The organism is Roseateles sp. P5_E8 (assembly GCF_054177665.1).
This window is the reverse complement of sequence record NZ_JBGCUM010000022.1, coordinates 1-90,681: the sequence shown is the minus strand read 5'-3', so window position 1 is coordinate 90,681 and position 90,681 is coordinate 1. Positions and strand designations below refer to the sequence as shown.

87 protein-coding genes and 1 pseudogene are annotated in these 90,681 nt (G+C 68.6%); 36 read left to right on the top strand and 52 right to left on the bottom strand.

Annotated features, from left to right (window positions below; all coding sequences use genetic code 11):
* Positions 1 to 354: 354 nt before the first annotated feature.
* Positions 355 to 1,572 carry a tetratricopeptide repeat protein gene (locus ACXRVZ_RS14940; protein WP_457427070.1) on the top strand — a complete coding sequence of 406 codons (1,218 nt, stop codon included), beginning with the start codon at positions 355 to 357 and terminating at the stop codon, positions 1,570 to 1,572.
* Between the two features lie 33 nt (positions 1,573 to 1,605).
* Here ACXRVZ_RS14940 and ACXRVZ_RS14935 read toward each other — a convergent pair whose 3' ends face one another.
* Positions 1,606 to 1,932: a YkgJ family cysteine cluster protein gene (locus ACXRVZ_RS14935; protein ID WP_458232539.1), complete on the bottom strand. Its 327-nt coding sequence runs from the start codon at positions 1,930 to 1,932 to the stop codon at positions 1,606 to 1,608.
* A gap of 55 nt (positions 1,933 to 1,987) precedes the next feature.
* Between ACXRVZ_RS14935 and ACXRVZ_RS14930 the strand changes: the two genes are divergently transcribed.
* Positions 1,988 to 2,668, top strand: coding sequence for a plastocyanin (locus ACXRVZ_RS14930; RefSeq protein ID WP_457427066.1), 681 nt, complete (start codon positions 1,988 to 1,990; stop codon positions 2,666 to 2,668).
* Between the two features lie 6 nt (positions 2,669 to 2,674).
* Here the strand turns inward: ACXRVZ_RS14930 and atpE are convergent, their stop codons facing one another.
* The 9 genes from atpE to ACXRVZ_RS14885 form a co-directional block, all read right to left on the bottom strand.
* Positions 2,675 to 2,917 carry a F0F1 ATP synthase subunit C gene (atpE, locus tag ACXRVZ_RS14925; RefSeq protein WP_457427064.1) on the bottom strand — a complete coding sequence of 81 codons (243 nt, stop codon included), beginning with the start codon at positions 2,915 to 2,917 and terminating at the stop codon, positions 2,675 to 2,677.
* A gap of 70 nt (positions 2,918 to 2,987) precedes the next feature.
* Complete coding sequence (locus tag ACXRVZ_RS14920; protein WP_458232538.1) at positions 2,988 to 4,436, bottom strand: protein kinase domain-containing protein; 1,449 nt, start codon at positions 4,434 to 4,436, stop codon at positions 2,988 to 2,990.
* Entirely contained in the window at positions 4,433 to 5,209 is a 777-nt protein-coding gene (locus tag ACXRVZ_RS14915; protein WP_457427060.1) for a metallophosphoesterase family protein, read from the bottom strand. Before ACXRVZ_RS14915 ends, ACXRVZ_RS14920 begins: the two co-directional genes overlap by 4 nt.
* Positions 5,210 to 5,252: 43 nt before the next feature.
* The gene (locus ACXRVZ_RS14910; protein ID WP_457427058.1) at positions 5,253 to 7,679 is read right to left on the bottom strand and encodes a spermine/spermidine synthase domain-containing protein; all 2,427 of its coding nucleotides are present in this window, start codon (positions 7,677 to 7,679) and stop codon (positions 5,253 to 5,255) included.
* Positions 7,676 to 8,302 carry a putative 2OG-Fe(II) oxygenase gene (locus tag ACXRVZ_RS14905; RefSeq protein WP_457427057.1) on the bottom strand — a complete coding sequence of 209 codons (627 nt, stop codon included), beginning with the start codon at positions 8,300 to 8,302 and terminating at the stop codon, positions 7,676 to 7,678. Before ACXRVZ_RS14905 ends, ACXRVZ_RS14910 begins: the two co-directional genes overlap by 4 nt.
* On the bottom strand, positions 8,299 to 9,258 hold the full coding sequence (locus tag ACXRVZ_RS14900) for a HupE/UreJ family protein (RefSeq protein WP_457427055.1): 960 nt from the start codon (positions 9,256 to 9,258) through the stop codon (positions 8,299 to 8,301). Before ACXRVZ_RS14900 ends, ACXRVZ_RS14905 begins: the two co-directional genes overlap by 4 nt.
* Positions 9,255 to 10,094: a peptidylprolyl isomerase gene (locus ACXRVZ_RS14895; protein WP_458232537.1), complete on the bottom strand. Its 840-nt coding sequence runs from the start codon at positions 10,092 to 10,094 to the stop codon at positions 9,255 to 9,257. The genes ACXRVZ_RS14900 and ACXRVZ_RS14895 overlap by 4 nt, the downstream gene beginning before the upstream one ends.
* A gap of 135 nt (positions 10,095 to 10,229) precedes the next feature.
* Positions 10,230 to 12,515: a hypothetical protein gene (locus tag ACXRVZ_RS14890; RefSeq protein WP_458232541.1), complete on the bottom strand. Its 2,286-nt coding sequence runs from the start codon at positions 12,513 to 12,515 to the stop codon at positions 10,230 to 10,232.
* Between the two features lie 102 nt (positions 12,516 to 12,617).
* Positions 12,618 to 13,067, bottom strand: a complete 450-nt coding sequence (locus ACXRVZ_RS14885; protein ID WP_458232536.1) for a copper chaperone PCu(A)C — start codon at positions 13,065 to 13,067, stop codon at positions 12,618 to 12,620.
* Positions 13,068 to 13,242: 175 nt separating this feature from the next.
* Between ACXRVZ_RS14885 and ACXRVZ_RS14880 the strand changes: the two genes are divergently transcribed.
* Positions 13,243 to 13,818 (top strand): PEP-CTERM sorting domain-containing protein, encoded by a 576-nt coding sequence (locus ACXRVZ_RS14880; protein WP_457427049.1) that lies wholly within the window; start codon positions 13,243 to 13,245, stop codon positions 13,816 to 13,818.
* A 62-nt stretch (positions 13,819 to 13,880) separates the two neighbouring features.
* On the opposite strand, the gene argF is transcribed toward ACXRVZ_RS14880, so the two are convergent.
* The gene (gene argF, locus ACXRVZ_RS14875; RefSeq protein WP_457427047.1) at positions 13,881 to 14,843 is read right to left on the bottom strand and encodes an ornithine carbamoyltransferase; all 963 of its coding nucleotides are present in this window, start codon (positions 14,841 to 14,843) and stop codon (positions 13,881 to 13,883) included.
* Positions 14,840 to 16,045, bottom strand: coding sequence for an acetylornithine/succinylornithine family transaminase (locus tag ACXRVZ_RS14870; protein WP_458232535.1), 1,206 nt, complete (start codon positions 16,043 to 16,045; stop codon positions 14,840 to 14,842). Before ACXRVZ_RS14870 ends, argF begins: the two co-directional genes overlap by 4 nt.
* Positions 16,046 to 16,195: 150 nt before the next feature.
* On the opposite strand from ACXRVZ_RS14870, the gene ACXRVZ_RS14865 reads away from it, so the two are divergent.
* The gene (locus tag ACXRVZ_RS14865) at positions 16,196 to 16,552 is read left to right on the top strand and encodes a DUF3579 domain-containing protein (protein ID WP_457427043.1); all 357 of its coding nucleotides are present in this window, start codon (positions 16,196 to 16,198) and stop codon (positions 16,550 to 16,552) included.
* Between the two features lie 87 nt (positions 16,553 to 16,639).
* Positions 16,640 to 17,509, top strand: a complete 870-nt coding sequence (locus ACXRVZ_RS14860) for an alpha/beta fold hydrolase (protein WP_457427041.1) — start codon at positions 16,640 to 16,642, stop codon at positions 17,507 to 17,509.
* 244 nt (positions 17,510 to 17,753) lie between these two features.
* On the opposite strand, the gene rpsT is transcribed toward ACXRVZ_RS14860, so the two are convergent.
* Positions 17,754 to 18,050 (bottom strand): 30S ribosomal protein S20, encoded by a 297-nt coding sequence (gene rpsT / locus ACXRVZ_RS14855; RefSeq protein WP_056270726.1) that lies wholly within the window; start codon positions 18,048 to 18,050, stop codon positions 17,754 to 17,756.
* A gap of 119 nt (positions 18,051 to 18,169) precedes the next feature.
* Here rpsT and murJ point away from each other — a divergent pair, with 119 nt between their 5' ends.
* From murJ to ACXRVZ_RS14805, 10 genes and pseudogenes are all read left to right on the top strand, one after another.
* A complete protein-coding gene (murJ, locus tag ACXRVZ_RS14850) occupies positions 18,170 to 19,732 on the top strand; it encodes a murein biosynthesis integral membrane protein MurJ (protein ID WP_457427039.1) in 1,563 nt (520 codons plus the stop codon).
* Positions 19,732 to 20,589, top strand: a complete 858-nt coding sequence (locus ACXRVZ_RS14845) for a SirB1 family protein (RefSeq protein ID WP_458232534.1) — start codon at positions 19,732 to 19,734, stop codon at positions 20,587 to 20,589. Before murJ ends, ACXRVZ_RS14845 begins: the two co-directional genes overlap by 1 nt.
* A gap of 42 nt (positions 20,590 to 20,631) precedes the next feature.
* Entirely contained in the window at positions 20,632 to 21,318 is a 687-nt protein-coding gene (locus ACXRVZ_RS14840) for an HdaA/DnaA family protein (RefSeq protein ID WP_458232533.1), read from the top strand.
* Positions 21,315 to 21,983 (top strand): histidinol-phosphatase, encoded by a 669-nt coding sequence (locus ACXRVZ_RS14835; RefSeq protein ID WP_457427033.1) that lies wholly within the window; start codon positions 21,315 to 21,317, stop codon positions 21,981 to 21,983. The genes ACXRVZ_RS14840 and ACXRVZ_RS14835 overlap by 4 nt, the downstream gene beginning before the upstream one ends.
* Entirely contained in the window at positions 21,980 to 23,554 is a 1,575-nt protein-coding gene (gene pcnB / locus ACXRVZ_RS14830) for a polynucleotide adenylyltransferase PcnB (protein ID WP_457427031.1), read from the top strand. The genes ACXRVZ_RS14835 and pcnB overlap by 4 nt, the downstream gene beginning before the upstream one ends.
* Complete coding sequence (gene folK, locus ACXRVZ_RS14825) at positions 23,551 to 24,027, top strand: 2-amino-4-hydroxy-6-hydroxymethyldihydropteridine diphosphokinase (protein WP_457427029.1); 477 nt, start codon at positions 23,551 to 23,553, stop codon at positions 24,025 to 24,027. The genes pcnB and folK overlap by 4 nt, the downstream gene beginning before the upstream one ends.
* A gap of 298 nt (positions 24,028 to 24,325) precedes the next feature.
* Positions 24,326 to 25,441, top strand: coding sequence for an SLC13 family permease (locus ACXRVZ_RS14820; protein WP_458232532.1), 1,116 nt, complete (start codon positions 24,326 to 24,328; stop codon positions 25,439 to 25,441).
* A gap of 294 nt (positions 25,442 to 25,735) precedes the next feature.
* Positions 25,736 to 25,822: pseudogene (locus ACXRVZ_RS14815) on the top strand (DMT family protein); the annotation flags it as partial.
* 60 nt (positions 25,823 to 25,882) lie between these two features.
* A complete protein-coding gene (locus tag ACXRVZ_RS14810) occupies positions 25,883 to 26,530 on the top strand; it encodes a DUF47 domain-containing protein (protein ID WP_458232531.1) in 648 nt (215 codons plus the stop codon).
* A gap of 9 nt (positions 26,531 to 26,539) precedes the next feature.
* Positions 26,540 to 27,550, top strand: coding sequence for an anion permease (locus ACXRVZ_RS14805; RefSeq protein WP_457428180.1), 1,011 nt, complete (start codon positions 26,540 to 26,542; stop codon positions 27,548 to 27,550).
* Here ACXRVZ_RS14805 and ACXRVZ_RS14800 read toward each other — a convergent pair.
* Together ACXRVZ_RS14800 and ACXRVZ_RS14795 are read right to left on the bottom strand one after the other, a co-directional pair.
* Entirely contained in the window at positions 27,544 to 27,972 is a 429-nt protein-coding gene (locus ACXRVZ_RS14800) for a hypothetical protein (RefSeq protein ID WP_458232530.1), read from the bottom strand. The genes ACXRVZ_RS14805 and ACXRVZ_RS14800 overlap by 7 nt on opposite strands.
* A complete protein-coding gene (locus tag ACXRVZ_RS14795; protein WP_457424635.1) occupies positions 27,969 to 28,517 on the bottom strand; it encodes an N-acetyltransferase family protein in 549 nt (182 codons plus the stop codon). The genes ACXRVZ_RS14800 and ACXRVZ_RS14795 overlap by 4 nt, the downstream gene beginning before the upstream one ends.
* A gap of 178 nt (positions 28,518 to 28,695) precedes the next feature.
* On the opposite strand from ACXRVZ_RS14795, the gene rpsP reads away from it, so the two are divergent.
* From rpsP to ACXRVZ_RS14750, 9 genes are all read left to right on the top strand, one after another.
* Complete coding sequence (rpsP, locus tag ACXRVZ_RS14790; protein ID WP_457424633.1) at positions 28,696 to 28,953, top strand: 30S ribosomal protein S16; 258 nt, start codon at positions 28,696 to 28,698, stop codon at positions 28,951 to 28,953.
* 5 nt (positions 28,954 to 28,958) lie between these two features.
* Positions 28,959 to 29,549, top strand: a complete 591-nt coding sequence (gene rimM / locus ACXRVZ_RS14785; RefSeq protein WP_457424631.1) for a ribosome maturation factor RimM — start codon at positions 28,959 to 28,961, stop codon at positions 29,547 to 29,549.
* A 1-nt stretch (position 29,550) separates the two neighbouring features.
* The gene (gene trmD, locus ACXRVZ_RS14780; RefSeq protein WP_457424629.1) at positions 29,551 to 30,291 is read left to right on the top strand and encodes a tRNA (guanosine(37)-N1)-methyltransferase TrmD; all 741 of its coding nucleotides are present in this window, start codon (positions 29,551 to 29,553) and stop codon (positions 30,289 to 30,291) included.
* A gap of 135 nt (positions 30,292 to 30,426) precedes the next feature.
* Positions 30,427 to 30,780 (top strand): 50S ribosomal protein L19, encoded by a 354-nt coding sequence (rplS, locus tag ACXRVZ_RS14775; RefSeq protein WP_458232529.1) that lies wholly within the window; start codon positions 30,427 to 30,429, stop codon positions 30,778 to 30,780.
* 66 nt (positions 30,781 to 30,846) lie between these two features.
* Positions 30,847 to 31,533 carry a CoA pyrophosphatase gene (locus ACXRVZ_RS14770; RefSeq protein ID WP_457424625.1) on the top strand — a complete coding sequence of 229 codons (687 nt, stop codon included), beginning with the start codon at positions 30,847 to 30,849 and terminating at the stop codon, positions 31,531 to 31,533.
* A 23-nt stretch (positions 31,534 to 31,556) separates the two neighbouring features.
* On the top strand, positions 31,557 to 32,546 hold the full coding sequence (locus ACXRVZ_RS14765; RefSeq protein ID WP_457424623.1) for a CobD/CbiB family protein: 990 nt from the start codon (positions 31,557 to 31,559) through the stop codon (positions 32,544 to 32,546).
* A gap of 5 nt (positions 32,547 to 32,551) precedes the next feature.
* The gene (gene cobT / locus ACXRVZ_RS14760; protein ID WP_457424621.1) at positions 32,552 to 33,577 is read left to right on the top strand and encodes a nicotinate-nucleotide--dimethylbenzimidazole phosphoribosyltransferase; all 1,026 of its coding nucleotides are present in this window, start codon (positions 32,552 to 32,554) and stop codon (positions 33,575 to 33,577) included.
* A 2-nt stretch (positions 33,578 to 33,579) separates the two neighbouring features.
* The gene (gene cobS, locus ACXRVZ_RS14755) at positions 33,580 to 34,341 is read left to right on the top strand and encodes an adenosylcobinamide-GDP ribazoletransferase (RefSeq protein ID WP_457424619.1); all 762 of its coding nucleotides are present in this window, start codon (positions 33,580 to 33,582) and stop codon (positions 34,339 to 34,341) included.
* The gene (locus tag ACXRVZ_RS14750; protein WP_457424617.1) at positions 34,341 to 34,868 is read left to right on the top strand and encodes a histidine phosphatase family protein; all 528 of its coding nucleotides are present in this window, start codon (positions 34,341 to 34,343) and stop codon (positions 34,866 to 34,868) included. The genes cobS and ACXRVZ_RS14750 overlap by 1 nt, the downstream gene beginning before the upstream one ends.
* Here ACXRVZ_RS14750 and ACXRVZ_RS14745 read toward each other — a convergent pair.
* From ACXRVZ_RS14745 to ACXRVZ_RS14710, 8 genes are all read right to left on the bottom strand, one after another.
* Entirely contained in the window at positions 34,843 to 36,840 is a 1,998-nt protein-coding gene (locus ACXRVZ_RS14745; protein WP_458232528.1) for a S9 family peptidase, read from the bottom strand. The genes ACXRVZ_RS14750 and ACXRVZ_RS14745 overlap by 26 nt on opposite strands.
* 98 nt (positions 36,841 to 36,938) lie before the next feature.
* Positions 36,939 to 37,784: a Tim44 domain-containing protein gene (locus ACXRVZ_RS14740; protein WP_457424613.1), complete on the bottom strand. Its 846-nt coding sequence runs from the start codon at positions 37,782 to 37,784 to the stop codon at positions 36,939 to 36,941.
* A 57-nt stretch (positions 37,785 to 37,841) separates the two neighbouring features.
* Positions 37,842 to 38,546 carry an SDR family NAD(P)-dependent oxidoreductase gene (locus ACXRVZ_RS14735; protein WP_457424611.1) on the bottom strand — a complete coding sequence of 235 codons (705 nt, stop codon included), beginning with the start codon at positions 38,544 to 38,546 and terminating at the stop codon, positions 37,842 to 37,844.
* A 32-nt stretch (positions 38,547 to 38,578) separates the two neighbouring features.
* Positions 38,579 to 39,256, bottom strand: coding sequence for a hypothetical protein (locus tag ACXRVZ_RS14730; protein ID WP_457424609.1), 678 nt, complete (start codon positions 39,254 to 39,256; stop codon positions 38,579 to 38,581).
* 10 nt (positions 39,257 to 39,266) lie between these two features.
* Complete coding sequence (locus ACXRVZ_RS14725; protein ID WP_457424607.1) at positions 39,267 to 39,929, bottom strand: hypothetical protein; 663 nt, start codon at positions 39,927 to 39,929, stop codon at positions 39,267 to 39,269.
* Between the two features lie 45 nt (positions 39,930 to 39,974).
* A complete protein-coding gene (locus tag ACXRVZ_RS14720; RefSeq protein ID WP_458232527.1) occupies positions 39,975 to 41,537 on the bottom strand; it encodes a hypothetical protein in 1,563 nt (520 codons plus the stop codon).
* Positions 41,538 to 41,638: 101 nt separating this feature from the next.
* A complete protein-coding gene (locus ACXRVZ_RS14715) occupies positions 41,639 to 42,229 on the bottom strand; it encodes an RluA family pseudouridine synthase (RefSeq protein WP_457424603.1) in 591 nt (196 codons plus the stop codon).
* The gene (locus ACXRVZ_RS14710) at positions 42,229 to 43,131 is read right to left on the bottom strand and encodes a DMT family transporter (protein WP_458232526.1); all 903 of its coding nucleotides are present in this window, start codon (positions 43,129 to 43,131) and stop codon (positions 42,229 to 42,231) included. Before ACXRVZ_RS14710 ends, ACXRVZ_RS14715 begins: the two co-directional genes overlap by 1 nt.
* A gap of 62 nt (positions 43,132 to 43,193) precedes the next feature.
* On the opposite strand from ACXRVZ_RS14710, the gene ACXRVZ_RS14705 reads away from it, so the two are divergent.
* Entirely contained in the window at positions 43,194 to 44,183 is a 990-nt protein-coding gene (locus ACXRVZ_RS14705) for a quinone oxidoreductase family protein (RefSeq protein WP_457424599.1), read from the top strand.
* 71 nt (positions 44,184 to 44,254) lie between these two features.
* On the opposite strand, the gene ACXRVZ_RS14700 is transcribed toward ACXRVZ_RS14705, so the two are convergent.
* Both ACXRVZ_RS14700 and lspA read right to left on the bottom strand, forming a co-directional pair.
* Positions 44,255 to 45,772: an ATP-binding protein gene (locus tag ACXRVZ_RS14700; RefSeq protein WP_457424597.1), complete on the bottom strand. Its 1,518-nt coding sequence runs from the start codon at positions 45,770 to 45,772 to the stop codon at positions 44,255 to 44,257.
* Positions 45,773 to 45,862: 90 nt separating this feature from the next.
* Positions 45,863 to 46,354, bottom strand: a complete 492-nt coding sequence (gene lspA / locus ACXRVZ_RS14695) for a signal peptidase II (RefSeq protein ID WP_457424595.1) — start codon at positions 46,352 to 46,354, stop codon at positions 45,863 to 45,865.
* A gap of 100 nt (positions 46,355 to 46,454) precedes the next feature.
* Between lspA and ACXRVZ_RS14690 the strand changes: the two genes are divergently transcribed.
* The gene (locus ACXRVZ_RS14690; RefSeq protein ID WP_457424593.1) at positions 46,455 to 46,961 is read left to right on the top strand and encodes a DUF1269 domain-containing protein; all 507 of its coding nucleotides are present in this window, start codon (positions 46,455 to 46,457) and stop codon (positions 46,959 to 46,961) included.
* 6 nt (positions 46,962 to 46,967) lie between these two features.
* Here the strand turns inward: ACXRVZ_RS14690 and ileS are convergent, their stop codons facing one another.
* The 10 genes from ileS to ACXRVZ_RS14640 form a co-directional block, all read right to left on the bottom strand.
* Positions 46,968 to 49,790, bottom strand: a complete 2,823-nt coding sequence (gene ileS, locus ACXRVZ_RS14685; RefSeq protein WP_457424591.1) for an isoleucine--tRNA ligase — start codon at positions 49,788 to 49,790, stop codon at positions 46,968 to 46,970.
* 73 nt (positions 49,791 to 49,863) lie between these two features.
* Positions 49,864 to 50,880, bottom strand: coding sequence for a bifunctional riboflavin kinase/FAD synthetase (locus tag ACXRVZ_RS14680; RefSeq protein WP_457424589.1), 1,017 nt, complete (start codon positions 50,878 to 50,880; stop codon positions 49,864 to 49,866).
* Between the two features lie 5 nt (positions 50,881 to 50,885).
* On the bottom strand, positions 50,886 to 51,605 hold the full coding sequence (locus ACXRVZ_RS14675) for a pseudouridine synthase (protein ID WP_457424587.1): 720 nt from the start codon (positions 51,603 to 51,605) through the stop codon (positions 50,886 to 50,888).
* Complete coding sequence (locus ACXRVZ_RS14670; RefSeq protein WP_457424585.1) at positions 51,602 to 52,150, bottom strand: DUF3617 domain-containing protein; 549 nt, start codon at positions 52,148 to 52,150, stop codon at positions 51,602 to 51,604. The genes ACXRVZ_RS14675 and ACXRVZ_RS14670 overlap by 4 nt, the downstream gene beginning before the upstream one ends.
* Before the next feature lie 16 nt (positions 52,151 to 52,166).
* Positions 52,167 to 53,294 (bottom strand): acyl-CoA dehydrogenase family protein, encoded by a 1,128-nt coding sequence (locus ACXRVZ_RS14665; protein ID WP_458232525.1) that lies wholly within the window; start codon positions 53,292 to 53,294, stop codon positions 52,167 to 52,169.
* 15 nt (positions 53,295 to 53,309) lie between these two features.
* Positions 53,310 to 54,509: an acyl-CoA dehydrogenase family protein gene (locus tag ACXRVZ_RS14660; protein WP_457424581.1), complete on the bottom strand. Its 1,200-nt coding sequence runs from the start codon at positions 54,507 to 54,509 to the stop codon at positions 53,310 to 53,312.
* 146 nt (positions 54,510 to 54,655) lie between these two features.
* Positions 54,656 to 55,555: a PEP-CTERM sorting domain-containing protein gene (locus ACXRVZ_RS14655; protein ID WP_458232524.1), complete on the bottom strand. Its 900-nt coding sequence runs from the start codon at positions 55,553 to 55,555 to the stop codon at positions 54,656 to 54,658.
* A 170-nt stretch (positions 55,556 to 55,725) separates the two neighbouring features.
* Positions 55,726 to 58,533 carry an XrtA/PEP-CTERM system TPR-repeat protein PrsT gene (gene prsT / locus ACXRVZ_RS14650; RefSeq protein WP_458232523.1) on the bottom strand — a complete coding sequence of 936 codons (2,808 nt, stop codon included), beginning with the start codon at positions 58,531 to 58,533 and terminating at the stop codon, positions 55,726 to 55,728.
* 65 nt (positions 58,534 to 58,598) lie between these two features.
* The gene (locus ACXRVZ_RS14645) at positions 58,599 to 59,261 is read right to left on the bottom strand and encodes a retropepsin-like aspartic protease family protein (RefSeq protein ID WP_457424575.1); all 663 of its coding nucleotides are present in this window, start codon (positions 59,259 to 59,261) and stop codon (positions 58,599 to 58,601) included.
* Positions 59,254 to 59,742, bottom strand: a complete 489-nt coding sequence (locus tag ACXRVZ_RS14640) for a YajQ family cyclic di-GMP-binding protein (RefSeq protein ID WP_457424573.1) — start codon at positions 59,740 to 59,742, stop codon at positions 59,254 to 59,256. The genes ACXRVZ_RS14645 and ACXRVZ_RS14640 overlap by 8 nt, the downstream gene beginning before the upstream one ends.
* A gap of 138 nt (positions 59,743 to 59,880) precedes the next feature.
* Between ACXRVZ_RS14640 and murB the strand changes: the two genes are divergently transcribed.
* Positions 59,881 to 60,909, top strand: a complete 1,029-nt coding sequence (gene murB, locus ACXRVZ_RS14635) for a UDP-N-acetylmuramate dehydrogenase (protein WP_457424639.1) — start codon at positions 59,881 to 59,883, stop codon at positions 60,907 to 60,909.
* Between the two features lie 73 nt (positions 60,910 to 60,982).
* Complete coding sequence (locus ACXRVZ_RS14630; protein WP_457424571.1) at positions 60,983 to 61,810, top strand: DNA ligase; 828 nt, start codon at positions 60,983 to 60,985, stop codon at positions 61,808 to 61,810.
* Here ACXRVZ_RS14630 and argG read toward each other — a convergent pair.
* Genes argG through ACXRVZ_RS14615 form a run of 3 tightly spaced genes read right to left on the bottom strand, consistent with a single transcriptional unit; the run spans position 61,807 to position 63,962 of the window.
* The gene (gene argG / locus ACXRVZ_RS14625; protein WP_458232522.1) at positions 61,807 to 63,123 is read right to left on the bottom strand and encodes an argininosuccinate synthase; all 1,317 of its coding nucleotides are present in this window, start codon (positions 63,121 to 63,123) and stop codon (positions 61,807 to 61,809) included. The genes ACXRVZ_RS14630 and argG overlap by 4 nt on opposite strands.
* A 15-nt stretch (positions 63,124 to 63,138) precedes the next feature.
* Entirely contained in the window at positions 63,139 to 63,405 is a 267-nt protein-coding gene (locus tag ACXRVZ_RS14620; protein ID WP_457424567.1) for a GNAT family N-acetyltransferase, read from the bottom strand.
* Complete coding sequence (locus ACXRVZ_RS14615) at positions 63,402 to 63,962, bottom strand: YaeQ family protein (RefSeq protein ID WP_457424565.1); 561 nt, start codon at positions 63,960 to 63,962, stop codon at positions 63,402 to 63,404. Before ACXRVZ_RS14615 ends, ACXRVZ_RS14620 begins: the two co-directional genes overlap by 4 nt.
* A 115-nt stretch (positions 63,963 to 64,077) precedes the next feature.
* Between ACXRVZ_RS14615 and ACXRVZ_RS14610 the strand changes: the two genes are divergently transcribed.
* From ACXRVZ_RS14610 to ACXRVZ_RS14600, 3 genes are all read left to right on the top strand, one after another.
* The gene (locus ACXRVZ_RS14610; protein ID WP_457424563.1) at positions 64,078 to 64,737 is read left to right on the top strand and encodes a hypothetical protein; all 660 of its coding nucleotides are present in this window, start codon (positions 64,078 to 64,080) and stop codon (positions 64,735 to 64,737) included.
* A gap of 87 nt (positions 64,738 to 64,824) precedes the next feature.
* A complete protein-coding gene (locus ACXRVZ_RS14605) occupies positions 64,825 to 66,885 on the top strand; it encodes a M3 family metallopeptidase (protein ID WP_458232521.1) in 2,061 nt (686 codons plus the stop codon).
* On the top strand, positions 66,882 to 68,162 hold the full coding sequence (locus tag ACXRVZ_RS14600) for a serine hydrolase domain-containing protein (RefSeq protein ID WP_457424559.1): 1,281 nt from the start codon (positions 66,882 to 66,884) through the stop codon (positions 68,160 to 68,162). Before ACXRVZ_RS14605 ends, ACXRVZ_RS14600 begins: the two co-directional genes overlap by 4 nt.
* On the opposite strand, the gene ACXRVZ_RS14595 is transcribed toward ACXRVZ_RS14600, so the two are convergent.
* The 12 genes from ACXRVZ_RS14595 to ACXRVZ_RS14540 all read right to left on the bottom strand — a co-directional run bounded on the left by ACXRVZ_RS14595 (position 68,159) and on the right by ACXRVZ_RS14540 (position 80,640).
* A complete protein-coding gene (locus ACXRVZ_RS14595; protein WP_457424557.1) occupies positions 68,159 to 68,527 on the bottom strand; it encodes a YbaN family protein in 369 nt (122 codons plus the stop codon). The genes ACXRVZ_RS14600 and ACXRVZ_RS14595 overlap by 4 nt on opposite strands.
* A gap of 2 nt (positions 68,528 to 68,529) precedes the next feature.
* The gene (locus tag ACXRVZ_RS14590; RefSeq protein ID WP_457424555.1) at positions 68,530 to 69,300 is read right to left on the bottom strand and encodes an ABC transporter ATP-binding protein; all 771 of its coding nucleotides are present in this window, start codon (positions 69,298 to 69,300) and stop codon (positions 68,530 to 68,532) included.
* Positions 69,301 to 69,308: 8 nt separating this feature from the next.
* Positions 69,309 to 70,424: a succinylglutamate desuccinylase gene (locus ACXRVZ_RS14585; protein ID WP_457424553.1), complete on the bottom strand. Its 1,116-nt coding sequence runs from the start codon at positions 70,422 to 70,424 to the stop codon at positions 69,309 to 69,311.
* Positions 70,425 to 70,426: 2 nt separating this feature from the next.
* Positions 70,427 to 71,080, bottom strand: a complete 654-nt coding sequence (locus ACXRVZ_RS14580; RefSeq protein ID WP_458232540.1) for an ABC transporter permease — start codon at positions 71,078 to 71,080, stop codon at positions 70,427 to 70,429.
* 29 nt (positions 71,081 to 71,109) lie between these two features.
* Complete coding sequence (locus tag ACXRVZ_RS14575) at positions 71,110 to 71,802, bottom strand: ABC transporter permease (protein WP_457424551.1); 693 nt, start codon at positions 71,800 to 71,802, stop codon at positions 71,110 to 71,112.
* Positions 71,803 to 71,804: 2 nt separating this feature from the next.
* Positions 71,805 to 72,587, bottom strand: coding sequence for a transporter substrate-binding domain-containing protein (locus ACXRVZ_RS14570; RefSeq protein ID WP_457424549.1), 783 nt, complete (start codon positions 72,585 to 72,587; stop codon positions 71,805 to 71,807).
* A complete protein-coding gene (locus ACXRVZ_RS14565; protein WP_457424547.1) occupies positions 72,587 to 73,363 on the bottom strand; it encodes an ABC transporter substrate-binding protein in 777 nt (258 codons plus the stop codon). Before ACXRVZ_RS14565 ends, ACXRVZ_RS14570 begins: the two co-directional genes overlap by 1 nt.
* 26 nt (positions 73,364 to 73,389) lie before the next feature.
* On the bottom strand, positions 73,390 to 74,352 hold the full coding sequence (locus ACXRVZ_RS14560; protein ID WP_457424545.1) for an alpha/beta fold hydrolase: 963 nt from the start codon (positions 74,350 to 74,352) through the stop codon (positions 73,390 to 73,392).
* Positions 74,349 to 75,086 (bottom strand): sulfurtransferase, encoded by a 738-nt coding sequence (locus ACXRVZ_RS14555; protein WP_458232520.1) that lies wholly within the window; start codon positions 75,084 to 75,086, stop codon positions 74,349 to 74,351. Before ACXRVZ_RS14555 ends, ACXRVZ_RS14560 begins: the two co-directional genes overlap by 4 nt.
* A 105-nt stretch (positions 75,087 to 75,191) precedes the next feature.
* A complete protein-coding gene (locus ACXRVZ_RS14550) occupies positions 75,192 to 76,295 on the bottom strand; it encodes an HD-GYP domain-containing protein (protein ID WP_457424541.1) in 1,104 nt (367 codons plus the stop codon).
* Positions 76,292 to 78,307 carry an ATP-binding response regulator gene (locus tag ACXRVZ_RS14545; protein WP_457424539.1) on the bottom strand — a complete coding sequence of 672 codons (2,016 nt, stop codon included), beginning with the start codon at positions 78,305 to 78,307 and terminating at the stop codon, positions 76,292 to 76,294. Before ACXRVZ_RS14545 ends, ACXRVZ_RS14550 begins: the two co-directional genes overlap by 4 nt.
* Positions 78,307 to 80,640, bottom strand: a complete 2,334-nt coding sequence (locus tag ACXRVZ_RS14540; RefSeq protein WP_457424537.1) for a response regulator — start codon at positions 80,638 to 80,640, stop codon at positions 78,307 to 78,309. The genes ACXRVZ_RS14545 and ACXRVZ_RS14540 overlap by 1 nt, the downstream gene beginning before the upstream one ends.
* 137 nt (positions 80,641 to 80,777) lie before the next feature.
* Between ACXRVZ_RS14540 and ACXRVZ_RS14535 the strand changes: the two genes are divergently transcribed.
* The 5 genes from ACXRVZ_RS14535 to feoB all read left to right on the top strand — a co-directional run bounded on the left by ACXRVZ_RS14535 (position 80,778) and on the right by feoB (position 89,169).
* Positions 80,778 to 81,944: a response regulator gene (locus tag ACXRVZ_RS14535; protein ID WP_458232519.1), complete on the top strand. Its 1,167-nt coding sequence runs from the start codon at positions 80,778 to 80,780 to the stop codon at positions 81,942 to 81,944.
* A gap of 24 nt (positions 81,945 to 81,968) precedes the next feature.
* The gene (locus tag ACXRVZ_RS14530) at positions 81,969 to 83,213 is read left to right on the top strand and encodes an urea ABC transporter substrate-binding protein (RefSeq protein ID WP_457424533.1); all 1,245 of its coding nucleotides are present in this window, start codon (positions 81,969 to 81,971) and stop codon (positions 83,211 to 83,213) included.
* Complete coding sequence (locus tag ACXRVZ_RS14525) at positions 83,210 to 86,965, top strand: response regulator (RefSeq protein ID WP_457424531.1); 3,756 nt, start codon at positions 83,210 to 83,212, stop codon at positions 86,963 to 86,965. Before ACXRVZ_RS14530 ends, ACXRVZ_RS14525 begins: the two co-directional genes overlap by 4 nt.
* Positions 86,966 to 87,044: 79 nt before the next feature.
* Complete coding sequence (locus ACXRVZ_RS14520; RefSeq protein ID WP_457424529.1) at positions 87,045 to 87,305, top strand: FeoA family protein; 261 nt, start codon at positions 87,045 to 87,047, stop codon at positions 87,303 to 87,305.
* Positions 87,298 to 89,169, top strand: a complete 1,872-nt coding sequence (gene feoB / locus ACXRVZ_RS14515) for a ferrous iron transporter B (protein WP_458232518.1) — start codon at positions 87,298 to 87,300, stop codon at positions 89,167 to 89,169. Before ACXRVZ_RS14520 ends, feoB begins: the two co-directional genes overlap by 8 nt.
* On the opposite strand, the gene ACXRVZ_RS14510 is transcribed toward feoB, so the two are convergent.
* Positions 89,154 to 90,098 (bottom strand): peptidylprolyl isomerase, encoded by a 945-nt coding sequence (locus ACXRVZ_RS14510; RefSeq protein WP_457424525.1) that lies wholly within the window; start codon positions 90,096 to 90,098, stop codon positions 89,154 to 89,156. The two genes, feoB and ACXRVZ_RS14510, sit on opposite strands and share 16 nt — an antisense overlap.
* A gap of 39 nt (positions 90,099 to 90,137) precedes the next feature.
* A partial coding sequence (locus tag ACXRVZ_RS14505; RefSeq protein ID WP_458232517.1) for a hypothetical protein occupies positions 90,138 to 90,681 on the bottom strand: 544 nt, incomplete at its 5' end.

The following is a 90,681-nucleotide window of genomic DNA, read 5'->3' as shown; positions in this document are numbered from 1 at the left end:
GGCCAGAGGCCCATGGCCTTCCGTAGGCACAAGCAGTCCGCAGGGACTGCTTGTGTCCGACTCYAGTTCGCCAAGCCGGCCCGCGCTGGCGATGTGCTTTCGGCTTGATGCCGAAAGCATCGCCGTCCCCTCGGGGGCTGAGGCCGGACACGGCAAGTCCTGTGGACTTGTCGTGCCTGCCGAAGAGCAGCCGCTCTGTCGGCTGCGCGGTCTGCAAGACCGGCCAGACGCCCCGCGTGCAGCGGTGGGCGACTGGACGAGGGGCAAACCGTGAGGATGACTCAAGACAGGAGGGCGCGGCGGGGCTAAGCTCAAACCAGTGCCAACGCATGAGTGGCCAGCGAGGAGACAGCCATGAAGTTTCGCGCCCTGATCGTGGTGCTGGCCCTGACGGCGGCCGGCCTGAGTGGCTGTGCCGTCGAACCCGTGGCCCCGCCGCGCGCCGACGTCTTTCTCGACGCCGCCTTCAAGCCGGCCAGCATGCAGATCGACCCCGAGGCGGCGCTGCGGCTCAGCCCGGCGATGAAGCACTTTGCCGAGACCGAGATGGCGGCCGAGATCCGCAAGAAGGGCGTGCGCGACGGGCTCATCGACGCCCTCTACACCAAGGGTCGCCTGCAGCTCGACTACGACAGCGAGATCACCCGCACCGCCGCCGAGGCCTTTGACGCACGGCGCGGCAACTGCATGTCGCTGGTGATGATGACGGCCGCCTTTGCTCGCCACCTGAAGCTGCCGGTGCGCCTGAACAGCGTCTACCTCGAAGAAGCCTGGACGCGCAACAACGGCATCTTCTTCGTGGCCGGCCACGTCAATATCAGCCTGGGTCGGCCGCAGAGTGCGGCGGGGCGCGTGACCATGTTCGGCGAGCCCGACCTGCTGACCATCGACTTCCTGCCGCCCCAGGAAGTTCACCGCCACCGCAGCCGCGCCGTCGAGGAGACCACCATCCTCGCCATGTTCATGAACAACCGGGCCGCCGAGGCGCTGATGCAGGGCCAGGTGGACGACGCCTACTGGTGGGCGCGCGCCGCCATCCAGATGGACTCGCGCTGGCTGGCCGCTTACAACACGCTGGCCGTGCTCTACCGCCGCAAGGGCTTGTACGCCCCGGCAGAGAACGCGCTGCGCCTGGTGCTGGACCGCGAGCCGCTGAACGTGCAGGCCATGTCCAACCTCGTGCTCGTGCTCAGCGACCTCGGCCGGCGCGAGGAGGCCCAGGTCTGGTCCAACCAGCTCGCGCAGATCCAGCCCGTGCCGCCCTACAAGTTCTTCGACGAAGGCGTGGCCGCCATGAAGGTGGGCGAGTTTGCCGAGGCCCGTCAGCTCTTCCGCAAGGAGGTGGCGCGCGCCGCCTATGTGCCGGAGTTCCACTTCTGGCTGGCCCTGGCCAGCTACGGCCTGGGCGATCTGCCGGGCGCACGCGGCGAGATCGCCAAGGCGCTGGAGAACAGCGCCACCGTGCAGGACCGCCAGATGTACGGCGCCAAGCTGGCCTGGCTGAACGAGTTGCGCGAGCAGCAGCAACAGCAGCGGCGCCGGGACCCGCTGTCGCAGCGGGCAGGGTCTTAGATCGGCTAGAGCGGCGGGAGCGGCCGTGCCGGGTTAGATCGGCGGGAGCCCGTGCCGGGCTCGTGCCCGCGCGCAGGCGTCATCGCCAATGCCCATGGGCGCGCGCTCGCCGAACTCCCGGCACGGTGACGGCCGCCATTCGTGGATGCCGCAGCTCGCCWTCACGCCCACCTTGCCGCTGAGGGCGGCGCAGCGCGGCTGGGCGTGGTCGGTGCCGCGCAGGCGCATCAGGCGGCCGGTCAGCTCCACGGCCAGCCCGTCGGGCACGCGACCGCCTTCGCTTTCCAACTCGCTGCGGTCGAAATCGACGCGAAAACTCGCGCAGCAGGCGCCGCAGCTCAGGCAGGGGTTGTCACTCATCACGGCAGTGTAGGCAGCGGTGAGACACTGGTTTGACATCGCTTCCGAGCACCACATGCGCGCCACCCTCATCGCCTCCCTGCTCTTGTGCATTGGCTCGGCCCAGGCCGCCGACCTGACCGTCACCGTGCTGGACCGCAGCGGCAAGCCGCTGGCCGACGCGGTTGTCCTCGTCGACAGCAGCGCGCAGGGCGCCCGTCCGGCTGCGGTCATGGAGGCCAGCGTGGCGCAGGAGAAGCTGCGCTTCGTGCCTGCCGTTACCGTCGTCGGCCTGGGAGCCAAGGTCAGCTTCAGCAACCTCGACACCTGGGACCATCACGTCATCCTCGGCGTCATGGGCGCCGGTGGCGTCTTCGTGGACCCGGGGCAGAACACCCAGTTCCGCCTCGCCGGCCGCGTCGGCAACCGCGCGCCGGCCGGCGACAGCAAGCTGCTGACCCACCCCGGCCCCTACCTGCTCGCCTGCCACATCCACAGCTCCATGCGCGGCCATGTCTATGTGGCCGACACGCCCTGGGCCAAGCTGGGCGGTGAGGACGGCAAGGCCCAGCTGCAAGGTCTGCCCGAGGGCGCGGCGCGCGTGCGCATCTGGCACCCGGACCAGATCATCGACGGCACGCCCACGGCGGTGCAGATCGCCGCCGGTGGCAACGCCGTGACGGTCACGACGCAGATCGTGGCGGCCCGCAAGAAGCGCGCGGCGCCGGCGGCCGACAACAACTATCCGGGCCTCTGACCCGCTTCAGCGAGCGAAGGGGTTCGCCGTCGCGAACCACAGGCCGATGCCGGTCGCGATGATGAAGGCGCCATCCGTCACGCCGACGGCCAGGAAGTACTTGGTCTGAAGCTCCGGCGCGATCTCCGGCTGGCGGGCGATGCCTTCCAGCAGCTTCATGCTCGCCAGGCCAATGCCCAGGCACGAGCCAAACGCGGGGATGCCGATCAGCAGGGCGACGGCGAGGGGCAGCGAATCGAAGGCAGGCATGTCGTGGACTCCTTGTGTTGATGCCAAGCAGTCTGCGCGGTAGGCCGCACGCCGTCGATGACCTCTCAGGTCATGAACCCGCAGCAGGCTCCCGCACCACCGTCACCGTGCAGTCCGACTCCGCCACCACCTGGCTCGACACGCTGCCCAGGTAGCGCCGCAGTGTCGACGCGCCGCGCGCGCCCATGACGATGTGGTCCACACCGTTGCGGCGCGCGAAATCCACCAGCGCGTCGGCCACGTCGGGAGCCTCCAGCACATGGAAGGTCAGCCGGCCGTCCGCCAGGTTCAAGGCCTTGCTGATCGGGTGGGCCCAGTGCTTGAGGGCGATGAGCTGCTTCACGTGCAGGCTCTGGCCGTGCTGGTCGGTCAGCTCGTCGATGCCGATGCGGTTGATCTTCATGACCGCTACGCAGGCCAGGCGCGCGCCGGCTTCGGTCTGCACGATGCGGCGGACGGTCTCGCACAGCTGCGCCCGCAACTCGGGCGTGCCGCGGTCCACCTCGACCGCCGCCATGACGATGGGGCTGCGCGTCAGTTGCTCGCCACCCGGTGCGACCGGCGTGGGCTCGGAGCCGAGGGCGAAGAACCAGCGCTTGAGGCGCAGCATGGCGCCGCTGACACGCAGCTTCTCGGCGCGTGCCGTCAGCACCACGCCGCTGGGCTCGCGCAGGTCCAGCGCGAGCTGGGCGGCGCTTTGATAGCGCTTCTCGGGCTTCACTTCCAGGCAGTGCAGGATGATTTCCTGCAACCACGGCGGCAGCTCGGGCCGGATGGCGCGCGGCGGTACCGGCTCGACGTAGAGGCGCCGGCGCAGGCCGCGCACCGAGTCCGGCTGGCCGAAGGGCCGCTCGCCGGTGGCCAGGTGGTAGAGCATCACGCCCAGCGCGAACAGGTCGCTGCGCGGGTCACTGCGCACGAACTGCACCTGCTCCGGGCTCATGTAAGGCCCCGTGCCCATGGGCAGCGTGAACTCTTCTTCCAACAGGTCGGGCAGCTGCTCGTGGCGGCTCAGGCCGAAGTCCACCAGCACCGCCGTGCCGTCGGGGCGGAACATGATGTTGCTGGGCTTGATGTCCAGGTGCACGACATGCTGGCGGTGCAGGGCCGCCAGCGCCGTGGCCACGCGGGCGCCGATGTGAGCGACCTCCTCGGGGGGCAGCGGCGCGTCGTCCAGCCGCGGGCGCAGCGTGTCGCCGGGGATGCGCTCCATGACGACGAAGGCCTGGCGCGTCCAGTCACCGCGCGCGACGAAGCGGGGCACATGAGGGCCGCTGAGCTGCGGCATCAGCATCTGCTCGACCTCGAAGCCGACGATGGTGGCCGGGTCCTCGCCGCCCTTGATGCGGGGGACCTTCATCAGCAGCTCGACGCCATCGTCGCTGCCATCCACGCGGCTCACGCGCCACAGGTTGGCCATGCCGCCCTGGTGCAGCCGCGCTTCCAGCCGGAAGCCGTCCAGCACCTGGCCCACCTCCAGCGGTGCGTGTGGGGTTGGGGGCGCAGTTGGGGCGGTCATTCGCCGACAGTGAGGCGGCGGGCCAGGCGCTCGACTATTGCCGCCGGCATGTCGGTCGCGCGCAGTGCAGCGCAGGCCGCCTCCACGTCGTAGGCCACGCGCTGGAAGGTGATGCGGGCGTCGTCGAGGTCGGACTTGGCCGGGTCCAGCAGCGCATAGCAGGCCGCCGGGTTGCCGTCGCGCGGCTGGCCGCAGGCGCCGGGGATGACCAGCCACTGGCGGTGGCCGGGCAGCGGCATGGGCACGCCGGCCAGCGGCTTGAAATCGCCCGCCTTGCCGGTGCCGGACAGGTGGTAGAGCATGGGCTCGTGCATGTGGCCGCAGACCTGGATGCGCGCGTTGCTGGCGTGCAGGCTCTTCACCGCCTCGGAGCGGCCCTGCACATAGTCCCAGCCACTGGGATCGAAGGCATTGGCGTGCACGAACAGGATCTGGCCGGGCTCGCCATGGGCTTGCAGCGGCAGCCGGGCGAGGAAGCGCAGTTGCTCCTCGCTCAGCTGCGAGCGCGTCCAGTCGACCACGGCGCGCGCGTCCGGGTGCATGCCGGGCATGCTGCCGTGGGCCACGGCCTCGTCGTGGTTGCCCTGCACGGCGATGGCGCCGTCGGTGGCCAGGGCCATGACCTGGTCGGCCACCCAGGCGGGGTCGCCGCCGTAGCCGACGAAGTCGCCCAGCAGTGCAAAACGGGTGGCGCCCTGGGCGCGGGCGTCGGCAAGAACGGCCTCGAAAGCCTGACGGTTGGCGTGAATGTCGGTGATGAAAGCCCAGCGCATAGGCCGACAGCTTGCCATGCCGCGCTGACGCGGCGCGGACAGTTCAGAAACCAGTCAAGTCGGCGCGTATTGCGGCGAGCGATTCGCGCAGCCCTTGCGCGGCCTCCGGGTCGCGCGAAGCCAGTGCCTGGGCCAGCCGGCGCAGCGGCTCGGCGGCGGGTTGGAAATCGGGGCTTTGGCGCAGCACGGCCAGCAGCGGCGGGCCGACGCGGGCCAGCATGATGGCCGGGTCGGCGCTGGGTTCGGTGCGGCGGCCCAGGTCCAGGTAGCTGTGGCGGGCCTGGGCGTAGGCATTCAGCCGCGGGGCCAGCTCGGGCGAGGACAGCAGCGAGGCCGTGTCGACGCTGACCTGGCCCAGCAGGTCCAGCAGGCGATCGCGTGGCGCGGAGTCGGGCGCATAGGTGATGCGCGGCGCGCGGTAGGCCACCCAGGGGCGGTCGTCGCTGTTGAGCGGCGCGTCGCCGGCCAGGCGGCGCAGTGCGGCGCTGTCGGCGACGAAGCTGCCCAGGATGGCGAAGTCGTCGGCCAGGCCGAACTGCGCGGCCATCTCGGGCCTGGCTGCGCCGGGTGCAAAGCGCGTGCCACCGGCGCGGCCGACCAGGCCCACCGTGGGCGTGTCCAGGCTGTTGCTGGCGAGCAGCGCAGTGCCGTCGGGGAAGGCCTGCAGGAAGGCCGCGGTGATGCTGCGCAGCGTATCCAGGTCCAGCTGGTGCAGTGGCAGCCATTGGCAGAACAGGCCCTGCGGCGCCAGGCGCTCGCGCACGGCCAGGAAATGCTCGACCGTGTAGAGCGCACCCGAGCCGCTGCGGGCGGGGTGGAAGTTGTCGGAGACGACGACGTCGTAGCGCTGCGTGGCCGTGCGCACATAACGGCGTGCGTCGGCGGTGTGCATCTGCGGCGAAGGCCCTTCACGCAAGGCTGGGCGGAACAGCGCCGAGGCTGCTATGACCTCGGGCAGCAGTTCGACAGCATCCACCTGCAAGCCCGGCAGGCGCGCCGCCACGCCCGACGTGACGCCCGAGCCGACGCCCAGGAAGAGCGCGCGCCTGGCCTCGCCGTGCAGCAGCAGCGGCAGCAGGGCCTGGCGGCCGTCGACGAGGACGGTGGCGCTGCTGCCCTCCTGCTGGCGGTTGTTGATGCGCAGGCGCGCGACGCCATCCGCGTCCTCGACGACGCTGACGGCGGCCATGCTGCCGTCGCGGTAGCTGAGCAGGCGGCCGCCTTCGGGCATGTCTATGAAAGCGAGCGGCGGCGCGAAGAGGGCCAGTGCCGCCGTGGCACCGACGGGCAACCACCAGGCCGGGTTGCGCCAGGCTGGCGTGATCAACAGATACCCCGCCGCGACCGCCAGCAGCGCCAGCTTGGGGCCCAGGGCCGAGGCCAGCGCCACGCCGAACAGCGGTGCCGCCGCCATCGCGCCCAGCGTGTTGACGCCCAGCGCGCGGCTGAAGGGGATGCCGGCCGCGGCGGCGTCCGCGCTGAGCTGGCAGAAGAGGGCGCCCATCAGCAGCGTGGGCAGCGCGAACGCGGCCAGTGCCAGTGCCGCCTCGGTGGCCAGGGCTGCGGCCAGCGTCTCGGGTTGCAGCGCCGCCTTGATCGCCTCGGCGCCCCACAGTGCGGCCATGCCGAGCAGGATGCTGACGGCCAGCGCCTGCAGCAGCCGGCTGGTGTCGCGCAGCCCGGGCCAGCGTGCAAATGCGGCAGCGCCGGCCGCACTGCCGGCGAGGTAGACGGCCAGCAGCAGCGCGAAGGTGTAGACCGTGTCCTCGGCCACCTGGCTGAGCACCCGCACGGCCAGCACCTCGTAGGCGATGCCAAGCAGGCCGGTCGCGCCCAGCATCCACAGCGGGCGGTTCGATGTGTTCGTGCCCAGCGCGGCCGCAGGCGCGGCTTGCAGAGCGAGGCCGGCCAGCAGCGCGCAGCCCAGGTTGAGCGCGACGCACAGCCCCGCGCTGCGCGTGAGGCCCAGTTCCGGGATCAACCAGAAGGCCGTGGCCAGCACGCCGGCCACGGCGCCCAGCGTGTTGGCGGCATAGAGCGGCGCGAGCCTGGCCGTGCCGAGCCGGGCCATGGCCGGCAGCGTGGCGCCCATCGCCGCCGTGGCCGGCAGCAGCAAGAGAAAGCTTGCGCCGAAGGCCACGCTCCAGTGCCAGGCGGGCGTTGCGTCCGGCCCGATCAGCGCCAGCGCAGCATTGCTGGCGGCAGGCATGGCGGCCATCAGCAGCGCACCCCACAGGCCGATGAGCGCCTCGCAGCCGGCATACCAACGCAGCGGCCGGTCGCTCGCCTCGATGCGCCGGCCTAGCAGCAACGCGCCCAGCGACAACCCGCCGAAGAAGGCGGCGACGACGGCCAGCACGGCGGCCGACTCGTGGCCCAGCACTAGGCCGAACTGCTGCGTCCAGATGACTTGATAGCCCAGGCCGGCAAAGCCGGACGCGGCCATCAGCGCCAGGGCCAGACCTCTCACGAGTTGAAGCTCAGCGTGTAGCCCCAGCTCTCCAGCCGCGTCGGGATGGCGTTGAAGGCCAGGCTGATGCGGCGGCCGCCGGCATTCGGCGGCACGGCGTGCATCAGATAGCTCGGAAAGAGCACGAGGTCGCCCGGCGCGGGCGAGGGGCTGACCCATTTCTCGGCGTTGTAGGCCCCCGTCGCGACGCCCGCATGGTCGTTCTTGATGGCGAAATCATGGCCGCCGGGCGACTTCATGAAGACGGTGCGCGCCGAGTCGTGCGTCTCGGTCAGGTAGACCACGCCCGACGCAAAGCTGTTGGCATGGTTGTGCATGGCCTGTCGCCCGCCGGTGTCCAGCACGTTGACCCACATCTCCTTGATGGCCCAGCCGAGCTGCTCGCCGAACAGCAGGCGGCCGAACTCGGCGATCTTGGGCGTGACGAGGGCGGCCGCCTGCACCAGCAGCGGGCTGTCGGCCGGCTGCAGCATGCGCGTGTGCGACAGCGCGTCGGAGCTGTTGTTGGCCTGCAGCGCCTGGCTGGTGAAGTGGTCCACCAGCGCGTTGACGAGCGGCGCCGGCAGCACGCCCGGTGCGCGCAGCAGCGGGATCGGAAACAGCCCGACGACTTCATCCGTCATGCCAGCACCGCCGCCACGCGCAGCCACGACCAGTAGGCCGCCATGCCACCGATGCCATAGAGCAGCACCGTGCGCGCCCGCTGCGCCGCCGGCCAGCGCGCGCTGACGCGCCACAGGCACCAGCAGACGCCTACGGTCATCAGCTGCCCGATCTCGACGCCGACGTTGAAGGTCAGCAGCGCGACGAGCAAGTGGTTGTCGGGCAGGCCGATCTCCTTGAGCGCGCCGGCAAAGCCCAGGCCGTGCACGAGGCCGAACAGGAAGGCGACCAGCGCCGGCCAGCGCCGCGCGAGTGTGTCGCGCTTGTGCAGCGCCTCGCCGGCCACCAGCACGATGGACAGCGCGATGCTGGCCTCCACCGGCGCCGAGGGCAGCGTCAGCCAGCCCAGCGCGCTGCTGGCCAGCGTCAGGCTGTGCGCGGCGGTGAAGGCGGTGATGGTCCACACCAGCCGTTTGCGGAAGCCGACGAGGAAGAGCAGGCCGATGACGAAGAACAGGTGGTCGATGCCGCCGAGGATGTGCTCCACGCCCAGCAGCGCGTAGGCGCTGCCGATCTCGCCCATGCCGCGCGGGTCGTTGGCCGCACCGTAGAGCTGCACGGTCGGCTGGGCCTTGGTGAGGGTGTAGACGCGGCTTTCGCCGTCCTGCCAGATGACCTTGACGATGGTGGCCGAGTAGCGCTCGCCGACGCCCTTGATCGACATGGGGCCCGACAGGCCCTGCTCGCCGCAGCGCAGTACGTTGGCGTCGGCCGTGCAGCCTTGCGGCCAGACGGGGGTCAGGTCCTGGGCGATGGGCCGCTTCTCGCCGGCACCCCATTGCCAGATGAATTCGCCGCGCCGCATCTCGCGCAGGTTCAGCTCGGCCATGCTCATCTCGTGGGCCAGGGTGGGCAGGGCAGCGGCGGCCAGCGCGAGCAGCAGCACTGCGCGCAGCCAGATGACGAGGCACCTCATGGCGCGGACGCCTCGACCTTGATGTTGTACTTCTTGGCCAACTGGGCAACGGCGGCGCTGCGCTGTTCGGCCAGCGTCGCGTCGGTCCAGTCCTGCTGCACGACGCCGCGCAGCGCTTCGAAGCTGGCGGGCTTGGCGGCGCTGACGCCGTCCAGCCGCACGGCATGCCAGCCGGCGCGCGACTGCAAGGCCAGCCACTGGCCGGACGGGCCCGGCGTGGCGGTCTCCAGCGCCTTGGCGAAGTCCTCGCCGTAGCTTTGCAGCAGGTTGCCGTGCGGCCGGCCCTTGAAGACACGCAGGCCGGCCTTGGCGTCGCCCGGCGTGCCGGTGTTGAGCATGTCGACGAAGGCGCGCACGGCGGCTTCGCTCGACTCACCGCCGAGCACGGCCTCCTGGAAGTCGAAGCGGGCCGGCTCGTCGTACTTGGCACGGCGCTTCTCGAACCAGGCGCGCAGCAGCTCGTCGGTGACGGGTGGCAGCTTGGTGCCGCCGTCGACGACGCTGAGCGCCTTGAAGATGACGCGCTCGCGGATGGCGGTGTCACCCTTGTCCAACTGCAGGGCCAGGCCCTCGCGGTAGAGCACCTCGTTGTCCAGCCAGACCTTGCGCAGCGCGGTCATCTCCTCCGCGTTGGGTGGATTGCCGCGCTGGGCCTTGAAGAGCTCGCGGGCTTCGGCGTCGACCTCGGCGCTGATGAGGATCTCGTTGGCCTGGCTCGCGCCGCGGTTGACGAGGCGGTCGACGCCGAACAGCAGGGCGCCCAGCAGCAGGAAGTGCAGCAGCGGTTCGCGGGTCCAGGTGGGCAGGGGGCGGCGGGAGCGGGTGGGCAGAGCCACGGGGGGCAGGGTGCTGGACATAGCCCGCCATGCTAGGCAAACAACAAGACAGAACGAAGACAGCGGCGGGCCTTTCAGCCACGCCGCTGTCGATGTCAAGGCAACTCGCGCCGCCTTGATGCCTTGCTTGACGCCTTACTTCACGCCGGCGACGGCGATGGAGTTCGCCACTTCGACATAGATCGGGTTGCTGTAGAACCAGAGGTCGGCCCAGGCGGCGATGTCATACGACACGGCCTTCTGGCCGGCGATGGGGTTGCTCGCGCCGGTGGCGGTGGCCAGGTGGGCCGGGCAGCCGTCGATGGTGCCGGTGCTGAACGTCGCGCCTGCGGCCGGCTGGTTGGTGGCCAGGACCGTGCAGGGGATGCGCAGCATGGCCGTGTTGCCGGCGTTGGTGAAGATGTCGGCCAGCGGGTTGCCGTTGGCGTCCGTCTCGTAGGGCACGGAGGCGGGCAGGTTGCTGCCGCGCAGACGCACGTACTGCGATGCCTGGACGGCCGGGATGCGGAAGCTCATCTTCAGGAAGACGGTGTTGTCCACGCCCGACTGCACCTGGGTCCATGCCGAGCTGCCGTTGCCGCTGAAGGTCTTCAGGATGGCAGAAGACGTGTTCTTGGCAGCGGCCGGCACGGCGGCCAGGCCGGTGGTTTCGCCGGTGGTCGTCAGCCAGGCCGTGTTGCGCGGCCATTCGCCCGCGTAGCCGGCCGAGCCCGGTGCCTTGTAGCCCGTGACCATGCCGCGGATCACGTCGACGTGATCCAGCACCGGCTTGTTCAGCGCCTGGTTGACGCCGATCTGGGCCAGCGACGGGTTGGCGAAGCTGTAGGGCGCGAAGTTGGCGCCGTCCGGGTCACGCAGCACGACGGCGACGACGATCTCGGCACCCGGGCGGACGGCGAGCTTCTCGCCCATCGTCGCGCARCCAGCCTTGTCGATGTCGGTGCTGTTGGTGGCCGCGGCGATGGCCAGGGCTTCGACCGAGGCGTTGGTACGGGCACCGACGCCGGGGTAGGACGCGCAGGCGACGAAGGCCAGGCGGTCGATCAGCTGGCCGGAGGCCGCCCAGGCGTTGCCGGTGCGCAGGCCGTCGACGATGGTCTGCGGGCGCAGCTTGTCGGCGCCATTGCGAACCATCGTGTGGGTGCGCTGGTATTCGCCGGGGTAGAAGTCCTGCGTCGAGCGGCGGTCATCCGGGCCGAACTGGCCGCGGTTGTGCCAGTCGGAGCTGGCGAAGAACCACCAGTTGCGGCCTTCGCCCAGCAGTGCGTCCCACACGCCGCCCACTTGCGCCGCATAGACGCCGGTGCCGCCGTAGGTTGTGCCGCCGACGGAGTCGACCAGGCCGACGCTGCCGCCAAAGTTGTTGCGGTTGACCTGGTATTCGCCACGGTTGGCCGAGGCGCCATGGCCGGGCTGCGACTCGAAGCCGAAGGCGACGTTGGGCGCGGCGTTGTTGAAGTTGCGCAGGTGCTCGATGTTGAAGCCGTTGTTGCCGTTGACGTTGAACGGGCCGGCGCGCTCCAGGTGGGCGGGCACGTAGTAGCTGCCCTGGCCGTGGAAATTGGCCATCCACTTCAGCGCTTCGACGGTCTTCAGGTGGCCCTTGTCGCCGGTGCCCGTGCCGCCAGGCTGCACGAGCTTCTTGGCGGCGTCGGTCCAGCCCAGCGCGGCGGACGTGGAGTCGGCGCTGGCGGGGTTGGCGCAATTCCAGTTGTTGCCGATGGCCGAGCCGGTCACATTGCCGCGGCTGGTGTCGGTGTCGCCACGGTCGAAGCAGTAGGACCACTGGGCCAGCGCGTTGGCGTCGCCCAGGGCGGTGTAGCCTGGGGTCGTCGGCATCGTGGCGTTGTCGAGCGACGCCGGCATCTGGCCGGTGATCACGGACATCGAGCTGTGCTCGTGGCCGGCAACGACCGACTCCAGGCCGAGGAACAGCGGCAGGTTCTTGGAGGCCGCGAGGTACTCGACGACCTGGTACTGGTATTCCTGCAGGGACTGCCAGCGCCACATATTGCCGTTGCCGCCCACGCCGCCGCCGTTGCCCTTCAGGTTGGCCGCGCCGATGCTGTTGGCCCAGGTCGTCGTCGGGCCCTTGCCGGCGACGAAGGGATAGGCGGGCGTGGACAGCGAGGCGTCCTCGACCAGCGTGCAATTGCGGTTGCCGTTGCCGCCGTGGCCGGCTTGAACGAACCAGTCCAGGCCCCAGGGCGAGTCGGCCGTCTTGTCGGTGACCTTCTTCACCAGCTTCTGCATCGAGATCGAGCCGTCCGAGCAGGTGGTGTGGTTGTGGAAGTCGCCCGACACGTATTTGCCGGCGGTTTTGCCGGCAGCGGTGGCGAGGTTGGGCGCAATGATGGCGGCGCTGCCGAGTGCGGCGACGGCGGCCAGGGCGATCTGGCTCTTGGTGAAGAAGTGAGTCATGGAAGCGGCTCCGGGGAGTGGCAAATGGGGGCTTGAAACCGGGCGCATGCTATGGACGGGCCATGACCCCGGCGTGACGGTATGGCGACGGTTGCGCGTGCCTCAGCGCAGGCCGGCGAAGTCGACGTTGAGCGTCGCGTCCACGGGTGCGGCCGATTCGAAGAGCAGGCGCAGCGCAAAGCTGCGGCCCACCTGCAGCGGGTGCTGCAGGTCCAGCAGCTCGATGTGCAGGCCGTCCTCGGCGAGGGTCAGTTCCTTGCCCGCCGGGATCAACAGTGACAGGCCTTGCCCGCCATCGGGCGCCCCCGGACCGGCCAGCCTGGCCCCCCCAGCCACGGGGGTCTCGATGCCGATGAGGCGGTCCGTGCGCTGCACTTCATCGAAGCGCATGCACAGCTTGGCCGTGTCGGCATCCACCCRCGTGGCGCGCGTCCACGGGTGCCAGATACGCATGCGGCTGCTGAAGAACTCGCAGGCCAGGGCAGGGCGGGCCGCCATGCTCGCGCCCAGCACGATGAGCAGGTGGCGGCGGTGCAGGGCGGGCTTGGGCATGGTGGCGGATGGCAGTCGAAGGCTCGCGACCATCGCAGCCGCCAGTGACGGTGGTGTGACGCGCGCGGCTGCCTTGGTGGCGTCACGAGCCTGTCGTCTTTGGCCACCACACTGCGCCTCCGCAAGACGCTGCGGCCCCGCCCGCCCCAACACTTCCAAAGCTCTGGAGTTCTCAATGAAGCTCGCCACCCTCGCCCTGGCCCTCGGCCTGGCCTCTCCCGCCTTTGCGGCCACATCCCTGTCCGTGGACTTTGAAAAGACCTGGGACTTCGGCACGGAAGTCGGCAACACCTATGCCGCCGACGGCGTGACCTTCACCAACGTGCTGGGCCTGTCCAACGACATCGACTTCACCTACTTCAGCAATGCGCCTTCGCCGCAGGGCGTGGCCTATGTGCAGCTCGACGGCACCGTCAACACCGCCGCCTACCTGAACGTCGCCGCGGGCGTCAACGACGGCCTGAGCTTCTTCTACTCGGGCATCGACACCGCCACCATCTCGGCCTACTCGGGCCTGAACGGCACCGGTTCGTTGCTGGGCACGATCACGCTGGCCGCGACCGGCAGCGACTTCTCGGCCTGGCAGAAAGCCGTGTTGAGCTTCGGCGGCACCGCCCAGTCCTTCGACCTGACCGGCACCAATGGCGTCGCCGCGCTGGACAACATCTCCGCCGTTCCGGAACCCACCAGCATCGCCCTGCTGCTGGCCGGTGGTGGCGCCCTGGCGCTGGCCCGCCGTCGTCGCGCCTGATCGGCAATCGCCCAAAAGGAAAGCCGGCTGTTCGCAGCCGGCTTTTTCATGAGCGGCTGGGATCAGCCGATACGACCGAGCAGCAGGTACTCCATGAGTGCCTTCTGCACGTGCATTCTGTTTTCCGCTTCATCCCACACGACCGACTGCGGCCCGTCGATGACGTCCGCCGCCACCTCCTCGCCACGGTGCGCCGGCAGGCAGTGCATGAAGAGCGCGTCCGGCTTGGCGCGGGACATCATGGCCGTGTCCACGCACCAGTCCTTGAAGGCGGCCTTGCGCGCATCGTTCTCGGCCTCATAGCCCATGCTGGTCCAGACGTCGGTGGTCACCAGGTCGGCGCCCTCGCAGGCCTCGCGCGGGTCCTTGAAGACCTTGTAGCAACTGGCGTCCTTGATGCCCGCCACCGCCGGGTCGACCTCGTAGCCGCTGGGCGTGCTGACATGCACCGTGAAGCCCAGGATCTCCGCCGCCTGCAGCCAGGTGTTGGCCATGTTGTTGCCGTCACCCACCCAGGCCACGACACGGCCCTTCAGGCAGTCCATGTCGATGGAGCCGCGCCGGTCCATGCCGCGGGCCTCGATGAAGGTGAACAGGTCGGCCAGGATCTGGCAGGGGTGGTACTCGTTGGTCAGGCCATTGATGACCGGCACGCGCGAGTGCGCCGCGAAGGCATCGAGCTTGCTCTGCTCGTAGGTGCGGATCATGACGATGTCGACCATGCGGCTGATGACGCGCGCCGAGTCCTCCACCGGCTCGGCGCGGCCCAGTTGGCTGTCGCCGGTCGTCAGGTGCACGACCGAGCCGCCCATCTGGTACATGCCGGCCTCGAAGCTGACGCGTGTGCGCGTGCTGGCCTTCTCGAAGATCATGGCCAGCGTGCGGTCCTGCAGGGGCTGGTACTTCTCGTAGTTCTTGAAGCGGCGCTTGATGATGCCGGCGCGGTCGAACAGGTGGGCGTATTCCTCGGCCCGCAGGTCCTTGAACTGGAGGTAGTGGCGCATCAGTGCGTCCCCCGGCTTCATGGCTTGGGCTGGGCCAGGAAGGCCTTGATCAGCGGCACCAGCAGGGCCGTGATCTGGCGCGCCTCGTCGTGCGTCAGGATCAACGGCGGCAGCAGGCGCACGACGCGGTCGGCGGTGATGCTGAGCAGCAGGCCGGCTTCCAGGCTTTGCGTGAGCAGCACGCCGGCCGGGCGGTCCAGCTCGACGCCCAGCATCAGGCCCTGGCCACGGATCTCGACGAACCCGGCCACGCCGGCCAGGCCTTCGGCCAGGCCATTGCGCAGCGTGGCGCCGACGGCTTCGGCATTGGCCAGTAGGCCGTCCTCTTCCATGATCTTCAGTGTCTCGACGCCGGCACGCATGGCCAGCGGGTTGCCGCCGAAGGTCGTGCCGTGGTTGCCGGCCTTCAGCACGCCGGCCGCGCGCGGGCCGCAGACGACGGCGCCGATGGGCACGCCCGAGCCTAGGCCCTTGGCCAGCGGCATCACGTCTGGCTGGATGCCCGCCCACTGGTGAGCGAACCACTTGCCGGTGCGGCCGATGCCGCACTGCACCTCGTCCAGCATCAGCAGCAGGTCGTGCGTGTCGCAGATGCGGCGCAGCGCCTGCAAAAACTCGACGCGCGCCGGGTTGATGCCGCCTTCGCCCTGGATGGTCTCCAGGAAGATGGCTGTGATGTTGGGATGGGCGGCAATCGCGGCCTCGACGGCGGCCACGTCGTTCAGCGGCACGCGCACGAAGCCCGGCACCAGCGGCCCGAAACCGGCCTGGATCTTGGGGTTGGCCGTGGCCGACAGCGTGGCGATGGAGCGGCCGTGGAAGGCGCCCTCGAAGACCAGGATCTCCGGCGACGTGTTGCCACGGTCGTGGCCGAACTTGCKGGCGATCTTCAACGCCGCCTCGTTGGCCTCCAGTCCGCTATTGCAGAAGAAGACATTGGCGAGACCCGAAAGCTCGCAGAGCTTGTCGGCGAGTTGCTCCTGCAGCGGCACGCGGTAGTAGTTGCTGCTGTGGATGAGCTTGGCGATCTGGTCCTGCAACGCCGGCACCAGAYGCGGGTGGTTGTGCCCCAGCGTGTTCACTGCGATGCCGCCCAGCCCGTCCAGCAGTCGTCGGCCGTTCGTGTCCCAGACCCAGCAGCCCTGGCCGTGCGAAAGCGCAACGGGCAGGCGGCCATAGGTCGGCATCACGTGGGCGTCGGACGGGAGGGCATCAGCGTTCATCGGGTCTCCGATTGGGTGGTGGAAAAGCGAGTTTTTGATTCTAGAGTCGATGCGCCGCAGTTTGCTGCGCCGCAACAGACGGCGGTGAGCCGAGGCACAATGGCCGCCTTTGGCAGCGAAGCTCCGCTGTACCGCAAAGCCGACCCTTCCATGACCGTTGTCCGACCGCCGCGCGAAGTATTCATCCAGGGTGTGACGCTGGATGGACGCACCTTCCGCCCCAGCGATTGGGCCGAGCGCCTGGCCGGTGCAATGTCCAGTTTTCGGCCCGGCGGCGTGCGCGGCGGCATCGGCGCCCACATCGGCTATTCGCCGCTGTGCGTGCCCAACATCATCAACGGTGTGAAGTGCGTCATCGTCAATGAGGAACTGAAGCGCCTGGAACCCATGGCCTGGGACTTCGTCATGAACTTTGCGCGCGACAACAACCTGCAAGTCGCCGAGGCCTGCCTTTTGCCCGATGGGCCCGATGGGCCGGACGGGCCAGGCGGCAAGCCGGCTGCCTGATCCCACTCCTTAACGACATAGCGACATTCCCATGCCGCATCGGCGTGGTGCGCCGTTATCCTCGGCCGCCACCTTTTGACACAGCCGATGACCCTCAGCGCTAATGCCGCCCCGTTGACCGCTGCGTCAGCCGCCACGTCGGCAGACGTGCGGCCGACGCTGACCGGCGTCTGGGTGCTGCTGCGCGGGTTATCTCGCGAGAGCGGCCACTGGGGCGTGTTCCCTGAGCACCTGCTGCGCGAGCTGCGCACCCTGCAGCCGGCGTCGCAAGTGCTCTTGCTGGACTTGCCCGGCACCGGCACGCTGCGCCGCCAGCCCAGCCCCACGCAGGTGTCGGCCATCGTCGACGCCTGCCGCGCGGAGCTGCAGCGCCGGGGTGTCAGCGGGCCCATGTCCATCATCGGCATGTCGCTCGGAGGTGCGGTGCTCGCCGACTGGGCCAACCGCTACCCGGTCGAAGTCGAAGCCGGCGTGCTGATCAACCCCAGCCTGCGGCCCTTCAGTGAACTCTTTCGCAAGCCGCGGCCCCTGAACTATCTTGGCCTGGCGCTGCTGTCGCTGAGCCGCTTCAGCGCCCGCCTGCGCGAAGAGCGCGTGCTCAGGCTGACGACGCGGCTGACGCCGCCCCAGGCGGTCATCGACCGATGGCTGGAGCTGCAGCGCCAGCATCCGCTGGGCGTGCGCAACACCGCGCGGCAACTGCTGGCCAGCGTGCGCTACCGCGCCAGCCGCACCCGCCCGGCCGCGCCCATGCTGCTGCTGTGCAGCAAGGCCGACAGCCTGGTCGACTGGCGTTGCTCGCAGGCGATCAGCCGCGCCTGGGGTGCGCCGCTGCGCATGCACACCAAAGCCGGCCACGACCTGCCGCTGGACGACCCGCAATGGGTCGCCCGCGCCGTGGCGGAGTGGCTGCGCGACCGCAGCATCCAGGGCGTCGGGCCTGGTGCGTGGCACTAGATGGTTGACCCCTCGCCCAGTCTCGCCCGCTGAACGCGGCGAGCCCGGTCGGTCCCCCTGGGGGACGGCGATGCTTGCGGCATTGAGCCGCAAGCACATCGCCTGCGGGCCGGCTTGGGAGCGGCCCGGCGCTCGGCCTGCAAGTTCAATGCACTACGGCCGCGAATGCGAAGTGAGCCGCCCTGAAATACAAAAAGCCCGCTTTCGCGGGCTTCAGGCTTTGCACCAGAGCTGGTCTGTTTTATCAGGCGGCGAGCGCCTTGATCTTGGCGGACAGGCGGCTCTTGTGACGAGCGGCCTTGTTCTTGTGGAAGATGCCCTTGTCGGCGACGGAGTCGATGACAGCTTGGGCATTCTTGAACAGGTCAGCGGCCTTGGACTTGTCGCCCGCAGTCACTGCCTTTTGCACGTTCTTGACGACCGTGCGGAATTGGGAACGCAGCGCCGTGTTGGCGGCATTGAGCTTGGCGTCCTGGCGGACGCGCTTGAGGCCCGATGCCAGGCGGACTGTCTTCTTCTTGGCTTTGGAGCTGGTGGCCATGCTGTGTCTATACCCAGGTGGTGCAAAGACAGCGAGTATAGCCCGGAATCAGGGTTAAAGCCAAGCGCCCGGACGGAGTTTCAAAAGAGGCGCGATTCTCCACACAGATAATCCGCCGCATGAATCTGCTGCGCGCTGCGTCAACCATTTCCCTGCTGACCCTGACCTCGCGCATCACCGGCCTCGTCCGCGAAACCATGGTGGCCGGCTTGTTCGGCGCCACGGCGATGACGGATGCCTTCCTCGTCGCCTTCCGCATCCCCAACCTGCTGCGCCGGCTGTTCGCGGAGGGCGCTTTCTCCCAGGCCTTCGTGCCGCTGCTGGCGGCGACCAAGGCCACCGACGGTGAAGAGGCCACCCGGCGCCTCATTGACGCCGTTGCCACCGTGCTGCTGTGGGCCTTGGTGACGACTTGTGTGCTCGGTGTCGTCGGGGCTCCTGTGCTGGTCTGGCTGCTCGGCTCGGGCCTGCCGGGCGAGGCATTCGACGCGTCGGTCGTCATGACGCGCGTCATGTTTCCCTACATCGGCTGCATGTCGTTGGTGGCGCTTTCGGCCGGCATCCTGAACACCTGGCGCCGTTTCGTCGTGCCTGCGGCCACGCCGGTGCTGCTCAATCTCAGCGTGATCGCCGTGGGTTGGGCGCTGGCCGGGCCGCTCGAGAGTGCCGGTTACCCCGGCATCTATGCGATGGCCATTGGCGTCATGCTGGGTGGCGTGCTCCAGTTGCTGGTGCAGTGGCCGGCCCTGCGGGCCATCGGGGCGATGCCGAGCATGCGCCTGAGCTGGCACGGCTTCCAGGAATCGCGCGCCAATCCCGGGGTCGGTCGCGTCATCCGCGGCATGGGGCCGGCGCTGCTCGGTGTTGGCGTGGCGCAGCTGTCGCTGATGATCAACACGCAGATCTCCAGCCATCTGGGCCCAGGCGCCACGTCCTGGCTGAACTACGCGGACCGCCTGATGGAGTTCCCCATCGGCCTGCTTGGCGTGGCGCTCTCCGCCGTGCTGACGCCGCAGTTGTCTGCGGCCCAGGCGTCGGGCCAGAGCGAGCGCTACAGCCGGCTGCTGGACTGGGGGCTGCGCATGGTCGTGCTGCTGGCCTTGCCCTGTGCGGTGGCGCTGATCGTGTTCGCTGAACCGCTGACTGCCGTGCTCTATCACCGCAAGGCCTTCCGTGCCGAGGACGTCATCCAGACCGCGCAGTCGGTGATGGGCTGGGGCGTCGGCCTGATGGGGCTGATCGCCGTCAAGGTGCTGGCGCCGGGCTTCTATGCCCGCCAGGACACCGGCACGCCGGCCAAGATCGCCGTCGTCGTGCTGGTGCTGACGCAGTGCTTCAATCTCGTGTTCGTGCCCTGGATCGGCGTCGCCGGCCTGGCGCTGTCCATCGGCGCGGGCGCCCTGGTCAACGCCGGCTGGCTGCTGTGGGGGCTCAGAAGGCTGGGCAGCTACCGCCCGGAGCCGGGCTGGACGAGTTTCAGCCTGCGCGTGGCCCTGGGCTGCGCGGCCATGGGCCTGCTGCAATGGCAGCTGTCCACACGGCTGGACTGGATCGCCCTGGGCGCGCACGAGTTCCAGCGCGCCCTCGTCATGGCGGCCAGCCTGGGCGGCAGCGCCATCGTCTACTTCGCCGTGCTGCTGCTGGCCGGCATGCGGCCCAAGGCCCTGGGCCGCCCGAGCTGATGAAATACGCCGCGCCCACTCCGCTGGACTACTTCGCCACGCTGGTGGCGGAGGAGGAGAGCCTGAACCTGCTCGAAGCCGCCATCAGCCTGGCGCAGGACGAACACCCCAGGCTGGACGTGCAGGCGGCGCTCGCCCAGGTGGACACCTTCGCGCGCCGGCTGCGCGAGCGCATCACGCCCGAAACGGCGCCGCCCGAGAGGCTGCGCCTGCTGACGCGCTTCTTCCACGGCGAGCTGGGCTTTGCCGGCAACCTGAACAACTACTACGCGGCCGACAACAGCTTCATCCATCGCGTGCTGGAGACGCGGCGCGGCATTCCCATCACGCTGGCCTTGCTGCTGCTGGAGCTGGGCGAGCAGGCCGGCCTGCGCATGGCGGGCGTGGCCTTCCCAGGCCACTTTCTCGTCAAGTGCCGCATCGGCCTGGGCGACGTCGTCATCGACCCCTTCACCGGCGACGCGCTGTCGCCCAGCCGGCTGGACGAACTCCTCGCCGTCTACCGCCAGGGCAGCGAGCTGCCGGACGACCTGGAACTGCCGCTGGAGTTCTTCCTGCGTTCCGCCACCAAACGCCAGATCCTGGCCCGCATGCTGCGCAATCTGCGGGAAGTGCACCGCGCCGCGCACGACTGGCCGCGCCTGCTGGCCGTGCAGCAGCGCCTGGTCGTGCTGCTGCCCAATGACGCGGCCGAGCGGCGCGACCGCGGCCTGGTGTTCCAGACCGTCGGCGCCCACGCCGCCGCCGCCGAGGACCTGGCCTTCTACCTGGCCGAGTGCGGCGACGCGCCCGATGCCGATGCGCTGCGCGGGCGCCTGGCCGCGCTGCTCAAACAGCGTTCGCCGCCGCTTCAGTGACAATCCGCGCCCCCGCCAGCTCCCTGTTCCGTTGAAAGCTCGATGAGGCAGATCCCGCTCGCGCTGCTCGCCCCGCCCGCGCACAGCTTCGACAATTTCCTGCCCGGCGCCAATGCCGAGGCCCTGGCCTATCTGCTGGGCCTGATGCCGGCCGCCCCGCCCGTCCTACTGTGGGGCCCGGCGGGCTCGGGCAAGACCCATCTGCTGCAGGCCCTGGCCGAACGCTGGCAGGCCGCCGGCCACCGCGTCGCCTGGTATGACGCCGATACCGCCTTGCCCTGGGAGCTGCCCGCCCACGAGAGCCTGCTGCTGCTGGACGACTGCCAGCGCTTCGACGCCGGCCAGCAGCACGCGGCCTTCGCGCTCTTCGTCGAATCGGCAGGGCAGGGCTACACCGTCGTGGCCACGGCCGATGCGCCCGCCGTCGACCTTCTTGTGCGCGAGGATCTGCGCACCCGCCTCGGTTGGGGCCCCAGCTTTGCGCTGGAGCCGCTGCGTGAGGCCGAGATGCGCGCCGTGCTGCGCCGCGAGGCCGATCGGCGCGGCCTGTTGCTCGGCGACGAGGTGCTGTCCTATCTGCTGACACGCTTCGAGCGCAACCTCAAGGGCTTGATGGCGCTGCTGGAGCGCCTGGACGAATTCGCCCTGGCCAGCAAGCGACCGCTGACCTTGCCACTCTTGAAGGCCATGTTGGCCGACGAGAAAATTGACTCCGACCCCATTTTATGAATTTGACCTTGTTTGACCTGGACGGGACGCTGATCCCGATGGATTCCGACCATTCCTTCGGTGCCTTCATGGTCGAGGTCGGCTGGGTCGACGGCGAGGTCTGGGGCCGGCGCAACGACGAATTCTTCGCCCAGTACAACGCCGGCACGCTGGATCTGCCGGCCTATGTCGAGTTCGCCACGTCGGCGTTTCGCAGCCGGCCGCTGGCCGAGGCGCTGGCGATGCGCGAGCGCTTCATGGCGGAGGTCATGCAGCCGGCGCTGCGGCCTGAGGCGAGGGCGCTGGTCGAGAAGCACCGCGCCGCCGGCGACCTGATCGCGTTGGTCACGGCCACCAATGAGTTCGTCACCGCGCCCATCGCCGCCGCATTCGGCATCGAGCACTTGATCGCCGTCGAGCTGGAACGCGACGAGGAAGGCCGCTTCACCGGCGCCATCCGCGGCGTGCCGAGCTTCCGCGAGGGCAAGATCGAACGGGTCGAATCCTGGCTGCAGAGCCTGGGGGCACAATCAGCCGGTTTCGAGCGCGTTACGTTCTACAGCGACTCGACCAACGACCTGCCCCTGCTCGAACACGTCAGTCACCCGGTGGCGACCAATCCCAGCCCCACGCTCGCGCAGATCGCCAGCGAACGCGGCTGGCCCCAGCTCCAACTCTTCGCATGATCAAGAAGTTCATCGACAAACTGCTCGGCAAGCCTGCCGCAGCCGCCGCCAAGAAGGCCAGCCCCCTGGGCCAGCGCGTCGAGCTCGCGGCGGACGTTCACCGCATCGACCCCGAACTGCTCGACGAGCGCGCCGTCAAGGTCGTCAAGACGCTGACGGACGCGGGCTTCGAGGCCTACATCGTCGGCGGTGCGGTGCGCGACCTGCTGCTGAATGTGCGGCCCAAGGACTTCGACGTCGCCACCAACGCGACGCCCGAGCAGGTCAAGGGCCTGTTTCGCCGCGCCTTCATCATCGGCAGGCGCTTTCGCATCGTCCACGTCGTCTATGGCCGTGGCCGCGAGCACGAGGTCATCGAGGTCTCGACCTTCCGTGCACTGCCCACCGAGGCTGATGCTGCCGACGCCGTGGCCGGCAACGAGAAGACGTCCAAGAGCGAGCTGGAAGGCAAGTCCCATGCCGTGGACGCCAGCGGCCGCGTGCTTCGCGACAACGTCTGGGGCCCGCAGATCGAGGATGCCGCCCGCCGCGACTACACCGTCAATGCGATGTATTACGACCCGCAGCGGCAGCTGGTGGTGGACTATCACGGCGGCCTGGCCGACGCGCGCGCCAAGCTGCTGCGCATGATCGGCGACCCCGAGACTCGCTACCGCGAAGATCCGGTTCGCATCATCCGCGCCGTGCGCTTCGCCGCCAAACTGGGCTTCACGCTGGAGCCCAAGACCTTGGCGCCGGTGAAGAAATCGGCCGCGCTGCTGGCCAATGTGCCGGCCTCGCGCCTGTTCGACGAAATGATCAAGCTGCTGCAGACCGGCCACTCGCTGGCCAGCATCGCGCAGCTGAAGAAGCTTGGCCTGGGGCGCGGCATCTTCGCCGTGCTTGACGCGATGCTGACCGAGACCGGCGACCTGTACGACGGCGTCCGCGGCAAGTTCGTGCGCCAGGCGTTCGAGGACACCGACCGCCGCGTCGCCGAAGGCCGTGGCGTCAGCCCCAGCTTCATGCTCGCCTGCATGCTCTGGCATGAGGTCCTGGACCGCTGGAACAAGATCCGCAACGACGGCGAGGCGCCCGTGCCGGCCCTGGCCCAGGCCATAGACGCCGTCTTCGACGCCCGCATTGGCGACATCTCCGGCCGCGGCAAGCTGGCCGGCGACATGCGCGAAATCTGGATGATGCAGACCCGCTTCGAGCGCCGCACCGGCTCGGGCGTCTTCAGCCTCATCGAGCAGCCGCGCTACCGCGCCGGCTTCGATTTCCTGCGCCTGCGCGCCGACGCCGGCGAGATCGACCCCTTGCTGGCCGACTGGTGGGAAGACTTTGCGCTGGGCAGCGACGACGACCGCCAGGCGCTGCTGGCCGACGCCCGCGCCGCCCAGCAGAAGCAGCCGCGCGTGGTGCGTGCACCGCGCCCTGCTGAAACCGATGCCGATGCCGACGTTGAAGCGCCTGGCAGCGACGACGAGGCCGAAACCGCCACCGACGCGCCGGCCCGCAAGCGCCGCCGCCGTCGCCGCAAGCCCGCCGGAGGCGGCGAGGGCGCCGCGCCGGCACCCGCAGCGGAGTGAGTTTGCGCGCCTACGTAGGCCTGGGCGCCAATCTCGGCGCCGACATTTCCGCCACGCTGACGCAGGCGGCACTGAGCCTCGCCGCGCTGCCCGGCGCTCACGTCGCCGCGCTGTCCAGCGTCTGGCGCAGCGCACCGGTCGATGCCGGTGGCCCCGACTTCCTGAACGCCGTGGTGGCGCTGGACACTCCTCTTCTGCCCATTGAGCTGCTGGACGCCTTGCAGGCCATCGAGCGGGACTACGGCCGCGAGCGCCCCTACCGCAACGCGCCGCGCACGCTGGATCTGGACCTGCTACTCCACGGCGACGTCGTCATGGACACCCCGCGCCTGACGCTGCCGCACCCGCGCCTGGGCCAGCGGGCCTTCGTGCTGAGGCCGCTGCTGGAGATCGCGCCGGAGCTGGCTCACCTGGCTTGTGGCGACGGCTGGCAGGGCCAGCGCATCGAACGGCTGGGCCCGCTTTCCCTCTGACCCGGAGATTCGCCGATGTTCACGACCCTCGCCGGTTGGCAGACCGTGGGCTTGCTGCTGCTGTCCAACGTCTTCATGACCTTCCTGCACTATAAAAACTGAATCACTTGCTTTAAGAGAAAAATCATTCATTGACAATGATTTATCTTCGATCAAGCCCTTCAACGGCTTGCTCGAAAATTCTGACCTTTTTGCTCTCCATGTCGTCGGATAGCAACGGCGCTTCTGCCCTGGACTTTCGTGTGCCGGGCGCGGCCACTGAGCCAAGTAGGCCGCATGACAAGAGGGATGCTCAACGGTGCTGACAGTGATAGTTCGGTTCCTGCGAGGCCTTTGGCAGGACAAGTTCTTCTTAGCTCTCTTCGTTGGGGTGGTTGCGTTTGCCGTCGACCAACCGACGCGCATCAGGACATTTGGAACGCTGATCGATTGGCCGACCATTGCGGCTTTGGCTGGACTTCTCTTGCTCACAAAGGGGCTGGAGGTAAGCGGTGCATTGCACGCGCTCGGTCGGAGGGTGGTCGAATCCATGGCCACCGAGCGGGCTGCCGCTTTGTTCCTTGTGTCATTGGCGGCCGTGCTCTCGACAGTCCTGACCAATGACGTTGCTCTTTTCGTCGTGGTGCCCCTGACGCTTGGCCTTTGCCGACTAACAGGCATGGCCGTCACCAAGATAGTGATCTTCGAAGCGCTAGCCGTGAACACGGGGTCCGCGCTGACCCCTATCGGCAACCCACAGAACATCTTCATTTGGCAACGCGCAAGCGTGCCATTTGGCGAGTTCATCTTGCATCAGTTGCCACTCGTGGCCTGCTTGATGGTGGCGCTGCTGGCCTTCACTGCATACGCGTTCAAAGCGCGTCCGCTGGAAGCCCTCGATCACGAAGCGTCAGTGCTTGACTCAAGGTTGCTGGCCACCTCGGTTGCACTGTACGTTCCATTTCTAGTCGCGACTGATATGCATCAGGCCGGATGGGCTGCTGCTGCCGTCTTCCTGATATTTCTCGTGCTGCGCCCCCGTGTGGTAGCCGACCTTGATTGGGGACTTCTCCTGGTTTTCGCGCTGATGTTCATCGACCTGAGGCTGCTGGCCGGCCTGGAGTCAGTGAAGCAGTTGATGTTGAACATGGGACTTGAAAAGCCGGTGAATCTGTACTTCGCCGGCATTGGCGCCAGCCAATTGGTCAGCAACGTGCCCGCGACGATTGCTCTTGCGGAGTTCTCCAGTGACTGGCGCGTCACCGCATACGGCGTCAATGTCGGAGGATTCGGCCTGTTGATCGGCTCGCTTGCGAATCTGATCGCGATGCGGATGACAGGTGATCGGAGGTCGTGGATCACGTTTCACGCCTATTCGATCCCCTCGCTGCTGATAGCTGCGCTTGTCGGCTATGTCCTGCTCTTTTTGAGCTAGTCCACACTGGGACTTCGAGGGCTCCGCGAAGTACTTCCCTTAGGCTCCTTGTCTTCGCTTTATAGGCTCGTTAGCGATTTCAGATAGGTCGCCGCGTCAGATGGCGAGCGGCCCGCACCGCCTTGACGCGCCTCACAGGCACCGCATCAGCTGAGCTTGAAGTGGCCTGCTGTTCGGACCAGATGGAAGTAGTCGAACAAGCCGGTGGGGTAGTGCGTGCCGCTGTTGTACGACTGAGGTGCGTCCAACAAAATCTCTTGCATGACGGCGCTCGTATAACCGCGAGAGCTGTGATACATGGGCGAACCCTTGAAGCTGGATTTCCTCTGGGCCGGGCTGTGCCTGATGGGAGCCGTTTACTTCATCTTCCGGTCGGGATGATGACGGTTCGGTGACCGCGCCCGGTAAACTGCGCGGTTTCCAGAGATCCCAAGGACGTCCATGCTGTTTGGCAAGCTGCTGCCSCGWGARGGCAATTTTTTTGAGCTGTTCAACGAGCATGGCGGCTTCATCCTGGAAGGCGCGCGCGCCTTCCAGAAAATGATCGAGAACTACAACGATCCGACGCTGCGCCAGCAATATGCCGACGAGGTCGACAAGGCCGAGCACGCCGCCGACCGCGTCACCGCCGAGGTGAACCGGCTGCTGCACCGCACCTTCATCACGCCCATTGACCGCGAGCAGATCCACAGCCTGATCAACGCGATGGACGACATCGTCGACCTGCTGCAGGACTCGTCCGAGACGCTGTCGCTCTACGACGTGCGCGCCGTGCCCGAGCAGGTGCTGCAGCTGGCCATGCTGTCGGTGCGCTGCTGCGAGCGCGTGCAGCATGCCGTCACGCTGCTGCCCCACCTGAGCCAGCCCGCCACGACCGAGGCGGCCATCAAGACCTGCGAGGAGATCGACCGCCTGGAGTCCGATGCCGACCGGGTCATGCGTTCGGCCATGTCGCGGCTGTTCCGCGAGGAGCCGGATGTGCGCGAGCTCATCAAGCTCAAGGCCATCTACGAGCAGCTCGAATCCATTTCCGACCGCTGCGAAGACGTTGCCAATCTGATCGAGGGCATCGTCCTCGAGAATTCCTGATCGGTCCCCATGGCATCCGCTGAGATCGCCTTCTGGGTGGTGGCCCTGCTCGTCGTGCTGGCCCTGCTGTTCGACTTCATGAACGGCTTCCACGATGCGGCCAACTCCATTGCCACCGTTGTCTCCACCGGGGTGCTCAAGCCCCAGCAGGCGGTGCTGTTCGCCGCCTTCTTCAACGTGCTGGCCATCGCCTTCTTCCAGCTCAAGGTGGCGGCCACCATCGGCAAGGGCATCGTCGAGCCCGGCATCGTCGACCACCACGTCGTCTTTGGCGCCCTCATGGGCGCCATCTCCTGGAACTTCATCACCTGGTGGTGGGGCATCCCGTCGAGCTCCTCGCATGCGCTGATCGGTGGCATCGCCGGCGCCGTCGTCGCCAAGGCGGGCCCGTCGGCCCTGGTTGCGGGCGGCATCTGGAAGACTGTCGCCTTCATCGTCATTTCGCCTTTGCTGGGCTACCTGCTGGGCTCGCTGATGATGGTCCTCGTCGCGTGGATCTGTCGCAACAAGTCGCCGTTGCGGGTTGATCGATGGTTCCGACGGCTGCAACTCGTCTCCGCGGGGCTGTACAGCCTCGGCCACGGCGGCAACGATGCGCAGAAGACCATCGGCCTGATCTGGATGCTGCTCATCGCCGCCGGCATGCTCTCGGCCGGTGAGACCTCGCCGCCGGTCTGGGTCATCGTCGCCTGCTACATCGCCATCGGCCTGGGGACGATGTTCGGCGGCTGGCGCATCGTGCAGACCATGGGCCAGCGCATCACCAAGCTCAAGCCGGTGGGCGGCTTCTGCGCCGAGACCGGCGGCGCGATCACGCTCTTCCTCGCCACGGCGATGGGCGTGCCGGTGTCCACCACGCACACCATCACCGGCGCCATCGTCGGTGTGGGCTCTGTGCAGCGCGCCTCGGCCGTGCGCTGGGGCGTGGCCGGCACCATCGTCTGGGCCTGGATCTTCACGATCCCGGCTGCGGCGCTGGTGGCCGCGATCTGCTACTGGGTCAGTTTCGCTATTTACTGACCGACCTGCGCCTCGAAATAGCGCTGGGCGCTGAAGGCGATGGTTGCCATCAGCGCCGTGCCGCCGATGAAAAGGCACAGCACGACACCGATGACGGCGCCCCAGCCGCTGGGCTCGGCGGCCCGGCCGGCGTTGAAGCGGGCATTCCAGCGCTCATCGGGCATCAATCCGTAGACGATGCCGCCGAGCAGGGCAGCGACCAGGCTCATGCCCAGCAGCGGCAGCAGCAGCCAGGCCAGGCGGTCGTCCTGGCCAAGGGCGTTCATGCGTTGCAGGCCGACCAGGCCAAGCAGCGTCGGCAGCGGGAACAGCCAGCCCCAGCGGTCCTTGAACCCGTGCAGGTAGAAGCGGTGCAGGCCGAAGACGCCGCCGAGCAAGGCCAGCCAGGTCGCGACGACCTTGCGCTTGATTCCGGCGCTCATTCGGCGCCGACGCTGTCGCCCAGGCCCAGCGAGCGCTGCATCAGCACCACGTCCAGCCAGCGACCGAACTTCCAGCCGACGCTCTTCAGTACGCCGGTGTGTTCGAAACCCAGCGCCGTGTGCACGCCGACGGAGCCGGCATTGGCCGCGTCACCGATGACGGCCAGCATCTGGCGCGCGCCGGCTGCCTCGCAGCGGGCCAGCAGCTCGGCCAGCAGAAGCCGGCCCACGCCCTGGCCCTGGGCCGCAGGGGCCAGGTAGATGGAGTCCTCGACGCAGAAGCGGTAGGCCAGGCGCGGGCGGAAGTAGTTGGCGTAGGCATAGCCCAGCAGCTCACCGTTGCGCTCGGCCACCAGCCAGGGGAGGTTGCGGCCCAACACCTCGGCGCGCCGCCGGCCCATTTCTTCGACGCCGGGCACCTCGGTCTCGAAGGTGCCGGTGCCATGCTCGACGGCGTGGGCGTAGATGGCCTGGATGGCGGCGAGGTCCACGTCGGTGCTCGGGCGAATCGTCAAAGGCAGGACGGCAGGGGAGGGCTGTGACATCTGTCGGGTCGGGACTTGGTAGAAATTGCTTCGGTCGAGTTTATAATGCTCGGTTTGGCGCTGGTCGCAGATGGCTGCGGCGTATCTACAGAGCCTCCCCCGGCAGGGGTTCCTGCTATCGACTTGCTAGCCCTGAGTGTCTCCTCGTGCAGTGGTCGCCCAACATTTAGGAAACATCATGGTTGTCATTCGTCTGGCTCGCGGCGGTTCAAAGAAGCGCCCCTTCTACAACATCGTCGTCGCCAACAGCCAACAGCGCCGTGACGGTCGCTTTATCGAGCGCGTCGGCTTCTACAACCCCGTCGCCTCCGGCGCTGCCGAAAAGCTGCGCGTCGAGCAGGACCGCGTGGCTTACTGGATCGGCGTTGGAGCCCAGCTGTCGCCCACCGTGACCCGCCTCGTGGGTGACGCCAAGACGGCTGCTGTTGCCGCCTGACCCTCGTGGTTGGCAACAAGCCTCAACAAGACGGCGCTTCGGCGCCGTCTTTTGCTTCTGAGCCCGATGACCTGATCCAGGTCGGCCACATCCTGGACGCCTGGGGTGTGAAGGGCTGGTTCAAGGTCCAGGCCTACTCGAACCAGGCCGACGCGTTGTCCTCCGCCAAGCGCTGGTTCCTGAAGGCCGTCGCGCCCAAATCGGGTCAGCGGGAGCTGAAGATCCTGTCCATGCGCGAGCACGGCGAGGGTCTGGTGGCCAGCGCCGAYGGCGTCGTTGACCGCAATGGCTCCGAGGCCCTGCGCGGTTTCGAGATCTGGATCTCGCGCGCCGACTTCCCGCGTGCCGGTGACGGCGAGTACTACTGGGTCGACCTGATCGGCCTGGACGTCGTCAACCGCGAGGGCCAGGCCCTGGGCCGCGTCATCGGTCTCATCGACACCGGTCCGCACGCCGTGCTGCGTATCCTGCCGCCGGGCATCGAGCAGCCCGCAAAGCCCGACCAGGAAAAGCTCATCCCCTTCGTCGGCGCCTTTGTGGACGATGTGAGCCTCGAAGCGAAACTGATCCGCGTCGACTGGGGCGTGGACTACTGACGTGCGCTTCGACGTCCTGACGATCTTCCCGGAGCTGTTCGCGCCGCACCTGACGCATGGCGTCACGCGGCGGGCCTTCGAGAGTCGTCAGGTCGACGTGCGCCTCTGGTCGTTGCGCGATTTCGCCGACGACAACTACCGCCGCGTCGACGACCGGCCCTACGGCGGCGGGCCAGGCATGGTCATGCTGGTGGAGCCGCTGGAGAAGGCGCTCGCGGCTGCCAAGGTGGACCGTGGCGAGGCCGAGCCCGCCGTCATCCACTTCACACCCACCGGCGCTCCAATCAACCAGACGTGCGTGCAGCAACTGGCAGTCGGCCCGGGCGCCATCCTGCTGTGCGGCCGCTATGAAGGCATTGACCAGCGCGTGCTGGACCGGCACGTGACGCTGGAGCTCAGCCTGGGCGACTTCGTGCTGTCCGGCGGCGAGTTGCCGGCGTTGGCCCTGCTGGACGCTGTCGCGCGCCTTCAGGACGGCGTGCTCGGCGACGTCCAGTCGCATCAGCAGGACAGTTTTTCGGACGGCCTGCTGGACTGCCCGCACTACAGCCGGCCCGAGGCGCTTGTCGACGGCCGAGCCGTGCCGGCCGTGCTGATGTCCGGACACCATGCCGACATCAAGCGCTGGCGCCGTGAGCAGTCGTTGGCACTGACGGCCGCGCGCCGGCCGGAGCTGATCGTGGCTGCGCGGGCTGCCGGCCGGCTCAGCAAGGCCGACGAGGCCTTCCTGGCCAAGCTCTAGGCAAAACCCTTGACTTCAGCTATATTGGCGGGCTGTCCGATCCTCTGGCGGGTCGAGTGGCTGGAATGTCAATCAATGACGGTCAGCTGCAAACATCCCCATAAATAGCGCCCCGCCAAGATCCCAGGAGTACAGATGAACCTCATCCAAACCCTTGAGCAAGAAGAAATTGCTCGTCTGAACAAGACCATCCCGGCCTTCGCCCCTGGCGACACCGTGATCGTCAGCGTCAACGTCGTTGAAGGCACCCGCAAGCGTGTGCAGGCTTACGAAGGCGTCGTGATTGCCAAGCGCAACCGCGGCCTGAACAGCAGCTTCATCGTCCGCAAGATCTCCAGCGGCGAAGGCGTCGAGCGTACGTTCCAGCTGTACAGCCCGCTGATCGCGAMGATYGAAGTCAAGCGYCGYGGTGATGTSCGCCGYGCCAAGCTGTACTACCTGCGCCAGCGTTCGGGCAAGTCGGCACGTATCAAGGAAAAGCTGGCTTAATCAGCCGGTTCCCACCGCCAAGGCCGCCCGGAGCTACGCTCTCGGCGGCTTTTGTTTTTCCGACGCATGACTCGCCGCCCCGCCATCATCCAGCCCCAACTCGCGCCGATCACGGGCGTTGATGACCACCTGCCCGCCGTGCCCGCTGCCGCGTTGACGGCCGAGGCCATCCGCGCCCGCGTCGCCGAGGTGTCCACGTGGACGCCCGAGTTCGCTGGCGACGGCGGCCTGTTCTCGGATCGCAAGCCGGCCGGTGCCGCCGTGCTCATCCCGCTCGTGCAACGTCCCGACGGCCTCTCGCTGCTGCTGACCCGCCGCACCGACCACCTTCGTGACCACGCCGGCCAGATCAGCTTCCCCGGCGGTCGCGTCGAGCCCGAGGACGACGGCCCTGTCGCGACGGCACTGCGCGAGACCGAGGAGGAAATCGGCCTGGCGCGTGACTACATCCACGTCATCGGCCAGTTGCCCATCTACTCGACGGTGACCGCCTTCCAGGTCACGCCGGTCGTCGCCCTCGTCGAGCCGGGCTTCACGCTCAAGCTCGACGACTTCGAGGTGGCCGAGGCGTTCGAGGTGCCGCTGGCCTTCCTGATGAATCCGGCCCACCACCGCCACCACACCTTCGAGTTCGCCGGCACCCAGCGTCGCTTCCTGTCCATGCCCTGGCAGGGCCCTGAGCGCGAGTACTTCATCTGGGGCGCGACAGCCGCGATGTTGCGCAACCTCTACCGACTTCTGATTGCCGCCTGAGCGCGCCACTATCATCCCCGCCCATGAATTTCTTCGCGGTGCTGCTGGCCCTGTTGTGTGAACAACTCAAGCCCCTGAGGCATGGCAATCGCGTGCACGAGTCCGTCATCGGCTGGGTGCGCTGGACGGGCCGCAACTTCGACGCGGGCGACGAGCACCATGCCGTCATCGTCTGGGCCATCACCGTCATCGTGCCTGGCCTCATCCTCACGCTCGCCTATTGGGGCCTGCACCACTTCAGCCTGCTGCTTGCGCTTGCGCTGAACGTGCTCGTGCTCTACCTGACGCTCGGCTTCCGGCAATTCAGCCACTACTTCACCGACATCCGTGACGCCATGGAGCGCGGCGACGACCTGACCGCGCGACAGTTGCTGGCCGACTGGCGCCACCTGGACGCCAGCGAGCTGCCGCGCACCGAGCTGATCCGCCACGTCATCGAGCACTCGCTGCTGGCGGCGCACCGCCACGTCTTCGGCGTGTTCTTCTGGTTCATCGTCTGCTCGACGCTGGGTCTGGGCCCGGCAGGCGCCGTGCTCTACCGCATGGCCGAGTTCGCCAGCCGCTACTGGGCCTTCCGGAGCCGCACGCTGGACGCGCCTACCAACCCGCGCCTGCTGGCCTTGTCGCGGCAGGCCTTCGTGGTGATCGACCATGTGCCCGCGCGGCTGACGGCGGCTGGCTTCGCCATCGTCGGGAATTTCGAGGAGGCGGTGAACGCCTGGCGGCGCGATGCCAGCCTGTGGCTGCATCCCAACGAGGGCATCATCCTCGCGTCCGCCGCGGGCGCCGTCGGCCTGCAGCTCGGCGGCGCTGCGGCCCCTGGCATCACACCGGACCGCAGCCGCACCTTCGACGCCGGCTCCGAGCCCGAAGCCACCGGCGCCGCCGGCTCCACGGCCGGTGCGCCGCCGCAGCTCGGCCACCTGCAGAGCGTGGTCGGGCTGGTCTGGCGGTCGGTCGTGCTGTGGATGCTGCTGCTGGCGCTGCTGTCGCTTGCCAACCTCGTCGGTTGAACTGAATGAACTTTGCTGAACTGCCGGCGCTGGCCGAGCCCAGCCTGAGCGCGCGCGTGCAGCATGCGCTGGACCACAAGACCAAGCCGCTGGGCGCACTGGGCCGTATCGAGTCGCTGGCATTGCAGCTGGCGCTGATCCAAGGCGTCGAGCGGCCGGCGCTGCGCGAGCCGCAACTCGTTGTCTTCGCGGCCGACCATGGCCTGTCGCGGCGCGGCGTGTCGGCCTATCCGCGCGAGGTCACGCCGCAGATGGTGGCCAATATGCTGGCCGGCGGCGCGGCCGTGTCGGTGCTGGCTCGCCAGCAAGGTCTGGCGCTGACGATCGCAGACTGCGGCGTCGATGCGCCGCTGGCCGCCGGCGCTGTGGATCTGCGCATCGCCGCTGGTACGGCGGACGCGAGCCTCGGCCCGGCGATGAGCATCGAGCAGACCGAGCGCGCGCTGCGCAACGGCATGGCCCTCGTCGAGCGCCTTCCCGGCAACGCGTTGCTGCTGGGCGAGATGGGCATTGGCAATACCTCGTCGGCTAGCCTGTTGATGCAACGGCTGACCGGCCTGCCGCTGGCCGATTGCGTGGGCCGCGGCACGGGGCTGGACGATGCCGGCTTGGCGCACAAGCTGGCCGTGCTGGCCGAGGCGCTGGCCGTCAATGCCGGGGCGCAGACGCCGCAGCAGATCGCCGCCGCGCTGGGCGGCTTCGAGATCGTCACCATGGCCGGCAGCGTCATCGCGGCCGCGTCGCAGCGTCGCGTCGTGCTGGTCGACGGCTTCATCACGACGGCCGCCGTGGCGTTGGCCGAGGCGCTGCGGCCGGGTGTGCTGGCGGCCTGCGTGTTCGCCCATCGTTCGGCCGAGGGCCCGCATGTGCTGTGGCTGCAGCGGTTGGGCGTGCGCCCGCTGCTGGACCTGGATCTGCGCCTGGGCGAAGGCAGTGGCGCGGCGCTGGCCTGGCCGCTGCTGACGGCGGCCTGCGCGCTGCTGGCGGACATGGCCAGCTTCGACAGCGCCGGCGTCAGCAACCGCGACTGACCATGAGGCTGTTCCTCGTCGCGCTGCAGTTCCTGACCCGGCTGCCGGTGCGGCTGAGCCGCTTTGAACCGGGCTGGTTGAACGACTGCGTGCGGCATTTCCCGCTGGTGGGCGCGCTGGTGGGCGCGGTCGGTGCGGCGGTGCTGGTGGGCGCCTCGCATCTCTGGCCGGCCTGGGTGGCCGCCGTGCTCGCGCTGGCCGCCACGGTCGCGCTGACCGGTGGCTTCCACGAGGACGGCCTGGCCGACACCTTCGATGCGCTGGGCGGCGTCGTGCCGCGCGACAAGGCGCTGGTCATCATGAAGGATTCGCGCATCGGCAGCTACGGTGCGCTGGCGCTGGGCTTGTCGTTGCTGCTGCGTGCGGCGCTGCTCGCCGTGCTGGCGGCGCGGCCGGTGCTGGGTGCGGTGGCGGCCTTGCTGGTCAGTCATGCGCTGGCGCGCGCGGCGGCGGTGGGCGTCATGGCCAGCCTGCCTTATGGCGGCGATGCCGAGCACGCCAAGGCCAAACCGCTGGCTCTGGCGGTGGCGCCGCGCAACTTCGTCATCGCGCTGGGCTGGTGCGGCTTGCTGGTGATTTCGCTGGCAGCGAGCGGCGTCTACCTGCCGAAGCTGGGCGCCGCCGTTGCAGCCGCAGGCGTTGTCGCGCTGCTGATGCGGCAATGGCTGAAGCGCCGTCTGGGCGGCTACACCGGTGATGGTCTCGGCGCGACCGAGCAACTGGCCGAGATAGCGGTGCTGCTGGCCTTCACGGCCTCGTTCTGATGCCCGCGTTCACGATCTGGCGCCACCCCAAGCCGGCGGGCGCGTGGGGGCGCTGCATCGGCGGGCGCACCGACTTGCCCGTCGACCCTCGCAAGGCCAAGCACCTGGCCCACCGCATCCGCGCCCACGCGCGCCGGCTGGGCCTGCCGCGCGAGGTCGTCACGTCGCCGCTGGCGCGTGCAGCAGCGGTCGGGCGTTGGCTGAAGCGTTGGGGCTTTGTCTGGCGCGTCGACCCGGCCTTGGCGGAGGTGGACTTCGGCGCGTGGGACGGCCAGTCTTGGAACGACATCCCGCCGGTGGATTTCGAGCGCTGGATGGGTGACTTCTGCGGCTTCGATTTCGACGGCGGCGAGTCTCTGAGTGCGCTGCTGGCCCGTGCATTGGCCTGGCAGCCGCCCTGCGCGCTGGCCGTGGGGCATGGCGGCTGGATCAACGCCCGGCGCTGGCAGGGCGGGTTGCCAACGCCGTCGAGCTGGCCGCAGCCGCCTGCCTACGGTCGGCCTACTTCAGCACCGTCTGCTTCATGAACAGCACGGTGGCGTAGAACTGGAAGTCCTGGTTTTCCTTCTTCTGGAAACCATGGCCCTCGTTCTCGGCGCGCAGATACCAGACCGGCGTGCCACCCTCGCGCACCTTGGCGACGATCTGCTCGGCCTCGGTGTAGGGCACGCGCGGGTCGTTCTTGCCCTGGATGACGAACAGCGGCTTCTTGATCTTGGCCACGTTGGTCAGCGGCGAGATCTTCTCCAGATGCGCCTTCATGGCCGGGTCGCGCTCGTCGCCGTACTCGACGCGGCGCAGGTCGCGGCGGTAGCTCTCGGTGTTGTTCAGGAAGGTCACGAAGTGCGAGATGCCGACCACGTCGATGGCGCCGGCGATGCGGTCGGCGTAGTTCGTCGACACGGCCAGCGTCATATAGCCGCCGTAGCTGCCGCCGGTGACGAGCACGCGCGAGGCGTCCAGGTCGGGCTGGGTGGCGATCCAGTCCAGCAGGGCGCCGATGTCCTTGACCGAGTCCTCGCGCTTGAAGCCGTTGTCCATGGCCAGGAAGCTCTTGCCGTAGCCGGCGGAGCCGCGCACGTTGGGCTGGATCAGCGCCATGCCGAGCTCTTGCGTGTAGTACGCGTTGCGGCCGAGGAAGCCGACGCTGGCCTGGCCTTCCGGGCCGCCGTGGATGGAAATCAACACCGGGCGCTTGCCAGTGAAGGTCTTCGGCGGCGGCGTCAGCAGGCCGGAAATCGCGGTGCCGTCAAAGCTCTTCCAGCGCACGATCTTCTGCTCGGTGAACGCGGACGTGTCGATGCCCGGGGGCGCGTAGGCGCGCGTCCACTGCTGGACCTTGCCGTCCGCGCCCAGCGAGTAGATCTGGCCCGGGCCCTGGGCATTGCTGATGGAGAAGGCCAGTTCGCCGCGCGCGCGGTGGAATGAGGCCGTGCCGACGGTGCCGTTGGGCAGCGCGGCCGGCGCCGGCACTTCCTTGCCCGTTGCCGTGTCGAAGAAGCGCAGCTCGTCGCGGCCATCGACATTGAACTGGGCCGCCAGGCGGCTGCCGTCCTCGGTCAGCGTGACGCCGCTGACGTCCCACGGGATGTGACTGCTGACGCGGTCGATGCGGCCGCTGGCCAGGTCCAGCTTCATCAGCTCGCGGAACTCGCCGGCGCGGTCGCTGGCGATCCACAGCGTGCGGCCGTCGGGCGCCCAGCCGGCCGGCGAGTAGGTCGCCTTGGCCTCCTGGCTGCCAGCGGCGGGTGCCACCTGCTTGGCCACGCCGCTGTCCAGGTCCAGCATCCAGATCTGCGATTCATTGGCCGAGAGGTAGCGCGTCAACGAGATCAGGCGCTCGTCGGGCGAGGGCCGACTCGCAGCCCAGCCGCCGCCGTCCAGCTCGGCCAGCTTGCGGCGGCCTTCGGGCTTGGCCGGGTCCATCAGCCACAGCGTCGTCGTGATCTTGCTGCGCGTGCCGCCCTGGGCCGTGCGGTCAATGGGCACGGCGGAGTAGACGAGCTGGCCGCTCTTGCGCAGCCAGGTGTTGATCGAATGGCGCTCGTCGGGGCTGGTCAGCAGCACGGCTTTAGCGCCGGCCTGGTTCAGCGCCAGGCGGTAGATCTGCGCCACCTCGTTGCCGCCGGTGGCACGCTCGAAGACGATGTACTGGCCGGTGCGCGGCTCGTAGGTGGCTCGGGCCACCGGGTCGATGCCGTCGGTGAGCTGATCGCCGTCGGTCAGCGGCGTCGTCACGCGGAAGATCTGTGCCGTGTTGGCGCCGGCCTTGCGGTGGCTGACCAGCATCTCGCGCTGCGTCGGATGCCAGTCGGAGAACGCGTGGCCGCGGAAGTCGTTGTAGCGGCCGATGGCGTCGGCCAGGCTTTGCGGCACGGCGGGAATGCCCTGCACGACGAGGTTGGCGTTGGGGGTGATGGTGGCTTCCGGCGCGGTGGGCGCGGAGGCGCAGGCCGCCAGCAGGGTAGTGCCGAGGGCGCAGAGGGAAAGACGAATCATGGTCAAAGCCTCAGAAAGGCAAATGGGCGCTTGAAGCGCCCATTTTCGTACCTGTCTGGCTCGGGTCTAACCCGCCATGCCCTTGGTCATGGCGTGGGTCATGCCGTCTGCTGGATGCCGGCGATCAGCCAGCCCTCGCCGGCCTTGACCAGATGCCAGATCTCGTCGAAGGCCTCGGCTGCCGGTGCGGCGTCCTCGCGCACCTGGCCGGAGAAGCGTACCGAGACGATCTGCTCGCCGTTCTCGGTGGCGATGTCGACGACGTTGGCGCTCAGCTGCACCACCTCGGTCTGCTGCTTTTGGCTGCCGCGCTCCAGCAGGTCGTGCTGGATGCTGGCGTACATCTGCGGCGTGGTGAAGCGGCGCAGGTCGGCCTGGTCGCCCGCGTCGTTGGCGGCCTGAAGGCGCAGGAAGACCTGCTTGGCGAGCTTCTCGAAGCCTGCGGTGTCGAAATCACCCGGCGCAGCGGCCATCGACGCAGCGGCCGCGGCCGGGGCAGCCTGGGGCGCCCATTCCGGCTGGGCGGCGCGGAAGTTGGCGCCGTTGGCACCGGCCAGTTGCACCTTGGGCTTGGCAAAACGGCGCACCAGGAAGCCGATCACGAAGACCGCGACCATGCCGATCAACACCATCGTCATGATGTTGGCGAGTTCGGCACCGAAGCCGAAGTGGCTGGCCAGCGCGGCCAGGCCCAGGCCGGCCGCGATCCCGGCGATGGGGCCAAGCCAGGAGCGCTTGGGTGCCGCCGCAGCGGGCGCCGCGGCGGGTGCGGCGCCGGCCTGCTTGGCCGGAGCGGCCTGCTGGGCCGGTGGTGTCTGCGGCGTGGTCTGCGTGGGCACGCTGCGCTTGATGCCACCGCCGCCCAGGCGCTTGGCCTCGGCATCGTGGACAGGCAGGGCAATGGCCAGCAGGGCGGCCAGGCTCACAGCGAGGATGCGGTTCATGCAGTCTCCAGAAGAAAGGGAACGAGCCCAGCGTAGCTGAGGCTAGATTCAGGATTTTCAAGCATCTCGAATATCCGCGACGCTTGTTTTTCCGAAGTCTGGCCGCGCCAAAAACTGAATGACGGATGCTGCCGTCGCCTCGGCCGTCTGCAACTGGCCGCCGTCCTTCAGGCCCTGGAAGCGCGCCTGTTCGGGGAAACGGGCGGGGTCGGCAGCGCGCAGCAGCACCTGCATGTCGGTGTCGATGACGCCAGGCGCCAGGGACACGACGCCGACGTCGAGTGCTTCCAGCGCCAGCGCCCGGCTCAGATGGTCCAGCCCCGCCTTGATGGCGCAGTAGGCGGCACTGCCGGCCATGGCGCGGCGGCCCAGGCCGGAGGAGATGTTGAGGATGCGCCGGGTGGGCACGCCGGCCGTCTCGGCCAGGAAGACGCGGCTCAGCAGCGTTGGTGCCTCCAGGCCGACGCGCAGCGCAGCGGACAGCTCCTGCAACTCGGTCGCGGACAGCGGGCCGGGGGCGCTCAGCAGCGCGGCGTTGTTGATCAACGTGGCGCTGGCCCAGCCGGTGTTGGCGCGCAACCAGGCCTGCAGGCGTTCGGCGGCGGGCAGGGGTTCGGCGAGGTCGAGCGTCCATTGCTCGGCCTTGAGTGCCGGGTTGAGCCGGCGCGCGATGCCGATGACGGCGTTGCCGGGCCGGGCCAGTTGTTCGACGAGAGCGGCGCCGAGGCCGCGCGAGCTGCCGGTGACGATGTAGAGGTGCATGGGCCGACTCTAGCGGCCCGCGGCGGTCAAGGTCAGAAGCCGGTGGCCGTGCTGTCGTCGCAGCTCATCTTCAGGAACTTCATCGCGTACTCGACGCGATCGATGAGCTCCGTCTCGCCGCTGAAGGCCAGGTTGGCGGTGAGGTCCTTGCCCTTGAACGACGCCGTCATCTGTGTGCCCTCGGGCGTGCGGGTAAGCGTGACGTTGCGCCAGTCAATCCAGTGCGGCGCCAGCAGTTCGGGCGACGGTTCATAGGTGCCGCTCAGCCTGTGCTCGTAGAGCTGGTCTTTCAGAAAGCCTGGCTTCGTGGTCCGCCAGGTCTGGGTTTCGACCATCTGCTCTTTCTCGTTCACTCGCCACTTGGCCAGCCGCGTCATGCAGGCGTCCGGCTTCTCTTTCGGGCCCAGCGTGTCGATCTCGCTGAGCGTGAACGGCAACAGCTGTTTCTCGATCGGCTTCTGCCACTCCACGGGGTCGTCGAAGAACACGGCGGCGAATTCGACGGTGGTCACCTTGGCCATGTTCCGCACGTAGTTGCGGCGGTTCTGGGCATCGACAAACCAGGTCGTGGCATTGCCTTTCGCGACCAGCGTTGCCAGGAACTTCTGTGCACCGTCGGCGGTCTGCGTGGGCTGCTGGGCCTCGGCCAGCGTCGCGCACAGGGTGCAGCCGAGGACGCTCAGCGTGGCGATCCAGCGCATCTTGTTCATCGAAACTCCGTCAGAAGCCCGTGGCCGTCGTGTCGTCGCAGCTCAGCTTCAGGAACTTCATCGCGTATTCGATACGGTCGGCCAGTTCCGGCTCGCCCGGGACGAAGGCCAGGTTGGCGAGGAAATTCTTTTCCTTGAACGACGCGGTGATCTGCGCGCCATTCGTGCTGCGACTCAGCTTGACGTTGCGCCAGTCGATCCGGTGCGCAGCAGCCAGCTCCGGGGACAGCTCATACAGAATGATTTCTGAATGCAAGATGGGCGTGTCGATCAGGATGCCGGAATCCGTCTCCTGCCAGCCGCGTGTTTCGGTGAGCTGATCCCGCACTTCCCACTTCGTGATGCGGGTCAAACAGGCGTCCTTCTGGCCGCTTGCCGTCTCGCTGTCGATCTCCGTGACGACGAACGGCGCCAACGGCTTCTCTACGGCCCGCTCAGACTTTGTTTCTTCGCTGCCCAGGATGCCGATGTGCGTCGTCGTCCTGGTCGCCTTGCCTCGCACGTGGTTGGTCCGCCCCTGCGCGTCGACAAACCATGCCTGTGCGGCGCCTTTCTTGACCAGGGCGGCCAGGAACCGCTGCGCACCTTCCGCAGTCTGCGCGGCCTGCTGAGCTTGTGCCATGAGCGGCGACACCGCGCAGGCGAGCATGACGAGATGGGCTATCCGTCGCATCTTCTACCTCTGTTGTTCAAGATCTGAATGAAGCCGGCCTGCGGTTCAAGGGGCGGACACGTGCACCTGCACGTTCTCCTTCCAGTTCCCCAGGTTCCGCAACAGCGAACCAAAGTCGTCGCCACTCATGTCGCTGGACCAGCCAGGGCTGGCCGTCAACGGGCCGCGCAGCACGCCGTCGATCGTTTGCTGGCATTGCGACACGAACTGCGCGTAGAGCGGCTCGATGACGCTGGCCGGCGACTGGCCGGCGGGAATGCGAAGCCTCAGCACGTTGGAGTAGCAGGTCGGATGGACGTTGGACTTGCTGCCCTTGGACATGTTGTGCTTGAGCACGGCGGCGTAGGGGGTGGGCGCCCGCTCGGCGGGTTCCGGGCGGGGCGCCGGCGCCTGCACCGCGGCAGGTGTGGCGGGCGTCGTGCGTTGCGGGGCCGCAGCCAGTTGCAGGCGCTGGCGTTCTGCTGCGGCACGCTCACGCAGTGCCCGGTCCGCCGCGTCGGCGGTGGGCTGGGAGGCTTGTGCGGCCTGGYCCGGCTGGCTGTTGCTGGCCACGGTAGTCCCGGCAGGCGGGCGCTGCTGCTGCTGCTGCGCCGTGGCCTGTGGCTGGCGGTAGGGCTGAGGCGGCGCCGCGGCCTGGCGCTGGCGGTCCTGCTCGCGCTGGCGTGCGTCGGCAGCCTGTTGCTGTTGCCGTTGCAGGTTGGCGACGAAGGCCTGTTGCTGGGCGTGCTGCGCCTGGTTCTTCGCGACCTCGTTTTTGAAGGTGTTCAGGCCGCTCATCAGCGCGCCGGCGAAGGCGTCGCTCGATGCGCGCTCTTCGTCCCGTTCCTCTGCGGCACGCTGCGCCGCCATGCGTCTCTCGTGTGCCTCGAGTTCGGCCCGTTGCCGCTGCGCTTCCTGCTGCTGCCGCGCTTCTTCCTGCTGGCGTTTCAGCATTTCGGCCCGCTGCACCTTGTCGCGCGCCATGCCGGCGCGCAGCTTGACAAGGTCTTCGGCAGACAGCGTGCGGGGCGCAGCGACGGGCTCGTCCGTGGCTGCCTCGGGCGCCTGTGCAGCAATGGCGATTTGCGTGGGAGCCACGGGCGCGGAGGCCGGCTCGGCGGCGGATGCCGCCGCAGCGGCGACGGGAGCGCGGACAGGCAGGGAGCCGACCAGTCGCACCAGGGGCGAGGATTGGACAACCCGGCCGTCCTTCAGCTCCACCCTGTCCATCAACAGTGCGTCGCCGTCCAGCCGAACCCGGTGGGGGGTTCCCGCCAAGCGGGCCATGAAGCCGATCGGGTCCCAGACGACGGCGCCGTCGGGTTCGATCGTGCCGGTCCAGGTTTGTTTGCCGTCGACGTTGCGGGCGAGCTTGCCGTCTCCCAGCGAAGAAATCTCGCTGGTTCTCGATTCCGCGCCGAGTGTTTCGATGATGGCCGTCCGGCCACTGTTCCAGCGCCAGGAATAGGTGATGCCACCCTTGTCCGGCGGGCTGGCCAGCTTGGCGCCGATCAACTGGGCGTAGACGCCCCAGACTGCCGGATCTGCGTCCTGTGCTCGCGCGCCAAGTGGCAGCAGACAGGCCACGCTCAGCAGCAAGGCCGCCAGCCTTCTCGTACCGTTCTTCATCGTTCGCTCTGTTTTACCCATTCAGAGTCGCCTCCAACCGCGCGCAATCAAGCGGCGGTCACCCGGGGCGGCATCTTAGGAAAGCAGTGCTGGCGTTCGACCTAGAACTCGGGCGGACAAGTGAAGTAATTGCCGCTTACGCGCAGTTCGTGCGCATGCAGTAGCAAGCGGGGGCTGGCCGCAGCGATGTCGGGCGCCGCGTACAGCGCGTCGCCCAGGATGGCGTGGCCCAGCGCCGCCATGTGTACGCGCAGTTGGTGGGTTCGGCCGGTCAGCGGTTCCAGCGCGACGCGGGTGTGGGGGCCTTCATGCGCCAGCACGCGCCAGCGCGTCTGCGACGGCTTGCCGCTCTCGATGTCGACCTGCCGGCGCGGGCGGTTGGGCCAGTCGGCGCCTATCGGCAGGTCGATGAAGCCCTCGCCATCGAGCCGGCCGGCGACGACGGCGACATAGCGCTTGTCGACCCGTCGTTCGGCGAAGTCGGCGCTGAGCTGGCGTTGCTCATGCACGCCACGCGCGAACAGCAGCAGGCCGGAAGTCGCCTGGTCCAGGCGATGCACGACGAGCGCATCGGGGTAGAGCTGCTGCACGCGGGCGCTGGCGCAGTCGGGCTCGGTGCGGCCCGGCACGCTGAGCATGCCGGCTGGCTTGTCGATGACGACCAGGCGGTCATCGGCATGCAGCACCCGCATCAGCGGCTCGATACGACGATGCCCGCGGCGATCAGCGCGAAGGCCACGCCGTGGTACCAGGCCGGCGCCACGCCCAGCAGGGCCGCCGAGATGATGGCGGCGAACACCGGCGTCAGGTTGACGAAGAAGCCGGCCAGCGCCGGCCCGGCCTCGGCCACGCCCAGGCCCCAGCAGCGATAGGCGATCAGCGAGGGGCCGATGGCGACATAGGCCAGTACCGCGACGAGCGTCGGGCTCCAGTGGATGGCTGCGGGCGCGATGGTCTGCTCCACGCCGGCCGACACCGCCGAAAAGACGACGCCGAACATCAGCTGCGCCATCAGCGACTCGGCCCAGTTCCAGTCCGGCTTTTCACCGGGCCGCATGCCCTTCATCGGCCGCGCCAGCATCCACGAGTAGACGGCCCAGGTGAAGATGGCCACCAGCATCAGCAGGTCGCCCGGCACGAAGTGCACGGCCAGCAGCGCCGCCGGGTCGCCGCGAGCGATGACCAGGGCCACGCCGGCCAGAGACAGCAGCGCGCCGGCGAGCTGGCGGCGGGTCGGTTTCACGCCGTAGAAGAGGGCGCCCACGCCCAGCATCCAGACCGGCATGCTGGCTGTGATGAGGGTGACGTTCAGCGGCGACGAAGTGTGCAGGGCCAGGTATTGCAGCGCGTTGTAGCAACCCATGCCCAAGAAGCCCAGCCAGGCCAGGCTGCGCCAGCGCACCAGCGCCTCGCGCGGCCGCGCCAGCAGCCGCCAGGCCAGCGGCGCCAGCAGCAGGAAGGCAAGGCCCCAGCGCAGCGCGTTCAGCGTCATCGGCGGGATGGCGTCGCGCACCAACCGCCCGACGACGGCATTGCCGGCCCACAGCAGCGGCGGCAGCGTCAACAGCAGGGCAAGGCGTGGGGTCAGCTTCATCAACGGCGGCGCGGCGTGCAAAGGGCTGGCACGATAGCTGACCTTGCAATTGGAGACGTCGCATGAGCGAAAAGGCCGTGGTGATTGAGGCCCCCGGCGGGCCGGAACAACTGAAGCTGGTGGAGGTCGAGGTCGGAGCGCCCGGCCCCGGCGAGATCCGCATCCGCCATGAAGCGGTCGGTCTGAACTACATCGACGTCTATCACCGCAATGGCACCTATCCGCTGCCAGTGCCGGCCCACCTGGGCATGGAGGGCGCGGGCGTCGTCGAGGCGGTGGGCGAGGGCGTCGCCCACCTGCAGCCGGGCGACCGCGCCGCCTATGCCAGCGGGCCGCCCGGCGCCTATGCCACGGCGCGTGTCATGCCCGCCAAGGCCGTGCTGAAGCTGCCCGACGGCATCGCCTTCGAAACGGCGGCGGCCATGATGCTCAAGGGCCTGACGGTGCAATACCTGCTGCGCAAGACGCTGCCTCAGGGCGGGCTGCAGCCGGGCGACCATGTGCTCTTCCATGCGGCGGCCGGCGGTGTCGGCCTGATTGCCTGCCAATGGGCCAGGGCGCTGGGCCTGCAGCTCATCGCCACGGCGGGCAGCGACGAGAAATGCGCCCTCGCGCTGGAACACGGCGCGGCGCACGCCATCAACTACCGCCGCGACACCGACTTCGCGGCTCGCGTGCGCGAGATCACCGGCGGCCGCGGCGTGAAGGTGGTCTACGACTCGGTGGGCGCCGATACCTGGGAGGGCTCGCTGAACAGCCTCGCGCCCTTCGGTCTGCTCGCCAGCTTCGGCGGCGCCTCTGGGCCGGTGCCGCCGGTCAACATCGGCACGCTGGCGGCCAAGGGCTCGCTCTATGTGACGCGGCCGACGCTGTTCACCCACATCGCCACACTGGAAAGCACCCAGGCCATGGGCGACGAACTCTTCGCCGTGGTGGGCAGCGGGCAGGTCAAGCTGCGCATAGACAGGCGGTATGCCCTGGGCGACGTGACCCAGGCGCACCGCGACCTGGAGGCGCGTCTGCTGACGGGCAGCGCCGTGTTGCTGCCCTGAGCAACGAAAAAGCCGGCGCAAAGTCCGGCTTCGTCAGGCGCAAGCTGCTTACCCCGACTCGCGTGGCTTGCCTAGGCGGCCCGCGCTTCAGTTCGTTCGTCGGACAGCGGCTCTGCCAGCCGTTGCGCCACCCGGCCCACGGCAATCTCGAAGCTGAAGCTGGAGCCGACTCCCGGCGCGCTTTCCACAGCCACCGAGCCGCCCATCAGGTCCACCAGGCGCTGCACGATGGTCAGGCCCAGGCCGGTGCCGCCGTAGCGGCGGGTGATGCTGCCATCGGCCTGGGTGAACGGGTCGAATATCTGGCCGATCTGGTCGCGCGTCATGCCGATGCCGGTGTCGGTGACGGCCACGCGCAGCCGCAGCCGTTCGGGGCCATCGTCCGCATCGATGTCGGCGAGCGCGATCTCGACGCGCACTTCGCCGTGCTCGGTGAACTTCAGCGCATTGCCGATCAGGTTGATCAGCACCTGGCGCAGCCGCAACGCGTCGCCCACCAGGTCAGCCGGCACGCCGGCCTGCACGAGGGCATGCAGCTGTATGCCCTTGTCGTGGGCCTGCAACAGCAGCGGCTGCACGGCTTCGCTGAGGCAGCCGTGCAGGCTGAAGGGTTGCTCGTCCATGACGATGCGACCGGCCTCGATCTTGGCCACGTCCAGCACGTCGTTGATGATGGTCATCAAGCCCTTGGCGGATTGGTGGGCCAGGCCAATGAAGCGGCGCTGGCGCTCGGTCAGATCGGTCTGCAGCACGAGTTCGGTCAGGCCCAGCACGCCGTTCATGGGTGTGCGGATCTCGTGGCTCATGTTGGCCAGGAAACTGCTCTTGGCCTGGCTGGCCGCTTCGGCGGCCTCTCGGGCGGCGACGAGTGCGGCCTGGCTGGCCTTGAGGTCGGCGATGTCCCGCGCATTGAGCAGCAGCACCGTGTCGCCGGTGATCGGGTCGCGCATGGGCCGCGCGTCCAGCGCATGCCAGCAGGGGCCGGCCAGCGTCTGCAGTTCGACATCCTGGCGGCAGGCCTCGCCGCGCTGCACGCGGGCAAGGATGCCGGCGGCGTCGTGCCAGTGGGCAAACAGGCGGCTGAACTCGCTGCCACCAGCGGGCGGCGGCGTGTCGCCGAAGGTCATTGCGGCGGCCGGGTTGCGCATCAGCAGGTCACCCCGCTCCAGCGTGAAGACGCCGATGCGCGCGGAGGTGTGCTGCAAGGCCTCGACGCCGCGCAGCATGGAGAGGTCGGCGCCGCCGCCGAGCGAGTCGGCCGCGAACAGCATGACCTGGCGGCGGTCGGGCGTGCGCATGCCGCGCGAGACCAGCATCACCGAGGTGGGTTCGCCCTTGGGGTAGAGGGTCCACAGCTCGCGGACGATCTTGCCCTGGGCGTGGTCGGCCGCCGTGACGGCCAGGCGCTCCTGCACGGCGTCGCCATGCTCGGAGAAGTCGCGCGACAGGAATTCCTCGGCACTGTCGGCATGCCAGAAGCGCAGGGCGGCCGCATTGGCCCACAGGTTGCGCCGATGGTCGGGATCGAAGACCCAGAGGGGGACGTCGAGCCAGTCGTAGTGGCTGAGGCTGGCGAAGTCGAGGAGCATGAGGGACGCAAAATGAGGCCGGTAATTCTCACCTTTTGTCACACCTGAGCGCGTGAACTACTGCACGCGCTTTCCCTGGGTCGGTGCTATTTAGGCCCGTCGCACGCGCCGCAATTCGTCCAGCACCAGCAAGACAGCGCCGACGGTGATGGCGCTGTCGGCCACATTGAAGGCCGGGAAGAACCAGCCGCTTGCGTGGATCTGGATGAAGTCGACGACGTAGCCGTGGATGGCGCGGTCGATGACGTTGCCGATGGCGCCGCCCAGGATGAGGGTCAGCGCCCAGGCGAACAGCTTCTGCTGGCCGTGGCGGCGCAGCATCCAGATGATGAAGACGGCGGCGACCGTGCCCAGACCGATGAAGAACCAGCGCTGCCAGCCCGAGGCGCCATGCAGGAAGCTGAACGCCGCGCCGTAGTTGTGGGCGCGCACGAGGTTGAAGAAGCCGGTGACGGGGCGCACGTCACCCAGTTGGAAGCTGCCGAGGATKAGGATCTTGGTCAACTGGTCGGCGACGATGATCAAGGCGGCGATGAGCAGCCATTGGGCGAGGCCGGGTGCAGAGGAGGAGCGGGAGGGCATGTGCAAGGACGATCAGGCGGGGGCGCCAATGTACCCGGGGCTTGTGGGCGCCGGCTAAGGGGCGTAGAAGTCGAATTCTCCCTTCCCCTTGGAGGACACCATGCGAAAGCGCATCTACTGGCTGTTGCCCGACCTGGGCAGCGCGCGGCGGACGATGGACGAGCTGCTGCTCGCCCGCATCACCGAGCACCACATCCATTTCGTGGCCCAGGAGGGCGCGACCATGGACGGCCTGCACGCGGCCAATGTGCTGCAGACCTCGGACCTCGTCGAGGCGGCCCAGAGCGGCGCGCTGATCGGCTCGGGCCTTGGCGCGGCGGGTGGTGTGGCGGCGTCGTTCGCGTTTGACCCGAGCTCGCCGGCCGCCATCGTCATTGGCATTGCCGCCGTGGGCGCCATGCTGGGCACCTGGTCGTCCAGCATGATCGGCAGCTCCACGCCGAGCCGGCGGCTGCGGCGCTTCGAGCGGGCCATCGGCGAGGGGCAGTACCTGCTCATCGTCGACGTGCCGCGCACACGGGTGGGCGAGATCGAGCGCTTACTCGAGCGCACCCACCCAGAGGCCCACTTCGAGGGGCTTGAACCCAACGTGCCTGCGTTCCCCTGACCGGAGTCAGGCGACGGTGCGGGTCTCGCCGGCGCCGTGCAGGTTGCTGTCGCAACGACCGCACAGCGTCGGGTGGGCGGCGATGCTGCCGACGTCCGAGCGGTAGTGCCAGCAGCGCTCGCACTTGGCGTGGGCGCTGGGCGTGACCGTGACACCCAGTTCTGCGGCCGACACCAGCCTGACCGCCGACGTGATGAAGACGAAGCGCAGGTCGTCGCCCAGGCTGGTGAGGAGCATCTGGTCCTGCTCGTTCACCTTGAGCACAAGCTCGGCCTGCAGCGAGGCGCCGACCGCACCCGTCACGCGCACCGCCTCGATGGCCTTGTTGACCTCGTCGCGGATGGCGTGGATGCGCTGCCACTTGGCCAGCAGGCCTGAGTCGGTCTTGCCGAAGTCCCAGTAGGTCTCGGTGAAGATGCTCTCACCCTTGCCAAAGACTTGCCACGCCTCTTCAGCGGTGAAGCTGAGGAAGGGTGCCATCCAGCGCAGCATGCCGTGCGTGATCTGCCACAGCGCCGTCTGCGCCGAGCGGCGCGCCAGGCTCCTGGGGGCGGTTGTGTAGAGGCGGTCCTTCAGCACGTCCAGGTAGAAGGCGCCGAGGTCCTCGGAGCAGTAGACCTGCAGCTTCGAGACCACCGGGTGGAACTCGTAGCGCTCGAAGTGGGCCAGGATGTCAGTCTGCAGCTCGGCCGCGCGGGCCAGCGCATAGCGGTCGACTTCCAGCAGTTCTGCAGGCGAAACGGCGTCGGTGGCTGGGTCAAAGTCGCTGACGTTGGCGAGCAGGAAGCGCAGCGTGTTGCGCACGCGCCGGTAGCTGTCCACCACGCGGGCAAGGATCTTGTCGTCCAGGCCGAGGTCGCCCGAGTAGTCGGTTGCAGCCGTCCACAGGCGCAGGATCTCGGCGCCGTACTTGTCCGACACGGCCTGCGGCGCGACGACGTTGCCGTCCGACTTGCTCATCTTGCGGCCCTTGCCGTCGACGACGAAGCCGTGGGTCAGCAGGCCCTTGTAGGGCGCACGGCCGTAGAGGGCGCAGGCGATCAGCAGCGAGGAGTGGAACCAGCCGCGGTGCTGGTCGTGGCCTTCCAGATACAAGTCGGCCTCGGGGCCGGTCTCGTGGCCGGCGCCCTTGTGGCTGCCCTTGAGGACATGCTCGAACGTCGAGCCGGAGTCGAACCAAACGTCGAGGATGTCCTGACCCTTGGTGTACTGCGCGGCCTCGTCGCCCAGCCATTCGGTGGCGTCGAGCTTGGACCAGGCCTCGATGCCGTTGGCCTCCACGAGCTGCGCGGCGCGCTCGATGAATTCCAGCGTGTTCGGGTGCGCCTCGCCCGTGTCCTTGTGCAGGAAGATGGGCAGTGGCACGCCCCAGCTGCGCTGGCGCGAGATGCACCAGTCGGGTCGGCCGGCGATCATGTCGTGCAGGCGAGCGCGGCCGTTCTCGGGATAGAAGCTGGTGGCTTCGATGGCGGCCAGCGCAGTCTTGCGCAGGCTGTCGGGTGCCTTGTCCTGCGTGAACAAGCCGTCGCCATCGTCCATGCGCACGAACCACTGGGCGGCGGCGCGGTAGATGACGGGCGACTTGTGGCGCCAGCAGTGCGGGTAGCTGTGGGTCAGCTTCGACTGCGCCATCAGCCGGCCAGCATCCAGCAGCGTCTGCGTGACGACGGCGTTGGCCTTCCAGATGTGCTGGCCGCCGAACAGCGGCAGGTCTGCCGCGTAGGCGCCGTTGCCCTGCACAGGGTTCAGGATGTCGTCAAAGGCCAGGCCATGGGCGACGCAGGACTGGAAGTCGTCCAGGCCGTAGGCGGGCGCGGAGTGGACGACACCGGTGCCGTCTTCGGCCGTCGCGTAGTCGGCCAGGTAGACCGGGCTTTCGCGGTCGTAGCCAGGATCGACGTGGGCCAGCGGGTGCTTGAACTTCAGCAGCTCCAGCGCGCGGCCCGGCGTCGTCGCGACGACGCTGCCTTCCAGCTGCCAACGCGCCAGGCACTTCTCCACCAGCGCCTCGGCGACGACGAAGAATCCCTTGGGCGTGTCGACCAGCGCGTAGGGCAGCTCGGGGTTGAGGTTGAGCGCCTGGTTGGCGGGGATGGTCCAGGGCGTCGTCGTCCAGATGACGGTGAACGCTTCCTTGTTGAGCGGTGCGACGCCGAACGCGGCGGCCAGCTTCTCGGGCTCGGCGGACAGGAAGGCCACGTCGACAGCAGGCGACTGCTTGTCCGCGTACTCGATCTCGAACTCCGCCAGCGACGAGCCGCAGTCGAAGCACCAGTAGACGGGCTTCAACCCACGGTAGACGAAGCCGCGCTCGAACATGCGTTTGAGCACGCGGATCTCGCCGGCCTCGTTGGCGAAGTTCATCGTGCGATAGGGGTTGTCCCACTCGCCCAGCACGCCCAGGCGCTTGAAGTCCGCGCGTTGGCCGTCGATCTGCTCGGTGGCGTAGGCGCGGCTCTTGGCCTGCACTTCGTCGCGCGGCAGGCCGCGGCCGAAGGTCTTCTCGATCTGGTTCTCGATGGGCAGGCCGTGGCAGTCCCAGCCGGGGATGTAGGCCGCGTCGAAGCCCGCCAGCTGGCGCGCCTTGACGATCATGTCCTTCAGGATCTTGTTGGCGGCGTGGCCGATGTGGATCTGGCCGTTGGCATAGGGCGGGCCGTCGTGCAGCACGAACTTGGGCGCGTTGCAGCGGGCGTCGCGCAGTCGCTTGTACAGGCCTTGCTCTTCCCAGGCCTTGACCCAGCCCGGCTCGCGCTTGGGCAGGTCGCCGCGCATCGGGAAGGGCGTGTCGGGCAGGTTGAGCGTGGAACGGTAGTCAGGCGTGGTCATGGCATGCGGCCAGGCGGCAAGCCTGGCGGTCGAAAAACGGGGGAGGGCGGACGAAGAGCGGCGGGGAGCCGCTTCAAATTCGGTCGCGTGTGGTCTGGCGGCGCTGGGCCGCGTGCGTGGCCTGGAAGGCGCGAGCTGCTTCTGTGTCCGCCGCGATGGCGGCCGTGAGCGCATCCAGCCCGTCGTACTTGGCTTCGTCGCGAAGTTTGTGCAGCAGTTCCACGCGGGCGAGTTTACCGTAGCCCCCCTCTGGGCTCAGGGGCCAGTCCAGGCAGTGGACCTCCAGCAGCACGCGGCCGGCGTCCTCGATGGTGGGGCGTCGACCGAGGCTGGCGACGCCCGGTAGCGGCTCGGCCGCCAGGCCGTGCACCAGGACCGCGAAGATGCCGCTGGCCGCCGGCTTGTCATGCTCGAAGCGCAGGTTCAGCGTGCGGAAACCATCGGCGGCGCCGGGCGCCGTCTCGCCCAGTTGGCGGCCCAGCTTGCGGCCGTGCGTGACATGACCCGAAATGGCATAGGGCCGGCCCAGCAGCGCGGCGGCAGCGACCATGTCGCCTAATGCCAGCGCCTCGCGCACGGCAGAACTGCTGACGCGCAGGCCGTGCACCTCGTAGCTCATCATGCGGGCGACGTCAAAGCCACGCGCCTGGCCCGCGGCGTCGAGCGTCGCGTAGTCGCCCTGGCGCTTGGCGCCGAAGCGGAAGTCGTCGCCGACCAGCACGTAGCGCGCGCCCAGGCCCTCGATGAGCACCTGGCGGATGAAGTCCTGCGCCGGCAGCGAGGCCAGCGCCTCGTCAAAGCGCAGGATGACCACCTGATCGACGCCGCAGCGCTCCAGCTCCACCAGCTTGTCGCGCAGGTTGGCGATGCGGGCGGGGGCCAACTCGGGTTTACCGGCTTTGGCGGCAAAGAAATCGCGGGGATGCGGCTCGAAAGTCAGCACGCAAGTCGGAAGGCTTCTGTGGCGGGCCTCGGACTGCAGCAGCGCCAGCATGGCCTGGTGGCCGCGGTGCACGCCGTCGAAGTTGCCGATGGTCAGCGCGCAGGCGGGTGCGATGTCGGGGTGGCGAAAACCTCTGAAAACTCGCATGCGGCCTATTGTCCCCAGACCTCGGCCGGGCTGGCGATCCAGCGCCATTGCCCTGGGGCGAGGTCGGCCGGCAGCGTCAGCGCCCCGAACTGCGGCCGGTGCAAGGCCTCGACGCGGTTGCCGACGGCCGCGACCATGCGCTTGACCTGGTGGTACTTGCCCTCGATGAGAGTCAGCCGCAGCAGCGTCTCGTCGACGATCTCGGCGCCCTCGGCATGCGTGATCTCGCTGCCCGGCTTGCCTTCGGCCTCGCGCAGTTCCACGCCGGTCTTCAGCCGCTCGATCATCTCGGCCGTCAGCGGATGCTTGCAGCGGGCCTCGTAGACCTTGGGCACATGGTGCTTGGGCGAGGTGAGCTTGTGGATCAGCGTGCCGTCGTCGGTCAGCAGCAGCAGGCCGGTGGTGTCTTCATCCAGCCGGCCAATGGGCTGCACACCGCGCTCGCGCAGCGGCCGCGGCAGCAGGCTGAGCACACTGGGGTGGTGCTTGGGCTTTTGCGAACACTCATAGCCGGCGGGCTTGTTCAGCAGGATCAGCGCCTTGTCGAAGACCGGCCATTCCAGGCCGTCGACCGTGAAGCGCAGGCCGTCGGTCTCGAACTCGGTGTTGGGTTCTTCAACCACCTCGCCATTGACGGTGACCTCGCCGTTCCAGACCAACCCGGCGCACAGGCGCCGCGTCCCGAAGCCCTGGCTGAACAGGATCTGAGAGAGCTTCTGCTTCACTTGGCCGGGGGCTTGGCTGGCTGCACCGTGCCGCAGTCGGCGCCCAGCCAGCGGCCTTCGCCGCTGATCTTGGTCGTTTCCGTCTTGCCCTGTCGTTGGCTGCGAATGGTGACGTCGTTGGTGAAGCCCTCGCTGCCGCGCAGCGTGACGACGGCGTCGCCCTCGGAGGCGGGATTCGTGCAGACGAAGTGTGTCTGGATGACGTTGCCGCTGCGCTTGGACTCTTGCGTGCAGTTGCCCTGCTGAGCGACCGGCGCCTGGTTGCGCTCGGCCTGCTCCTTGGTGATGCAGGTCTTCACCGTGATGACGCCGCCGGCCATGCTCACGTTGACGCCCTTCTGGGCCATCATCTGCTCCATCATCTTGCGCTGCTCGGGCGGCATGCTCTCCATGGCCTTTTGCGCCTGGGCCATCTGGGCCTGGCGTGCCGGGTCGAGCTGGGGCGATTGTTTGAACTCCCACAGCCCGGGCTTGATGGTCTGGGCTTGACTGGAAATGGGGGATAGGCCGGCCAAACCGGCCAGCAGGAATGCGGCGTACTTCATGGGGTGACCTCCACGGTCAGGCGAACACCCCCGCAGTGTCCTGCATCCGGGCGCTGACCTCGCCGAGATGATGGAGCGTGTCGCCCCACTGCATCTCCATGACGGTCAGGCGCTTGAAGTAGTGGCTGCCGACGTATTCATCCGTCACACCGATGCCGCCGTGCAGCTGTGTGCACTGCTGGCCGACGAAGCGCATGGCGTTGCCGAGCTGCACCTTGGCCTGCGACAGCGCGCGGCGGCGCACCGCCGGCACTTCGCCCAGGCGCAACGTGGCGTAGTAGCTCATGGAGCGGGCCAGTTCGAGCTGCATCTTCACGTCGGCGATGCGGTGCTTGAGCGCCTGGAAGCTGGAGATCACGACGCCGAACTGCTTGCGCGTGTTCATGTATTCGACCGTCAGCGCCAAGTATTTCTCCATGACGCCAATCGCTTCGGCGGCTTGCGCGGCGATGCCGATGTCCGCCGCCAACTCCAGCAGCATGAGGCCTTGGTCGGGGCCGGCGATGAGCTGCGCGGGCGTGTTGTCGAAGTGGACTTCGGCAGCCCTGGAGCCGTCGTAGATCGAATAGGGCCGTGTCTGCACGCCGGCCGCCGAATGCTCGACGAGATAGAGGGCCACGCCATGCGGCGCGTCGTCGGTGCCGGCGACGCGGGCCGGCACGATGAAGGCGTCAGCGACGTCGCCAGCGGGCACCAGGCTCTTCACGCCGGTCAGCTTGCCGTCGACGGCGCGTGTCGCGACCCGGTTCAGGCGGTAGCGCGACTTGGCTTCCTGGTGGGCCAGCACGACCAGCGCCTCGCCGCCGGCAATGCGCGGCAGCCAGGCGGCCTGCAGATCGTCGGGTGCGTGGCCCAGCAGGGCTGGGGCGATCAGTGCGCCCTGGGCCACCGGCTCCATCACGAGGCCGCGGCCGAGTTCTTCCATGACCACCATGGCTTCGACGGCACCGAAACCCAGGCCCCCATGGGCCTCGGGCACGGCCAGCGCGGTCAGGCCCAGGCCAGCCAGGCCGTCCCAAGCGRCGCGGTCGAAGCCACCGGCTCTTTCGATCCGCACGCGGCGTTCAAACGTGTAGTCCTTCTCCACGAAACGGCGCACGGCGTCGCGCAGGGCTTCCTGGTCTTCAGAGAAATCGAAATCCATGTTCTTGTCTCCCGCTCAGCCAAGCACCGTCTGCGCGACGATGTTGCGTTGCACTTCGTTCGAGCCGCCGTAGATCGTCGTCTTGCGGACGTTCAGGTAGTTGCCGGTCAACGGAATGGCGTGCGACGCGCCGCCGATCCAGGCGCCACCCAGCCACTGGTCGCCCTGCCAGCCGGCCTCCATGGCCTCGAGGATGTAGGGCAGGGCCAGCGGGCCGCCGGCCAGCATCATCAGCTCGGTATAGCGCTGCTGCAGCTCGCTGCCGCGGATCTTCAAGAGGCCCGCGACGTCCAGCGGCTGCTTGCCTGTGCGCTCTCCGGACAGCACGCGCAGCACCATCATTTCCAGCGCGACGATGTCGACCTCGCACAGCGCGATCTGGTCGCGAAAGCGCTGGTCGTCCATCAGGCCCCCGGCCTTGGCGATGCGCTTGAGCCGCTCCAGCTCACGCTTGGCGCGGTTCACGTCGGCGATGTTGGTGCGCTCATGCGAGAGTAGGTGCTTGGCGTAGGTCCAGCCCTTGTTCTCCTCACCGATCAGGTTCTCGGCCGGCACCTCGACGTTGTCGAACCAGACCTCGTTCACCTCGTGCTCGCCGTCCAGCATGATGATGGGCTTGACGCTGACGCCGGGCGTGGTCATGTCGATCAAGAGGAAGCTGATGCCGGTCTGCGGCTTGCCTTCAGAGGACGTGCGCACGAGGCAGAAGATCCAGTCACCGTACTGGCCCAGCGTCGTCCAGGTCTTCTGGCCGTTGACGATGTACTTGTCGCCCTGGCGTTCCGCGCGGCATTTCAGCGAGGCCAGGTCCGAGCCCGAACCCGGCTCGCTGTAGCCCTGGCTCCACCAGACCTCGCCGCTCATGATGCCGGGCAGGAAGCGCTGCTGCTGCTCCGGTGTGCCGAAGGCCATGATGACCGGCGCCACCATGACCGGACCGAAGGGCACGATGCGCGGCGCGCAGGCGAGGGCGCATTCCTCTTCGAACAGATGGCGCTGCACGGCGTTCCAGCCCGGGCCGCCGAACTGCGTGGGCCAGGCCCAGCCATGCCAGCCCTTGGCGCCGAGGATCCTGGCCCAGCGTTGCAGGTCGTCCTTGTTCAGGCGCAGCGAGTGGCGCACCTTGTGGGCGATGTCGGCCGGCAGGTTGGCGCGCACCCATTCGCGCACCTCGGCGCGGAAGGCCAGCTCCGCATCGGTGAAGTTGAGGTCCATGTCTCGCGTTTGGTGATGTGAATGCCGCACGTTTTAGCACGGTCGTTCGCATCTTTGCTGTCCGGCCAGAGACAGTTCAGCGATGTCAGAGCCGGAAAGCAAAAGGCACTCCGAAGAGTGCCTTTCATGGAGATCGAAGCCAGTGATCAGGCGGCGATCTTGGCCTTGCGGCGGCGCAGGCCGGCCACGCCGAGCAGTGCAACGCTGGTCAGGGCCAGCGTGGCCGGCTCGGGCGTCTTGCTGGTCGTGCCGCCGCAGACACCTTGCGCATTGATTGAGCTGGTGCACTTCGCGCCCGCCACGGCGTAGAGCTTGAAATAGTCGTTGCCGTTGTCCAGCGAGCCCCGAGTTTCGCCAGCAGCCGAGGAAAAGCCGGTGTTGTACGCACTGATCATCCACCAGCTCGAAGTCTTCTGGCCCGAGTTCACGAGGTTGTAAGCGGGGTTTGTATCGGTGACCATGTCGCCATAGGTGCCCACGAGTTCCCACCCGGCCATCGCGGCAGCGCCTTGACCAATGAGGGCAGTCGGGTTGCCCGTCGGCGTGGTTCCTGCGGCGCCGGTMCAGCGGAACAGCGCGACGTCAACCTGGACATTGGTCGTGTAAGACAAAGTCGTGCCAGCAGCGCACTCTGCCGTCGCCGCCGCGCCGGCAGACGTTACGCAGCCATTACCCTTGGCGGTATATCCGAGGCCGATGCTGGACAGCACGACGCTACTAGAGCCAAAGTTCAGCAGAACGGCTTCCGTGTTGCCGGCGTTGTCCAGCGCGTGAGTCGGCTGCGGGCCATCGGTACCCGTCGACATGCCTTGGCCGTTGCCGCTGTACCAGGTCAAAGCGCCAGCACTCCAGTTGCCGCCAACGACGCCTGACGTGTTTGCGGCATAGACACCGCTCAGGGATACGGCCGGATCGCCTGCATTGGTGCCGGCCAAGCCAGTGACATTGGCTTGATCGAAGGTCCAAACCGCGTGTGCGCTCGTCGACAGCAGTGCAGCGCAGGCGCCCAGGGCCATCAAGCTCCAGCGGATATTTCGAATCTTCATAGTTATTCCTTCGTTTTGTGCCTGTTGGCGCAGAAGTTCTCGAAACGTTATTAGCAAACTCGGTGCCAGACCGAAAAACCTTTGCCTAACAACGGTTTATTGAAAACCACCGGGACCGACGTGAGAGATTGTAAGGAACCTCGACAGCCTAGGGGGTGGGCCTGGCCCCCTTAGTTGAGGGTGGAAAGCAGCTGTTTGGCTTCAGCGGCCGTGGCGAAGTTGGCGTTGCCGCGCAGCGCGCCGTTGAGTTCCTCCCGAGCCTCTCCTTTACGGCCGGCCTGGGCCAGTACAGCAGCGAGGTGATAGCGGATGTCGGAGTTGTCCGGCGCACGCAAGCGGGCGTCGCGCAGGAGCTGCAAGGCGCGGTCTGCCTTGCCGGCGCGGTGGTAGGCCCATCCGGCGGTGTCCAGCAGCACTGGGTTTCGGGGGTCGTTCTTCAATGCCCGTTCGGCGATGTCGACGGCGCCAGGATCCTTGAGCTCGATCAACACGTTGGCGAGGTTGTTCAGCACGCCGGTGTTCGAGGGGCTGACTTTTAGGGCGGCTTCGTACTGCTTGCGCGCACCGGCGAAGTCGCCGCTTCGGACGAGCAATTCGGCCATCGAAGTGCGGACGATGACGTCGGTCGGGTTTTTCCTGAGCCAGGTCTCGGCCGACTCGAGGGCGGCCTTCTGATTGCCTTGTGAGGCTTGAGCGCGCATCAGGCGCGTCAACGTCGTCGCGGATTTGTCGATGTCGTGGGCCTTGCGCAGTGCTTCCAGCGCTGCGGCGTTTTGGTTGCGGCGCATGGCCGCCTCGGCCAGCAGGTTGTAGCCCAGCGCAGACTTCGGATTGGCATCGATGACCTGACGGGCGCGCTGCTCGGCCTGGGCCGAATTGCCCTGGGCCAACTCGACGCTGGACAGCATGGCCACCGCCGCCGTGTCGTTGGGGGTGCCGCTGAGTGCTTTTTCGAGGGTGTAGGCCGCACCCTTCAGATCCTGGGCCAACACCTGCTGGCGAGCGACCGCGACCAGGCGTGGCGTGTCGAAGGCGGCGCGGCGGGCGGCGTTGGTGAGGGTGCTCTTGGCGCCGGCGGGGTCGCCATTGGCGAGCTGGGCCGCTGCATAGGCCTGCAGGGCCTCGACGTCTTCGGGCAGCTTGGACAGCAACACCTTGGCCGCCTCGACGGCGCGGGCCGGTTGCCCCTTGCGCAGATGCCAGGCGACGAGCGCGAAGTTGGAGCGTGTCTCGCGCGCGCTGCTGGCCGCAGCGGCGCTTTCCAGCCACTTCAGAGCTTCGTCGTCCCTGCCGCGCAACTCGCTGACCAGAGCCAGCTCGAAGAGCAGGTTCACGTTGCGTTCGTCGTCCTTGAGTGCGCCCTTGAGGCGCTTCTCGGCCGCGTCGAAGTTGCCTGTCACGGCGTCGATGCGGGCCAGGCCGAGCTTGGCTTCCAACTGCTTCGGGTCCAGCTTCAGTGCCTTTTCGTAGCCGGCTCGGCCGCCCGCGTAGTCGCGCGCCTGCGTCTTGGCATAGGCCTGCACCATCAGCACGGTGGCGTTGTTGGGGTTGGCGCGGGCCAGGGATTCAGCCACGGCCAAGGCCTTGGCGGGTTGGTTGTCACGCAGATGGACCGTGACCAGGGCGAGGCCGGCAAAGGTCTGCTTCGGATCGGCCTTGTAGGCCTTGGCGAGCTGGTCTTCGGCCAGGACGGCTTGGCCGGACTGCAGCAGCGACAGGCCCAGCGCGGTGCGGTACTCGGCAGAGTCCTTGGCCTTGAGCGCGTCCTGCATGAGCTGCACGGCGCGTGCATGGCGGCCCTGGCGCATGTGGGCGTTGGCCAGCATCAGCAGGGCCTGGCCGTCGCCTGGGCGGGCCTTCACGTAGCCTTCAAGCAGCTCGACGGCGCGGTTGACGTTGGGCTCGGCCAGCGCCRCCTGGGCCAGCAGCTTGATGAGTGGGCTGCCGGGCTGCTGGCGCGAGGCGAGTTCCAGGAAGGGCTTGGCCTTCTCCAACTCGCCCAGGCCGTAGTGGGACAGGCCGTTGAGCATCAGCAATTGGGTGCGGTAGCGGATGAACTCGATGGGGACGGGGTCCAGCAGGTCGGTGACCTTCTTGAGTGCGGCCCTGGACGTCGCCATGTCGCCGGCGCGTTCGGCCAGCACGGCGCGARGATAAGCACCGCGCGGGTCGTTGGGTTTGAGGGTCTGCAGTTCGTTGACTTCGGCCAGCGCGTCGGCGTCGCGGTTCAGGTCGAGCAGAAGACCGGCGCGCGCGAGGTGGGATTCAGCATGCTTGGGCTGGACCTTGATCGCACGTTCGTAGCCGGCCAACGCCTGGGCGATCTGGCTGCTGGCATGGTAGATGGAGGCCTTGTGGTACAGCACCTCGGCGTTGTCGGGGGAGAGCTTGAGGGCCTGATCGGCAGCGGCCATTGCCTCGGGGAACTGGCGGCTTCGCACGCGCAGCGGCACCTCGGCGAGCCAGCTGTTGGTGTCGCTCGCGTTTAGCGCCCGCGCCTCCGCGACGCTTGCCAGCGCGGCCTTGGTGTCGCCCATGTCGGACTGGGCTGCGGCGCGCTCGACCAGCAACTGCTGCTGGATCCCCAGCGGCAGGCCGGCGGGCTGGAGGCGGGGGTCTTCCAGCATCTGCGGCTGCTTGCCCTGGGCGTTCATGGCCATGGCCAGCGCTACGGCGATCTCGGCGCGGTTGACGCCCAGGCGGATGGCTTCGCCGAGCTGGAACTCGGCGGCTGCCGGCTGGCTGTCTGCCAGCAAGGCCTTGCCGAGCAGCACATGGACCGGCAACTGGCTCTTGTCGGCCTGCAGCGCGTTCTTCAGCTGGATGATGGTGCCGGGAATGTCGTGCTTCTCGTAGCGCTGCAGCGCGTCTTCATAGAAGCGCGAGGCCTTGGCGGCGTCCTGGGCGTGAACGGCCGGCGCTGCAGCGATCAGCAAGGCGGCCAGCAGGCCGGAGAGCGAGGCGGTTTGACGAGTCATCGAGGCTGGCTGCTGGTAGGGGCGCCGGATTCTTGCAGAAGCGCACCGGATCGGGTCCCGTCAGTTCAGTAGCGCAGCTCCAGTGTCATGACATCGTTCTCGCGCCGCATCTGGAAGCGGGTCAAGAAGCTGTTGCCCAGCAGCACGTGGCTCATCTGGCCGGGGATGACGATGGCATCGACGTTGCGGACCTCGACATCGCCGATGCGGATGCTGGCCAGCTCGATCATGAAAGCCGGCACGGTGCCGTTGGCCGTGTGGGTGACGATGCGCCGGCCGTAGAGGTAGCGCAGGCCGAGCTTCTCGGCCTCGATCTGGCTGATGGCCACGCTGGTGGCGCCGGTGTCGATCAGGAAACTGGTGGTCTGACCGTTGATGGTGCCGATGGTCGTGTAGTGCCCACCTTGGCCGGGTGCCATGACGATCTGCCGCGGTGCCGCCGCCGAAGACAGGATGCGCGCGGGCGCGGCGCCCAGCAGCAGCGTCTGGCGCCGCCCCGCCACCTCGACGACGGCACGGCCGTCCTCCAGCGAGACCAGCTTTACACCCTTGGCGGTGACACCAACTTCCATCGTGCGCGGCTCGCCGTCGATGAGCAGCAGAGCGGCGCGCGAGCCCAGCATGCCGTTGAGCTGGATCTGGCCAGGCGCCGTCTGCGCTTGCGCGGCGGCGGCGGCGGTCAAGCCGAGCAGGGCTGACAGGAGCAGGGGGCGAAAAATTTCAGTCACGGAAGTTGTTGTAGGTCAGCGGCGTGTCGGCGAAGTTTTTCTTCAGGTGGGCAATCGCCGTCTGCAGGTCATCGCGGTTCTTGCCGGTAACGCGTACGGCGTCACCCTGGATGCTGGCCTGGACCTTGAGCTTGCTCTCCTTGAGCGAAGAGACGATCTTCTTGGCCAGCGTCGCCTCGATGCCTTCCTTGATCTTGTAGACCTGGCGTACCTTGTCGCCGCCGAGCTTCTCGACCTTCTCGTGCTTGTCCAGGAAGCTGATCACCACGTCCTGCTTGGTGAGCTTGCCGTAGAGCACGGCTTCGATCTGTTCGAGCTGGAAGTCGCTGTCGCCGGTGGAATGGATTTCCTTCTCTTTCAGCTCGACCTTGGCACCCGTGCCCTTGAAGTCAAAGCGGGTGCCGATTTCCTTGATGGCGTTGTCGACGCCATTGCGGATCTTGACGTGGTCGGGCTCGAGAACGGTGTCGAAACTGGGCATTTGAGTAGGAAGTGAAAGCGTCTGCGAAAATTTTGACGATTGCGCGTCGCGCAAACCGTCCAAAATTTTCCCATGTCCACGCCTTTACCGACCCCCTCGAACGGAGTGCCCAGCGGGGTGCCAATTCCCGTGCAGGCCCTGCGCATCGAGGTTGACGTCAATCTCAAGCCCTACAACACCTTCGGCCTGCCTGCCGTGGCCAAGCGCCTGGTGCGCATCCGCGAGGCCGCGGACGTGCGCCGTGTCGTCGACCACCCGGAGCTGGGCCGGGCGCCCAAGTTCGTGCTGGGCGGTGGAAGCAATCTCGTACTGACCAAGGATGTGGAAGCGGTTGTGCTGAAGGTGGAAATTGCCGGCATGCGGCTGTTGGAGGAACGCGACGACGCCTGGATCGTCGAGGCCGGTGCGGGTGTGGTGTGGCATGAGCTGGTGACCTGGACGCTGGACCACGGCTTTCCGGGGCTGGAGAACATGGCGCTGATCCCGGGCACCGTCGGCGCGACACCGGTTCAAAACATCGGCGCTTACGGCATCGAAGTCAAGGACCGACTGGAAGCGGTCGAGGTCATGGACCTCGTCACCGGCCGCCCCGCCGTGCTGCCGGCGGAGGTGTGCCGCTTCGGTTACCGCGACAGCGTCTTCAAGCACAGCGACTTCGGCGGCCTGGCCGGCAAGAGCGTCATCACGCGCGTGCGCTTTCGTCTGCCCAAGCCCTGGCAGCCGGTGCTGGGCTACCTGGAGCTGGAGCGCAAGATGGCCGAAACCGGCATCACGGCGCCCGACGCGCGCCAGATCTACGACTGGATCGTGGCAGTACGCCGCGCCAAGCTGCCGGACCCCGCCGTCATCGGCAACGCCGGCAGCTTCTTCAAGAACCCGGTCGTCACCGCCGAACAGTGCAAGGACATCATCGGCCGCGACCCCGGCATCGTTCACTACCCGATGCCCGATGGCAGCGTGAAGCTGGCCGCCGGCTGGATGATCGACGCCTGTGGCTGGAAGGGGAAGACGGTGGGTGGCGCGGCGGTCTACGAGAAGCAGGCGCTGGTGCTGGTGAACAAGGCGGACGCGCGTGGCGCGGAGGTCGTCACGCTGGCGCGGGCCATCCAGGAAAGCGTCTACGGGCGCTTCGGCATCCGCCTGGAGCCGGAGCCTGTGGTCGTCTAGACGTGAATCCTGCCGTCCGCGGGCGGCAGGTCGGATCGATCATGCCGCCTCCGGTGCAAGCGGGAGGATGGCGATGAGCGAGACGACACTGAGCCGGCGCGTGCTGCTGGCCTGGCTGGGCAGCCTGGGGGTGCCGGCGCTGGCGCTGGAGCCGTTGCTGGCAAAGAACGCGCCGGCGGGCGTCGACCCGACGCCGTATCTGGTCAGCGAGAAATTGGACGGCGTTCGCGCGCTGTGGGACGGCACGACGCTGCGATTCCGCAGTGGCCGCACGGTGGCGGCGCCGGCCTGGTTTCTGGCCGCCTTGCCGAAGACGCCGCTCGACGGCGAGTTGTGGATGGGGCGGCGCAGCTTCGACGTGTTGTCGGCTGCCGTCAGGCGAACCGAACCGGTGGACGCCGAGTGGCGGCGCATCAGCTATCGGGCGTTCGAGCTGCCGGCAGGCGAGGGCATGTTCGAGCAGCGTGCCGACAAGCTCAAGGCGCTGGCGAGCGACATCGTCGTGCCCATTGAGCAGCAGCGCTTCAAGTCGAATGCCGAGCTGCGCGCGAAGCTCAAGCAGGTCGTCGACGTCGGCGGCGAGGGTCTGATGCTCCACCGTGCCGACGCGCCGGTGGCTTCGGGCCGCAGTGACCTGCTGCTCAAGCTCAAGCCGCTGGCGGACGCCGAAGCCGTCGTCGTCGGCCACGAGCCGGGAAAGGGCCGGTTCAGAGGCCAGCTCGGCGCGCTGGAATTGCAGACGCCCGAGGGCGTGCGCTTCAAGCTGGGCACCGGTTTCAGCGATGCCCAGAGGCGTGATCCGCCCGCCATCGGCGCGACGGTCACCTACCGCTACCGCGACCTGACGCCCTCTGGGAAGCCGCGGTTCGCGAGCTTCCTGAGGGTCGCCGAAGCGTTTTAGCCTTCCAGCTTGGGCAGCCCGCCGCCCGGCAGCAGGCCGACGCTGCTGTAAACGCTCAGCTTGTCGCGCGTGTCGCTGATGTCGAGGTTGCGCATGGTCAGCTGGCCGATGCGGTCCGCGGGGCTGAAGGCGCCTTCGACCTTTTCCATGCTCAGGCGCTCGGGCGCGTAGGTCAGGTTGGGGCTCTGGGTGTCCAGCAGCGAATAGTCGTTGCCACGGCGCAGTTCCAGGGCGACCTCGCCGGTGATGGCGCGGGCGATCCAGCGCTGGGCGCTCTCGCGCAGCATGATGGCCTGCGGGTCGAACCAGCGGCCCTGGTAGAGCAGGCGGCCGAGCTTGCGGCCGTTGTCGCGGTAGAGCTCGATGGTGTCTTCGTTGTGGATGCCGGTGACCAGGCGCTCGTAGGCGATGTGCAGCAGCGCCAGRCCCGGCGCCTCGTAGATGCCGCGGCTCTTGGCCTCGATGATGCGGTTCTCGATCTGGTCGCTCATGCCCAGGCCGTGGCGGCCGCCGATGACATTGGCCTCGGCCAGCAGCGCCACCGGGTCGCGGTACTCGACGCCGTTCAGCGCGACGGGCACGCCCTCTTCAAAACGCACCGACACGGTCTCAGCCTTGACGACGACGTCGTCGCGCCAGAACGCCACGCCCATGATGGGGTTGACGATCTTGATGCCGCTGCTCAGGTGCTCCAGGTCMTTGGCTTCGTGCGTGGCGCCCAGCATGTTGGAGTCGGTCGAATAGGCCTTCTCCGCGCTCATCTTGTAGGCGAAGCCCTTCTCGGTCATGAAAGCCGACATCTCGCTGCGGCCGCCCAGCTCGTCGATGAAGGTCTGGTCCAGCCAGGGCTTGTAGATCTTCAGCGCCGGGTTGGTCAGCAAGCCGTAGCGGTAGAAGCGCTCGATGTCGTTGCCCTTGTAGGTCGAGCCGTCGCCCCAGATGTTGACGCCGTCGGCCTTCATCGCCGCCACCAGCATCGTGCCGGTCACGGCGCGGCCGATGGGCGTGGTGTTGAAGTAGGTGACGCCGGCGGTGCTGATGTGGAAGGCGCCGGCCTGCAGGGCCGCAATGCCTTCGGCGACGAGCTGCGAGCGGCAGTCCACCAGCACGGCCTTCTCGGCGCCGTAGAGCATGGCCTTGCGCGGGATCTCGTCGTAGTCGGGCTCGTCGGGCTGGCCCAGGTTGGCCGTGTAGGCATAGGGCAGGGCGCCCTTGAGCTTCATCCAGTGCAGGGCGGCCGAGGTGTCRAGGCCGCCGGARAAMGCGATGCCGACCTTCTGGCCGACGGGGACGGATTGCAGGATCGTGGACATGGTGTCGGTCTTCTCTTAAGCGACGAGGTTCTGCCACTCGGGGTGGCGCTGGATGTAGACGTGGACGTAGCTGCAGGCGGGCACGACCTTGAGGCCTTCCGCCTTGGCCCATTGCAGGCCGGCTTCGACGAGCTGGGCCGCTAAGCCCTGGCCGCGGTAGGCCGCCGGCACGCCGGTGTGGGTGAAGACGACGCGGCCAGCGCTCAGCTCGTAGTCGAGCACGCTGGTGGGCGTGGTCGGCAGCGTGAACCGCTGCTGGCCGGGTTCGTGCTGCGGGGTCATTCGCTGGACGTCTTCAAGGCGACGGGATGGATCTCGACCGACGCGCTGTTGGTCGACACATAAATGCTGCCGTCCTGGATGCTGATCTGCAGCTGCATGCTGCGCTCGGCCAGCGGAATCAGGGCTTGCGACTGCTCGGCGGGGATCTGCCAGACCGCCAGGCGCGGCGCACGCGTCAGCTTGTTCTCCAGGCCCGCCCACCACACCGGCGTGCTGGACGCGAAGCTGTAGACGCTGACGCGGCGGGCGCGGCCGTGGGCCTTCATCAGGCGGCGCTCGTCGGGCTGACCGAGGTCGATCCAGTGTTGCACCTCGCCGGTAAGGTCGAGCTGCCAGAGGTCGGGTTCATCCACGTCGGACAGGCCCTTGGTGAACTCGAGCCGGCCGTTGAGGTCGTCGGCCGTCACGTTCAGCGCGAAGGCCAGAACGCGCACCATCATGCGTTCGTCGGTCTCGCTGGGGTGGCGGGCAATCGTGAGCGCATGGTCACCGTAGACATGGCGGTCCATGTCGGCGATTTGCAGCTGGGCTTTGTGGATGGTGGCTTTGAGCGCCATGCGTTGGAGGTACGAGGTGGTAACGAAGAGCAGCCAATGATTATCGCGGTGAAGCCCTCGTGGCATCATGCCGCCTCCCGTTTTGAACCTTCGCAACCCGAGTTGCGCCCCCGTCATGAAACGCATTCTTCTTCCGTTGGTCCTGGTCTTCGCTGTTTCCGCCCAGGCACAGGTCATCAACAACACCAAGGCCAAGGTCGACCCGAAGAACAACAAGGTCAGCAACCCGGTCGTCGAAAAACCCAAGCCCAAGCTGATGTCGCGCGACGAACTGCGCGCTTGCATCAACCTGCAGGACGGCAACACCAAGGAAGCCTTGGCCCTCAAGACCGAACAAACCGCTTTCGAGGTCAATGAGGCAAAGATCAAGGCCGAGAAGGTGACGCTGGATGCCGGCGAAGCGGCGCTGGCCAAGCAGTTCTCCGAAGTGAAGGCCGAGAAGGAGGCCATCCTGGCAGCGCACGCCGCGTTGACGGCCGAGGCGCCCAAGCTGGAGAAGGCGGATCTCAAGGCGCGCAACGAGGCGTACATGGCCCGCACCAACGCCTTCAACGCGATGTTCGACGCCATGAAGGCGGCCGACGCCGAGCAGAGCGTCAAGCGCAAGGCCTTCAACGAGAAGATCGATGCGCGGGATGCGCAGTTCAAGACCGTGAAAGACCGGGAAGAAAAGTACTTCGATGCTGATGACAAGTGGAAGGCTGAGTGCAGCAAAAAGCTGTACGACGAGAACGACGAAAAGGCCATCCGCAAGGAAATGGCAGCTGGCAAGTAACCCGGCTTAGCACCTGATGAATCGACGATGGGGCCGCCTCCGGCAGGAAGCGGCCCTTGTTTCTTTCTGCTTTCGAAAGGCCCCCGCATGAGCAACAACCCGCTGCTGCAGGACTGGGCTGGCCCACACGGCCTGCCGCCATTCGCTGATATCCAACCGGCGCATTTCCAACCCGCTTTCGACGCAGCACTCGCCGCCCACCGCGCCGAGATCGAGGCCATTGCCAGTCAGGCCGAGGCGCCGACGTTTGCCAACACGCTGGCTACGTTCGACGCCAGCGGCCGCCCGCTGACCCGCCTGGAGCATCTCTTCTACACACTGGCCGCCTCGGCCACGTCGCCCGATCTGCAGGCGGTGCAACGGGCGCTGGCCGCGCCGCTGGCGGCGCACAACAGCGCGGTCTACATGCACGCCGGCCTGTTCGCGCGCGTCGGCGCGCTGTTCGATGCGCGTGAGCGGCTGGACCTGACGGGCGAGCAGCGCCGCCTGATCGAGCGCGTGCACCTGGACTTCCTGCGTGCCGGCGCCCGCCTGGCGCCCGAGGCCAAGGCCCGCTACGCCGCCGTCATGGCGCGGCTGGCCGAGCTGAACACGCGCTTTGCGCAAAACGTGCTGGCGGCCGAGAACGGCTACCAGTTGCGCCTGACGAGCGAGGCCGACTTGGCCGGCCTGCCGGGCTTCGTGCGCGCTGCCGCGCGCCAGGCCGCCGTGGACCGTGGATTGGACGAAGGCGTCCATGTCATCACGCTGTCCCGCTCGCTGATCGTGCCCTTCCTGAGCTTCAGCGCCCGCCGCGACCTGCGCGAGCAGGCCTGGCGCGCCTGGGTCGGCCGGGGCGACAACACGGCTCAGGCCGACGCATCAGGGGACAACCGCGCCATCTGCCGCGAAATCCTCGAACTGCGCGCCGGGCAGGCCCGCCTGCACGGTCACGCCTGCTACGCCGACTTCGCGCTGGAGGACACCATGGCGCGCAGCCAGGGCGCCGTCATGGGCCTGCTGGAGCGCGTCTGGCACCCGGCCCTGACCGCGCAGGCGCGCGAGCGCGAGGCCGTGCGGGGCGCCATGGCTGCGGCCGGCGCCACGCATGAGCTTGAACCCTGGGACTGGCGCTGCTACGCCGAGCAGGCCCGGCGCGCCCGCTTCGAGCTGGACGAGGCCGAGGTCAAGCCGTACTTCCCGCTGGAACGCATGGTGGCCGCCATGTTCGACTGCGCCAGCCGCCTGTTCGGCCTGGAGTTCAAGGCGCGGCCCGACATCGCCGGCTATCACGCCGACGTGCGCGCCTACGAGGTCTTCAATGCCGACGGGTCCTTGCGTGGCCTGTTCCTGCAGGACAACTTCGCGCGGCCCACCAAGCGCAGCGGCGCGTGGATGAACGCGTTGCGCAACCAGAGCCGCGCGCTGGGCGCCACGCCCGTCATCCTGAACAACAACAACTTCGCCCGCGGCGCGGCCGGTGAGCCGACGCTGCTCAGCTTTGACGACGTGCGCACGCTCTTCCACGAGTTCGGCCACGGCCTGCACGGCTTGCTGAGCAGCGTGGAGCATGAGCGCCTGGCCGGCACGCAGGTGCTGCGCGACTTCGTCGAGCTGCCGTCCCAGCTCTACGAGCACTGGATGGCCGAGCCGCAGGTGMTGAAGAAGTTCGCCCGCCACTGGCAGACCGACGAGCCCCTGCCCGATGCGCTGCTGGCCAAGCTGCAGGCCGCGCGCCAGTTTGGCCAGGGCTACGAGACGCTGCGCTACACGGCCAGCGCGCTGGTCGACATGGCGGTGCACGCACTGCCGGACGCTCCCGCCGATGTCGTCGCCTTCGAGGCGCAGACGCTGGCCCAGTGGGGCCTGCCGGCCGAGGTTGGCCTCAACCACCGGCTGACGCACTTCCAGCACCTCTTCAGCAGCGCCGGCTACGCGGCGGGCTACTACGTCTACCTGTGGGCCGAGGTGCTGGACTGCGATGCCTTCGATGCCTTCGTCGAGGCCGGCAATGTGTTCGACGCCGACGTGGCTGCGCGGCTGCGCGAGTGCATCTTCTCGGCCGGCAACAGCCGTGAACCGGGCGCAGCCTTCCGCGCCTTCCGTGGCCGCGACCCCATCGTGGAGCCCATGCTGAAGGACCGCGGCCTGCTGGAGCCGACGGCTTGAACGCACGTCGTTGGCTGCTGGCCGGCGGCCTGGCGCTGCTGGCCGCGGCGGCCGCCGCCGGCCCCCTCGTCAAGCCGGCGCGCATCGACAGCGCCTTGCGCGGCATGGTCAGGCATGGCGAGTTGGTGGGGGTCACGGCCCTCATCTACGAGGGCGGTCGCGAGGCCTACTTCGGCGCCTTCGGCAAGGCTGACCGGGAGGCCGGCAGGCCGATGGCACGCGACGCGCTGATGCAGATCCAGTCCATGACCAAGCCCATCACCGGCGTGGCGCTGATGCAGCTCTACGAGCAGGGCAGGTTCCAGCTCGACGACCCGGTGGCCAACTACCTGCCCGAGTTCGCCAACCCGCGCGTCTGGTTGGGCGAGGGCGCCGACGGGCAGGCCATCACCGAGCCGGCGGCGCGCGCCATCACCATCCGCGACCTGGGCCGGCACACGGCCGGCTTTGCCGCCGGCTTTGGTGGCCCGCCCGCGCTGGAGCGCTTCAACGGCAAACACTACGCGAGCATCAGTTTCAAGTCTGGCCTGGACGAGCTGGTCGGCCGCATTGCCTCGGGGCCGCTGGTCGACCACCCTGGCCGGCGCTGGACCTACGACCGAGCGATGAACGTGCAGGCCCGCCTCGTAGAGAAGCTGTCCGGCGAGCGCTTCGAGGACTACCTGCGCGAGCACCTGTTCAAGCCCATGGGCATGGCCAGCACGCGCTTCCATGTCGCACCCGACGCCCCCGACCGACCGCGCTTTGCGGCCAGTTATTCCCGCGCACCGGATGGCAGCTTGAAGCGCATCCCGGACGCCCAGGTGCATACGTACAACGACACCGACTGGCGCCTCAAGACCGGCACTTTCGGCCTGGTGTCGACGCTGGACGACTACATGCTCTTCGCCCGCATGCTGCTGGACGGTGGCGTCGCACCCAATGGCCAACGGATATTGAAGCCCGAGACGGTCAGGCTGATGGCGACCGACGCGCTGCCACCTGACCTGACCGACCGCTCGTGGCTGCCCAGCAAGGGCAACGTCGGCTTCGGCATCAACTTCGGCGTGCGCGTGGGGCCACCGCGCAACTCGGGCGAGTACTCGGGTGCGCCGGGCGAGTTCTTCTGGGACGGCGCGGCCAACACGCTGTTCTGGGTCGACCCCCGGCACGGCATCGCGGCGGTGCTGTTCACGCAGTTCTTCCCGTCGGGTGACGGCAAGCTGAATCGGACCTTCCGCGACGCGGTCTATGCCGACGATGCCGAAGCCTTCGCCGGCAACAAGCCGGCGCCCTAGCTTTCAGGCCGGCGCCACAGCCAGACCGCCAGAGCGGCCATCAGCGCCGGCACGGCGATCTTGACGGCCAGCGGCAGCGGCGACAGCGCCAGCACGACGGCGCTGGCCGTCATCATCAGCGTCGCCAGCCACTTGGCGCGGCGCGGCACGGCGCCGCGTTCGCGCCAGCCGCGGATGTGCGGCCCGAAGTGCGCATGGTTGAGCATCCAGGCCTCCAGCTCGGGCCAGCCCTTGCTGGCGGCCCAGGCGGCCAGCAGCAGGAAGGGCACGGTGGGCAGCAGCGGCAGCACGATGCCTATCAGGGCGAGAGCAATGCTCCCCAGCGCCAGCGCTCGCCACAGCAGGCGGACCAGCGCGCGGTGCATGCCTATTTCAGACCACCGCTGAGGAACTGCTGCAGCCGCTCGCACTGCGGGCGCAGCAGCATCTCCTTGGGGTTGCCTTCCTCTTCGACGCGGCCCTGGTGCAGGAACAGGCAGTGGTTGGACACCTCGCGCGCAAAGCCCATCTCGTGGGTCACGACGATCATCGTGCGGCCCTCGGCCGCGAGGTCGCGCATGACCTTGAGCACTTCGCCCACCAACTCCGGGTCCAGCGCCGACGTGGGTTCGTCGAAGAGCATGACCTCGGGGTCGACGGCCAATGCGCGGGCGATGGCCACGCGCTGCTGCTCGCCGCCCGAGAGCTGGGCCGGGTAGACGCTGGCGCGGTGCGACACGCCCACGCGCGCCAGCAGCGCCTGCGCGCGCTCGATGGCCTCGGCCCGGGGCTTGCCGAGCACATGGATGGGCGCCTCGATGACGTTCTCCAGCACCGTCATGTGGGCCCAGAGGTTGAAGTTCTGGAACACCATGGCGAGCTTGGCTCGCCACAGCTGCAGCTGCTTGGCATCGGCCGCCTTCAGCGTGCCGTCGCGGTCGCGGGTCAGCTTGAGAGCTTCGCCGCACAGGCTCATCTCGCCCTCGTGCGGCTGCTCCAGCAGGTTGAGGCAGCGCAGCAGCGTGCTCTTGCCCGAACCCGAGGAGCCGATCAGCGTGACGACGTCGCCTCGGCTGGCCGCGAAGGAGATGCCCTTGAGCACCTCGCGCTCGCCGAAGCGCTTGTGGATGTTGGTGGCTTGAAGCTGGATGTCGCTCATGGTGATGTTCAGGCTCCCAGCAGCTTGCCGGTGCGCAGGGCTTGCCGGCCGGCGACCTTGGCGACGCGCATGCCGGCATTGGCAAAGCGCAGGAAGTCGCGTGCGAAGAACAGGCCGTCGACGGGGCTCTTCAGCTCGGTGACTTCGGCCGTGACGGGGTCGATGACATGGGCCAGCACCTCGCCGGCCTTCACCTCGGCGCCAACGTTCTTCAGGAAGGTCAGCACGCCGGGCACGGGCGACTTGATGGGCATGCTGCCGGCCAGCGGGCGGGCGTCGCCGACCGCGTCGGGCACGGTCGGTTTGTCGCCGGCAATGAGGCCGCGCCAGCGCAGGAAGTTGATGATGTTGGCCGCATCCGCAGCGGCCAGCTCATGCGTCACGTCGCAGGCGCCGCGCAACTCTACGGTGACAGACAGGCAGGCCTGCGGGATGGGGAACTTGCCACCGAAATGCCTGTCCCACTTCCACCAGACCTGCGAGCAGGCCTCGTCGAAGGGGTTGTCGCCCGAGTCCTGCGCCAGCAGCGTCAGCCGTGCGCCGAGGAAGCGCGCCAGCGGCTCGCAGTCGGGCCAGCAGGGCGTCTCGGTGTAAAGGTGCATCAGCGCCTGGGCGTCGCAGTGCAGGTCCAGCACGATGTCGGCGTCGCAGGACAGGCTCAGCAGCGCACGGCGTTGCGACTGCAGCTCGGTGTCGGCCGGCGACGCCAGCACGGCCGCCTTCAGTGCGCGGCGCAGCAGGGCGACGTTGGCGGCGGCGTCGCCGCCCAGTTGCGACTCGACGGCCCGGGCCACGGCGTCGACCTGGTCCGGGTAGTGGCGGTTGAAGTTCTCGCCCGACATCAGCTCGAAGCGGCCCAGGTGGGCATGCAGCAGGAACTGGGAGAGGCCGATGGGGTTGGCCATGGGCACCAGAACGATCTCGCCCGTGATCTGGCCGGCGGCCTCCAGCGCGCCGAGCTGCTGGCGCAGGTGATGGGCGACCAGCATGCCGGGCAGCTCGTCGCCGTGCAGCGAGGCCTGGATGTAGGCCTTCTGACCGCCAGTCTGGCCGTAGTGCAGCGAGACCAGTTCGCGCTGAGTGCCAGGCGCGGGAGAGATCAAGGGGTGGCGAATGATTTGCATGATCAACGGCTCATCATGGGTTTCAGCCAGCGGTTCTCGGCCCAGCGGAACAGCCCGACCAGGCTCAGCGTCAGCACGAAGTAGAAGGCGCCCGCCATGATGAAGGCCTCGAAGGGCAGGTAGTACTTGGCGTTGACGGCGCGAGCGGCGCCGGTCACGTCCAGCAGTGTGACGACGCTGGCCAGTGAGGTGCCGTGCAGCATGAAGATGGCCTCGTTGCCATAGGCCGGCAGCGCGCGGCGCAGGGCGGCGGGCAGCACGATGCGGCGCACCAGCAGCCCACGGCCCATGCCCAGCGCCTTGGCCGCCTCGATCTCGCCGGCCGGCAGCGCGCGGATGCTGCCGGCGATGATCTCGGTCGTGTAGGCCGCCGTGTTCAGCGTGAAGGTCAGCCAGGCGCAGAAGGTGGCCGACGACAGCCAGGGCCAGGCGAAGCTTTCGCGCACCGCGTCGAACTGCGCCAGGCCGTAGTAGCAGAGGAAGAGCTGCACCAGCATCGGCGTGCCGCGGAAGACGYAGGTGTAGGCCCAGACCAGCCGCGAGCCCCAGCCCTTGGAGACGGTTCGCACGACAGCCAGCGGCACGGCCAGCGCCAGGCCGCACAGCAGTGACAGCGCCAGCAGCTTGAGCGTGATGCCCAGGCCCGACAGATACATCGGGAAGTTCTCGAGGATGGCGTCGAAGTTCACAGCTGCCCCTCCCGCACGCCGATGGCCAGCCGCTTCTTCGCCCAGCTGAAGCCCAGCTCCGACACACTGGTGAAGACGAGGTAGATCAGCGCCACGGCGAGGTAGAAGCTGAAGGGCTCGCGCGTGTTGCCGGCCGCCTGCTGGCCGCGCGTCATCAGGTCCGACAGGCCGATGACCGAGACGATGGCCGTGCTCTTGACGAGCACCAGCCAGTTGTTGGACAGCCCCGGCAGCGCGTGGCGCAGCATCTGCGGCAGCGTGATGCGCCACAGCACCTGGCGCGGGCTCATGCCGTAAGCCAGGCCCGCCTCGCGCTGGCCCGGCGGCACGGCCAGGAAGGCGCCGCGGAAGGCCTCGGTCAGATAGGCGCCGAAGATGAAACCGATGGTCAGCGCGCCGGCGACGAAGGGGTCGATGTCGATGTAGTCCTCATGGCCCAGCATGGGCGCCACGGTGTTGAGGGCAAGCTGGCCGCCGTAGAAGACGAGCAGCATCAGCACCAGGTCGGGCACGCCACGGATCAGCGTCGTGTAGACGGCCGCAATGCCCTGGGCGACGCGCGAGCGCGACAGCTTGGCCAGTGCGCCGGCCAGGCCCAGCATGACGGCGACGGCGAGTGACGACAGCGCCACGCCGAGCGTGACGGCGGCGCCTTCGATGAGGCTGGGAAGGAATCCGTGCAACAGCATGGCTAGCGCGGCGTAACGAGGTCGAAATTGAAATGGCGATCGTTCAGCGCTTTCAGCGCGCCGCTGCTGCGCAGGGCCGCGAGCGCCTCATCGATGCGCCGGCCCAGTGTCAGCGCCTCGGCCTTGCGCAAGCCCACGCCAATGCCCTTGCCGTAGTAGCGCTCGTCGCGGCCGAAGTCCGGCCCCGCGAAGCTGAAGGCCCGGCCTTCGCTCTTGTTGAGGAAGCCGAACTGGGCGATGACGGCGTCCACCAGCGTCGCGTCCAGGCGGCCGGACTTGAGGTCGAGGAAGACCTGGTCCTGCGTCGCGTAGCGCAATACCTGGCTGCCCTTGAACTGCTCGGCCAGGAAGCGCTCATGGATGGTGCCGCGCTCCACGCCGATGCGGCGGCCCTTCAGGCCTTCCGCGCTGACCTCAAGCCCCGCGTTGCTGCGCATGACCATGCGCGCCGGCGAGAAGTAGTAGGGCGACGAGAAGGCGATGAGCTGCTGGCGCTCCGGCGTGATGGACATCGAGGCCATGATGGCGTCGATCTTGCGCGACTGCAGGGCCGGGATGAGGCCGTCGAAGTCGAGGATGACCGGGGTGAACTGAAATGCCATCTGCCGGCTCAGCGCCTGAGCCACGTCGATCTCGAAGCCCTTGAGCTGGCCGTCGGTGCCGACCTCGCTGAAGGGCGCGTAGCCGACGGCGAAGCCGATGCGCAGGCGCTGCGGCGAGACCTGACCCATCGCCGACGACCCGGCGATGGCCAAGGAAGCGGCCAGGGCGGAGCGGCGGCGCATCACTTCTTGGGCGAGATGTCGTAGTCGAAATATTTGTCGGCCAGCTTCTTGAACGTGCCGTTGGCCTGCAGCGCGTCGATGGCGGCGTTGAACTTCTTGCCCAGCGTCGCCTCATCGGCCTTGCGCATGCCCACGCCGGTCCCGACGCCGAAGATCTTGTCCTCGACGATGGGGCCRACGAAGCCGAAACCCTTGCCCTCCGGCTTTTTGAGGAAACCGAAGTCCGCTGCGGGCGAGTCCATCAGCGTCGCGTCGAGGCGGCCACTCTTGAGGTCGAGGAACACCTGGTCCTGGCTGCCATAGCGCACGATCTCGCTTTGTGTGAACGTCTTGGCCGCGTAGGCCTCATGCGTCGTGCCGCGCTGCACGCCGACCTTCTTGCCCTTGAGGCTGGCTGCGTTGGGCTCGAACTTGGCGCCGGCCTTGGCGACGAGGCGGGCGGGGGTGTTGTAGTAGGGCTTGGAGAAGGCGACCACCTTCTGGCGCTCCTCGGTGATGGCGACGCTGGCGAAGATGGCGTCCACCTTGCGTGACTGCAGCGCGGGGATGAGGCCATCGAACTCCTGCTGCACCAGCGTGCACTGGGCCTTCATTTCGGCGCAGTAGGCCTGCACCAGCTCGATCTCGAAGCCCTTCAGCTTGCCGTCGGGGCCGATCTCGGAGAACGGCGGGTAGGCGCCTTCGACGCCGATGCGCAGCTTCTTCCACTCGGGCGCCTGGGCCTGGGCGAGAGAAGCGATCAGGGCAAGTGCAAACAGGGGGGCTTTTTTCTTCATGTCGGACCTTTTGGGTGAGACGGCGTTCAGTGGACGGCAGGTAGCCAGTCGCGCAAGGCTGCAAGGGTAGCAGCCGGGTCTTCCTCATGAGGCACATGGCCTAGGCCCGGGAACACCACCAGGCGGCTGCCCGGGATGGCCTGGTGGAAGGCCTGACCCCAGCGAGGCACGATGAGGCGGTCCTTGCCGCCCCAGAGGATGAGGGTGGGCACCTTGATCTCGGGCAGGCGCTCGACCGGGCCGGGTGCCATCTGGTCCATGCGCTGCATCAGCGCCACGCGGTTGCCTTCGCGCAGCGACAGCTCGTAATAACGGTCCACCAGCGCGGCGCTGACGCGCGACGGGTCGCCGTAGACCTCGGCGACGCTCTGCTCGATGGCGCGGCGCGGCAGCACCCAGCGCATGGGCTCACGCAGCACCGGCGTGCGGGCGATGCGAAAACCCAGCGGCAGCACCTCGGGCACGAAGGCGTAGCCCGTGGCGTCGATCAGCACCAGGCCGGCCACTCGCGAGGGTTCCGCCAGCGCCAGCTCCCAGGCCACGCCGCCGCCCAGCGAGTTGCCGACGACGATGGCTCGCCCGACGCCCAGGCGCGACAGCAGGCCGCGCGTGAAGGCCACGTAGCGGGCCTCGCGGTAGTCGCCGTCGGCCTGACCTGGGTAAGGCCCGGTGAGGCCGAAACCGGGCAGGTCGAAGCTGATGACGCGGCGTGTTTTCAACAGCTCGGCCGCCCAGCCCTGCCAGGTGTGCAGGCTGGCGCCGGTGCCGTGGATGAGGACCAGGGGCAGCGGGTCGCTGCTGGGGCCCTGGTCGCGGTAGTGGACGAGCAGGCCGTCCACCTCGACGAAGTCCGACGGCGGCGGCGCCCAGCGCGGGATAAGGCTCTCCAGTGAGCGGTCGGGTGCCTTGCTGACGGCAAAGGCCAGCGTCGCCAGCATCAGGACGATGCCGATCAGCTTCAGCGCGACGTCACCGAACCGACTGCTCACGTGGGGCTCAGGTCCGCGTTGACACCCCGGCGATCATCGAAGACGAAGCAGTTGCCGTGGTAGTGCTTGCCGCCGGTGTCCTCGAAGTACTTCAGGATGCCGCCGTCCAGTTGCCAGGCCGTCAGGCCCTGCTCTTGCAGCACCATGGCGGCCTTCTCGCAGCGAATGCCGCCGGTGCAGTAGCTCACCACGGTCTTGCCCACCAGCTCTTGCTTGTGCGCCRCCAGTGCTTCCGGGAAATCGCTGAACTTGTGCAGTCGCCAGTCGATGGCGCCGTCAAAGGCGCCCTCGTCGACCTCGAAGCCGTTACGCGTGTCCAGCAGCACGACCTCGCGGCCGGCGTCGTCATGGCCCTGGTCCAGCCAGCGCACCAGCGTGGCGGGCGCCAGCGCAGGCGCGCGCGGCGCCTGGTCGGGGCGCACCGTGGGCCGGTTCATGCGGATGATCTCGGGCTTGACCTTGACCTTGAGCCGCTGGAAAGGCTGCACCTCGCTCCAGCTTTCCTTCGGGCTAAGCGTGGCGAAGCGGGCGTCGGCGCGCAACTCCGCGACCCAGGTGTTCACCGCATCCGCCGGGCCAGCCAGGAACAGGTTGATGCCCTCCTCGGCAATCAACACCGTGCCCTTGAGGTCGAGGGCTTCGGCCCGCGCTTCAAGGCGGTCACGCAGCGCTGCCGTGTCGGCCAGCGAGACGAAGAGGTAGCAGGAGATGTTGAGGACGGAACCGGACTGCATGAGGGCGCCGATTATCAATGGCTCATTGCGCGTGAACCGCTTTCGCGCAAGGGCTGGTGGTCTGCCGCAGTTGTCACGCCAACCACCAACGCGCAACGAACCGAATCAATCCGCCCAGCGCGACGCAATCTGGCGGAACTCGGCCACGCAGGCCTCCACCGCCTCCACCACATGCGGGTCGAAATGGCTGCCGCTGCCGTCGCGGATGAAGGCCAGCGCCTCGTCGTGCGTCATGGCCTGCTTGTAGGGCCGCACGCTGATCAGCGCGTCGTAGACGTCGGCCACCGCCATCATGCGTGCCGACAGCGGGATGGCCTCGCCGGCCAGGCCGTCGGGGTAGCCGCTGCCGTCCCATTTCTCGTGGTGGTGGCGGGCGATCTGCTTGCCGTAGGTCAGCATCAGGCCGGCGTCGTCGCCGAGGCGGTCGATGGCGCGCTGCAGCAGGTCGGCGCCGTGCTCGGCGTGGGTCTTCATGATCCGCCATTCGTCTTCGGACAGCCTGCCGGGCTTGAGCAGGATGCCATCGGGGATGGCGACCTTGCCGATGTCGTGCAGCGGTGCGGCCTTGGCCAGCTCGTCGATGGCGAACTCGGTCAGGTCGGCGGGGCCGTCGGGCTGGACGGCGATCCAGCGGGCCAGCGTGCGCACGTATTCCTGGGTGCGCTGGATGTGGTTGCCGGTGTCGGCGTCGCGGAACTCGGCCAGGCCGACCATGACGAAGAGGGTGGTGTCGCGCAGCCGCTCGACCTCGCGGCGGCGCGCCTCCAGCTCGCCGCTGAGCTGGGCGTTGTGGTGCAGCAGGAGGTCCTCCGCCTGCTTGAGCTGCAGGTGGGTGCGCACGCGCGCCAGCACGGTGGTGGGGTTGAAGGGCTTGTGGATGAAGTCGGCGCCGCCGGCCTCGAAGCCGCTGCTCTCGTCCTCGGTACGCGTCAGCGCGGTCAGGAAGATGACCGGCACGCGGCGCGTGGCCGGGTCGGCCTTGAGTTGGCGGCAGACCTCGTAGCCGTCCATCTCCGGCATCATCACGTCCAGCACGATGAGGTCGGGCGGCTGGCGGCGGCAGATCTCCAGCGCCTTGGCGCCGCTGACGGCCAGTTGCACGCGGTAATCGGGCTTGAGCACCTGGGCCAGCAGCGTCAGGTTGGCCGGCGTGTCGTCGACGACCAGGATGGTGGCCTGCGGCAGGGCAAGGGTCTCGTGCGGGGTCATGATTCGCTCTCGCCTCGCAATGCGGCCTGGGCCTCGTCGAAATCAAAGCGCTGCATGGCGCCGGCCAGCGCCTTGGCCTGGCGCGCCGGCAGCATGTCGATGAAGGCCGAGCCATGCTGCTCCCACAGCGTCAGCGCATGGCTGTCGGCCTCGCCCAGCAAGGTGTCGAGCTCGCTCATCAGCGTCGCCGGGTCGGTGGCAGGGTCGGTGGCCGGCGCGTGCGGGTCGGGCAGGGCAGCGGCCGGCGCCTCGGCGGGCAGGGGGCGGCTCAGGTCGAGCAGGCGGCGCAGCGTGTGCGGCATCACCGGCTTGGGCGCAAGGGCGTGGGCACCCTGGCGCAGCGCACGGGCGCGCAGCACCGGCGTGTCGAAGGCGCTCATCAGCACGATGCGCCGGGCGCTGCTGGTGACGCCGACGGCGGCGAGGCGCCGCAGCAGCTCGCCGCCTTCCATGTCGGGCAGCACCCAGTCGACGAGCAGCAGGTCGCAGGGCGCGCCGGCCAGGCGCTCCAGGGCCTGGCTGCCCTGCGTCAGCAGCTCCAGGCGGACCGTCGGTGCCAGCGCCTTGACGAGGCCCACCAGTGCGTCGTGGCCCGGGCTGTGGGCGGCCTGCACGACGAGGACGCTGCGCAGGTCGGCCAGCGGCGGCAGCGGCAGTTCGGGGCAGGGCGGCAGCGGCAGCATCAGCTCGAAGGCGCTGCCGCGGCCGGGCGTGCTGCGGGCGGTCAGCGTGCCGCCCATGCGCTCTGCCAGCGCCCGGCAGATGGCCAGGCCCAGGCCGGTGCCGCCAAAGCGCCGCGAGGCCTTGGCCTCGGCCTGCGCAAACGGTGTGAAGAGGTGGGCCAACTGCTCGGGCGAGATGCCCACGCCGCTGTCGCGAACGCGTAAGCGCCAGGCACCGTTGGCTTCCAGGTTGACGCTGAGCTTGACCTGGCCGGCCGGCGTGAACTTGACGGCGTTGACGAGCAGCTCGGTGATGAGCTGGGTCAGCCGCACCGCGTCGCCGCGCCGCGCGCCGGCCTCGCCGAGCAGCTCGGGCGAGGCGACGTCGCACAGCAGCTCCAGCTGCTTGGCTTGCGCTGCCGGGCGCACGGCGTCGAAGGCGCTGCCAAGCAGTTGCTCCAGGCGCAGCGGCTCTGAGGCGAGCTGCATGCGGCCGGCGTCAAGGTCGGCATAGTCGAGCAGGCCGTCGATGAGCTTGACGAGGGCCTCGCCGGCCACGGCCACTTCCTGCAGCTGGCTGCGCTGCCCGGCATGCAGGCGGCCGGCCAGCAGCAAGCGCGTCTGGCCGAGCACCGTGTTCATCGGCGTGCGGATCTCGTGGCCGATGTTGCCGAGGAAGTCGGACTTGGCCCGCGAGGCCGCTTCGGCCGCGGCGCGCGAGCGTTCCAGCTCTTCCAGCCGCGCCTTGACGAGGTCGTCGGGAGTGGCGGGACCGTCGCCGGCCGGCACCAGCAGCCGCAGCCGCGCGAACTGCCGCGACAGCCCCCACAGCGCCAGGCAGAACATGGTCTGGCAGAAGGCCAGGTTGGCCAGCAGCGGCCAGGACTCGACCAGCCAGGCGGGCGGGCGACCCGCAAAGCGCAACAACGTCGGCGGCGCCAGCATCACCACCAGCAGGCCCAGTGAGATGAGCAGCGCCTGGCGAGCCCGCCAGGTGATGAAGAGCAGCAGGCAACCGCCCATCGTCCACGGCGCCAGGCTGGCCAGCGTGTAGAGGCTGGGCCCGGGGTCGGGGCGCAGCGTGAAGGCCAGCATGCCCAGGTTGAAATACATCGCCAGCAGCGTGACGCCGCAGCGCTGCCAGTCGCGCAGCCGCTGCGGGCGCCACCAGGCCAGGCCCGTCAGCACCGAGAAGGCCAGCACCAGGCAGGGGTAGGCGATGCGGTCGTTGGGGTCGATGACGCCGAGCGCCGTCTCGCTGGCCCAGGCGCCCAGCGCCGAGGCGGCGATGAGACCGAACAGCCAGCGCGTGCCGACCGGGCCGACGATGACGAGGGTGGCAGCGCCCATCAGGCGGGGTCTTTCAACGCCAGCAGGGCGGCATCGAAATCGAGTGCAGCCAGCGCATGCGTCAGGCGGCTGACCGTCGCGGCGTCCAGGCCGCTGTGGGCGCCGTGGGCCTGCCACCAGTCCAGCGCGCGGCTGTCGCTCTGGCCCAACAGCCGATGCAGCTCGGCCAGGTCGCCAGGGCCCTGGGGCAGGGGCGTGGCCGCCGGCTCGGCCAGGATCTGACGGATCTCGGCGAGCAGCTCGGCCAGCCCGGCTTCGACGCGCTCGATCTGGCTGGCCGCGGCGCCTGCGTCCGCCGCTGCGGCGCTGCGCTCCAGCGCCAGGGCCTTGCGGTGCAGCGGTTGGGCGCCCAGTGTTGCCGCCAGGCCTTGCAGCGTGTGCGCCGCGCGGCGCAGCTCGACCCATTCGGCGGCGGCGAGCCAGCCGGCCCAGCCGGCGAGGCCATCGGCGTACTGGGCGGCAAAGCCCTGCATCGTGCGGCGGTACAGCGCGGCCTGGCCGTCGAACTGGCGCAGGCCCAGGGGCATGTCCAGCGCCGGCGACGCGGCCAGGGGCTGTGCCAGCGGCGCCGGCGGCCGGTAGCGCTGCAGCTCGCGCACCAGGCGGGCCACGTCCAGCGGCTTGGCGATGTGGCCCTGCATGCCGGCGGCCAGGCATTGGGCGCGCTCCTCGGCCAGCGCGTGCGCCGTCATGGCCAGCACGGGCAGGGTCTCGAAGCCGGGCAGCTCGCGCAGGCGCCGGGTCGCGCTCAGGCCGTCGAGCACGGGCATCTGCAGGTCCATCAGCACCAGGTCGTAGGCGCCCGGGCCGCGGGCTTGCAGCCGGTCCAGCCCCTCCTGGCCATTGGCGGCCACATCGACTTGGGCGCCGCGGCTGCTCAGCAGGCGCAGCGCGATCTCCTGGTTGACAGGATGGTCCTCGACGAGCAGCACGCGCAGATGCGCCAGCGACTGCCCATCGGTGGCGAGCGGCCGCTCGCCTGCCGAGTCGCTCAGCAGCCGGCGCAGCTCGCCCGGCAGCAGCGGCTGCGGGCACAGCGCGCGGGCGCCGAAGGCGCGGGCCTGCGCCGAACCGTCATCCAGGCCGGGCGGGTTCAGCACGGCGATGCGCAGCGCCGGGTGGTCGCGGCGCAGCCGGGCCAGCAGGTCGGCACCGGTCGGGCCGGGGCCTGGCAGATGCCAGTCGAGCAGCAACCAGTCGAAGCCCTGGCCGGCATGGCGGGCGGCGTCCAGCGCGCCGAGGGTGCTGGCGACGTCGACGCTGGCGGCCACGCCGTCATCCAGGCCGAGGTGGGCGAGCAAGGTCTGCGTGGCCGCGCGGCTGTCGTCGCGCGCTTCGGCCAGTAGCAGCCGGCGCGGCCTGAGCGGCGCGGGCGGGACGGCAGTGGCGTCCAGCAGAAACCGGAGCTTGACCTCGAAGCAGCTGCCGTGACCGGGCTGGGTCCGCACGTCCAGGCTGCCGCCCATCAGTTCGACCAGGCGGCGCGAGATGGCCAGTCCCAGGCCCGTGCCGCCGTGGCGGCGCTGGATGGAGGGCTCGCCCTGGCGAAACTCGCGGAACAGGTCGGCGACCAGCTCGGGCGCCATGCCGACGCCGCTGTCCTGCACGGTGATGAGCAGCGACACGCCGTCCAGCGAGTCGGCGGGCTGTTCCGCCAGACGCAGCCGCACGTGACCCGTTGGCGTGAACTTGATGGCGTTGGACAGCAGGTTGACGAGCACCTGCTGCAGGCGCAGTGCGTCGCCGCGCAACTGGCCGCGCGCGCCAAGCAGGCCCGCGTCCGCCCAGTCGCAGACGAAGGCCATGGCCGGGTTGGCATGCAGCGGCCGCACCAGCTCGACGGCCTGGCTGACGACGTCCTCCAGCCGCAGCGGCAGCGACTCGATGCGCATGTGGCCGGCCTCGATCTTGGCGACGTCGAGCAGGTCGTTGATGAGGCCGAGCAGCGTGCGCGAGGCGGCGTCGGCCTTGGTCAGCAGGTCGCGCTGCTCGGCCGTGAGCTGGGTCTGCAGGGTCAGTTGGGTCATGCCCATGATGGCATTCATGGGCGTGCGGATCTCGTGGCTGATCTGGGCCAGGAAACGCGTCTTGGCGTCGGTGGCCGCCTGGGCCGCGGCGACATGGGCCAGGGCGTCCCTGTCGTGGCGGCGCAAGGCCAGCACGCACAGCGGCGGCAGGGGCAGCAGCAGCAGGGTGAGCGCCAGCGCAGCATCGAGGGATGCGCCATGGGATGCGCCGCCCATGCCGCGCAGACTCAGCAATAGGGCCAGGAGCGCCAGAAGCGCCGCCATGGCAAGCAGCAGAAGGCCGAGCGAGATCTTGCGCTGGGGCATGTTGGGAGGCGTTGAGCCGGCGGATTATGGGTGGCCGGTCGGGGCGAAAGTGGGAAGGATTCCACAACCGCGCCCTGGGGAAAGCCTAGGGCGGGCGGCTGGCGCGGCGCAGGATGCTGCGGTTATTCTGGCCGGCCATGCCGCTCATCCTCGTAGTCGACGACCAGCCGAGCAACATCCATGCGCTCTACCAGCTGCTGGTGGACGAATGCGAGGTTTCCATGGCCACGACCGGCGCCGAGGCGCTGGCCTACTGCGCCCAGCAGTTGCCCGACCTGATCCTGCTCGACGTGCTGATGCCCGAAATGAGCGGCTACGAGGTCTGCGACCGGCTCAAGGCCGACCCGCGCACACGCAGCATTCCGGTCATCTTCGTCACCGTGCAGGGCAGCGCCGACGACGAGGCCGAGGGCTTCGCCCATGGCGCGGTCGACTACATCCCCAAGCCCTTTGTCGATGTCGTCGTCAAGGCGCGCGTGCGCACGCAGCTGGCACTCAAGCTTGCGTCGGAGAGCTTTGCGCGCTCGCAGATCGAGCTCTTCCAGCGCGACAAGCTGGCCTCGGTGGGGCGCACGATCTCGGGCATCGCCCAGGAGCTGTCGTCGCCGCTGGGCAACGCCCTCATCTCGGCCTGCACGCTGCAGGACGACCTCACCCACCTGCGCGGGCTAAGCAACGCCGGCACCATCAAGCGCAGCGACCTGGAGAAGCACCTGCGCATCAGCGACGAGAGCGTCGGCCTGGTGCTGTCCAACCTGCAGCGCACGCTGTCCATCGTCGAGGCCTTCCTGCAGTCCACCGCCGACAACTTCGGCGACCAGCGGCGCAGCTTCTCGCTGCTGGAGCTGGTGCATGAGGTCGTGGCCAGCCTGGCCGACGCGCTGGAGGCCCATCAGGTGCGCTGCGAGCTGGACGCGGGCGACGACCTGCATCTGCTGAGCTTTCGCGGTGCGCTGGCCAAGGTGCTGGCGACGCTGATCCAGAACGCCATCAAGCACGCCTACCGTGAGGCCGGCGGCGAAGTCCACATCCGCGTGCGGTTGCTCGGCACCGACCAGCTCACCATCGCCGTGCAGGACCACGGCGTGGGCATTCCGCCCGGGCTGGTGGGCCGTGTCTTCGACCCCTTCTTCTCGACGCGCTTCGGGTCCAACCGCAGCGAGCCGGGGCTGTACATCGTGCGCAACCTCGTCACCTTCGCCCTCGGCGGGCAGATCCAGGTTGAATCCACGCCGGGTGTCGGCACGACGGTGCGACTGACGCTGCCGCTGATCTCGCCCGAGGCGCGGCGCGCGGCGGGCTGACGCGGATTGACGCAGGCCAAGACCATGCGGGTCCGGCTCGCGCTGCTGGGGGGGCTGATCCTGCTGCTGGCACTGGGTCTGGGCGCCTGGCTGTGGCGCAAACCGGCCGGCGAGGGCAACGGCAAGGAAGACGGCCCCATCGTCATCGGCCTGGTGCACGCACTCAGCGGCCCCCTGGCGACGAGCGAGCGGCCGCTGGTGGCCGCCGTCAAGCTGGCCGTGGAAGAGATCAACCAGGGTGGCGGGCTGCTGGGCCGGCGCGTGGAACTGCGCATCGAGGACACCCGCTCCAACGCCACCGCCACGGCCGGTGCCGCGACCACCCGGCTCATCAAAGAGCAGCATGCCGTCGCGCTGTTCGGCTGCTGGTCTTCGGGTTGTCGCGAGAAGGTACAGGCGGTCGTCGAAGCGCAGCAGCACCTGTTCTTCTACCCCATGGCCCACGAAGGCATGGAGCGCTCGGCCCACATCATCTACACCGGTCCCACGCCCAACCAGCAGGTGCTGCCGGCCACCGACTGGGCCATGCAGGGCTTCGGCCGGCGGGTCTACCTGATCGGCACCGATGCGCTGTTCCCGCGCCGCGTCAACGCCATGCTGCGCGACTTCATCCGGCTGGGCGGCGGCCAGGTGCTGGGTGAGCGCTATGTGCCGCTGGGCTCGCCCGACATGGCGGCGGTCATCGCTGAGCTGCAGGCGCTGCAGCCCGACCTGGTACTCAGCACGCTCAGCGGCGACAGCAACGGCGCCTTCTTCGACGCCCTGGTGGCCGCCGCGCTGACCGACCTGCCGCTGCTGTCCTTCACGGCCGCCGAGCCCGAAATGCGCGCCTACGGTGGCGGCCGGCTGGACCGGCATTTCACCGCCTGGAGCTATCTGCAGTCGCTGCCCGCCCCGGCCAACACGGCCTTCCTGGCCCGGCTCCGCGCGCTGAACGGGGCCGACACCCAGGTCAGCGACCCGGCGGTGTCGGCCTATGTCGGCGTGCTGCTCTGGGCCGCCGCCGTGCGCGAGCTGCACAGCACGCAGACCGAAGCGGTCAACGCCAACGTGCTGCAGCAAAGTGTCAGCGCACCGCATGGTTATGCGGCGGTGGACGCGCAGTCCCGCCACCTCTGGCGCCAGCTGCGCATTGCCCAGGTGCGGCCCGACGGCCAGCTCGCCGAGGTGTGGCAGGTGCCGCGCCACATCCGGCCGGCGCCCTGGCCGGCCTTCCGGTCGACGGAATACTGGGCCGCCGTCGCGGCGCGGGCGGGAGGCCGGCCTTGAACGCGTCGCCGGCCGCGGAGTCGGCACGGCGGGCCTGGCGCATCGGCCCGGCGCTGCTGCTGGGTTTCGTGCTGCTGTCTGCGCTCCCTTTGGGCGTGATGGGGTTGTGGCAGCTCGCCAGCTTTGAGCGCAGCCTGCGCGAGACCGTCACCGAAGGCCTGGTGGCCATTGCGCGCAAGAAGGTCACCGAGATCAACGAATACCTCAACGAGGTGCAGGTCGACGCCCAGGTCGTTGCCAAGGCGGCCGACACGCGCGAGCTGCTCGGCCAGCGCCGTGATGCCGCGGCCACCCAGGTGCCGGCGGCCAGTCGCGCCTTCTACGCGCAGCTGTACGACACCGGCAAATACGTCAACCTGCTGCTGGTGCAGCCCGACGGCCGCATCAGCTTCGCGATGAAGCCGCTGGTCGGCAGCAGCCCGGAGCTGGCGCGGCTGGATGGCGGCGCCTTCGAGGGCAGCGAGCTGCTGGCGGCGCACCGGCGCGCCGTCGGCCGGCTGGACGTGCAGCTCACGCCGACGATGCGGCTGCGTGGCCCGGACGGTCAAACGGTGCCGACGATGTTCATGGTCCATGCCGTCGTCGACGGTGACCGCGTGCTCGGCAGCATCGTGCTGCAGCTCGACATGCCGCGGTTGCTGCGCGTCGCCACCGACCGCGCCGGCCTGTCGCTGAGCGGCGAGACCGTGCTGATGCAGCGCAGTGGCGACCAGGCGGTCTTCGTCAACGACCTGCTCCGCCAGCCCGCACAGTCGCTGCACGGCGCGGTGGACCCGCTGGCTGCCGATGCCATTCCTGCTCTGCGCGGCCTGCGCGGCGAGAGCGGCAGCGGGCTGGCGCGCAATTACGCGGGCGTGGCGGTCGTCTCCTCCTGGCGACACCTGCCGGCGCTGGACTGGGGCATCTCGGTCAATCTGGATGCCGACGAAGCCTTCGCGCCCGCGCGTGCGCTGCGCAACCGGCTGCTGGCGGCGCTGGGCCTGGCGCTGTTGCTGGCCCTGGGCTTCGCGCTGCTGCTGGGGCGCCGGTTGGTGGAGCCGGTGGCGCTGCTCAACGGCGCTGTGGCGCGCATCGCCGGGGGCCGCCTGGACGAGCGGGCGCCGGTCTGCGGCTTCGCCGAGTTCCGCGAGCTGGCGCGCAACTTCAACCACATGACCGAGCAGCTCGTCGTCGAGAAGCAGCTGCTGGAGGCGCGGGTGGAACAGCGCACCCGCGCGCTGAACGACAGCGAGCAGCGCTTTCGCGGCGTGTTCGAGCGCGCCCAGGTCGGCATTGCGCTGTGCGATGCGCAGGGCGTCATCCTCGACGTGAACGCGGCGCTCACGGCCATGCTCTGCCGCACGGGCGAGGAGCTGCGCTCGGCCAAGCTGGCCGACCTGCCGGACTTCCGCGCCGGCCGCCTGCTCGGCAGCGAGCTGAACCGCCTGGCCGGCGGTCGCATGGACCATGTGCGCTTCGAGCGCGGCTTTGCGCTGCCAGGCGGCGGCGAACTGTTCGTCGACGGCAGCGCCAGTGCCATCCGCGACCGGCGTGGCCGCCTTGTCAACGTCGTGCAGATGCTCATCGACGTGACCGAGCGCCACCGCGCCGAGATCGAGCTGGTGCGCGCCCGCGTCACCGCCGAGGCCGCCAGCCAGGCCAAGAGCGACTTCCTGGCCAACATGAGCCACGAGATCCGCACGCCCATGAGCGGCGCCCTGGGCATGCTCAACCTGCTGCTGCGCACCGAGCTGAGCCCGCGTCAGCACGACTACGCCAGCAAGGCGCGCACGGCGGCGCAGGCGCTGCTGGCCGTCATCAACGACGTGCTGGACTTCTCCAAGGTCGAGGCCGGCAAGATGGAACTGGACCCGCACCCCTTCGAGCTCAGCGACTTCATGCGCGAGCTGGCCGTCATCCTGTCGGCCAATGTGGGCCACAAGGACATCGAGGTGCTGTTCCGCCTCGACCCGCGCCTGCCAGCCGCGCTGGTGGGCGACACGACGCGGCTGCGCCAGGTGCTGCTCAACCTGGCCGGCAATGCGCTCAAGTTCACCGAGCAGGGCGAGGTCGTTCTTGGCGTGACGCTGCTGAGCGAGCGCGAGGGCCGGGCGCGCATCCGCTTCGAGGTCAGCGACACCGGCATCGGCATCCCCTCGGCCAAGCTGGAGCACATCTTCATCGGCTTCAGCCAGGCCGAGCAATCCACCTCGCGGCGTTATGGCGGCACCGGCCTGGGCCTGGCCATCAGCCGGCGGCTGGTGGCGCTGATGGGCGGCGAGCTGGGCGTGGACAGCCGCGTGGGCGAGGGCAGCCGTTTCCACTTCGAGCTGACGCTGCCCGAGGCGCCGGCCCGGGCCGACGACGCGCTGTCGACCCGGCCCGGCCTCAAGGTCCTCATCGTCGATGACAACCCCATGGCCCGCGAGGTGCTGCAGGGCATAGGCGACAGCCTGGGCTGGGATTGCGACCTGGCCTCCAGTGGCGAGCAGGCGCTGGCCCTGGTGCACCTGGCCGCCGAGCGCGGCGAGCCGCATTACGAGCTCATCCTGATGGACTGGCGCATGCCGGGGCTGGACGGTTGGGAGACGTCGCGCCGCATCCGCGACAGCCACGAGTCCGACGCGCCGGTCATCATCATGGTCACGGCCCATGGCCGCGAGTTGCTGGCCGAGCGCAGCGAGCACGAGATCGCCAGCCTGGGCGGCTATCTCGTCAAGCCGGTGACGGCTTCGATGCTGCAGGACGCCGTGGCCGAGGCTACGTGCAGCGAGGCACGCCCGCCGCGCGCCGAGGGCGGCTCGCGGCGTCTGGCCGGCATGCGCCTGCTCGTCGTCGAGGACAACGGCTTCAACCAGCAGGTGGCGCAGGAGCTGCTGGAGGACGAGGGCGCCGTCGTCACGCTGGCCGGCGGCGGCGTCGAAGGCGCCCACCTGGCCGTCGTCACCGAGCCGCCGTTCGACGCCATCCTRATGGACTTGCAGATGCCGGACATCGACGGCTTCGAGGCGACGCAGCGCATCCTCAAGCGCCGGCCCGGCAGCCTCGTCATTGCGATGACGGCCAATGCGATGGACGCGGACCGCCAGGCCTGCCTGGCCGCCGGCATGCGTGACCACATCGCCAAGCCGGTGGATCTGGAGCAGTTGGTGGCCTGCCTGCGCCGCCATGTCGGGCAGGTGGATGCGACAGCGGCAGCCGCCGCGGCCATGGCGCCGCTGCTGCTGGACCGCGCCGCCGCGCTGCGGCGCCTGGGCGGGCGCCAGGCGCTCTACGACCGCCTGGTCACCTCCTTCGCGCAGGACGCGCCGACCGAGATGGACACGCTGCGCCGCCATCTGAGGCAGGCGTCCGTGCCCGACGTGGTGCGCGTGCTGCACACCTTGCGCGGCCTGGCCGGCGCCGTCGGTGCCAACGCGCTGGCCGCCGTGGCAGGCGCCCAGGAGCAGGCGGTGCGCGCCCAGGCCGATGTGCTGGCGGCCGACGTCGACGCGCTGCAACACCAGCTCAGCGAAACCCTCGCCGCGCTGCTGCCGCCACGCGCGCCGGTCGTGGCGGCGCAGGCGGTGGACCCGCTGGAGGCGCTGCGCCGGCTGCGCTTGCTGCTGGTGGAGCGAAACATGCGCTCGGTCGCGGCCTGCGAGCAACTGGCCGGCCAGGCCGAGGCGCTGGGGCCGGATTTCGCCACGCTGTCGCTGGCCATAGGCCGGTTGGACTTCGCCAAGGCGCTGAAGGCCTGCGACCTGCTGCTGCAAAACCTCAATCCGCGCTGATTCCGTCTCTCTGACGCGCGGCTGCGGCGATTACAATGAGAATCATTCTCATCAAACGCCTGCCCGCGAAGCCGACCCCATGTCAGAGCCGCTGCCTTCCAGCCTTGCCGCCGCCCCTGCCGGGCAGGCGCTGACCGTCAGCCAGGTCAGCGCCCCCGCGCATTCGCCGGAGTGGGCGTCCTGGCTGTCCGACCTCGGCTTCCTGCCGGGCGAGGCGGTGCGCGTGCTGCGCCGTGGCGCCGACGACACGGGCAACCTGGTGGTGCGCGTAGGCCAGTCGACATTTGCGCTGCGCCATGCCGAGGCCGATTGCATCGCCGTGACGCCGCGTCATGGTTGAAAGCGTCATTCACGTTCACCGCGGCGGCAAGCTCGTCGCGCTCGTTGGCAACCCGAACTGCGGCAAGACGGCCCTCTTCAACGGCCTGACCGGCAGCCACCAGAAGGTGGCCAACTACGCCGGCGTCACCGTCGAGCGCAAGGAAGGCCGCCTCATCTCGGGCGCCGGCAAGGCGCTGCGCCTGCTGGACCTGCCCGGCACCTACAGCCTGCACCCACGCTCGCCGGACGAGCGCGTCACCTGCGACGTGCTGGCCGGCCGCGCCAAGGGCGAGAAGCGGCCCGACCTGGTCGTCTGCGTGCTGGACGCCACCAACCTGCGCCGCAACCTGCGCCTGCTGCTGGCTGTGCGCCGCCTGGGCCTGCCGGTCATCGTGGCGCTGAATATGGCCGACCTGGCCGCCCGGCGCGGCCTGAAGGTCGACGCGGCGGCGCTGTCGGCCCAGCTCGGCCTGCCGGTGGTGCGCACCGTCGCCATCCACAAGGAAGGCCTGGACGAGCTGCGCGCGCTGCTAGACAAGCCGGAGGTCTGGGCAGGCAGCTATGTTGCCCCCGCCGGTGAGCAACAGGTCGACGACCACGTGACCGTCAAGACCTGGCTGCGCGCGCTCGACCTCGACCACGAACTGCCCACGCTGCCCGGCGACCGCGTCGACCGCGTGCTGCTGCACCCGGTGGCCGGCTCGCTCATCCTGGCGGTGCTGCTGTTCCTGCTCTTCCAGGCCGTGTTCTCCTGGGCCGAGACGCCCAAGGACCTGATCGAAGCCGGCATGGCCTGGCTGGGCACGCAGGCCGGAGCGCTGCTGCCGCAGGGCTGGCTGCGCAGCCTCGTCGTCGACGGCGTCATCGCCGGTGCCGGCKGCGTGCTGGCCTTCCTGCCGCAGATCCTGATCCTGTTCTTCTTCATCCTCGTGCTGGAGGAATCCGGCTATCTGCCCCGCGCGGCCTTGCTGCTGGACCGGTTGATGGGCAGCGTGGGCCTGTCCGGGCGCAGCTTCATCCCGCTGCTGTCCAGCTTTGCCTGCGCCATCCCCGGCATCATGGCCACGCGCTCCATCGCCAACCCGCGCGACCGGCTCGTCACCATCATGATCGCGCCGCTGATGACCTGCTCGGCGCGCCTGCCGGTCTACGCGCTGCTGATCGGCGCCTTCATCCCGAATCGTGAGGTCGCCGGCTTCGAGCTGCAGGGCCTGGTGCTGTTCGGCCTCTACGTGGTCGGCATCGTCGGCGCGATGGCCGTGGCCTGGCTGCTCAAGCGCTTCACCAGCGCCGGCCARCTGGTGCGCCCGCTGATGATGGAGCTGCCCAGCTACCACTGGCCGCATCCGCGCTCCATCCTCATCGGCCTGTGGCAGCGCGCCATGATCTTCATCAAGCGCGTCGGCGGCATCATCCTGCTGCTGACGCTGGCGCTGTGGCTGCTGTCCAGCTTCCCCGGGCCGCCGGAAGGCGCAACTGGCGCGCCCATCCAATACAGCGTGGCCGGCTGGCTGGGCGCGGGCTTGGCCAAGATCTTCGCGCCCATCGGCTTTAACTGGCAGATCAGCCTGGCGCTGGTGCCGGGCCTGGCCGCGCGCGAGGTGGCCATCAGCGCGCTGGGCACGGTCTATGCCCTGTCGGCCACCGGCGACGAGGCCGCGCAGGCGCTGTCGCCGCTGATCCAGCAGACCTGGAGCATGGCCACGGCGATGTCGCTGCTGGCCTGGTATGTGTTCGCGCCGCAGTGCATCGCGACGCTGGCGGCGGTGAAGCGCGAGACGGGCGGCTACAAGATGCCGCTCATCATGACGGCCTATCTGTTCGGCCTGGCCTACCTGGCGTCCTTCATCACCTACCGCGTGGCGCTTTACTTCGGCGGTTGAGCCGGCACCGGTCGCGTCGGCACGGTCGCGCTGCAGACCTCGATGTGCCCCGGGCTGTGCACGAACCAGCCACCGCGGTAGCGGCGGGCGTCCAGCAGCTGGGTCCAGGTGGCGGACTCGGTCTTCAGCACCTGCAGCGCGGGCCGCTCGGCAGGCGGCACCTCGGCCAGCAGGCGGATGCGCTGAATGCCGGTGCGCTGCTCGGGCTTGTCGTAGAAGCCCATGGCCGCCGCGCCGCGGGGCAGGGCGGAGAGCAGCTCCATGCCCTTGAGAACGCGGCCGACGACGGTGATGTTCAGGTCCAGCCCGCGCGGCGCCTGGCCGATGACGACGTAGAGCTCGCTGCCGTTGCTGGAGTCGACCGCGTCGCTGCGGCCGGCGCCGACCATGCCGTAGCAGTGGGTCAGCCAGGCCTTGCCGGCCTTGGGGTCGGCGGCAACGGGAAAGCCTTGCGCAAAGCCGGTGCGCGGTGCCCAGCCGTCCACGTCGGGCAGCTTGGCGAAGCCGGCGGCCTTGCCGACGTTGTCCAGGGGCACGGAGAACTCGGCGGGCAGCTTCGGGTTCGCGCCCGCAGGCAGCGGCCGGGCCTTCGTGGTGTCCTCGCCGTCGGGGTCGCCCCATTGGGTGACGAAGTTGTCCTGCACGCGCAGGATGGCCAGGCCGTCCCAGTAGCCGCCGCGGGCCAGCGCGCGGATGTTGGCGGCGTGGGCGGGCGCGAAGCGGGGTGCCAACTCGATCAGGACCTGGCCCGAGGCCAGTTCCATCAGCAGCGTGTTCTCGGGGTCCAGCGCACGCCAGTCGCTGGCGGGCGACGCGGCCAGGATCTCCTGAGCTGTCTTCTTGGCTGCGGGCTTGGCGGCTGGCTTGGGTGCGGCCAGGGCGGTGGTGAGCAGGCCGGCGGTGGCCAGCGCGATGGCAATGTGTTTCATGGGCGCGCAGCTTAGCGGCCACGGACCGCCGCGCAAACCTCAGGACGGCGGCATGAAGCGCCCAAGCTCGCGCGAACGCAGTGCCGCCGCCAGGCGCACGGCCAGCGCCTGGGCTGCCGGCGTCTCCTGCTCGGCGCGCGAGGCCATGCAGCCGTCACCGCGCAGGCAGGCCAGCCAGACCTCGGGGTCGCGCTCGTCGCAGGCGAGGCCGAACTGGCAGGGCAGCAGGCGCAGCGCAGCCTGGGCAGTGGCGCGGCTGGTGTCGTCGTCGAAACGCTGGCCGTCGAAGTAGAGGGTGGCCTGGCCTTCAATCCGGCGCAGCAGCAGGCGCTCGCCGAGCTCGTCCAGCAGCAGCGGGTCGGCCCGGGCGAACACGGCGGTCAGCAGCGCGGCGTCGTCGAGATCGGATTGCTGCAGGGCCAGCAGCGGGTCGCCAGTCACGGGCTCGTCGGGCGAGATGTTGACGAGGGCCAGCCACTCGGCGTTGGCGAACTGGCCACAGCCGGCCGAGAGCGCGGCCTGGCGGGCCACGGCGCGCTGGTGGCGGGCGTTGTTGCGGTCGGGCGACTCGGCGGCTTGCAGG

Coding starts and splice junctions, on each gene's coding strand:
- ACXRVZ_RS14920 (WP_458232538.1), bottom strand. CDS start 4,436: ATGACCGCCCCAACTGCGCCCCCAACCCCACACGCACCGCTGGAGGTG.
- ACXRVZ_RS14630 (WP_457424571.1), top strand. CDS start 60,983: ATGAGCGAGACGACACTGAGCCGGCGCGTGCTGCTGGCCTGGCTGGGC.
- rpsP (WP_457424633.1), top strand. CDS start 28,696: ATGGTTGTCATTCGTCTGGCTCGCGGCGGTTCAAAGAAGCGCCCCTTC.
- ACXRVZ_RS14770 (WP_457424625.1), top strand. CDS start 30,847: ATGACTCGCCGCCCCGCCATCATCCAGCCCCAACTCGCGCCGATCACG.
- ACXRVZ_RS14930 (WP_457427066.1), top strand. CDS start 1,988: ATGCGCGCCACCCTCATCGCCTCCCTGCTCTTGTGCATTGGCTCGGCC.
- argF (WP_457427047.1), bottom strand. CDS start 14,843: ATGAAGCCGGGGGACGCACTGATGCGCCACTACCTCCAGTTCAAGGAC.
- rpsT (WP_056270726.1), bottom strand. CDS start 18,050: ATGGCCACCAGCTCCAAAGCCAAGAAGAAGACAGTCCGCCTGGCATCG.
- ACXRVZ_RS14745 (WP_458232528.1), bottom strand. CDS start 36,840: ATGATTCGTCTTTCCCTCTGCGCCCTCGGCACTACCCTGCTGGCGGCC.
- ACXRVZ_RS14800 (WP_458232530.1), bottom strand. CDS start 27,972: ATGAGCGCCGGAATCAAGCGCAAGGTCGTCGCGACCTGGCTGGCCTTG.
- ACXRVZ_RS14660 (WP_457424581.1), bottom strand. CDS start 54,509: ATGGACCTCAACTTCACCGATGCGGAGCTGGCCTTCCGCGCCGAGGTG.
- ACXRVZ_RS14740 (WP_457424613.1), bottom strand. CDS start 37,784: ATGAACCGCATCCTCGCTGTGAGCCTGGCCGCCCTGCTGGCCATTGCC.
- ACXRVZ_RS14915 (WP_457427060.1), bottom strand. CDS start 5,209: ATGCGCTGGGCTTTCATCACCGACATTCACGCCAACCGTCAGGCTTTC.
- ACXRVZ_RS14845 (WP_458232534.1), top strand. CDS start 19,732: ATGAAATACGCCGCGCCCACTCCGCTGGACTACTTCGCCACGCTGGTG.
- ACXRVZ_RS14670 (WP_457424585.1), bottom strand. CDS start 52,150: ATGAAGTACGCCGCATTCCTGCTGGCCGGTTTGGCCGGCCTATCCCCC.
- ACXRVZ_RS14610 (WP_457424563.1), top strand. CDS start 64,078: ATGAAACGCATTCTTCTTCCGTTGGTCCTGGTCTTCGCTGTTTCCGCC.
- ACXRVZ_RS14705 (WP_457424599.1), top strand. CDS start 43,194: ATGAGCGAAAAGGCCGTGGTGATTGAGGCCCCCGGCGGGCCGGAACAA.
- ACXRVZ_RS14540 (WP_457424537.1), bottom strand. CDS start 80,640: ATGCCCCAGCGCAAGATCTCGCTCGGCCTTCTGCTGCTTGCCATGGCG.
- ACXRVZ_RS14615 (WP_457424565.1), bottom strand. CDS start 63,962: ATGGCGCTCAAAGCCACCATCCACAAAGCCCAGCTGCAAATCGCCGAC.
- ACXRVZ_RS14765 (WP_457424623.1), top strand. CDS start 31,557: ATGAATTTCTTCGCGGTGCTGCTGGCCCTGTTGTGTGAACAACTCAAG.
- ACXRVZ_RS14725 (WP_457424607.1), bottom strand. CDS start 39,929: ATGCGACGGATAGCCCATCTCGTCATGCTCGCCTGCGCGGTGTCGCCG.
- ACXRVZ_RS14620 (WP_457424567.1), bottom strand. CDS start 63,405: ATGACCCCGCAGCACGAACCCGGCCAGCAGCGGTTCACGCTGCCGACC.
- ACXRVZ_RS14805 (WP_457428180.1), top strand. CDS start 26,540: ATGGCATCCGCTGAGATCGCCTTCTGGGTGGTGGCCCTGCTCGTCGTG.
- ACXRVZ_RS14680 (WP_457424589.1), bottom strand. CDS start 50,880: ATGCGAGTTTTCAGAGGTTTTCGCCACCCCGACATCGCACCCGCCTGC.
- ileS (WP_457424591.1), bottom strand. CDS start 49,790: ATGACCACGCCTGACTACCGTTCCACGCTCAACCTGCCCGACACGCCC.
- ACXRVZ_RS14840 (WP_458232533.1), top strand. CDS start 20,632: ATGAGGCAGATCCCGCTCGCGCTGCTCGCCCCGCCCGCGCACAGCTTC.
- ACXRVZ_RS14835 (WP_457427033.1), top strand. CDS start 21,315: ATGAATTTGACCTTGTTTGACCTGGACGGGACGCTGATCCCGATGGAT.
- ACXRVZ_RS14900 (WP_457427055.1), bottom strand. CDS start 9,258: ATGAGGTGCCTCGTCATCTGGCTGCGCGCAGTGCTGCTGCTCGCGCTG.
- ACXRVZ_RS14510 (WP_457424525.1), bottom strand. CDS start 90,098: ATGAAACACATTGCCATCGCGCTGGCCACCGCCGGCCTGCTCACCACC.
- ACXRVZ_RS14535 (WP_458232519.1), top strand. CDS start 80,778: ATGCCGCTCATCCTCGTAGTCGACGACCAGCCGAGCAACATCCATGCG.
- ACXRVZ_RS14865 (WP_457427043.1), top strand. CDS start 16,196: ATGACCGTTGTCCGACCGCCGCGCGAAGTATTCATCCAGGGTGTGACG.
- pcnB (WP_457427031.1), top strand. CDS start 21,980: ATGATCAAGAAGTTCATCGACAAACTGCTCGGCAAGCCTGCCGCAGCC.
- ACXRVZ_RS14795 (WP_457424635.1), bottom strand. CDS start 28,517: ATGTCACAGCCCTCCCCTGCCGTCCTGCCTTTGACGATTCGCCCGAGC.
- ACXRVZ_RS14595 (WP_457424557.1), bottom strand. CDS start 68,527: ATGCACCGCGCGCTGGTCCGCCTGCTGTGGCGAGCGCTGGCGCTGGGG.
- ACXRVZ_RS14940 (WP_457427070.1), top strand. CDS start 355: ATGAAGTTTCGCGCCCTGATCGTGGTGCTGGCCCTGACGGCGGCCGGC.
- ACXRVZ_RS14520 (WP_457424529.1), top strand. CDS start 87,045: ATGTCAGAGCCGCTGCCTTCCAGCCTTGCCGCCGCCCCTGCCGGGCAG.
- ACXRVZ_RS14550 (WP_457424541.1), bottom strand. CDS start 76,295: ATGACCCCGCACGAGACCCTTGCCCTGCCGCAGGCCACCATCCTGGTC.
- ACXRVZ_RS14880 (WP_457427049.1), top strand. CDS start 13,243: ATGAAGCTCGCCACCCTCGCCCTGGCCCTCGGCCTGGCCTCTCCCGCC.
- ACXRVZ_RS14590 (WP_457424555.1), bottom strand. CDS start 69,300: ATGAGCGACATCCAGCTTCAAGCCACCAACATCCACAAGCGCTTCGGC.
- ACXRVZ_RS14710 (WP_458232526.1), bottom strand. CDS start 43,131: ATGAAGCTGACCCCACGCCTTGCCCTGCTGTTGACGCTGCCGCCGCTG.
- ACXRVZ_RS14690 (WP_457424593.1), top strand. CDS start 46,455: ATGCGAAAGCGCATCTACTGGCTGTTGCCCGACCTGGGCAGCGCGCGG.
- ACXRVZ_RS14530 (WP_457424533.1), top strand. CDS start 81,969: ATGCGGGTCCGGCTCGCGCTGCTGGGGGGGCTGATCCTGCTGCTGGCA.
- ACXRVZ_RS14905 (WP_457427057.1), bottom strand. CDS start 8,302: ATGACGGATGAAGTCGTCGGGCTGTTTCCGATCCCGCTGCTGCGCGCA.
- ACXRVZ_RS14575 (WP_457424551.1), bottom strand. CDS start 71,802: ATGCTGTTGCACGGATTCCTTCCCAGCCTCATCGAAGGCGCCGCCGTC.
- ACXRVZ_RS14730 (WP_457424609.1), bottom strand. CDS start 39,256: ATGAACAAGATGCGCTGGATCGCCACGCTGAGCGTCCTCGGCTGCACC.
- ACXRVZ_RS14640 (WP_457424573.1), bottom strand. CDS start 59,742: ATGCCCAGTTTCGACACCGTTCTCGAGCCCGACCACGTCAAGATCCGC.
- ACXRVZ_RS14750 (WP_457424617.1), top strand. CDS start 34,341: ATGCCCGCGTTCACGATCTGGCGCCACCCCAAGCCGGCGGGCGCGTGG.
- ACXRVZ_RS14545 (WP_457424539.1), bottom strand. CDS start 78,307: ATGGGCGCTGCCACCCTCGTCATCGTCGGCCCGGTCGGCACGCGCTGG.
- ACXRVZ_RS14715 (WP_457424603.1), bottom strand. CDS start 42,229: ATGCGGGTGCTGCATGCCGATGACCGCCTGGTCGTCATCGACAAGCCA.
- ACXRVZ_RS14585 (WP_457424553.1), bottom strand. CDS start 70,424: ATGCAAATCATTCGCCACCCCTTGATCTCTCCCGCGCCTGGCACTCAG.
- ACXRVZ_RS14570 (WP_457424549.1), bottom strand. CDS start 72,587: ATGCGCCGCCGCTCCGCCCTGGCCGCTTCCTTGGCCATCGCCGGGTCG.
- ACXRVZ_RS14700 (WP_457424597.1), bottom strand. CDS start 45,772: ATGCTCCTCGACTTCGCCAGCCTCAGCCACTACGACTGGCTCGACGTC.
- ACXRVZ_RS14860 (WP_457427041.1), top strand. CDS start 16,640: ATGACCCTCAGCGCTAATGCCGCCCCGTTGACCGCTGCGTCAGCCGCC.
- cobS (WP_457424619.1), top strand. CDS start 33,580: ATGAGGCTGTTCCTCGTCGCGCTGCAGTTCCTGACCCGGCTGCCGGTG.
- cobT (WP_457424621.1), top strand. CDS start 32,552: ATGAACTTTGCTGAACTGCCGGCGCTGGCCGAGCCCAGCCTGAGCGCG.
- murJ (WP_457427039.1), top strand. CDS start 18,170: ATGAATCTGCTGCGCGCTGCGTCAACCATTTCCCTGCTGACCCTGACC.
- atpE (WP_457427064.1), bottom strand. CDS start 2,917: ATGCCTGCCTTCGATTCGCTGCCCCTCGCCGTCGCCCTGCTGATCGGC.
- ACXRVZ_RS14735 (WP_457424611.1), bottom strand. CDS start 38,546: ATGCACCTCTACATCGTCACCGGCAGCTCGCGCGGCCTCGGCGCCGCT.